70 protein-coding genes and 1 riboswitch (1 of these 71 only partly in view) are annotated in these 91719 nt (G+C 66.5%); of the genes, 23 read left to right on the top strand and 47 right to left on the bottom strand.

The features are described from left to right. Window positions 1-361 precede the first annotated feature (361 nt). From B0E47_RS03105 to B0E47_RS03070, 8 genes are all read right to left on the bottom strand, one after another. Complete coding sequence (locus tag B0E47_RS03105; protein ID WP_077512411.1) at window positions 362-1972, bottom strand: peptidase S10; 1611 nt, start codon at window positions 1970-1972, stop codon at window positions 362-364. A gap of 125 nt (window positions 1973-2097) precedes the next feature. After that, window positions 2098-2955, bottom strand: coding sequence for an EamA family transporter (locus B0E47_RS03100; RefSeq protein WP_077512409.1), 858 nt, complete (start codon window positions 2953-2955; stop codon window positions 2098-2100). Between the two features lie 65 nt (window positions 2956-3020). After that, window positions 3021-3785 carry a sulfite exporter TauE/SafE family protein gene (locus tag B0E47_RS03095; protein WP_217318889.1) on the bottom strand — a complete coding sequence of 255 codons (765 nt, stop codon included), beginning with the start codon at window positions 3783-3785 and terminating at the stop codon, window positions 3021-3023. A gap of 36 nt (window positions 3786-3821) precedes the next feature. After that, window positions 3822-4172 carry a metalloregulator ArsR/SmtB family transcription factor gene (locus B0E47_RS03090; protein WP_077512405.1) on the bottom strand — a complete coding sequence of 117 codons (351 nt, stop codon included), beginning with the start codon at window positions 4170-4172 and terminating at the stop codon, window positions 3822-3824. Continuing rightward, window positions 4172-4591 (bottom strand): TIGR01244 family sulfur transferase, encoded by a 420-nt coding sequence (locus B0E47_RS03085; RefSeq protein ID WP_077512403.1) that lies wholly within the window; start codon window positions 4589-4591, stop codon window positions 4172-4174. The genes B0E47_RS03090 and B0E47_RS03085 overlap by 1 nt, the downstream gene beginning before the upstream one ends. Window positions 4592-4627: 36 nt before the next feature. Next, window positions 4628-5494, bottom strand: a complete 867-nt coding sequence (locus tag B0E47_RS03080; RefSeq protein WP_077512401.1) for an MBL fold metallo-hydrolase — start codon at window positions 5492-5494, stop codon at window positions 4628-4630. Between the two features lie 24 nt (window positions 5495-5518). Further along, window positions 5519-5935, bottom strand: a complete 417-nt coding sequence (locus B0E47_RS03075; protein ID WP_077512399.1) for a DUF6691 family protein — start codon at window positions 5933-5935, stop codon at window positions 5519-5521. A gap of 1 nt (window position 5936) precedes the next feature. After that, window positions 5937-6359 (bottom strand): hypothetical protein, encoded by a 423-nt coding sequence (locus B0E47_RS03070; RefSeq protein WP_077512397.1) that lies wholly within the window; start codon window positions 6357-6359, stop codon window positions 5937-5939. A gap of 451 nt (window positions 6360-6810) precedes the next feature. Here B0E47_RS03070 and B0E47_RS03065 point away from each other — a divergent pair, with 451 nt between their 5' ends. Then, window positions 6811-8616: an amidohydrolase gene (locus tag B0E47_RS03065; protein ID WP_077512395.1), complete on the top strand. Its 1806-nt coding sequence runs from the start codon at window positions 6811-6813 to the stop codon at window positions 8614-8616. A 94-nt stretch (window positions 8617-8710) separates the two neighbouring features. Here B0E47_RS03065 and B0E47_RS03060 read toward each other — a convergent pair whose 3' ends face one another. The 6 genes from B0E47_RS03060 to B0E47_RS03035 all read right to left on the bottom strand — a co-directional run bounded on the left by B0E47_RS03060 (window position 8711) and on the right by B0E47_RS03035 (window position 15625). Beyond that, a complete protein-coding gene (locus B0E47_RS03060) occupies window positions 8711-10834 on the bottom strand; it encodes a prolyl oligopeptidase family serine peptidase (protein ID WP_077512393.1) in 2124 nt (707 codons plus the stop codon). Further along, entirely contained in the window at window positions 10831-12366 is a 1536-nt protein-coding gene (locus tag B0E47_RS03055) for a serine hydrolase (protein ID WP_168170996.1), read from the bottom strand. Before B0E47_RS03055 ends, B0E47_RS03060 begins: the two co-directional genes overlap by 4 nt. Window positions 12367-12486: 120 nt before the next feature. Continuing rightward, the gene (locus B0E47_RS03050; RefSeq protein WP_077512389.1) at window positions 12487-13437 is read right to left on the bottom strand and encodes a c-type cytochrome; all 951 of its coding nucleotides are present in this window, start codon (window positions 13435-13437) and stop codon (window positions 12487-12489) included. Beyond that, window positions 13434-14093 carry a c-type cytochrome gene (locus tag B0E47_RS03045; RefSeq protein ID WP_077512387.1) on the bottom strand — a complete coding sequence of 220 codons (660 nt, stop codon included), beginning with the start codon at window positions 14091-14093 and terminating at the stop codon, window positions 13434-13436. Before B0E47_RS03045 ends, B0E47_RS03050 begins: the two co-directional genes overlap by 4 nt. Window positions 14094-14104: 11 nt before the next feature. After that, entirely contained in the window at window positions 14105-15055 is a 951-nt protein-coding gene (locus B0E47_RS03040; RefSeq protein ID WP_077512385.1) for a substrate-binding domain-containing protein, read from the bottom strand. Between the two features lie 24 nt (window positions 15056-15079). After that, the gene (locus B0E47_RS03035) at window positions 15080-15625 is read right to left on the bottom strand and encodes a DsrE family protein (RefSeq protein WP_077512383.1); all 546 of its coding nucleotides are present in this window, start codon (window positions 15623-15625) and stop codon (window positions 15080-15082) included. Window positions 15626-15913: 288 nt separating this feature from the next. On the opposite strand from B0E47_RS03035, the gene B0E47_RS03030 reads away from it, so the two are divergent. The 5 genes from B0E47_RS03030 (at window position 15914) to B0E47_RS03010 (ending at window position 21054) form a co-directional block, all read left to right on the top strand. Continuing rightward, complete coding sequence (locus B0E47_RS03030) at window positions 15914-16207, top strand: hypothetical protein (RefSeq protein ID WP_077512381.1); 294 nt, start codon at window positions 15914-15916, stop codon at window positions 16205-16207. A gap of 47 nt (window positions 16208-16254) precedes the next feature. After that, window positions 16255-16734 carry a MarR family transcriptional regulator gene (locus B0E47_RS03025; protein WP_077512379.1) on the top strand — a complete coding sequence of 160 codons (480 nt, stop codon included), beginning with the start codon at window positions 16255-16257 and terminating at the stop codon, window positions 16732-16734. 20 nt (window positions 16735-16754) lie between these two features. Beyond that, complete coding sequence (locus B0E47_RS03020; protein ID WP_077512377.1) at window positions 16755-18209, top strand: efflux transporter outer membrane subunit; 1455 nt, start codon at window positions 16755-16757, stop codon at window positions 18207-18209. A gap of 10 nt (window positions 18210-18219) precedes the next feature. Continuing rightward, entirely contained in the window at window positions 18220-19413 is a 1194-nt protein-coding gene (locus B0E47_RS03015; RefSeq protein WP_077512375.1) for an HlyD family efflux transporter periplasmic adaptor subunit, read from the top strand. A gap of 114 nt (window positions 19414-19527) precedes the next feature. Continuing rightward, window positions 19528-21054 (top strand): DHA2 family efflux MFS transporter permease subunit, encoded by a 1527-nt coding sequence (locus tag B0E47_RS03010; protein WP_077512373.1) that lies wholly within the window; start codon window positions 19528-19530, stop codon window positions 21052-21054. A gap of 24 nt (window positions 21055-21078) precedes the next feature. On the opposite strand, the gene B0E47_RS03005 is transcribed toward B0E47_RS03010, so the two are convergent. The 3 genes from B0E47_RS03005 to B0E47_RS02995 all read right to left on the bottom strand — a co-directional run bounded on the left by B0E47_RS03005 (window position 21079) and on the right by B0E47_RS02995 (window position 24685). Further along, window positions 21079-21606 carry an acyloxyacyl hydrolase gene (locus B0E47_RS03005; protein WP_254422778.1) on the bottom strand — a complete coding sequence of 176 codons (528 nt, stop codon included), beginning with the start codon at window positions 21604-21606 and terminating at the stop codon, window positions 21079-21081. 209 nt (window positions 21607-21815) lie between these two features. Then, window positions 21816-23303 carry a pitrilysin family protein gene (locus B0E47_RS03000; protein WP_077512371.1) on the bottom strand — a complete coding sequence of 496 codons (1488 nt, stop codon included), beginning with the start codon at window positions 23301-23303 and terminating at the stop codon, window positions 21816-21818. Continuing rightward, on the bottom strand, window positions 23300-24685 hold the full coding sequence (locus B0E47_RS02995) for a pitrilysin family protein (RefSeq protein ID WP_077512433.1): 1386 nt from the start codon (window positions 24683-24685) through the stop codon (window positions 23300-23302). The genes B0E47_RS03000 and B0E47_RS02995 overlap by 4 nt, the downstream gene beginning before the upstream one ends. A 162-nt stretch (window positions 24686-24847) precedes the next feature. On the opposite strand from B0E47_RS02995, the gene B0E47_RS02990 reads away from it, so the two are divergent. Together B0E47_RS02990 and B0E47_RS02985 are read left to right on the top strand one after the other, a co-directional pair. After that, window positions 24848-25435, top strand: coding sequence for a DUF2239 family protein (locus B0E47_RS02990; protein ID WP_077512369.1), 588 nt, complete (start codon window positions 24848-24850; stop codon window positions 25433-25435). Window positions 25436-25520: 85 nt separating this feature from the next. Further along, window positions 25521-26807: an MFS transporter gene (locus tag B0E47_RS02985; RefSeq protein ID WP_077512367.1), complete on the top strand. Its 1287-nt coding sequence runs from the start codon at window positions 25521-25523 to the stop codon at window positions 26805-26807. A gap of 93 nt (window positions 26808-26900) precedes the next feature. Here B0E47_RS02985 and B0E47_RS02980 read toward each other — a convergent pair whose 3' ends face one another. From B0E47_RS02980 to btuB, 3 genes are all read right to left on the bottom strand, one after another. Next, window positions 26901-30071, bottom strand: a complete 3171-nt coding sequence (locus tag B0E47_RS02980) for an efflux RND transporter permease subunit (RefSeq protein WP_077512365.1) — start codon at window positions 30069-30071, stop codon at window positions 26901-26903. 173 nt (window positions 30072-30244) lie between these two features. Further along, a complete protein-coding gene (locus tag B0E47_RS02975) occupies window positions 30245-33409 on the bottom strand; it encodes an efflux RND transporter permease subunit (RefSeq protein ID WP_077512363.1) in 3165 nt (1054 codons plus the stop codon). A 94-nt stretch (window positions 33410-33503) separates the two neighbouring features. Next, window positions 33504-35405 (bottom strand): TonB-dependent vitamin B12 receptor, encoded by a 1902-nt coding sequence (btuB, locus tag B0E47_RS02970; RefSeq protein WP_077512431.1) that lies wholly within the window; start codon window positions 35403-35405, stop codon window positions 33504-33506. 132 nt (window positions 35406-35537) lie between these two features. After that, a riboswitch (cobalamin riboswitch) is annotated at window positions 35538-35766 on the bottom strand. A 181-nt stretch (window positions 35767-35947) separates the two neighbouring features. Here btuB and B0E47_RS02965 point away from each other — a divergent pair. After that, on the top strand, window positions 35948-36235 hold the full coding sequence (locus tag B0E47_RS02965; RefSeq protein ID WP_077512361.1) for a type II toxin-antitoxin system mRNA interferase toxin, RelE/StbE family: 288 nt from the start codon (window positions 35948-35950) through the stop codon (window positions 36233-36235). Between the two features lies 1 nt (window position 36236). Then, window positions 36237-36491: a helix-turn-helix transcriptional regulator gene (locus B0E47_RS02960; RefSeq protein WP_077512359.1), complete on the top strand. Its 255-nt coding sequence runs from the start codon at window positions 36237-36239 to the stop codon at window positions 36489-36491. 51 nt (window positions 36492-36542) lie between these two features. Here the strand turns inward: B0E47_RS02960 and nagA are convergent, their stop codons facing one another. From nagA to B0E47_RS02945, 3 genes are all read right to left on the bottom strand, one after another. Continuing rightward, a complete protein-coding gene (nagA, locus tag B0E47_RS02955) occupies window positions 36543-37694 on the bottom strand; it encodes an N-acetylglucosamine-6-phosphate deacetylase (RefSeq protein ID WP_077512357.1) in 1152 nt (383 codons plus the stop codon). A gap of 142 nt (window positions 37695-37836) precedes the next feature. After that, window positions 37837-38868, bottom strand: a complete 1032-nt coding sequence (locus B0E47_RS02950) for an SIS domain-containing protein (RefSeq protein WP_077512355.1) — start codon at window positions 38866-38868, stop codon at window positions 37837-37839. 9 nt (window positions 38869-38877) lie between these two features. Continuing rightward, a complete protein-coding gene (locus B0E47_RS02945; RefSeq protein ID WP_077512353.1) occupies window positions 38878-39630 on the bottom strand; it encodes a GntR family transcriptional regulator in 753 nt (250 codons plus the stop codon). 226 nt (window positions 39631-39856) lie between these two features. Here B0E47_RS02945 and zwf (B0E47_RS02940) point away from each other — a divergent pair, with 226 nt between their 5' ends. The 4 genes from zwf (B0E47_RS02940) to eda all read left to right on the top strand — a co-directional run bounded on the left by zwf (B0E47_RS02940) (window position 39857) and on the right by eda (window position 44938). Continuing rightward, window positions 39857-41320: a glucose-6-phosphate dehydrogenase gene (zwf, locus tag B0E47_RS02940; protein ID WP_077512351.1), complete on the top strand. Its 1464-nt coding sequence runs from the start codon at window positions 39857-39859 to the stop codon at window positions 41318-41320. A gap of 87 nt (window positions 41321-41407) precedes the next feature. Then, a complete protein-coding gene (pgl, locus tag B0E47_RS02935; RefSeq protein WP_077512349.1) occupies window positions 41408-42121 on the top strand; it encodes a 6-phosphogluconolactonase in 714 nt (237 codons plus the stop codon). Between the two features lie 207 nt (window positions 42122-42328). Beyond that, on the top strand, window positions 42329-44146 hold the full coding sequence (gene edd, locus B0E47_RS02930; RefSeq protein WP_077512347.1) for a phosphogluconate dehydratase: 1818 nt from the start codon (window positions 42329-42331) through the stop codon (window positions 44144-44146). 150 nt (window positions 44147-44296) lie between these two features. After that, entirely contained in the window at window positions 44297-44938 is a 642-nt protein-coding gene (eda, locus tag B0E47_RS02925; protein WP_077512345.1) for a bifunctional 4-hydroxy-2-oxoglutarate aldolase/2-dehydro-3-deoxy-phosphogluconate aldolase, read from the top strand. 37 nt (window positions 44939-44975) lie between these two features. On the opposite strand, the gene tkt is transcribed toward eda, so the two are convergent. The 18 genes from tkt to B0E47_RS02830 form a co-directional block, all read right to left on the bottom strand. Beyond that, window positions 44976-47027, bottom strand: a complete 2052-nt coding sequence (tkt, locus tag B0E47_RS02920) for a transketolase (RefSeq protein WP_077512343.1) — start codon at window positions 47025-47027, stop codon at window positions 44976-44978. Window positions 47028-47529: 502 nt separating this feature from the next. Then, window positions 47530-48228 carry a VIT family protein gene (locus tag B0E47_RS02915; RefSeq protein ID WP_077512341.1) on the bottom strand — a complete coding sequence of 233 codons (699 nt, stop codon included), beginning with the start codon at window positions 48226-48228 and terminating at the stop codon, window positions 47530-47532. Between the two features lie 52 nt (window positions 48229-48280). After that, window positions 48281-48823 carry a cytochrome b gene (locus tag B0E47_RS02910; RefSeq protein WP_077512339.1) on the bottom strand — a complete coding sequence of 181 codons (543 nt, stop codon included), beginning with the start codon at window positions 48821-48823 and terminating at the stop codon, window positions 48281-48283. Window positions 48824-48897: 74 nt separating this feature from the next. Next, on the bottom strand, window positions 48898-50565 hold the full coding sequence (gene pgm, locus B0E47_RS02905) for a phosphoglucomutase (alpha-D-glucose-1,6-bisphosphate-dependent) (RefSeq protein WP_077512337.1): 1668 nt from the start codon (window positions 50563-50565) through the stop codon (window positions 48898-48900). Continuing rightward, on the bottom strand, window positions 50562-52241 hold the full coding sequence (pgi, locus tag B0E47_RS02900) for a glucose-6-phosphate isomerase (protein WP_077512335.1): 1680 nt from the start codon (window positions 52239-52241) through the stop codon (window positions 50562-50564). The genes pgm and pgi overlap by 4 nt, the downstream gene beginning before the upstream one ends. Next, a complete protein-coding gene (gene tal / locus B0E47_RS02895) occupies window positions 52238-53341 on the bottom strand; it encodes a transaldolase (protein ID WP_077512333.1) in 1104 nt (367 codons plus the stop codon). Before tal ends, pgi begins: the two co-directional genes overlap by 4 nt. Window positions 53342-53382: 41 nt before the next feature. Beyond that, window positions 53383-54084, bottom strand: coding sequence for an HAD family hydrolase (locus tag B0E47_RS02890; RefSeq protein WP_077512331.1), 702 nt, complete (start codon window positions 54082-54084; stop codon window positions 53383-53385). Next, window positions 54081-55487, bottom strand: a complete 1407-nt coding sequence (zwf, locus tag B0E47_RS02885) for a glucose-6-phosphate dehydrogenase (protein ID WP_077512329.1) — start codon at window positions 55485-55487, stop codon at window positions 54081-54083. The genes B0E47_RS02890 and zwf (B0E47_RS02885) overlap by 4 nt, the downstream gene beginning before the upstream one ends. Window positions 55488-55806: 319 nt before the next feature. Continuing rightward, the gene (locus B0E47_RS02880; RefSeq protein WP_217318887.1) at window positions 55807-56196 is read right to left on the bottom strand and encodes a GFA family protein; all 390 of its coding nucleotides are present in this window, start codon (window positions 56194-56196) and stop codon (window positions 55807-55809) included. A 302-nt stretch (window positions 56197-56498) separates the two neighbouring features. Continuing rightward, on the bottom strand, window positions 56499-57473 hold the full coding sequence (locus B0E47_RS02875) for an SgcJ/EcaC family oxidoreductase (RefSeq protein ID WP_077512327.1): 975 nt from the start codon (window positions 57471-57473) through the stop codon (window positions 56499-56501). A 60-nt stretch (window positions 57474-57533) separates the two neighbouring features. Further along, window positions 57534-57779, bottom strand: a complete 246-nt coding sequence (locus B0E47_RS02870) for a hypothetical protein (protein ID WP_077512324.1) — start codon at window positions 57777-57779, stop codon at window positions 57534-57536. 25 nt (window positions 57780-57804) lie between these two features. After that, entirely contained in the window at window positions 57805-58146 is a 342-nt protein-coding gene (locus tag B0E47_RS02865) for an antibiotic biosynthesis monooxygenase (RefSeq protein WP_217318886.1), read from the bottom strand. Window positions 58147-58225: 79 nt separating this feature from the next. Then, on the bottom strand, window positions 58226-58708 hold the full coding sequence (locus B0E47_RS02860) for a GFA family protein (RefSeq protein ID WP_139351314.1): 483 nt from the start codon (window positions 58706-58708) through the stop codon (window positions 58226-58228). A gap of 83 nt (window positions 58709-58791) precedes the next feature. Further along, complete coding sequence (locus B0E47_RS02855) at window positions 58792-59628, bottom strand: IS3 family transposase (RefSeq protein ID WP_254422780.1); 837 nt, start codon at window positions 59626-59628, stop codon at window positions 58792-58794. Then, window positions 59598-59990, bottom strand: a complete 393-nt coding sequence (locus tag B0E47_RS02850) for a transposase (protein ID WP_139351312.1) — start codon at window positions 59988-59990, stop codon at window positions 59598-59600. The genes B0E47_RS02855 and B0E47_RS02850 overlap by 31 nt, the downstream gene beginning before the upstream one ends. Before the next feature lie 783 nt (window positions 59991-60773). Further along, window positions 60774-61364: a hypothetical protein gene (locus tag B0E47_RS16680; protein WP_139351311.1), complete on the bottom strand. Its 591-nt coding sequence runs from the start codon at window positions 61362-61364 to the stop codon at window positions 60774-60776. 371 nt (window positions 61365-61735) lie between these two features. Continuing rightward, window positions 61736-62170 (bottom strand): hypothetical protein, encoded by a 435-nt coding sequence (locus B0E47_RS02835; RefSeq protein WP_077512312.1) that lies wholly within the window; start codon window positions 62168-62170, stop codon window positions 61736-61738. Between the two features lie 485 nt (window positions 62171-62655). After that, window positions 62656-63021 carry an Imm50 family immunity protein gene (locus tag B0E47_RS02830; RefSeq protein ID WP_077512310.1) on the bottom strand — a complete coding sequence of 122 codons (366 nt, stop codon included), beginning with the start codon at window positions 63019-63021 and terminating at the stop codon, window positions 62656-62658. 178 nt (window positions 63022-63199) lie between these two features. Here B0E47_RS02830 and B0E47_RS02825 point away from each other — a divergent pair, with 178 nt between their 5' ends. After that, window positions 63200-64207, top strand: a complete 1008-nt coding sequence (locus tag B0E47_RS02825; RefSeq protein ID WP_077512308.1) for an integron integrase — start codon at window positions 63200-63202, stop codon at window positions 64205-64207. 52 nt (window positions 64208-64259) lie between these two features. Here B0E47_RS02825 and B0E47_RS02820 read toward each other — a convergent pair whose 3' ends face one another. Beyond that, a complete protein-coding gene (locus tag B0E47_RS02820; RefSeq protein WP_174566943.1) occupies window positions 64260-72890 on the bottom strand; it encodes a glucoamylase family protein in 8631 nt (2876 codons plus the stop codon). A gap of 174 nt (window positions 72891-73064) precedes the next feature. Here B0E47_RS02820 and B0E47_RS02815 point away from each other — a divergent pair, with 174 nt between their 5' ends. Further along, a complete protein-coding gene (locus B0E47_RS02815; protein WP_217318885.1) occupies window positions 73065-73532 on the top strand; it encodes a GNAT family N-acetyltransferase in 468 nt (155 codons plus the stop codon). Between the two features lie 3 nt (window positions 73533-73535). On the opposite strand, the gene B0E47_RS02810 is transcribed toward B0E47_RS02815, so the two are convergent. Both B0E47_RS02810 and B0E47_RS02805 read right to left on the bottom strand, forming a co-directional pair. Further along, window positions 73536-75983, bottom strand: coding sequence for a GGDEF and EAL domain-containing protein (locus B0E47_RS02810; protein WP_254422777.1), 2448 nt, complete (start codon window positions 75981-75983; stop codon window positions 73536-73538). 205 nt (window positions 75984-76188) lie between these two features. After that, a complete protein-coding gene (locus tag B0E47_RS02805) occupies window positions 76189-77328 on the bottom strand; it encodes a hypothetical protein (protein WP_077512429.1) in 1140 nt (379 codons plus the stop codon). Window positions 77329-77492: 164 nt separating this feature from the next. Here B0E47_RS02805 and B0E47_RS02800 point away from each other — a divergent pair, with 164 nt between their 5' ends. The 5 genes from B0E47_RS02800 to B0E47_RS02780 all read left to right on the top strand — a co-directional run bounded on the left by B0E47_RS02800 (window position 77493) and on the right by B0E47_RS02780 (window position 85496). Next, window positions 77493-78779: an acetyl-CoA C-acetyltransferase gene (locus B0E47_RS02800; RefSeq protein ID WP_077512300.1), complete on the top strand. Its 1287-nt coding sequence runs from the start codon at window positions 77493-77495 to the stop codon at window positions 78777-78779. Between the two features lie 11 nt (window positions 78780-78790). Next, window positions 78791-79330 carry an energy transducer TonB gene (locus B0E47_RS02795; RefSeq protein ID WP_077512298.1) on the top strand — a complete coding sequence of 180 codons (540 nt, stop codon included), beginning with the start codon at window positions 78791-78793 and terminating at the stop codon, window positions 79328-79330. Window positions 79331-79438: 108 nt separating this feature from the next. Then, window positions 79439-80953 carry an efflux transporter outer membrane subunit gene (locus tag B0E47_RS02790; RefSeq protein ID WP_254422776.1) on the top strand — a complete coding sequence of 505 codons (1515 nt, stop codon included), beginning with the start codon at window positions 79439-79441 and terminating at the stop codon, window positions 80951-80953. 125 nt (window positions 80954-81078) lie between these two features. Further along, entirely contained in the window at window positions 81079-82254 is a 1176-nt protein-coding gene (locus B0E47_RS02785; RefSeq protein WP_077512296.1) for an efflux RND transporter periplasmic adaptor subunit, read from the top strand. 185 nt (window positions 82255-82439) lie between these two features. Continuing rightward, the gene (locus B0E47_RS02780; protein WP_077512294.1) at window positions 82440-85496 is read left to right on the top strand and encodes an efflux RND transporter permease subunit; all 3057 of its coding nucleotides are present in this window, start codon (window positions 82440-82442) and stop codon (window positions 85494-85496) included. Between the two features lie 176 nt (window positions 85497-85672). Here the strand turns inward: B0E47_RS02780 and B0E47_RS02775 are convergent, their stop codons facing one another. Next, window positions 85673-86428, bottom strand: coding sequence for a Bax inhibitor-1/YccA family protein (locus tag B0E47_RS02775; RefSeq protein WP_077512425.1), 756 nt, complete (start codon window positions 86426-86428; stop codon window positions 85673-85675). Between the two features lie 137 nt (window positions 86429-86565). On the opposite strand from B0E47_RS02775, the gene hemC reads away from it, so the two are divergent. After that, window positions 86566-87480 carry a hydroxymethylbilane synthase gene (hemC, locus tag B0E47_RS02770; protein ID WP_077512292.1) on the top strand — a complete coding sequence of 305 codons (915 nt, stop codon included), beginning with the start codon at window positions 86566-86568 and terminating at the stop codon, window positions 87478-87480. A gap of 183 nt (window positions 87481-87663) precedes the next feature. Here the strand turns inward: hemC and B0E47_RS02765 are convergent, their stop codons facing one another. Then, window positions 87664-88485 carry a DUF481 domain-containing protein gene (locus B0E47_RS02765; protein WP_077512290.1) on the bottom strand — a complete coding sequence of 274 codons (822 nt, stop codon included), beginning with the start codon at window positions 88483-88485 and terminating at the stop codon, window positions 87664-87666. Window positions 88486-88645: 160 nt separating this feature from the next. Between B0E47_RS02765 and B0E47_RS02760 the strand changes: the two genes are divergently transcribed. Then, window positions 88646-89617 carry a YafY family protein gene (locus B0E47_RS02760; RefSeq protein WP_077512288.1) on the top strand — a complete coding sequence of 324 codons (972 nt, stop codon included), beginning with the start codon at window positions 88646-88648 and terminating at the stop codon, window positions 89615-89617. 430 nt (window positions 89618-90047) lie between these two features. Here B0E47_RS02760 and B0E47_RS02755 read toward each other — a convergent pair whose 3' ends face one another. Next, on the bottom strand, window positions 90048-91719 hold the 3' portion of the coding sequence (locus B0E47_RS02755; RefSeq protein ID WP_077512286.1) for an SLC13 family permease. Its footprint extends 101 nt past the window's final position; 1672 of the gene's 1773 nt are visible here — the last part of the coding sequence; the start codon falls outside the window, past its right edge; it ends in the stop codon at window positions 90048-90050.

Raw genomic sequence — 91719 nt, 5'->3', positions numbered from 1 at the left:
TCGTCGACCTGCAGCGCGCCGCCAACGGCGAACCGGTGCGCGAGGGCAACGAGGGCTTCAGCCCCGAGCTGGTGGTGCGCGGGTCCACCGCGCCGCGGCAGACCCGCAAACCACCTGCGTAGGAGCCCGCTCGCGGGCGATGCCTCTGCGTCGGGACGACCAGATGTTCGTTATGTTGGAAGCCCGGATTCGCAAGAGCATCGCCCGCGAGCGGGCTCCTACGCGAGGTGATGGATTAACGATAACCGTAGGAGCCTGCTTGCAGGCGATGCTGTTGCGTCGGGATGACCAGACGTACGTCTGTTGAAAGCCCGGATTCGCAAAGGCATCGCCCGCGGGCAGATTTGCGGCGATTCGCGTCTCAGCGACCGCCCAGGTTGTCGGTCTGGCCGATGAAGCGCGCCACGTTGTCGTGCAGCAGTTTCAGCGACGGCGCGTGCGCATACACCATGTGTCCGGACGGATACCACGAATAGCTGATGTTGCCGGCGAGACTGGCCGGAATCGGCAGGTGGTGGTCCTCGTAATCGGCCGCGAAGAACGGCGTGGCCAGGTCGTAGTAGCCGCCATTGACGTAGACCTTGAGGTTCGGATTGGTCTTCATCGCCATCGCCAGGTCCGGCATCACGTTGGTCGACGACTGCAACGCCTCGCCCTGCACACCTGGCGCCTTGTGCGAGAAATCCCAATGGCTGATATCGGCGAACAGCCGGTAGCGACGATGCTCGCCGAATTTCAGGTCACGCCGCACGTAATCGTTGAACGCCGCCACGTAGGCCGAGCTGATCGCCGAGGACTGGGGATCGTATTCCGAACTCTTGCTCAGCGGGTCGAGCGACGGCCCGGAGAAGCGCGTGTCCAGCCGCCCGGTGGTCTCGTCGCCCTGGCCGAGCAGCTCGTGCTCGAACATGCCGCCGCTCACGCGCAGGTTCGCCTTGACCAGGTAGGCCACCGGCAGGCCGGTGTACTCGTGCAGCTTCTCGGCCACGGCCTGCTTCTGCGCATCACCCAGCCGGGTGCCGGCCATCAGCGCCTGCGCGTACGGCCCCATCGCGTACTGTTCGACTTCCTGCAGGAACGGTTCCAGCGCAGCCGGTTGCTGCGGCAGCTTGTGGTGATAGAACGCGGTGGCGGCATAGGTCGGCAGACCCAGCTCGTACGGCAGGTCGATGCCGGGATTGAACTCGGGTCCATCGATGCTGGTGTCGAAATTGAGGATCTGCGAGAGCAGGATCACGCCGTTGAGGTCGACGCTGTCCTCATTCTCGAGAATGTTCGCCACCACCGCCGAACGGGTGGTGCCATAGCTTTCGCCGAACAGGTATTTCGGTGAATTCCAGCGCCCGTACTTCGACATGAACTGGGTGATGAACTGGGCGAACGCATGACCATCGCCGTCCACGCCGTAGATCTTCTTCTCGCGCTCCTTCATCTGCTCGGCGCGCTTGCCCTTGTCGGCATCGTCGGCGATCAGGCGGCTGAAACCGGCGCCGGGAGCATCGATGAACACCACGTCCGAGGCGTCGAGCAGGCTGTAGTCGTTGTTGACCAGCTGGTACGGTGCCGCCGGCGTGTGCGAATCATCGGCCGTCACCACGCGTTTGGGACCGAACGCGCCCATGTGCAGCCATACCGTGGCCGAGCCGGGGCCGCCGTTGTAGATGAAGGTGATCGGTCGCTTGCTCGCATCCACCCCTTTCTTGAGGTAGGCGACGTAGAACATGCTGATCTCGGGCTCGTCCTCCTTGTCGCCACTGCCGTGGATGATCAGCGTGCCGGCCACCGCCTTGTAGTCGACCCGCTTGCCTTCCACCGACACCGAACCCTCGCTGGTCGACGACTGCGGCTGCAGCAGCGCCGCATCCGGCTTCGGTTCCGGCTTGGCCTTGTCGTCCTTCTTGTCCGGGCCGGCCAGGGCGACCGAGCTGAGCAGCAGCGCGGCGAGCGCCGCGGCGAGGGGAAGTTTGCGCATGGGGCATCCTGGGTGGGCAGAGCAGATCCAAGCATAGGCCTCCCGGCCATCGCGTCTCATCCGCCAGAAGTCATTGCCGCGCTCGACTCCGACACCGGTCTGCCGGCCGGAATCACGGTGCCGTTCTACGGCCAGGCAATGACCCCGATCGCCACCGCCGCCAGCAGCACGCCGCCCAGATTGAGCCGGCTCAGCCGTTCGCGAAACAACAGCAGGCCGACCACCGCGCCGAGCGCGACCACGCCGATGTTCATGCCGGCGAAGACCAGCGCCGGATGCCCCGGCAGGGCGCGATGACCGCGCAGGTAGAACAGGATGTTGCCGAAGTTGGCCGCACCCAGCGCCACCCCTGCCAGCGCACTGCGCGCGGTGAAGCGAACGCGATCGCGCCGGCGTCGCCACAGCTGCATGGCGAAAGCGACCACCAGCGCCAGCGCGAACATCGCCAGCAACGAGTCACCCAGCGGGATGCCGGCCAGCGCCACGCGCTTGAACAGGACGTCGATGACGCCGAAGCCGACGAACACCAGCAAGGGATACAGCCAGGCGACGACACCGCTGGCGGCGACGGCGGCGCTGCTGCGCCAGATCATGCACAGCAAGGCCAGCAGGCCGAGCACGATACCGGCCAGCTTCACGGCATCGAGGCGCTCACCGAACAGCACGAAGGCGGCCAGCAGCGAGAGCAGCAGCGACAGGCGCTGCGCCGCATCGCTGCGCACGATGCCGGCATGCCGCACCGCCGCGGCAAGCGCAAGGAAGATCGTCGGCAGCAGGATGCCCAGGGCGACCAGCGCCAGCCAGGGCACGCCGGGGCCGCGCAGGCTGCTCAAGGTGGGCTGCAGCAGACAGGCCGCAAGGACGCTGGTCACCACGTAGTTCCATGCGATCGCCTGCCCCACGTCGATCTGCAGGCGACGCGCCAGCTTGAGCAGCACCGAGACCAGCACGCTGCACAGCACGCTCAGCAACACGAAGAACATTCGTCACTCCCGCGGCAAACAGCCGCCATTGTGACGCAAGCCGCGGCGCGGCCGGCATCGCTGGATCAGCCGCGCAGGCTCTTCACCAGCATCAATATCGCCACCGCGATGATCGCCAGCGCGAAAATCAGGTTCAGCGCGCCACGCGTCTTCGCCAGCCGCTTCGCGCCCAGCGCACCCAGCCAGCCACCGACGATGCCGCCGGCGATGAACTCGCCCGCCACCGGCCAGTCGACCAGGCCGGATACCGCATAGTTGGTGGCGGCGGTCAGGCCGAACGCGCCCACCGCGAACAGCGAGGTACCGATCGCGTGGATGATCTCCATGCCGCTGGCGAACATCAGTCCCGGCACGATCAGGAAGCCACCGCCGATGCCGAAGAAGCCGGCCAGGCTGCCGGTACCCAGGCCCACCGCGCCGAGCCGCGGATACATCCCGGGCAACGGATAGCGACCCGACCCACCGCGCCGGCCGCGCAGCATGAATCCGGCGACCACCAGCATCAGCAGCGCGAACAGCACCAGCAGATGATGTCCGTTGATCGCCTTGCCGATGGTGGAGCCGACGAAGGCGCCCAGCACGCCGGCCGCGGCGAAGGTGAACGCCACCTTCCAGCGCACATGGCCGGCGCGCGCGTGCGGGATCAGGTTGGCGAACGCGTTGAACGACACCACCAGCGCGCTGGTGCCGATCGCCAGATGCGGGTCATGCAGGCCGACCACGTACAGCAGCAGCGGCACCGCAAGGATCGAACCGCCGCCGCCGATCAGCGCCAGCGAAAAACCCACTGCCGAGCCGCACACGACGGCGAGCAGGGCCTGCAGGGTCAGCAGATGCGGCATCGGAATTCCCGGGCGGAGTGGACATCAGTCATCACTGCAGAACTGCTCGAACAGCGTGGTCATCAGCGCACGCACGCGCGGGTCGCTGATGCTGTAGTGGATGGTCTGCGCCTCGCGCCGGCCGCTGACCACGCCGTCGCGACGCAGCAGCGACAAGTGCTGCGATACCGTGGACTGGGCGAGATCGAGCGACTGCGCCAGCTCACCCACCGAACGCTCGCCGGGCACCAGCTCGCACAGCAGCAGCAGGCGATTGTGGCTGGCCATCGCCTTCAACACCGCGATCGCCTCGTCGGCGTTCCGGTGCAACCGCTCCGGCGCGGCCGCCAAGCTGAGCTGGCGCGTGCGCGGCTTGCTCCTGTCGCTGGAGCCCATCAGCCGCGGCCGCTCATTTCCAGCCAGGGTCGCAGGATCGAGAGGTCGTAGCCGGCCGCCTGCGTAGTGGCGAGAATGCTGTCGACCGTGCCTTCGGCCTGCATCGCCCACAGCGCGCTGCAGCGCGTGCCGCTGCGACAGAACGCCAGCACCGGGCCGGGCAACTGCTTGAGCGCCTCGGCGAAGCTCCGCACCTGATCATCGTTGACCCGCCCCGACACTACCGGGATATGCCGCCAGCTCAGCCCGGCCTGCTGCGCCGCCGCTTCCAGCTCGGCATTCGCCGGTTGCCCGGGAGCTTCGTCGTCGGGCCGGTTGTTGACGATGCTGCGAAAGCCGCGGGCGGCGATCGTGGCGATGTCGTCCACTCTGATCTGCGCGGCGACACTGAGTTGCTCGGTGAGTTGATGGGCTTGCATGGAGATTCTCTGTGGGGGATGGAGCGCCGCGGACACTCAGATCGCATCCAGCGGAATTTTCAGATAGCGCAGGCCGTTGTCTTCGGCGGGCGGCAACCGGCCGGCGCGCATGTTCACCTGCACCGCGGGCAGGATCAACTGCGGCATCTTCAGCGTGGCGTCGCGGGCGGTGCGCATGGCCACGAACTCTGCCTCGCCGATGCCGTCACGCACATGGATGTTGCCGGCGCGCTCCGCGGCGACCGTGGTTTCGTGCGCGAATTCCTCGCGCCCGGGCGCCTTGTAATCGTGGCAAAGGAAGATTCGCGTCGCGTCCGGCAGCGCGAAGATCTTCCGGATCGAGCGGTACAAGGTGGCCGCATCGCCACCGGGAAAGTCGCAGCGGGCGGTGCCGTAGTCGGGCATGAACAAGGTGTCGCCGACAAAGGCGGCGTCGCCGATCACGTGGGTCATGCACGCCGGCGTATGACCGGGCGTGTGGATCGCCTTCGCCGCGATGTTGCCCAGGAGGTACGTTTCGCCATCGGTGAACAGGTGATCGAACTGGCTGCCGTCGCGCGCGAAGCCTCTGCCCGCATTGAACAGCGTGCCGAACGTTTCCTGCACCGTGCGGATGTGCTCGCCGATCGCCAGTTTGCCGCCCAGGCGGGCCTGCACATATGGCGCCGCCGACAGATGATCGGCGTGCACGTGGGTGTCGATTACCCACGCCAGCACCAGCCCCTGCGCCCGCACGAACGCGATGATTCCGTCGGCACTGTCGTGACGGGTGCGCCCGGCCGCCGGCTCGTAGTCGAGCACCGCATCGAGCACCGCAGCCTCGAGTGTGGCCGGATCCCATGCCACATAGCTGAAGGTGTTGCTCGGCTCGTGGAAGAATGCCTTCACCTCAGGATGTTGCATGCTCGCTTCCTCGAATGGCTACGTTCAGGACCTGGCGGCGGGCACACGCGAAGCCAGCCACCAGCCGACGATCATGCAGGCGACCAACACCAGCAGCGAGGGATCCGCAGCGCCAAGCGACGCCAGCGCCGGCCCCGGGCAGTAACCGGCGATGCCCCAGCCGATGCCGAACACGGCGGCGCCGCCGACCAGCCTGGCATCGAAGCGACGCGAAGTCGGCAACTGGTAACTCGCTGCCAGCCATGGCTGCCGTCGCCGCAGCACCAGTCGGTAGCCGATCGCCGTGGTCGACACCGCACCAGCCATCACGAACAGCAGGCGCGGATCCCACTGGCCGAAGACGTCGAGAAAGCCCAGCACCACCGCCGGCCGGGTCATGCCGCCAAGGCTGAGCCCGACACCGAACAGCAGGCCGGAAAGCAGCGCGAGCAGGGCCTTCATCTCACAAGCCTCCGAGCAGATGGCGCACCACGTACACTGTGGCGATGCCGGACAGCATGAACACCGCCGTGGCCAGCAGCGAACGCGGCGACAACCGTGCGATGCCGCAAACGCCATGACCGCTGGTGCAGCCGTTGCCGATGCCCGTGCCGAAGCCGACCAGCAGCCCAGCCAGTGCCATCCACGACCAACCCACCTGCGGCGCGCCGATGCCGCTATCGCCATGCAGCAGCCACAGCAACGCGGGGGCGAGCACCAGGCCGAAGACGAACGCCAGCCGCCAGCCCCGGTCGGCGACGCGGCGGCGGATCAGGCCACTGGCGATGCCGCTGATACCGGCGACGCGACCAAGCGCGGCCATCAGCAGCACGGCCGCGGCACCGATCAGCACACCACCGAGAGCGGCAAGCAAGCAGGAATGCATATTTGTCAATTCGTATATTCAGGTTATCTAATATAAAACGTGAAACGGGTCGTCGCAAGTGGTCCGGGCGACCGCAAGACGCGTCCCGTCTCCGCTGTCGATTTGCCCCACCGCTTTTCGGATTGACGATGCCCTCGCGGAGTTGGCCGGGCATGCGCGGATACATGCCATGAGGTTATGGATGATGCAGACGTTTTCATGCGTGGTTGGCGCCTGGCCTGGCCTATAGTCGGCAGGTCGCACCATCGGATAGTGATGTCGAAGCATGACGCCCTGGCGCTGCGCAAGGACAGATCCCGCCATCACACGCCGGCCCCGCGCGTCGACCTCGACTCATCCCGATGAATGCCATGGCGATGCTTGACTGGTGACCGCGAATTCAGGCGTGCCGGGATTGCAATTGCATTCCGCCACGCGGTTCCGTACTCAAATCCCTGCAACGAGGTGCGTGATGCGATTCTTCCGTCCGGTGCTTTCCGCCTTCCTGCTTGCTCCTGCCATGACTGCGCTTGCGGCCAGCGCCCCGATCGACGGTTTTCCACCGAAGCTTCCCGTCGCCAACCTGGTGTTGCGCAATGCGGTGATCGCGACGCTCGATCCGTTGCAACCGCAAGTGCAGGCGCTGGCTGTTCGCGATGGCAGGATCGAGGCCTTGGGCAGCAACGAGGCGATGGCGGCTTACATCGGCAAAGGCACCCGCGTGCTGGATCTGCACGGTGCCTTCGTGACGCCGGGCTTCATCGAAGGGCACGGCCATTTGATGGATACCGGGCAATCGCTGATGCAGCTCAACCTCGGCGCCGCGCCCAACTGGGACGCACTGGTGGCGATGGTGAAGGCGGCCGTCGCCAAGGCCAGGCCGGGACAATGGATCGTGGGACAGGGATGGCAACAGGCGAAGTGGGACAAGCTGCCGCAACCGAATGTCGATGGCCTGCCCTTGCCGGACAGCCTCGACGCGGTATCGCCGGACAACCCGGTGCTGCTCTCGCACGCCAGCGGCCATGCCATCTATGCCAACGCCGCCGCACTGAAACTGGCCGGCATCACGGCCAGCACGCCGGACCCGGTGGGCGGAACCATCCTGCACGATGCCCACGGCAATCCCATGGGCATGCTGCGCGACACCGCCGGCGACATGGTCTCCGCTGCCTATGATCACTACCTGTCCAGCCTGCCGGCCGTGGACAACGCGGCAAGACGCGAAAAGGAACTGAAGCTTTCGATGCAGAACGCGATCAGCAAGGGCGTCACCACGTTTGTCGACATGGGCGAGTCCTTCAAGACCGTGGACTGGCTGAAGCAACAGGCGGCCAGCGGGCTGCCCCTGCGGCTGTACGTCAACATCGCGGGCGAGTCGGTTGCCGCCATGGACAAACACCTGGCCGAGTACCGCACGATCGATTTCGCGAACGGGCATTTCACCGTACGCGGCATCGGCGAGATCATCTCCGACGGTGCGCTCGGCACGCACAGCGCCTGGTTCCTGCAGCCCTACGCCGACGCACCCGCGATCAGCGGCAAGAACGTCGTGCCGATGCGCGAGATCGAGCAGAAGGCGAAGATCGCGGCGCGCGACGGATTCCAGGTCTCGGTGCATGCGATCGGCGACCGTGCCAACCGCGAGACGCTGGATGTGTTCCAGAAGATCTTCAGCGCCGATCCCGGCGCGCACGCGCTGCGCTGGCGCATCGAACACGCGCAGCACCTGGACCCGGCCGACATTCCGCGCTTCGCGCAGCTGGGCGTGATCGCCTCGATGCAATCCATCCACGCCTGCTCGGACGCACCGATGGTGGTCGCGCGCCTCGGCGAGCAGCGCGCCCGAGAAGGCGCCTACATGTGGCAAAGCCTGATCAAGAGCGACGCGATCGTACTGGATGGCACTGACACGCCAGTCGAGGACATCAACCCGATCCCCAACTTCTACTGCGGCGTGACCCGCGCCTACGGCAACGGCAGGACATTCTTCCCGGAGCAGGCCAAGACCCGCATGCAGGAGCTGCGTTCCTACACCTGGAACAACGCCTACGCGCTGTTCGAAGAGCATCAGCTGGGCTCGTTGTCGCCCGGCAAGCTCGCCGACATGGCGGTGTTTTCCGGCAACCTGCTGACCATCCCCGCCGAGCAGATCCTGCGCACGCGCGTGCTGTACACCATCGTCGGCGGCAAGGTCGTGTACCAGCGGCCGGACGCCGACAGCTGGCGCGACGGCCAGCAGTTCAAGCCGATGCCGGAGTTCGATCACGTGAACTGAGGGAACAGCCGGGCGTCGCCGGGAATTTTCAGGCGGCCGGCGAATTCCCGTCGAGGATTGGTCGCCACCGGCGATCGCCGGGCTCTTGGCCGCCTCACGGCGTCGGATGCAACTGCTCGGTGAAGAATTGCGCCGTTGCCTCATCCACCCGCAGCCAGCTCGCGTGGCGCAGGAAGCCGTGGATCTCGTTCGGAAGGACCAGTTGCTGGTACGGCACCTGCTGTTTGTCCAGTCGCTGCACCAGGTCCACCATCTGCTCGAACGGGACGTTGCGGTCGTCGTCGCCCTGCACCACCAGTACCGGCGAGGTCCACTTCGCGATATCGGCGTCGGGAGAGGATTCCCAGGCCACCTTCATCGCCTGCTTGCGGTCGCCCTGCTCGTAGCGCGTTTTCGGCTTGCCTTCGAAATCGTCAAACAGGGCCGACCAGTCGTGCACGCCATGCAGGTCCACGCCAGCCTTGAAGATGTCCGAATTGCGGGCCAGTGCCAGCGCGGTGAGATAGCCGCCGTAGGAGCCGCCCCAGATGCCGATGCGTTTCGGGTCGACACTCGCCAGGCCTTGCAGGTACTTCGCGCCGGCGACCACGTCCTGGTATTCGGACGCGCCGCTCGGCCCCGCGTGCTCCGGGAAATGGAAGGCGTGGCCGTAACCGATACCGAGCCGGTAGTTGACCGACAGCACCACGAAGCCGTGGTTGGCCAGGTACTGGTTCACCGCGTAGGCATTGCCGTAGTAGCTCCAGTTGTGCCAGCCGAGGAACATCTGCCGCGGCGGGCCACCGTGCACGAAGATGATCGCCGGTTTGCCCGCGCCGCCGTGGTCGCCACCGAACAACTGGCCGTGGATCGTCCAGCCATCCGCGGCCTTGAATGTCACCGGCTGCGGCACGACGAGTCGGTCGGTCGGGAAGGCGCTCTGGATCTGGTCGGCGTTGATGGCGCGCGCGTCAGTGCCGTCGGTCGACGCCACCACGACCAGCGGCGGACGGCGGGCGCCGGACTGCAGGAAGGCAAGGTGCCTGCCGTCGCCGGTGACCACCGGCAGCCATTCGATCGTCGCGCCCGAGGTCAGCACCCGCGGCTGCGCCGCATCCACCGGCACGCGGTACAGGTGACGGCGATCGCCATCGCCCGGGGTCGAACCGGTGTTGGCGTTGTAGACCAGATAGCGGCGATCCGGACTCAGGCTGACGAACTCGGCCATGAACTTGCCCGGGGTCAGCAGCAGGGCATCGCCGCCGCTGGCCGGCACCGAGTACAGATGCGGCCAGCCGTCCATGTCACCGAGAAACACCAGCCGGTCGCCGGCGGCCCAGTGCAGGTTGTCCGCGCCTTCGGTGTCGGGATAGGAGCCGTTGAGCGAGTCCGGACTGCGCCACACGAGATGACCCGCACCACTGGATGCATCCGCGACCCAGATCGACCACGGTTGCGGTGTCAGCTGCAGGAAGGGTTTGGGCGCGCCACCCTGGCCAGGCTGACGCGCGAACGCGATCCGTGTTCCGTCCGGCGACCAGTGCGGCGAGCCGTCCAGGCTGGTGGTCGGCGCGAGGTAGACGAGCGGCTGATCCTTGCCGCGGAACACGCCGATGAAGGCGTGATCGTCGCGCGTGGACACAAAGGCAAGTCGACTGCCATCGGGCGACCAGCGCAGCGAATCATCCTCGCCGCGATCGAACACCAGCTGCTCCGGTTTGCCCTTGCCGTCGAGTGCGGCGGTCCAGACCTGGTGCTTGCTGATGTAAGCGAGTCGGTGCGTGCTGGAGACCGCCGGCCCGTCGCCATCGGCGATCTTGACCAGCTTGCCGCTGTCGAGCGCGATCGACCAGATCGTCACCTGGGGCTCGACCGGGGTGGACGTCGGATCGGGCGCGAGATTTCCCTTGGCCGGCCAGTTGGCATCGTGGTCGCCGCCGCGCACGTAGACCAGATAGGCACCGTCCGGCGAGAAGGTGAGTTGAGTCAGCTCCTGGCCGTCGTCGGCGGTGTATTTCGTCACCTGGCGCGGCGTGAATGCCGGCGCTTCGGCGATCCAGATGTTGCGCACGCCCTGCTTGTCGAGCACCCAGGCGATGCGGTTGCCGTGTTTCGCGGCGACCAGGTCCGATGGGTAAGGCGCGCTGGTGACCTGCGCCATGCTGAAGCTGTCATGCGCCGTTGCGGCAAAGGCGCTGGCGGTAAAGAACAGGGCGAACGAACACAGCAGCTTTTTCATCTGGCAACCTCCTGCGACGCCTTCGCGCGCTCGAAATTCTGATCCATTTGCGGCAACGACAGCTTGTCCACCACACCCGCAAGATCCTGTCCAAAAGTGACATAGCTGTCGCCGTAATAGCGATAGCGCCAGCTCACGCGGAAGGTGTCGTCATGCCAGTGCTGCAGATCGCCAACGAAGTCGGGATTGCCCAGGCGCAGCACCAGATGGCCGTTTTCCAAGGTCACGCTGGCGGTGCCGTTGTAACTGTCGGCGTACTTGCCGGCGTAGTCGACGAGCGGCAGCGGTGACCGCGAATCCGGCTTGCGCGTGGCAGCGAGTTTCTTTTCGGCCAGCTTGGCGGCGGCCTCGGCCTTCTGCGCCTGCGCGAACAGCGCCGCCCCGACATCGCTGGCAGGTTGCTGCAGGTATTGCTGCAATATATGCATCACCACGCCGAAACGCGAACCGCTTTCGGTCATGTTGGTCAGCACCACGATGCCCAGATGTTGATCGGGAACCATGATCATCGCCGAGGCCATGCCGTCGATGTCGCCGGCGTGCCAGACCAGCTTGTGCCCGGCGTAGTCGTTCATCAGCAGGCCCAGGCCATAGCTGTAGAAATCGCCGCCGGGCATCCATGCCTTGATTTCCCGGCCAACGCCGGCATCGGTCGGCACCGGGATTTGCGGGGTTTCCATCGCGGCGACGGTCGTCTTGTCGAGCACGGCCTTGCCGTCGTAGCTGCCATCGGCCAGCAACATCAGCAACCAGCGGCTCATGTCGTCGGCGCTGGAATTGATGCCGCCGACCGCCGACATGAGGTCCATGTTGTGCGCCCAGTAGCGGTGGATCACCGCGGGTTTGCCGTCGACCATGCCATGCGGCGCGGCGACGTCCGACGACGCAGCCACTTCGGCATCGGTGGTGACGGTGCGGGTCATCCCCAGCGGCTTGAACAGATGCGCGGCCACGTACTGATCCCAGCTTTCGCCGGTCACTGCCGGGATGAACCGCGCGGCGGTGAGGTACATGATGTTGTTGTAGCAAAAGCGCGCGCGAAAAGCGTAGTCCGGTTTCTGGTAGCGCATGCGCCGGATCACGTCGCTGGCGTCGGAGCTGTACCACATCCCCGGATCGCAATAGCCGCTGCGATGACTCAGCAGGTCGCGCAGGGTGAGTTCCTGGGTGACATAGGGGCTGCGCAGGCGGAAGCCCCTGATGTGATCGGCGACATGTGCGTCCCAGTCGAGCTTGCCCGCCGCGACCAGCGTGCCCAGTGCCGCCGCGGTGAACGATTTGGTGTTGGAGCCGATGTCGAACAGCGTGTCGGCATCCACTTTGTCCGGTTTGCCCAGCTCGCGCACGCCGTAGCCGCGGGCCAGCACCACCTTGCCGTCCTTGACCACGGCCACGGCCATGCCGGGCACCTGCCACTGCTGCATGGTCTGGTGGACGTAGGCATCGAGGTCCTGCAGTGGCGGAGCTGCGAGCACCGGCACATTCGACAACAAGGCCACGCACGCGATCAGCACGATTGCCCGAATCTTCATTGGATGCCCCTGTCGACTGGTTTTGTTTCCCGGCCGCGGTCTACCCGCCGGAGACTGATGCATGGTGGCGAACACCTCGCAGTATCCGCCAATCCGGTCTCCGCCATCTGCACGCATCCCTCAGCGATCGCTGGTGGATGTTCCAAGCAGATGGCCGTTGACCTCGATGCCGTAGAGCGACATCGGCGTGTCGTGGTACTTCTTGCGCGTCTCGCTGACGCTGCCATTGAAGCGCGGATCCTGCGGACGCTCGTGCGCGTCCATGAACATCGCCACGTCCCAGGCATCCTGGTCGCTCAGCGTGTCGCCGCGACTGAACGGCATGTTCGCCTTGATGAAGGCGGCGGCATTGTCCAGCTGGTGCATGCCGGCGCCCCAGTTGAACGACTGCGCTCCCCACAGCGGCGGAAACACGTTGCGCCCGGCGACCTGCTGGCCCTGGCCGTCGCTGCCGTGGCATAACGCGCAGTTTTTTTCATAGACCTTCTCGCCGCGCGTGTAATCCGGCGGTTGCGACGGCTTGAAGCCCTGCTTGGGATAGCCGGCGCCTTTCAGCTCGATGCCGACCGGTGCGCTTTTGGCCATCCACCATGCATAGGTTTCCAGTGCCACCATCTCGGCGCTGTCCAGCGGCGGCGCCTTGCCGTTCATGCTGAACTTGAAACAGCCCTGCAGCCGTTCGCCGAAGGTGTTCACGTGGCCGTTCTTCTTGCGGTACTGCGGATACATGCCATAAGCGCCCCACAGCGGCGCGGAATTCGCCAGTCGGCCAGCGTCGAGATGGCAGTTGCTGCAGCTGAGGTCATTGCCCACGTAAGCCTTCGCGTTGGCAGGCGTGTCGATGAAGATCGCGCGGCCCTGGCGGATCACGTCGCCGAGAGGACCGGCGGGAATCGACGATTCTGGCGGCGGTGCGAACGTCCGCGTGGACGGCGTGGCGGCAGCGGCCTGATGCGTCGTCGCCGCGACGGCAGGTGCTGCCTTGGCGGGCGCGGTGGGCGGTTTCTGCGTGCAGCCGGCAAGCGCAACCAGCGCCAGCAGGCCCGTGAGCTTGATCGCATGATGGTTCATGGCGTGGCTCCCGCGGCAGGCAGCGACTGCGCGGCGAACCACGCGGCAACGGCGTCGATGTCCTGTGCGCTGAGCGCTGTCGACAGATGCTGCATCAGCTGCAGCGGATCATTGTGCCGACTGCCGTTCTGCCACGCCTTCAGCTGCGCCTCGATATAGACGGCCGGCTGGCCGGCCAGTGGCGGGAAGTGCGCACCGACGCCGACACCACCGGGCCCGTGGCATTGCACGCAGCCGGGTACCCCCTTGCTCCAGTCGCCGCGGATGGCCAGCGCGGCGCCCGCGCTGTCGGCCGCTGGCATCGCTGCCGCCGGCCTGGCGAGGGCCGGCGGCAGCGGCAGTTTGCTGTAGTAGAGCGCCAGCGCGTGACGCTCATCTTCGCTGAGCGCACTGGCGGTCGCCTTCATCACCGCGCTGTCGCGCGTGGCGTTGGCGAAATCGTCCAGCTGTTTCTGCAAGTAGGCGGCATCGAGGCCAGCGAGGCGCGGATTGCCGGCGGCGGCCTGGCCTGCGCCATCGACGCCATGGCAAGCCATGCACGGCGCCGCACCCTTGCCGTTGCCCTGGCGGGTGATCGCCGCCGCGTCGGTGGCGTGTGCCAGCAGCGGCGCACCAGAGAGGAGGATCACGATCAGCGCAAACAGGCGATGGCTCATGGCGCGCTCCTTCAGTGTGCGCTCTGGAATCCGTACTTCCGATACACCGCCTGCGCGGCGGGACTTTGCATGAAGGCCATGAAATCCTTCGCCGCCTGTCCGTGCGGCGCATTTTTCATGCGTGCCGCGGTATAGGTCGCCACGGCATTCTGTGCCGCCGGGATCGCCACGGTGTCGACCGGGTGATGCAGGATCTGCTGCTGGAAATACGCCTCGGTCGACCACACCGGCGCCGCGTCCGACTCGCCCTGCAGCACGCGCAGCGGCGATTGCCGGTGATGGATGTGGGTGAGGAAGGTCGTGCCGTCGGCGACCTTGGTCTGCATGATCGTGTGGTCGAGCGCGTCACCGCCGGCCTTGCGATAGCCGGCCTCGATCTGCCTGGCGATGCCTTCCCACGCCGGGTTCGGCATACTCACCCGCACGTCGGCGCGACCAAGATCCTTCAAGCCCTCGATGTGCTTCGGATTGCCCCTGGCGACCAGGATAGCCAGCGGGTTGCGCGCGTAGTCGTAGGTGTCGGCGAACCAGTCGTGCTGTTTCTGCTTCTCGGCGATGGCGCCCTTGCCGGCCGTATAGACGTCCGGCTTCAGCGCGATGCGCAGGTTGCCCATCACCAGCACGCCGCTCTCGATCTGCTTGGCCAGAATCCCCGGCGGCAGGGTTTCGACGAAGATGCGCTGGTACTGCGGGTGCGCCTGCTTGAACGCGGCGACCAGATCATGCACCACCATGAACTGGTTGCCGGCGAAGAACACCACCAGTTGCGGATCGACGATATCGCCGTGCAGATCCGCGATCGCGTCGAACGGCGGCACGCTGAACTGCAGCCCTTCCGGCGGCGGGTTCCAAGGCGGCAGGAAATCCGGGCTGGGCGCCGCCTGCGGGGCCGCCGCACTTGCACCGAAAGCCAGCGCGCACGAGATGATGGCCAGCCACAGCCGCGGGAACAAAGGACGCATGGTGGTTTCCTCCTGCCGGTGGACTTACTGCGGCATCAGCGCGTAGCCCTGCTGCTGCAGGTCGATGACCGTGGTCAGGCCGGACAGCGCCACGGTCACGTGCGAATCGATCCAGTCGTACTGGAAATCGTGCTCGGCCACTGCCTGCGCGCACACCGCCACGTCGACGCCGGCCTTGCGCAACTGCGCGATCACCGCCAGGTTCGGATTGGCCACGCCGTACTTCTTGCGGTACTGCGCATCGTTCAACGCGATCGGCGTGGCCGGGCCGGCGGCGATCGCCACGAACTTCAGGTGCGACAACGGAACGCCGGCGTTGACATACAGATTCACCGCGCGCGCCACATGCTCCAGCGACGAACTCACCTCGGTCGGCTTGTCGCCGAAGTGGCTCAGGCTGAACACCACCTTGTAGGTGGCCGCGGGATCCGGCTGGTAGGCCGCCTGCGGCATCGGATGGATCTTGCCGGCGCCGACAATCGTCGGGGTCTGCCAGAAACTGTCGCCGGCAAGCACGGTGGTGGAGAACAGGCCCAGTGCAAGCAACACGGGCGCGAGCGAACGGATCATGGCGACCTCGCTGAATTGTCGGCAACGCGGAATGGCGCCCGGCCATGCTATGCCCGCTGCGGTTGATCGGCCAAGGACGTATTTGTGATCAGCGCGATAAGCGGGACTTATGGATGCTCCGATCAATTCTTGCCCTGTTCGCGGGCCAAAGGGCCGTCGGCGCACGCGACGCCAGGAAGACCGGGCCTGATCAGTTCAGCGCAACCCTCGAGCGTTCTGTCGATTTCGCGGTCACAGGAACGTCTTCAGGAACGTCTTATCTTCCGATCCCAGAGGAAACCGGTGTCCATGAATATTCATTCCATCGCTCGATCCCTGCCGGCGCCCACGGCCAGCGAGGCCTGTGCCATTTTCATCGCTTCGGCGCAGTTGATGCTCGATCCGGCCACGCCCGAGGCAGTTCGACGCGAGGCCGAGCCCCGGCTCTTGGCCCAGTTGCCGGCACTGCGCGCACTCGGTGTATTCGAATTGTTCGAGGTGCGCCATCCGGCGCTGCGCGCCTGGTTGACTGATGAGCTGGACGCCATGGAAACGGCGCGCAAGGCGACTGGCTCAAACTTTGCTGAAACAAACATGAACTAACACATATTTGCCTTGACAAATATACTTTGGGCAATAGAATGCCCGCCATGATCCCCGCGCCCCCTCCCTCCGCTTCGCCCGCATCCGACGAGACGCACGCGCCCAGCCTGGGCATGTTGCTGACCATGGTGCGCTCGGAAATGGTGCGCGCGATCGAGGCCGAACTGGCCGGCCAGGGCCTGGATCTCAGCTTCACCCAGTACCTGATCCTCAAGAAGGCGCACCAGCTGAGCGCGGCCTCCGCCAGCGAGCTGGCTCGCGCGGTCGAGCTCGATGGTGGTGCGATGACGCGTCAGCTGGATCAGCTGGAACGCAAGGGCTACCTGCGCCGTACGCCGCACGCGCAGGATCGCCGCGCGCTGCGCATCGAGCTCACCGATGCGGGGGAGGCCGTCTGGCAGAACACGGCCTCCGTCTGCAGCGAGCGAGTGATGGCCGCGGCGCAGCGCTCCCTCGACAGCACCGAACAAGCACAACTGTATGACTACCTGGGGCGCGTACTGCTCGCCCTGCGCGACAAACCATGAACCTCCCTGGATCCACTCCCATGCGTCTGCACCTGCTCGCGGCCACGGCCGCCCTGACCCTCGCGCTGGCCGCTTGCGCCAACAGCGGTGGCCTGCACCCGAACGACGCGCCGATCGATCCCTCGTCACTGCAGACCGCACACAGCCTCGGCGGTGTCGACATGTCGACCACGGCATGGCCGGCCACCGACTGGTGGACCGGGTTGGGCGATCCGCAGCTGGACGCCTTGATCGGCGAGGCGCTGAAGGACAACCCGCAACTCGCTGTGGCCGATGCGCGCGCGCGCGCCGCGCAGGCCGAGGTCGGCATCGCCAATGCCGCGCGCGGCCCCAGCGTGAATGCCGGCGCCAGCGTCGCGGGCGCGCGCTTCCCCGCCGGCACGCCGGTCGGCAACGGTCGTTTCGGGCTGGCCGAATACGCGTATGGCAGCTTCAAGTGGGGGCTGGATCTGTGGGGCGGCAAGCGGGCCGCCTGGCAGGCTGCGCTGGGCGCCTCGCGCGCGGCCGAAGTCGACGCGCGGGCGGCGCGCATCGAGCTGTCCGGCAATGTCGCGCGTGCCTATGCGCAGCTCGGTTACGCCTTTGCGCAGCAGGATCTCGCCGCGGGCGAGCTGCGGCGCGCGCAACAATCGCGCACGCTGACCGCGCAGCGCGTGGCGGCCGGCATCGACAACCAGATCGCGCTGAAGCAGTCCGACGGTGAAGTGGCCACGGCCGAGCAGGACGCTGCGCTGGCCCAGCGCGCGGTCGACGCCGCGCGCTCCTCGTTGTCCGTGCTGCTGGGCAAGGGCCCGGATCGCGGCGGCGAGATCGCCCGGCCGAAGCTGCTGACCCCGGCCGAGCTGGCAGTGCCGGACAATCTGCCGGTGGAACTGCTCGGCCACCGCGCCGACCTGGTCGCGGCGCGCTGGCGCGTCGAGGCGGCGAGCAAGGACATCAAGGCGGCGAAGACCGAGTTCCTGCCCAACATCAGCATCGGCGCACTGGCCGGCGTGCTGCAGCTGGGCGGCGGCAATCCGTTTACCCTGCCCTCGCGCTTCTACGAAGCCGGCCCCTCGCTCAGCCTGCCGATCTTCGACGGCGGCCGCCTGCGCGCCAACCTGTCCGGCAAGGATGCGCAGTACGACCTTGCCGTGGCCCAGTACAACCAAACCCTCGTCGGCGCCGTGAATGAAGTGGCCGACGACGTCTCGGCGCTGCAATCGCTGCAACAGCAGATCGCCGCCCAGCAGCGCGCGCAGACCGCCGCGACGCAAGCTTGGGATCTTGCCCTGCAACGCTACAAGGCGGGCATCGGCAGCTACCTGGAGGCGCTCAGCGTCCGCCAGCAACTACTGCTCGCCAATCGCGCGATGGCCGCGCTGCAGGCGCAGCAGGTCGATCGCTCCGTGCAACTGATCGAGGCGCTCGGCGGCGGCTATCGGCCGCAGGCCGACGCGCCCGCGCCTTCATCCTCAACTTCCGCGCATTCCTGAGGCAGTCCCCATGTCCGCTCAACCCACCCTTGATTCGAACGAGACCAAGGCGGCATTGCCGCCGCCGAAGAAATCGCGCGGCTTCATGCTGCGCCTGCTAGGCATCGTCGTGCTGCTGGCCGCGATCGGCTGGGGCCTGTGGTACTTCTTCGATGGTCGCTGGTACGAAAGCACCGACGACGCCTATGTCAACGGCAACGTGGTGCAGATCACGCCGCAGGTACCCGGGACCGTGGTCAGCATCGGCGCCGACGACGGCGACCTGGTGCATGCCGGCGACGTGCTGGTGAAGCTCGATCCCAGCGACGCCGACGTGGCGCTGGCCGAGGCCAAGGCCAACCTGGCACTGACCGTGCGCAAGGTGCGTGGGCTGTACTCCAGCGTCAACGGCGCGCAGGCCGATGTCGCCGCGCGCAAGACCGCGGTGGACAAGGCCCGTGCCGACTACAACCGCCGCGTGGCACTGGCCAGGTCGGGAGCGATCTCGGCCGAGGAACTGGCGCACGCCAGCGATGCGCTGACCACCGCCGAAAGCGGCTTGATCACTGCCCAGCAGCAATACCAGACCAGCAAGGTGCTGGTCGACGACACCGTGGTCGCCTCGCATCCCGACGTGCAGGTGGCCGCGGCCAGGTTGCGCGCGGCCTATCTCGCCGATGCGCGCGCCACCCTGCTCGCGCCGGTGGACGGCTATGTGGCCAAACGCACGGTGCAGGTCGGCCAGCGCGTGCAGCCCGGCACGCCGCTGATGGCGGTGGTGCCGTTGCATGGCGTGTGGATCGACGCGAACTTCAAGGAAACCCAACTGACCGACATGCGCATCGGCCAGCCGGTGGAGATCGAGTCGGACGTCTATGGCGGCTCGGTGAAGTACAAGGGCAAGGTGGAAAGCCTGGGCATCGGCACCGGCAGCGCGTTCTCGCTGCTGCCGGCGCAGAACGCCACCGGCAACTGGATCAAGATCGTGCAGCGCATCCCGGTGCGGGTGGTGTTCACCGATCCCGCGCAACTGGACAAGCATCCGTTGCGACTGGGCATGTCGCTCAACGTGGACGTCAGCCTGCACGACCAGAACGGCCCCACCTTGGCGCAACAGGCGCCGACCCAGCCGGCGTTCAGCACCGACATCTACCAGCAGCAGCTGGCCCACGCCGACACGGCGATCAAGGAAATCATCCACGCCAATATGGCGGGCAACAAATAGAGCCACGTAGGAGCCCGCTCGCGGGCGATGCTCCTGGCTTGATCTCTCCCAGAGCATCAGAGCAACCGCATCGCCCGCGAGCGGGCTCCTACGCTCCCCTTTTGACAGAAGCCGATGACCACCCAATTCCGCCCGCCCAATCTGGCACTGAGCACGATCGGCCTGTCGCTGGCCACCTTCATGCAGGTGCTGGACACCACGATTGCGAACGTCTCGTTGCCGACGATCGCCGGCAACCTCGGCGTCAGCAACGACCAGAGCACCTGGGTGATCACCTCGTTCGCGGTGAGCATGGCGATCTCGCTGCCGCTGACCGGTTTCCTCACCCGGCGCTTCGGCGAGGTGCGCCTGTTTACCGCCTGCACGCTGCTGTTCGTGGCGTCCTCGTTCCTGTGCGGCATCTCGCAGAACATGGGTATGCTGCTGCTGTTCCGGGCCATCCAGGGTGCGGTGGCCGGGCCGATGTACCCGGTCACGCAGAGCCTGCTGATCGGTATCTACCCGCCGGCCAAGCGCGGCATGGCGCTGGCGCTGCTGGCGATGGTGACGGTGGTGGCGCCGATCGCCGGACCGATCCTCGGCGGCTGGATCACCGACAATTATTCATGGCCATGGATCTTCTTCATCAACGTGCCGATCGGGATCTTCGCCAGCGTGGTGATCGCCAACCAGTTGCGCGGCAAGGTCGAGAAGCTGGAGCGGCCGCGGATCGACTACGTCGGTCTGATCACCCTGATCGTCGGCGTCGGCGCGCTGCAGATCGTGCTGGACAAGGGCAATGACGCGGACTGGTTCAACTCCAACTTCATCATCGTCACCAGCATCGTTTCGGCGATCGCGATCGCGATCTTCCTGATCTGGGAACTGACCGATCCGGATCCGATCGTCGATCTCAAACTGTTCCGCCACCGCAACTTCACCACCGGCACGCTGGCGATGGTGCTCGGCTATGCGGCGTTCTTCTCGATCGCCTTGCTGGTGCCGCTGTGGCTGCAGCAGAACCTGGGCTATACCGCCACCTGGGCCGGCTTTGCCACCGCGCCGCTGGGCGTGATCCCGGTGCTGCTCACGTTCTTCGTGGGCAAGTACGCCACCCGCATGGACCTGCGCCTGCTCGCGGCGGCCTCGTTCCTGGTGATGGGCGCGACCTGTTTCATGCGTTCGGACTTCTATCTGCAGATCGACTTCTACCATGTCGCCATGGTGCAGTTGCTGCAGGGCCTGGGCGTGGCGCTGTTCTTCATGCCGACGCTGACGATCCTGCTGTCGGATCTGCAGCAGAACGAGATCGCTGCCGGCTCGGGCCTGTCGACGTTCCTGCGCACGCTCGGCGGCAGCTTCTCCGCCTCGATCACCACCCTGATGTGGACCCGCGGCGCGGTCAGCCACCACGAACAACTGGCCGAGCACATCACGCCGTACAACCCGATCAGCCAGGCCGCGATGGAGCAGTTGGGCCATGGCGATCCGCAGGTGGGCGGCAGCATCATCAACGGCATGATTACGCAGCAGGGTTTCCAGATCTCGTTCAACGAGGTATTTCACGCGCTGGGCTGGATCTTCATCGGCCTGGTGCTGGTGATCTGGCTGGCCAGGCCGCCGTTCACGCCCAAGGTCGGGCCGGCCGCCGGCGGCCATTGAGCCGGCCGGCGTCGACGTTACCCGTTACAGATCGAACCCGAAGCCGACCAGGGCCATGGTTTCGCCGCGATTGGGCTTGTGCAGGTCGCCGTTCGACACGTGGCGAATCTGCACGCTGAAACGGCGCCCCTGCCAGCCCAGCGTGCTGACGAATTCGTAGGGGCTGCTCAGCGCCTGCGTGCGTGCGCTGTTCAGCGCGGGCTGGAAGCTCAGGAACAGGTGTCGATACCAGTCATTGGCATCGCCGTACTGGAAGCGGGCGCCCGCCGCCGCCAGCCAGGCGTCGTCCCTGGTGCCGTAGCGGCTGTCGTGGAAGCGGGCGATGTCGCGGCCGTTGATCCAGCCGAGCGAGACATCCGGCGACCAGCTCCAGCGGCTGTCGCCGATCCGATGGGCATCGAACACGCCCTCGACGAAGATCGCGTCGGTGGCGTAGCGGTCCATGTAGCTGGGTCCAGCCTCGATCTGTACATGGACGGCGTGGGCAGGAAAGGCCGCCGGCAGGAGCGCGAGCGCCACGGCAACAAGGTGGGCTTTGGCAGGGAAGCGCATGGGTACCTCGGTTCAGTGGGGTATTAATGAACGGAATGGTCCACTAAATAGCGTCACACCGAAGTGAATCCAAGGGACTTCTTCGCGCCGGATCGTCCGGCCTCGCCAAGGACCCAAAGGTAGAGCCTGCACCGCGCGCGATGCTTTCCCGCCCCCGCCCGAAAACCCGGGCCGAAGCCGGGGTTTTCGGGGAGATTTCGTGCAACGGCTTATCGGCTGGCCGGCGGCCCCTGCAGGCTGGGGCTGTCCAGATCCAGCGCGGTGGATTCCAGCAGCACTGCCTTGGGGTGTTGCTGGCGGATCGCCGCACCGAATTGCGCCGCATCGCCCACCACCACCACGTGGCTGTCGTCGCCATCCAGGTGCTTGCGTGCGTACTTCTCGATCTGCTTCGGCGTGACCGCCTGCACCCGCGCGATGTACTTGCCGATCTCGTCCAGCCTGACGCCGTAGATCGCCAGCCCGGCGACCTGGTTGGCCAGCCCCGCCGTGGTTTCCAGGCTGCGGCCGTAGCCGCCGATCAGGGTCGCCTTGCGCGCGGCCAGTTCGTCGGCGGACACCCGCGTGCTGCCGAGCAGCTTGAACTGGCCGAGCATCAGCTCGACCAACTGCGGCGCCGACGGATTCTTGGTCTGCGCCGAAGCCAGCCAGATGCCGGCATCGCCGAACGACTGCAGCCGGCTGCTGGCGCCATAGGACAGGCCGCGCTTGATCCGGATCTCCTCGTTCAATCGCGCCGAGTACGAACCGCCGAGCACTGCATTGGCCACGGTGCCAACGTAGTAGTCCGCATCGTTGCGCGGTGGTGCAGCGTGGGCCGCAACCACGCCGGCCTGGCCGGCACCGTGCTGGTCGATCAGCAGGATCGACGGCAACGCGCTGGCGGTGCGGCCAGCCGGTCGCGGCGGCAGCGGCGTGGCCGGTTTCTGCCAGTCACCGAAGCTGGCCTGCGCCAGCTGTTGCGCCTGCGCCGCGCTGATGTCGCCGGTGAGGATCAGGATGGCGTTGTCCGGCCGGTACAACTCGCCGTGCAGGTGCTGCACGTCGGCGCGCGTGATGCGTGCGATCGAGTCCGGCGTGCCGTTGCGCGAGTGGCCATAGGCGCCCTCGCCGAACACGCCGCGGCTGGCCGCCAGCGCGGCCAGCGCGGTGGGCCGGCTAAGTTGCAGGCGCAGGTCGTCGACCGCCTGCGCCTTGGCGCGCTGCAATTCGGCGGCGCTGAAATCCGGCTGGCGCACCACCGCGGCCAGCAGGCCCAGGGCCTGCGGCAGTTTCGGCGTGGTCACGGTGATGCCGACCGCGCTCTCGTCCCAACCGGCGGACGCATCCAGCGAGCCGCCCAGCGCCTCGGCCGAGGCCGCGATCTGCGGCGCGGTCTTGCCCGCCGCGCCCTTGCTCAGCAGGTTGGCGGTGAGATCGGCCAGCCCGGCCAAGCCGGGCGGATCCATCTCGCCACCACGGCGCACCACCAGCTGCGCGGTCACCAGCGGCAGGCCGGCGCGGCGCACGCTGATCACCTCGAGGCCGTTGGCCAGGCGCTGGGTGGCCGGCGTCGGCACGCTCAACTGCGGGGCCGGGCCCGGAGCCGGTGGCGTGGCGGGGAAGTTGCTGGCCGCGGGCACGCCCGCCAGCACGCTGCCGGAGACAGACAGGATGGCCGTAAAGACGGCCAGGCGAAGTGGATGGACGCGGCTCATTTCGCTGCTCCCGTGGCGGTGGCCGGCGCGGCCTTGGCCTGCGGCAGGTAATCGATGGTGACCTTTTTCGCGCCGGTGACGTACTTCTGCAGCACCCGGTGCACGTCCTTCGCACTGACCTGCTGCAACGCGAGCAAGTCGCCATTGACATGCTCGACGTTGCCGTCGATCAGGCTCGCCTGGCCCAGCGCGAAGGCAATGCCCTGTGCGGTCTGGCGCTGCTTCAGTTCGCTGGTGAGCAACTGGGTCTTGACCTTGTCCAGCTCGGCGTCGGGGATCGGCTGCGTCGCCAGCCAGATGATCTCCTCGCTCAGCAGCTTCTCCGCTTCGGCCGGCTGGTGCCCACTGGCGAGGATCGCGTAGACCGTGAACAGGCCCGGCCCGACCCGCGCGTCGGCATCGGCACCGATGTCCTGGGCTACCTGGTGGCGATATACCAGCGACTGGTACAGCCGCGAGGAATCGCCCTTCGACAGCAAGGCCGCCGCGACCTGCAGCGGGATGCGGTCGGCACTGTCCGAGGCTGGCGGGATCAGCCAGGTCATCGCCACCGCCGGCAGTGGCGCGGTCTCGCCGGTGACGGTGTAGCGCATGTCTTTCCTGCGTACCGGTTCCTTCGCGGTAACCTGCGGGATCGGCGTGGCCGGCTTCGGGATCCAGCCGAAATACGCGTCGACCCAGGCGTCGAGCTGCTGCGGGTCGAAGTCGCCGGCGACGATCAGGGTGGCGTTGTCGGGGCGGTAGAAGGTGTCGTGGAACGCGATCACGTTCTGCAGCGAGGCCGCTTCCAGATCGGGAATGCTGCCGATCGTGGGGCGCTGGTACGGATGCACCGCGTACGAATGCGGGTCGATCGCGTTGAACAGCTTGCCGTAGGGCTGGGCCAGCACGCTCTGGCGGTATTCCTCCTCCACCACCGCGCGCTCGGACTTGAAGTTCTTCTCGTCCACGTTGAGGCTGGACAGCCGCTCGGCCTCGGCCCACAGCAGGGTTCGCAGGTGATTGCTGGGCACGATCTCGAAATAGTTGGTGACGTCGTCGCCGGTGGAAGCATTGTTGGCGCCGCCAACATCCTCGGTCAGCCGGTCGAACTGCTCGGCGTGCATGTGCCTGGTGCTCTTGAACATCAGGTGTTCAAACAGGTGCGCGAAGCCGGAGCGCCCCTGCGGGTCGTTCTTGGAGCCGACGTGGTACCACATCTGCACCGCCACGTTGGGGCTGGCATGGTCCTCCACGCTGAGCACCTGCAGCCCGTTCGGCAGCGTGCGCTGGTGATACTGGATCGGCGGGATGCTCAACTCGGTGGCGGCGACCACCGGCGGGGAGAGCGTCGCGGCAAACAGGACCAGGGAGGCCAACAGCGTGACGCGATGCAGTCGCATGATCATTACCTGCAGTTCCTTCCGGGGGTGGTCGCCAACCATACCAAGCTGGCCGGCCGCTGCCGAATTCTGGCTGGCTCCGGCCATGAATTACCCGGGTGCTATTGACAGTATGTTTAACCCGGGTAATATCCACAACCTCACCGTGCCCGGCCCGTTTCCATGACCAACCCCGAGACCACGTGCAGCGCCTTCGACGGGCACCGACTGCTCGCCACCGGCGAGCTTGCCGGCGTGGCGGCGGCGACTCGGCAAGCCATCGACGCCGGCGCCCAGGGCCCGATCCTGATTTTCGACGATCGAAGCAGCCGCCAGCTCGAGCTGGATCTGCGCGGCACGCCGGCCGAGGTACAGGCGCGCCTGACCCCGCTGCCTGCCGACCCGGCGCCTGCCCGTCGTGGCCCGGGGCGTCCGAAGCTTGGCGTGATCGCGCGCGAGGTCACCCTGCTGCCACGTCACTGGGACTGGCTGGCCGGGCAATCCGGCGGCGCCTCGGCGGAGTTGCGCCGGCTGGTGGAGCAGGCTTCGCGGCATGCAACACCGAAGCAGCGCGCGCGGCTGGCGATCGAGGCGGTGGACCGCTTCATGCTGGCGATGACCGGCAACTTCGTCGGTTATGAAGAAGCCTCGCGGGCCTTTTACCGCGGCGAGCGCGAACGCTTCGCCGCACTCACCGCGGCGTGGCCGGTCGATGTGCGCGATCACCTTCGACGACTGGCCGCAACCGCGTGGAACGCGCAGGCCGACTGAGTTCGGCACTACCATGCCATCCCGCCCCTGACGACATTCACGCCGGAACGCCACGACTTCGGCCTGCCACCCCGAGACCACACCGATGCCGAATGCCCGCCGCGACTCCGTCTTCGCCAACCACAACTTCCGCCTGCTGTTCGGCGGCAGCACGATCTCGATGCTGGGCGATCAGTTCACCCTGGTGGCGTTGCCGTGGCTGGTGCTGAAGCTCACCGGCAACCCCGCGGCGCTGGGCCTGGTGCTGGCCACGATGGCGCTGCCGCGGGCGTTGTTCATGCTGATCGGCGGCGCGGTGGTGGACCGGTTGTCGCCGCGCCGCGTGCTGCTCGCCGCGCGCGGGGCCAACGCGCTGCTGGTGGCCCTGCTCGCCGCGCTGGTGCTGCTGGGCGATATCCACATGTGGCTGGTGTACGTCATCGCGCTGGGTATCGGCCTGTCGACTGCCTTCGCGTACCCGGCAGGTTCGGCGATCCTGCCGCAACTGGTGCCGAAGGATCAGTTGCAGCCGGCCAATGCGCTGGTGATGGGCATGCGCCAGCTCAGCATGTTCATCGGCCCGGCGCTGGCCGGCGTGGTGATCAGCGTCGGCGCGCATGGCGCGCAGCCGCAAGCGGTGCAGGATGCCGGCGGGCTCGGGCTGGCGTTCAGCATCGACGCGATCAGCTTCGCGTTTTCACTGGGCTCGCTGCTGCTGATCCGCATCCACAGCGACTTCCATCCCAAGGCTGTCGTCGGCGGCGTGCTGTCCAACGTGGCCAGCGGCGTGCGCATGATCTGGGCCGACCTGCCGCTGCGCGCCTTCATCCTCTACGCCGCGGTGGTCTCGGTCTTCGTCGGCGGCCCGCTGCAGGTCGGCCTGCCGGTGCTGGCAGATACGCGGATGGATCTGGGCGCCGCCTCGCTGGGCATCCTGATGACCGCCAACGGTGGCGGCATGCTGCTCGGCAGTTTCCTGTCGGGTATCGCCAGCCGCACCGTGCGTGGACGGCTCGGCCTGATGGTGCTCACCATCGACAGCCTCGCCGGGTTGGCCCTGGCCACGCTGGCGCTGGTGCACTCGACGATCACCGGCGCGGTGCTGCTGGCCGGCACCGGCGTGCTCGCGGGCATCGCGCAGATCGCCATCATCAGCTGGATCCAGCGCCGGGTGGCGCCGGAGATGATGGGCCGCACCATGAGCGTGCTGATGTTCACCTTCATGGGCCTGGGCCCGATCTCGGCGGCGATCGCCGGCAGCCTGCTGAAAGTGATTTCGCTGACCTCGTTGTTCGCCGGCGCCGGCCTGCTGCTGACCGCGATCGCGCTGAGCTGCATGGGCAACCCGGCGTTGCGCAGCATCGGCGCGGCGCGGGCGGAGGCGGCAGCCTGAGGTTTTGCCGGTGCGCAGGGAGATCGCACCACGGTCGCGGCCAATGTCACCGGAAGCGTGCTGAAAAAGCGGTGACGACAGACGGAACCGTGATCAGGATGCCGTCTGCGGGCGACCGATCGCCTTCAGCCGCTTCTTCTCCGCCCGCCGCAGCTTGCGTGCCGCCTTGCGAATCTTCCGGTCGTAGTTCCACAGGTAGATCGCCGGGGTGCTGAGCAAGGTCAGGAGTTGTGACACCAGCAGGCCGCCGACGATGGCGATGCCGAGCGGCTGGCGCATTTCCGAACCGATGCCGAAGCCGATCGCCAGCGGCAGCGCCGCACCCATCGCCACCAGGGTGGTCATGGTGATCGGGCGGAAGCGCACCAGCGCCGCCTCGCGGATCGCGTCCGGGGCGGACATGCCGTGTTCGCGTTCCCGCACCAGGGCGAAATCGACCATCAGGATCGCGTTCTTCTTGACGATGCCGATCAGCATCAGGATCGCGATGATCGCCATCAGCGAAAGCTGGGTCTGGGTGACCAGCATGGCCAGGAAGGCGCCGGCACCGGCGGCGGGCAGGGTGGAGAGGATGGTCAACGGATGGCCGAGGCTCTCGTAGAGGATGCCGAGCACGATGTACATCGCCAGGATCGAACCCAACAGCAACACCATGCCGTTGGACTGTGCCTGCTGCAGGCGCTGGTTGGCACCGGTGTATTCCACCTTGACGCCGGGCGGCAGGTTCACCGCGTAGGCCGCCTGGTCGACCAGCGCAATGCCGCGATCCTGCGGCACGTCCTTGGCCAGGTTGTAGCTGATCGTGACGGCCTGCAGCTGGTTGTGATGGCGCACGCGCAACGGGCTGGTGGCCGGCTCCATCGTCGCCAGCGCGGACAGCGGGATCATCTGGCCCAGGTCGCTGCGCACGCGGATGCCGAGCAGCGATTGCGGGCTGAGATTCTCGTCCGGGCTGCTGTTGAGCACCACCGCGTACTGGTTGATGTCGGAATAGATCTGCGACACCTGGCGCTGGCCGAACGCACTGAACAGCGCGGTGTCGATCGCGCCCATGTTGACGTGCAGGCGCGCGGCGGCCTCGCGATCGACATGCAGTTGCTGCTCCTTGCCGACCTGGTCGAACGGGCTGCTGACGTCGCGGATTTCCTTGATCGTGCGCAGCTGGCGCACCATCTTCAGCGCCCACGGCTGCAGGTCGCCGCCGCTGGTGCTGGTGAGCTGGAATTCGTACTGGCCGCCGTTGTCGCCGCTGCCACCGCCGCCGAGGAACTGCGAGGCGCTTACCGAGACCTTGACGTCGGGCAAGCGGTCGTATTGCTTCGACAGGCGCTCGATCACCGCCTTGATGTTCTGCGGCCGCTCGCCGGGCCCGTGGCCGCGCGGCTTCAGGTCGACGAACATCCGTGCATTGTTGCCCACGGCGCCACCGTCACCGCCATTGCCGCCCAACAGAGTCAACTGGTCGACCACGGCCGGATCGGCCTGCATGATCTTCTCGACCTGCTGCGCACGCGCCGCCATCACGGTCGGCGAGATATTCGCATCGGCTTCGATGTCGACCTGCAACTGGCCGGTGTCCTCGTCCGGCATGAAGGTGCCGCCGGCCGTCTTCACCACCGCCGCGCCCAGCGCGAAGGTCAGCAGGAGCAGCAGCAGCGGTTGCCAGCGCATGATGCGGCGATGGCGCATGGCCCAGTCCAGCGCCTGCTCGTAGCGGTGCAGCAGGCCGCGGTCGAAACGCTCCACCGCCCGTTCGATGCGCCCCGGCGGACGCGGCGGTTGCGGCTCGTGCTTGAGCAGGTGGCCGCACAGCGCCGGGGTGAGGGTGAGCGAGACGATCGCCGAGATCACCACCGCGGCGGTCAGCGTCACCGAGAACTCGCGCAGCAACATGATCAACATGTTGTTGCCGAACAGCAGCGGCGCGAACACCGCCACCAGCGACAAGGTGATCGAGACCACGGTGAAGCCGATCTCGCGCACGCCGGTCAAGGCCGCCTGCAGCGGCGCCATGCCCTGTTCCATGTGCCGCACGATGTTCTCGATCACCACGATCGCGTCGTCGACCACGAAGCCGATGCACAGCACCAGCGCCACCAGCGACAAGGTATTCAGCGTGTAGCCGAGCATCCACATCACCACGAAGGCGCCGGCCAGCGACAGCGGCACGCTGAGCATGGCGATCAGGGTCGGCCGCAGCCGGCGCAGGAACACCAGCATCACCAGCGCCACCATGACGATCGAGATCAGCAGCGCGACCTTGACCTCGTGCAGCGCCGACTGGGTGGTCTGGGTGAGGTCGAACACCGGCATCATCGCCACGTTGGACGGCAGCGAGGCGGCCAGTTGCGGCAGGCGCGCGCGGATCGCCGCCACCGTGGCCACCGCGTTCGCCTCCGGCCGCTTGGTGATCTGCAGGCCGACCGTGCGCGAGCCGTTGAACCAGGCCGCCTGGTACTGATCCTGCTGGCCCGAGTACACGGTGGCCACGTCGGACAGGCGCACCGGCGCGCCGTTGCGTTCGGCGATCAGCAGCTGCGCGAACTCGGCCGGCTCGCGCAGGCCGTCGTTGGCGCTCACCGTCATCTGGGTGTGGCCGTTGCTGAGGATGCCCTGCGGCGAGTTGACGTTGGCCGCGCGCAAGGCATTCGCCACATCGTTCGCGGTGAGTCCCTTGGCCGCCAGCGCGTGGTTGTCCAGATCGATGCGCACCGCGTGCGGGGTGCCGCCGAACACCTGCACCTGGGCCACGCCGTCGATCTGCGCCACCGCGGGCTTGAGTAGGGTGTCGGCGAGGTCGAACAGCTTGTCCTGCGGCATCCCCTTCGAGGTCAGCGTGATGAACAGGATCGGGATCTGCGAGGTATCGAACTTGAAGTACTGCGGTGGCGCGGGCATGCCCGAAGGCAGGTCGATCGCCGCCGCATTGATCGCCGCCTGCACGTCGCGCGCGGCGCTGTCGGCGGTGCGGCTGAAGTTGAAACGCACGCCCACCGAGGCCTGGCCCTCGCTGGCGTTGCCGTACATGTCGTCGATGCCGGGGATCCGGCCCAGGTGCCGTTCCAGCGGGGCCAGCACGGTATTGGCCATGGTCTGCGCGCTGGCGCCAGGCATGCTCGCCACCACGTAGACGCCGGGGAAATCCAGCGACGGCAATGCGGCCACACCGAGCAACAGGTACGCCCACAGCCCGGCCAGGATCAGGCCGATAGCCAGCAGCGACGTACCGGCGGGCCGCCGGATCAGCGGCGCGAAGATGTTCATGCGGACACCCATGGCGGAATGCCGGAGCGACGCAACGCGCATGCTCCCGGCACGCACGCAAGACCAGCGATGGGCAGTGAAGTTCCTTTCATGCCGACCTTATGCCAGTCGCCGCGCGCCGGCGTATGTGCCTGAAGTACACACCGTGTCGAAAGGCAGGGGTGAGGATCGCGCTATTCCGGCAACGCGGGCATCGGCGGCGGCAGCGCGCGCTGGCGCCTGATCTCGGCACGCAGCTGCTGCCGCGCGGCCTTGCGCACGCGATGGTCGTGCTGCCACAGGTAGATCGCCGGCGTGCTCAGCAGGGTCAGCAGCTGCGACACCAGCAGGCCGCCGAGGATCGCGATGCCGAGCGGCTGGCGCAGTTCCGAGCCGTAGCCGAAGCCGATCGCCAGCGGCAGCGCCGCGCCCATCGCCACCAGGGTGGTCATGGTGATCGGACGGAAGCGCACCAGCGCCGCCTCGCGGATCGCCGCCGGCGGCGACAGCCCGCGCTCGCGCTCGGCGACGAGGGCGAAGTCGACCATCAGGATCGCGTTCTTCTTGACGATGCCGATCAGCATCAGCACGGCGATGATCGACATCAGGGTCAGCTGGGTATGCGTGACCAGCATGGCCAGGAAGGCGCCCATGCCGGCGGCCGGCAGGGTGGAGAGAATGGTCAGCGGATGGATCAGGCTCTCGTACAGCACGCCCAGCACCACGTACATCACCAGGATCACGGTCAGCAGCATCAGCAGCGCATTGTTCAGCGCGTCGAGCAGGTTCTGGTTCTCGCCGGTGTACTTCTTCTGCACGCCGGTCGGCAACTGCGCGGCGAAGATCGCCTGGTCGACCAGCTTCAGCCCGTCCGCCGGGGTGATGCCCTTGGCCAGGTTGTAGTTGAGCGAGGCCGATTCCAGCTGGTTGAAATGGCTTACCTTGGCCGGCGCCAGATGCGGCTGGATCTTCGCCAGTGCGGAGAGCGGGATCATGCTGCCCTGGCTGTTGCGCACGTAGGTGCCAAGCAGGCCCTGCGGATTCAGCGCATCGGCGTGGTCGGTGGTCAGCACCACCCGGTACTGGTTGATGTCCGAGTAGATGGTGGAGACCTGGCTCTGTCCGAACGCGTTGTACAACGCCGAATCGATCTGGCCCATGCCCACGTGCAGGCGCGCGGCGACCGCGCGATCCACCTCGATCATCTGCTGCGTGCCGATATCGTCGAAGCTGCTGGTGACGTCGGTGAACTGCTTCATCCCGCGCATCACATGCTCCAGCCGCAGGGTGGGCTGCTGCAGCGGACTGCCGTCGACGCTATTGAGCTGGAACGAAAACCGGCCGACGCCACCGGCACTGCCGCCGCTGCCGCCGCCACCGCCGAAGAACTGCACCGCGGAAACCGCGACATCGATGTCGCTGACATTCTTGAAGTGGGCGGCCAGGCGATCGACCACCTGCTGCACCTCGACGTGGCGGTCGCCCGGCTTGTCTCCCGGTTGCTTGAGGTCGACGAACAGGTGCGCGCCGTTGCTGCCGTCGACGATGGTGGACACGTCGAGCACCGCCGGGTCGGCCTGGAAAACCGCCGCCACCTCGCGTGCGCGCGCGGTCAGCAAGGTGGGCGAGATGTTCGGGCCCGCGGTGATCTGCACCCGCATCAGCCCGGTGTCCTCCTTCGGCATCAGGCCGCCGCCCGCGGTGATGCCGACCACCACCGCCAGCACGACGGTCAGCACCAGCAGGATCGCGGGTTGCCAGCGCATCACCCGGCGATGGTGCATGGCCCAGTCGAGCGAGCGTTCGTACAGGCCGAGCAGCCAGCGATCGAAGCGCTCGGCCAGCTGCTCCACGCGCCCCGGCGTGCGTGTTCCCGCCGGCTCGTGCATCAGGCTGCGCCCGCACAGCGCCGGGGTCAGGGTCAGCGAAACCACCGCGGAGATCACGATGGTGGCGACCAGGGTCACCGCGAACTCGCGCATCAGCATGGTGAACATGTTGTCGCCGAACACCATCGGCCCGAACACGGCGATCAGCGACAGCGTGATCGACACCACGGTGAAGCCGATCTCGCGCACCCCGGTCAGCGCCGCCTGCAACGGCGCCATGCCCTGCTCGATGTGGCGCACGATGTTCTCGATCACCACGATCGCATCGTCGACGACGAAGCCCACGCACAACACCAGCGCCACCAACGAGAAGATGTTCAGGGTGAACCCGAGCATCCACATCACGATCAGCGCGCCGGCCAGCGACAGCGGCACGCTGAGCATCGCGATCAGGGTCGGCCGCAACCGGCGCAGGAACAGCAGCATCACCAGCGCCACCATCACGATGCTCATCAGCAGCGCCACCTCGACCTCGTGCAGCGCCGATTCGGTGGTCGGGGTGAGGTCGAAGATCGGGGTGATCTGCACGTCGGCCGGCAACACCTTGCTCAGCGCCGGCAGCGCCGCGCGGATCGCCTGCACGGTGGCCACCGCGTTGGCGTCGGGGCGCTTGCTGATCTGCATGGTCACCGCACGCTTGCCGTTGAACCAGGCCGCCGCGTACTTGTCTTGCTGCCCGCTGCTGACCGTGGCCACGTCGGCCAGCCGCACCGGCACGCCCTGGCGGCTGGCGATCACCAGCGTGGCGAAATCCGCCGGCGTGTGCAGCGAATCGTTGGCGGTCACCGTCATCTGGGTGAGGCCGTCGCTGAGGATGCCCTGCGGCGAGGTGACGTTGGCGGCGCGCAAGGCGTTGGCCACGTCGTTGGTGGTGATGCCCTTGATCGCCAGCGCGTTGGCGTTCAGCGCGATGCGCACCGCGTGCGGCGTGCCGCCGCCGACCTGGACCTGGGCCACGCCGTCGACCTGCGCCACGGCGGGCTTCAACAAGGTGTCGGTGAGGTCGTACAGCTGATCCGGTGGCAGGCTGCTGGAGGTCAGCGTCACCAGCAGCACCGGCACCTTCGAGGTGTCGAACTTGAAGTACTGCGGCGGCGACGGCAGCCCCGGCGGCAGGTCGGCAGCGGCGGCGTTGATCGCCGCCTGCACGTCGCGCGCGGCGTCATCGGTCGAGCGCCCGTAGTCGAACAGCACCTGGATCTGCGCAGTGCCCTCGCTGGCATTGGAGAAGATGAACTGGACGCCCGGAATGCGTCCGATATGGCGCTCCAGCGGCGCCATCACCGTGGTCGCCATGGTCTGCGCGCTGGCGCCGGGCATCTGCGCCATCACCGCCACGCCGGGGAATTCGAGCGACGGAAACGCCGCCACGCCGATCAGCAGATACGCCCATACGCCCGCCATCATCAGCCCGATGGCGAGCAGCGAGGTGCCGACCGGGCGGCGGATCATCGGTGCGAATATATTCACGGGCTCTCCCTGGCCCCGGGAGCATAGCGGGAGAGCGCCACTGGCCGGAAGCCTGCCGATAACCCTGCGCGTGGTGGACGTCCCTGTCCGTGGATCAGTGCAGCGCCGGGCTGTAACGCAAGGTCAGCGACCAGGTGCGGCCGGGCTGGTTGTAGTAGTACACCGTCTCGTAATCGTGATCGAACGCGTTCGCCACGCGCCCTTCAACCTGCCAGCCCGGCGCGAAATGCCAGCTCGCGCGCAGCGCCAATGTGCCGTAGCCGCCGAGACGGTGCAGGTTGGCCGCGTCGTCGTAGCTCTTGCCGGCGGCATACCAGGTGGTGCCGACGCCGAACGCACCGAAACGGCGGTCGATGTCGATGCGCGCAGTGCGCTCCGGCCGACGCGGCAACAGCTTGCCGTTGTTGGCGCCGCCGTCGTCGTTCTTCGGCTGCTGCAGGGTCAGATAACCCTGCACTTGCCAGCCACCCAGGTTCGCGCCGAGCTGGCCTTCCAGGCCGCGGATGCGCGCCTGGCTGACGTTGAACGGCACATAGTTCTGGCTGGGATCGAGCAGGATCAGCTGGTCGATGTCGGTCTGGTAGGCATTCAAGGCCCAGTTCCAGCTGCCTAGTTTCTGGTTCAGGCCCAACTCGCCGCTGCGCGACTTCTCCGGCTTCAGATCCGGATTGGCCGACGGCATGCCGTAGTACGGCGGGTAATACAGATCGTTGAACGTCGGCGCGTGGAACGCGGTGCCGTAGCTGGCCAGCAGCCGCAGGTCGTGATCGAAGCGGTAACCCCAGGCCAGCGCACCGGTGTCGTGGCCACCATATTGCGAATCGTCGTCATGCCGCGCGGACAGCTGCAGTTCGTTGCGGCCGAACGTACCCAGATACTGCGCATAGGTGCCGGTGTCGTTGCGCTTGCTGGCGAGATAGCCGGTGCTGCTGTCGACGTGCTCCTGCTGGTAATCCACCCCGACCGTGAGCAGCTGGTTGGCGGCCAGTGCGATGTCGTTCTGCCACGACGCCTGATTTCGCCGCGAATTGGAATGGCCGGTCTGCGCAAACGGGTAGTACTGGCCGTAATACGTGCCCTGGTAATACGTGGTGGCGAGATCCCTGCTCTGCCCGGCGTTCAAGGTGACCTTCCAGCTGTCCAGCGGCGAGAAGCTCAGCCGTGCACCGGCGACACGCTGCTCGTTGACGGCGTCGTTGCCGCCGTACGGGCTGCCCGCGTATTCCACGTCGTTCTTGCTGCGCAACCAGGTGAAGGTCAGCTCGGTGCCGCTGTCCCAGCGATAGCCGGCGTTCGCCGCGCCATTCCAGTTGCGGTACGCGTCGTCGCGCGGATCGTCGACGAAACAGCCGGCGAATGCTTCGGCCGCGCCCATCCTGCAGCCGGGAAAGCCGCTGGTGTATTCGCCGCCGAGGCTGAGGTTGTACCAGGCGTGTTCATCGCCGCCGGACAGGCCGGCTTGGCCGCCGAACAAACCGTGGCTGCCAGTTGTCATGCTCATCGAAGGGGCGATGCCACCATCAGCGTGGCCGTGGCGGGTGAAGATCTGGACCACGCCACCGATCGCGTCGGCTCCGTACAGACTCGAACGCGGGCCGCGCACGATCTCGATGCGCTCGATCTGTTCGACCGGAATCTGCTCCAGCGAAGCCAGCCCCGCCGTCACCGAACCGATCCGCACACCGTCGATCAGCACCAGGGTATGGGTGGAATTGGTGCCGCGCAAAAACAGCGAACTCTGCTGGCCCATGCCACCACTCTGGGTGAAGGTCACGCCCGGCAGGCCGGTCAGCAGGTCGATCACCGACGCCGGCTGCAAGCGCTCGATGTCGGCGCGGGTGATCACGCTGACCGACGACAGCGCATCGTCGACGGTGATCGCGGTACGTGTGGCGGTGACGACGACCGGGTCCAGCGACGTCGCATTATTTTGGTCGGCGGCTTGTGCGGCCATCGTGCAGCCGAGCAGCGCCACGGTCAGCAAGGACTTCTTCATGTTCGTTTCCTCATGCCGCGCACCCGCGCACGGCACCATCGGCCAATGGGCTGGCAACAGGCGAGAGGGAGGAAGACGGAACGACGGGCAGGCAGGCGCGCCACACACGTGGTTCGGCCTCGCCCACCGCGAGCCACCAGAAATCATCCAGGCCGGTCTCCGGGCTCACGAGTGGCGGGCGGTGCTCCGCTCGCCTCGAACCGCGCCTTCCCGTGCATCGCACAGTGGCATTCGCGGTTCGGTCTCTCGCTTACCGTTGCGGGGGCAGCGCCGGCCTTGCAGTGATGTGCACTGCGCACCGGCTTCCCGTTTCATCCCTTGGGCGCGAGGCCGTCGGGACACCTGAACCTGCGCACTGTAGCGGCGACGGGTGCGGCTGGCAATCCGAGGGGCAGCGCTCCGTTGCGCCGATCTGCAGGCGCGGTGACTTGCCGCTACCCGGGGGAAGGTGAACAGGGCCCCGACTTCGGGGCCCTGATTTTGATCCCGAATTCTTTTTCCGGCTGCTTGACAGTACATATTTGTACTATCCATAACATGCCATGTGGACAATCCTGGAGTCTCGTCAAGCGGACAAGGAGCTTTCATCGGGCCGCGTCCCGATGGACATTCTCAAGCGCTACGAGAAGTGGAAAGACATTGCCATGATTTCCGGACCGCAAGGGCTCCGCTCAATCAAGGGCTTCCGGGACGAATCCCTCTCAGGCGGCTGGAAAGGCTTCAGATCATCCCGTTTGAACGAGCAGTGGCTTGTCATCTATTCCATCGAGGCGGATGTCATGAGCGTGCAAGTGGTTCGCGTTACACCACACGACGATCGGAAACGCTGATATGCGTAAATACACTCCCGCCAAGAAGCGCATCGATGTCTCGCCTGGAGAATCGGTGCGGATCATCCGTGAGCTTCAGGGCCTCAGCCAGACCCGGCTTTCTGCACTGTGCGGCATTCCCCAGACCACCATCTCCAGTATCGAGAACGGACGCGTCAACCTGGGCGTGGAGCGGGCCAAGACACTGGCAACCGCCCTTCACTGCCATCCTGCCGTGTTGGTGTTTCCCGGCTGGCAGCTCGATAACGCCGCCTGACCATTTCGTATCTGACGCCGATTTCCAAACCCCTGTCCACTGAAGTCGCTCCTACCGGCGCTCCGGCACGTCCATGCCGCCAATCCAGCTCCGCAGCACGCAATAGTCGTCGTCCATCAGCACCAGATCGGCGTTGCAGCCCGGATCGATACGGCCGCATATGGCATGCAGTCCGAGAAACTCTGCCGGATAAGTGCTGGCCATGCGCACGGCCTCTTCCAGCGGCAACCCAAGCATCTGCACGGTGTTGCGCACCGCGGTGGCCATGTCCAGCGCCGAACCGGCGAGCACGCCCTGCGCGGTCTGGCATATGCCGTCCCTGACGATGATGGTTTCGCCGTTGAGCACGTATTCGGGTGAGTCGGCGCCGACCGGCGGCATCGCGTCGGTGACCAGCAGCATCTTGCCGGGCGCCTTCGCGGCGATCGCCACGCGCAGGCTGGCCGGATGCACGTGGTGGCCGTCGACGATGATGCCGCACCAGCTGTGCGGATCTTCCAGCGCGGCGCCGACCACGCCGGGCTCGCGGCTGCCGAACGGCGTCATCGCGTTGAACAGATGGGTGAAGCCGCGCACGCCGGCGTCGAGCGCAACGCGCGTGGTGGCGTAGTCGGCGGCGGTATGGCCGGCGCAGACGATCACGCCGGCATCGTCCAGCGCACGAATGCTCTCGGGTGGCACCTGATCCGGCGCCAGCGTGATCAGACGGATGCCACGATGCGGCGCGCACAGCAAGGCCAGCTCCTCGCGGCCCGGCACGTGGAAATACTTCGCGTCGTGCACGCCCTTGCGCGCGGGCGCGAGGTACGGACCTTCCAGATGGATGCCGAGCAGCCCGGGCACGCCCTCTTCCAGCGCCTGCTCGACCGCGACCAGCGCGGCGCGCATCACGGCGGGCTCGTCGCTGATCAGCGTCGGCAGGAAGCCGGTGGTGCCGTAGCGTCGATGCACGGTGCCGATCCGGCGGATCGTCTCCACCGTCGGCGCCTCGTTGAACAGCACGCCGCCGCCGCCGTTGACCTGCACGTCGATGAAACCGGGCAGCAGCATCGCGCCGCCGAGGTCTTGTCGCGGCATGTTTTGCAGGCCAGGAGCGGACGCTGGCAGCAAGCCGGCAATGCGCCCGCCATCCAGCACGACGGCGAGATCATCGCGCCAACCTTCGGGGGTGAGTACGCGGGCGTGGGTGAGGGCGGTCGTCATGATGGATTCCAGGATTTTCCCAACCCGTTCGCACTGAGCGTAGCTCGCGCCAACGAGCGAAGTCGAAGTGTCTCCGCGCACCCTTCGACTTCGGCCTTGCGGCCTACGCTCAGGGCGAACGACTGTTCCGGTCAGCTCTCGACTAGACCGTTTCCGTAACCTTGTTCAGATGCGGCGGCACATCGGGATTGAAGCCACGGCGCAGCGCCAGTTCGCTGGCCGCACGATAGAAGCTCTGGATGATCAGCAGCGGCGTGCACAACGCCGGCAGGCCGGCGGGCACCGGCAGCGCGCCGGCGCCGAGCTGGCCCGGCGCCGCCACGAATACCTGCGCGCCGCGGGCGCGGAACTCGTTCGCCACCGCCAGCGTGCTCGCCAGCGTGTCGTCGTCCTGGGCGAAGCAGAGCACCGGGAAGTCCGGCCCGACCAGGGCCATCGGCCCGTGCTTGACCTCGGCCGCGCTGAACGCCTCGGCGTGCAGCCCGCAGGTTTCCTTGAATTTCAGCGCCGCCTCCAGCGCGATGCCGAGGCCGAAGCCGCGGCCGACCACGAACAGGTTGTGCGCGTCGACCAGGCCTTCGCTGAGCGCAGACCAATCCGCATCCCAACCGGCACGCAAGGCATCGGGCAGGGCGCGCAGCGCCGCGGCCAGTTCGTCGTCGCCGCGCCAGCGCGCGCACAAATGCAGCACCGCGGCCAGCGCGGCGATGTAGCTCTTGGTCGCCGCCACGCTGCGCTCCGGTCCCGCATGCAGCGGGATCACCGTGTCGGCCAGCGCGGCCAGCGGCGAATCCTCCACGTTGACCAGCGCCACCACCCGTGCACCAGCCACCTTGGCCGCCTGCGCATTGCGCAGCAGGTCCGGGCTCTTGCCCGATTGCGAGATCGCGATGAACAACGCGCCCTGCCAGCACTGCTCGGCGGCGTAAACCGAGGTGACCGACGGCGAGGCGGAGGCGGTGACGATGCCGAGCTGGGTCTCGAAGACGTACTTGGCGTAGGCCGCGGCGTGGTCGGAACTGCCGCGCGCGCAGGTGACGATGAAGCGCGGCGGCGCGGCGCGCAGCGTGGCGGCCAGTGCGCTGACCACCGCTTCGTTGGCGGCGAACTGACGCGCCACGACCTCGGCGGACTCGTGTGCTTCGCGATACATCAGGGTGTGGCTGGCGGTCATGCGCGTCCTTCAGTCGGTGTGCAGTTCGGCGACGAAATCGTAGATGTCGCCGCGATACCAGGAAGTGGTGAACTCGACCACGCGGCCGTCGTCGAGGAAACTGCGCCGTTCGATGTTCAGCCCGGCGCTGCCCACCGCGACATGCAGCAGGCGCGCCTGCTGCAGGTTGAGCGACACCGCGCGCAATCGCTGCAGGGCGCGGCGCGGGCGACAGCCGAGTTTTTCCAGCGCCTCGTACAGCGAGTCGTGCACCAGCAGCGGATCGGGCAGCACGCTGGCCGGCACCACGCTGCGTTCGATCGCCAGCGGTTCGTCCTGGCCGTAGCGCACGCGATGCAGTCGTGCCACCAGGGTGCCCGGCGACAGGTTCATCGCCATCGCCTCCTCGGGGGTGACTTCGCCGACCACCCGCTCGAAGAACTCCGAACGCGGGCGCAGGCCGCGCTCGCGCAGGTCCTCGGTGAAACTGGTCAGCCGCGACATCGGCTTGACGATGCGTTCGGCGATGAAGGTGCCGGCGCCGTGGCGCTGGGTCAGCAGGCCTTCCTCGACCAGGCCGGCGATCGCCTTGCGCACGGTCACCCGCGACAGCATCAGCGCATGCGACAGGTCACGCTCGCTGGGCAGCGCATGGCCGGGCTCGATGTCGCGCTGCTGCACCACGTTGCGGATCGCCTGGCGCAGGCGTAGATAAGCCAGCGGCTGGTGATTGGCCGGGTCATGGCAGATCCGGCGGTATTCCGTGGTCAAGGCGGTTTGCATGACGCGAACAATACCAATACATATCCACATGCCGCAAGTCGGCTGAACACAAGGGCTTTCAAAACCCGCCTGCAGCATGCCATTTCTTCGGCCATGGTCGCCGGAATGAATTCGTATGCAGGCTGGTAGTTTTGGTGGTATTTCACTGGTATGATCATCGCCCACCCGGCGCAGGCGCCGCGATGCAGGCCCCTGCCCACCACCGGCAACGTGTCGAGGTACTCGCGTGACAGCTTCCCAGCAATCGGTAGAACCGTTCGACCTGGTCATCTTCGGCGGCACCGGCGACCTCGCCGTGCGCAAGCTGCTGCCGGCCCTGTTCCACCGCTTTCTCGACGGCCAGATTCCGGCCAGCAGCCGCATCGTCGGGATCGCCCGCGAGGCGCTTGACGACGCCGGCTACCGCGCGCAACTGCGCGAGGCGCTGCTGAAGATCTGCGATGCCGCCAAGCTCGACGAATTCCTGAAGCAGGTGTTCTACCGTCCGCTCGATGCGCGCAAGGACGACGGCTGGGACGACTTCGCCGCGCTGATCAAGGCCGAGCCCGAACACGTGCGGGTGTTCTACCTGTCCACCTCGCCCGAGCTTTTCGTCGACCTGTGCCGGCGCCTTGGCGAGCACGGGCTGAACCTGGGGCAATCGCGCGTGGTGATGGAAAAACCCATCGGCCGCGACCTGGACAGCGCGAACCGCATCAACGACGCGGTGGGCAAGGTCTTCAGCGAATCGCAGACCTTCCGCATCGACCACTACCTCGGCAAGGAAACCGTGCAGAACCTGCTGGTGCTGCGCTTCGGCAACGCCTTGTTCGAGCCGCTGTGGAACTCGGCGCACATCGACCACGTGCAGATCACCGTCGCCGAAACCGTCGGCGTGGGCCACCGCGCCGGTTACTACGACCATGCCGGCGCGCTGCGCGACATGGTGCAGAACCACATGCTGCAGCTGTTGTGCATGGTGGCGATGGAACCGCCGTCGTCGCTGGCGCCGGACGCGGTGCGCGACGAGAAGCTGAAGGTGCTCAACGCGCTCAGGCCGATCGGCGACGCCAACGTGGGCTCGCTCACCGTGCGCGGCCAGTACCGCGCCGGCGTCGCCGAAGGCGACCACGTGCCGGGTTACCAGGAGGAACTGGGCAACACCAGGTCCAACACCGAGACCTTCGTGGCGCTGAAGGCGGAGATCGCCAACTGGCGCTGGGCCGGCGTGCCGTTCTACCTGCGCACCGGCAAACGCATGCCGGAACGGGTCTCGGAAATCGTGGTGACATTCAAGCCAGTGCCGCATTCGATCTTCGCCGCCGGCTCCGGCACGCTGGCACAGAACCGGCTGGTGCTGCGGCTGCAGCCGGACGAAGGCGTGAAGCTGTGGCTGACGATCAAGCACCCCGGCCCCGGCGGCCTGCGCCTGCGTCACGTGCCGCTGGACATGAGCTTCGCCGAGGCGTTCGGCGTGCAGCAGCCCGATGCGTACGAACGCCTGCTGCTCGACGTCGTGCGCGGCAACCCAACCCTGTTCATGCGTCGCGACGAGGTCGAGGCCGCATGGCGCTGGGCCGGTCCGATCCTGGCCGCGTGGTCGGCCAGCGGCGAGACGCCGCGTCCCTACGCGGCCGGCAGCTGGGGGCCGAGCGCCTCGGTGGCGCTGATCGAGCGCGACGGTCGCACCTGGCACGACGACAATGAATAGACGTCCGTCTTTACCCGCGCTTCACCCGCTGCCTGCACCTGTTGCGGCAGGCTGCCCCGTCCCGCCCACCCCGTAGCCCGATCCGCCATGAGCACGCCACTGAACGTCACCACCCACAGCTTCACCGACAGCCAGGCCCAGGCCCGGGCACTGGCCGAGCGCGTGGCCGAACGCCTGCGCACCGCCCTGAGCGAACGCGACCACGCCGTGCTGGCCGTATCCGGTGGCAGCACGCCGAAGGATTTCTTCGAGCGTCTTTCGCGCGAAAAGCTGGACTGGACGAAGGTGCTGGTGACCCTGGTGGACGAACGCTGGGTGCCGGACAGCGACGAACGCTCGAACGCACGACTGGTGAAATCGCACTTGCTGCAAAACGCCGCGAGCCGTGCCCGACTGATTCCTCTATACACCGGCGACGCCACCCCGGAAACCGGCCTGGCCGAAGCCAACGCGCGCATCGACGCACTGCCGCTGCCGTTCGACGTGGTGGTGCTGGGCATGGGCGAGGACGGTCACACCGCCTCGTTCTTTCCCGGTGGCGATCACCTGGCCGAGGCGCTGGATCTGCACGGCAAGACACGCGTGCTGCCGATGCATGCGCCCGACGCCGGCGAGCCGCGCATCACGCTGACCCTGCCCACCCTGCTCGAAACCCGCGCGCTGTACCTGCTGGTGTCCGGCGAGAAGAAGCGCGACCTGCTCGCCGATGCCCGGCTCGGCCTCGGCGCCGCGCGCGATTACCCGGTGCGCGCCGTGCTGACCCAGCAACGCGTGCCGGTGGCGGTGTACTGGTGCCCTTAGCCGGCGGCTGAAAGCCGCCGGCTAAGCGACCCACGGATGGGTCGCTCGCCGAGTAACGACGCAAGTCGTTGCTCGGTCGGAGGCTCGTCAGGCGATAGCCGGACGAGCCGAGTCGACAAGGCGCAGGAAAGCGCCTTGTCGACATCATGGAACGCATGCTGTTGCTTGCGCTTCCGCCTTTTCTCTCAACGATTCCGGATCCAGACCATGACCACGCTGCACCCCGTCGTCGCCGAAGTCACCGATCGCCTGCGCGAACGCAGCCGCGACACGCGCGAGGCTTACCTCAAGCGCATCGACGCGGTGGATCGCAGCGGGCCGCAGCGCGGGCATCTTTCCTGCGGCAACCTCGCCCACGGTTTTGCCGCCTGCGGCAGCGAGGACAAGCAGGCACTGCGCAGCGGCCAGCGCGCGAACCTGGCGATCGTCACCGCCTACAACGACATGCTCTCCGCGCACCAGCCGTACGAGCGCTACCCCGCGCTGATCCGCCGGATCGCGCGCGACAGCGGTTTCACCGCCCAGGTCGCCGGCGGCGTGCCGGCGATGTGCGACGGCGTCACCCAGGGCCGCGCCGGCATGCAGCTGTCGCTGTTCTCGCGCGACCTGATCGCGATGGCCACCGCCGTGGCGCTGTCGCACGACATGTTCGACGGCGCGCTTTACCTGGGCATCTGCGACAAGATCGTGCCCGGCCTGCTGATCGCCGCGCTGAGCTTCGGCCACCTGCCCGGCGCCTTCGTGCCCTCCGGCCCGATGCCCAGCGGCATCCCGAACGAGCAGAAGTCGAAAGTGCGCCAGGCCTTCGCCGACGGCAAGGCGAGCAAGGCCGAGCTGCTCGAAGCCGAAGCCGCCTCGTACCACGCCGCCGGCACCTGCACCTTCTACGGCACCGCCAACTCCAACCAGATGCTGATGGAGATCATGGGCCTGCACCTGCCTGGCGCCAGCTTCACCGCGCCGGACACGCCGCTGCGCGACGCGCTCACCGCCGAGGTGGTGCGCCGGATCGCCGCGCAGAGCGCGCTGGGTGAACACTACCTGCCGCTCGGCCACATCATCGACGAGCGCGCGATCATCAACGGCGTGATCGGCCTGCACGCCACCGGCGGCTCGACCAACCACCTGCTGCACCTGGTGGCGATCGCCCACGCCGCCGGCATCCAGCTGCGCTGGGACGATTTCGACGCGCTCTCCGGCGCGATCCCGCTGCTGGCGCGCGTCTATCCGAACGGCTACGCCGACGTGAACCAGTTCCATGACGCCGGCGGCATGGCCTTCCTGATCGACCAGTTGCTCGGCGCCGGCCTGCTGTACGGCGACGTGCAGACCATCTTCGGCGCCGGCCTGGAAGGCTACGCGCAGATCCCGCAACTCGACGCCGCCGGTGCCTTGCACTGGACGCCGGTATCGAAGCAGAGCGGCAATCGCGGCGTGCTGCGCGGGGTGGACGAACCGTTCCGCGCCGACGGCGGCCTGCGCATGCTGCAGGGCAACCTGGGCCGCGCCGTGATCAAGGTCTCCTCGGTGCCGGACGACCGACTGCTGATCGAGGCGCCGGCCATCGTGTTCCACGACCAGGACGAGGTCGCCGGCGCGTACAAGCGCGGCGAGCTGAACCGCGATTTCGTCGCGGTGGTGCGCTTCCAGGGCCCGCGCGCGAACGGCATGCCCGAACTGCACAAGCTCACCCCCACGCTGGCCCTGCTGCAGGATCGCGGCCACCGCATCGCCCTGCTCACCGACGGGCGCATGTCCGGCGCCTCCGGCCGCGTGCCGGCGGCGATCCACGTCACGCCCGAAGCGGTGGCCGGTGGCAATCTTGCCAAGATCCGCGACGGCGACATGATCCGGCTGGACGCGACGAATGGACGTCTGGACGTCCTGATGGAAGCGCACGAACTGGATGCGCGTCTGCCGGTCACGGCCGATCTTTCCAGTCAGCACAGCGGCATGGGGCGCGAGTTGTTCGGCCTGTTCCGCCAGGCCGCGGCCAGCGCCGACCTCGGCGCCGGCGTACTCTGACCTCAATCTCGTCGTAGGAGCCCGCTCGCGGGCGATGCTCTTGCGAATCCCGGCTTTCAACAGACGAATGTCTGGTCATCCCGAATCCCGTGTGAAGAGCATCGCCCGCGAGCGGGCTCCTACCTACCACCAGATCACAGCGAACCGACCATGAGCCTGATCGAGCAGAAGCAGCAGCAAATCGAAGCCACCATGCGCCTGGCCCGGGTCATCCCGGTGGTGGTGATCCATGACTTGAAGGCCGCGGTGCCGATGGCCCGCGCGCTGGTCGCCGGCGGCACCCCGGCGATCGAGGTGACCCTGCGCACGCCGGTGGCGCTGGAGGCGATCCGTGCGATCGCCGCCGAGGTCGAAGGCGCCGTGGTGGGTGTCGGCACGGTGCTGAGCGCAACCGACCTGCATGCCGCGCAACAGGCCGGCGCACGCTTCGCGGTATCGCCAGGCATCTCGCCGTACCTGCTCGATGCGGCCGAGGACAGCGCGCTGCCGCTGCTGCCCGGCGCGGCCACCGCCAGCGAGGCGATGAGCCTGCTCGAACGCGGCTATCGCCACCTGAAGTTCTTCCCCGCAGTGCCGGCCGGCGGCCACAAGCTGCTCGGCGCCTGGGCCAGTCCGCTGCCGCAGATCCGCTTCTGCCCCACCGGCGGCATCAGCCTGACCAATGCCGCGGATTTCCTGGCGCTGCCCAACGTGCTCTGCGTGGGCGGCTCGTGGCTCACGCCGGCGGACAAACTCGGCGCCGGCGACTGGGCCGGCATCGAGTTGCTGGCGCGCGAGGCGGCCCGCCTCTGACGAGGTCAGGCAGGCCGCGCGCGCCTGACCCCGCGCATCATTTCTGCAGCAGTGCCTTCGCCCGCTGCACCACGTTCTCGACGGTGAAGCCGTACTCGCGCAGCAGCGCGTCGGCCGGGGCCGAGGCGCCGAAGCGGTCGATGCCCAGCATGTCGCCATGCTCGCCGGTGTAGCGACGCCAGCCCTGGGCCACGCCCATTTCCACCGCCAGCCGGGCGCTGACGTCCGGCGGCAATACCTCATCGCGATAGCTTTGCGGCTGCGCCTCGAACAGTTCCCAGCTCGGCATCGACACGCAGCGCACGGCGATGCCGCGAGCTTCGAGCTGCGCGGCGGCTTCCAGGATCAGACTCACTTCGGAGCCGCTGGCGATCAGGATCAGGGCCGGCTTGCCGTCCTTCGCGTCGCTCAGCACGTAGGCGCCCTGGCGCACGCCGTCCGCGCTGGCGTAGCGCGTGCGATCGAGCGTGGGCAGCTTCTGCCGCGACAGCGCGAACAGTACCGGCCGACCGGTCGTGGCGACCGCCACTTTCCACGCCACCGCCGTCTCGTTGGCGTCGGCCGGACGGATCACGGTGAGGTTGGGAATCGCACGCAGGCTGGCCAGCTGCTCGACCGGCTGATGGGTGGGGCCGTCTTCGCCCAGCGCGATGCTGTCATGGGTGAACACGTGGATCGCATGCACGCCCATCAGCGCAGCGAGGCGGATCGCCGGGCGCATGTAGTCGGAGAAGATCAGGAAGGTCGAGCCGTACGGCACGAAGCCGCCATGCACGGCGAGCCCGTTGACGATCGCGCCCATCGCATGTTCGCGCACGCCGAAGTGCAGGTTGCGCCCGGCATCGCTCCAGCCGGCGCTGTCCGAGCCCTGAGTGTCTTCGCCCTTGGTGACCGCAGGGTTGAAGTCGCCGAAGCCCTTGAGGTTGGTGAAGGTGGAGGAGTCCAGATCGGCCGAGCCGCCGAACAGCGCGGCTAGCTTCGGCGCGATCGCATTCATCACCTTGCCGCCGGCCTCGCGCGTGGCGATGCCCTTGGCGTCAGCAGCGAATACCGGGATGTCGCTGTCCCAGCCGTCCGGAAGCTCGCCATGCAGCCGCGCGCGAAGTTCGCCGGCGAGCTCGGGGAAGGCCTTGGCATAGCCGTCCAGACGTCCATTCCAGTCGTCCTGCGCCTGCTGGCCGCGCGCCTGGGCCTCGCGGAAATGCTGCAGCGCCGGCTCGGGGACCAGGAAATCCGGCTCCAGCGGCCAGCCCAGCTTCTGCTTGGTCGCCTTCACCTCCTCGACGCCCAGCGGCGAACCGTGCGCCTTGAAACTGTCCTGCTTCGGCGAGCCATAGCCGATGTGGGTGCGCACCAGGATCAGGGTCGGTCGCGCGGTGTCGGCCACGGCTTCATTCAACGCGGCGTCGATCGCGGCGACGTCGTTGCCGTCGGCGACCTTGATCGTCTGCCAGCCATACGCCTCGAAGCGCTTTGCCCGATCTTCGGTGAAGGTGATATCGGTACCGGCGGCCAGCGTCACGTAGTTGTCGTCGTACAGGCACACCAGCTTGCCGAGTTTCAGATGGCCGGCCAGCGAGGCGGCCTCCGACGCCACGCCTTCCATCAGGTCGCCGTCACCGACGATCACCCAGGTGCGGTGATCGATCACCGTGTGGCCGTCGCGGTTGTAGGTCGCCGCCAGCTGCGCCTCGCCGATCGCCATGCCCACCGCGTTGGCCAGGCCCTGGCCGAGCGGGCCGGTGGTGACTTCCACGCCCGGCGTGTGGCCGTATTCGGGATGCCCCGGCGTCTTGCTGCCCCATTGGCGGAACTGCTTGATGTCGTCCAGCGACACGCCGTAGCCGGTCATGTGCAGCAGGCTGTAGAGCAGGGCCGAACCATGTCCGGCGGACAGCACGAAGCGATCACGATCGGCCCACTGCGGATCGGCCGGGTGATATTTCATGTGCTTCGTCCACAACACATAGGCCATCGGCGCCGCGTCGAGCGGCAGGCCGGGATGGCCACTGTCCGCCTTCTGCACCATGTCCACCGAGAGGAAGCGAAGCGTGTTGATGCACTGCTGGTCCAGCGACGAATCGGTCATGTGGGATCCCGTGGTAGGCAAGGCGGCCGCCTTGAGTGGGTAGTGTGATCGCGTGCGGGTAAAGCCGCCGTCAAACGACGGGCGCCGCGGCACGCAATCGTTGGCGTCGCCGGTTTCATGCTCGCCGGCTTCTCCAGATAGCTGCTGCCTGGCACGTTCCGCCAATGGCGGGCAAGTGCGTGGCCATGTGCGGCAAGCTGCCGGTTATGCAGATGCCCGCCCGCCGGGCAGCCCACCAGGCAGATCGCGACCCGTGCGAACAGCGTCAGCGCGGGGGAGTTACCCTTGATCCGGCGAAAAAAATGTTTGCGCGGCAACCTGCCTTGCGGAGACGGCGGCGATGGCAACGGCACGGACCGGCGCCATGATGGCGGATGCTTGTTGGCCAAGGTCGGGGGTCAGGGTGGTCCCGGTCGCTCGTTCTGCATCATCACCCCGTAGGCCACGCGCCCGCCTGCCGGCACGTCCATCGGCGGCCAACTGATGGGTCGAAAGGTGTCGCCTACCCGATCGCGCCGAACAGTTTGCCTGCAGCGGCGGTAATGATCATGGCCAGCGCACCCCAGAAGGCGATGCGCAACATGCCAGTGCCGATGGCGGCGCCGCCCGCACGGGCCGCTATGCCGCCGAGTACGGCCAGAAACAGCAGTGAGGCCGCGAACACCAGAGGCAACAAGCCGCTGGCGGGGGCCAGCGCGGCCACCAGCAGCGGCAGCAGCGCGCCCGCCGCGAAGCTCAGTGCGGACGCGCCGGCGGCCTGCAGCGGGCGGGCGCGCAATGCTTCGGTGATGCCCAGTTCGTCGCGCGCATGGGCATCAAGTGCGTCGTGCGCCATCAACTGCACGGCCACCCGTCGGGCCAGCGCCGGCTCCAGGCCGCGTGCCATGTAGATGGCAGCCAGTTCCCGGTGTTCTCCGTCGACGTCGGTCTGCAGCTCGTGGCGCTCCCTGTCCAGTTCGGCCTTTTCGCTATCGGCCTGCGAATGCACCGACACGTATTCACCGGCAGCCATCGACATCGCCCCGGCGACCAGGCCGGCCAGGCCGGCGGTCAGAATGTTGCTGCGGTCGGCGTGCGCAGCGGCCACGCCGAGCACCAGGCTGGCGGTGGAGACGATCCCGTCGTTGGCGCCGAGCACGGACGCCCGCAACCAACCCATGCGACCCGTGACGTGACGTTCGTGGTGGCGGCGTCGATGCATGCGGTGGATTCCGTGGCTGCAGTGGCACGGCGCTGTTCACGCGCCGATGGGATCAAACCATCCGCTTCAAGGTGTCGTCGCGGCGGCCGAAGTGGTGCCACAGCGCAGCCAGGATATGCAACGCGATGACATAGTAGAAAACGGTGCCGAGAGTGGAATGGATGTCCTCGAAACGATGCCCCAACGCGCGGTCAGGCTGGCTCACGAACGAGGGCAGCAGGGTCATGCCGAACAGCGCGACCGGCTTGCCCTCGATCTGCAGGGTGATCACCCCCAGGATGGGTTGGACCAACAGGAACGCGTAAAGCGCCACGTGCGTGAGCTTGCCCAGCAGCTCGCTCCAGCGCGGAGGCGCCGGCGTCACCGGCGGCCGACCACCGCGCAGGCGCAACGCCAGCCTCGGCAGAATCAGCAGCAGCACCGCAAGGCCGACGAGGTAGTGAGCGCCAAGCACGTTGGCGCGGGTGGGGCTGCCCTTGGCGAACAGTTCGAACAGGTTGATGAACACGTAAGCCAGCAGCACCAGAGAGAAAATCAGCCAGTGCATCCGGCGAATGGCGGGCGCAAAGCGAGGCTTCGGTTGGTCGATGGGCAAGGCAGGACTCCGCTAAGGTGGAAGCGCATGACCTTGGCGTCTTCATGCGCCGACGCATGATGTCGAGTTTGCGCTTATTCGGCTGCGAGCGCGCTATCGACGATGTGCTGTGCCTCGGCAAGCAGGCTCTTGAGGTGAGCCTCGTCCTTGAAGCTTTCGGCGTAGATCTTGTAGATCGCCTCGGTGCCGGACGGCCGCGCGGCGAACCAGCCGCTGGCGGCGACCGCCTTGATGCCGCCGATCGGCGCGCCATTGCCGGGCGCCTTGTCCAGTACCTGCTCGATCTTCTCGCCCGCCAGCTGGTCGCTCTTCACCTGCGCGGGCGACAACCTGGCCAGTTTCGCTTTCTGCTCGGGCGTGGCGGCTGCGTCGACGCGGTTGGCAAACGGCTTGCCGAGTTCGCCGGCCAGCTGCACATACAGTTCGCCGGGGTCCCTGCCTTCGCGCGCGGTGATCTCGGCCGACAACAGGGCCGGCACCAGGCCGTCCTTGTCAGTGGTCCACACCGAGCCGTCGTGGCGCAGCAGCGACGCACCCGCGCTTTCCTCGCAACCGAAGCCGAGCGAGCCATCGAACAGGCCTTCGGAAAACCACTTGAAACCGACCGGCACTTCGTAGAGTTTGCGGCCCAGCCGCTGCGCCACGCGGTCGATCAGCGCGGTGCTGACCACGGTCTTGCCGACGGCGGCGTTCGCGCTCCACTGCGGCCGGTGCCGGAACAGGTAATCGATCAGCACCGACAGGTAATGGTTCGGCTCCATCAGGCCGTTGCTGCGGGTGACGACGCCGTGGCGGTCATGGTCGGTATCGCAGGCGAACGCGACGTCGTATTTGTCCTTCAGGCCGATCAGCCGCTGCATCGCGTACCTCGACGACGGGTCCATGCGGATCTTGCCGTCCCAGTCCACCGTCATGAACGCGAATTGCGAGTCGACCACCGCGCTCACCACGGTAAGGTCGAGCTTGTAGCGGTCGGCGATCGGCTGCCAGTAATGCACGCCGGCGCCGCCCAGCGGATCGACGCCCATCTGCACGCCGGCGCCGCGGATCGCGTCGAAGTCGATGATGTTGGCGAGGTCGGCCACATAGTTGTTGAGGAAATCGTGGTCGTGCGTGGTGGCGGCCTTGCGCGCCTGCGCCAGCGGCATCCGCTTCACCCCCTTCAGGCCACCTTCGAGCAGCGCGTTGGCGCGCTGTTGCACCCAGTTGGTGATGTCGGTATCGGCCGGTCCGCCGTTGGGCGGGTTGTACTTGAAGCCGCCGTTGTCCGGTGGATTGTGCGAAGGCGTGATCACGATGCCGTCGGCCAGACCGCTGTTGCGTCCCCCGCTGCTATGCAGTTTGTTGTAGACCAGGATCGCGTGCGACACCGCCGGCGTGGGCGTGAACTCGCCACCGCTGGAGAGCATCGTCTGCACACCGTTCGCCGCCAGCACTTCCAGCGCACTCTCCAGCGCCGGCTGCGACAAGGCATGGGTGTCCGCGCCGATGAACAGCGGGCCGTCGATGCCCTTGCCCTTGCGGTATTCGCAGATCGCCTGGCTGATCGCCAGGATGTGCCATTCGTTGAAGCCGCGCTCGAACGAACTGCCGCGATGGCCGGACGTGCCGAACGCCACGCGTTGCGCGGCGACCGACGGATCGGGCTGCAGGTCGACATAGGCGGCCAGCAGCTTCGGCACGTCGACCAGGATCGACTTCGGTGCCGGCTTGCCGGCGAGCGGGCTGATCTTCTGGCTCATGGACGTTCCGTTGTCGGGTGGTCGCGCAGCTGGCGGTAACGACGGATCAGGGTGTTGGTGGAACTGTCGTGGGCGAGCTTCGGCTCGTCCTTCGCGGTCAGTTCCGCAATCGTGGTTTTGGCCAGTTGCTTGCCCAGCTCCACGCCCCACTGGTCGAACGAGTCGATGCCCCAGATCACGCCCTGCACGAAGACGCTGTGCTCGTACAAGGCGATCAGGCTGCCCAGCACATGCGGCGTCAATCGCTGCGCCAGGATCGTCGTGCTGGGCCGGTTGCCGGGAAACGTGCGATGCGGCACCAGCACTTCGGGCGTGCCTTCGGCGCGCACCTCGTCCGCGCTCTTGCCGAACGCCAGCGCCTCGCCCTGGGCGATCAGGTTGGCCATCAGCAGGTCGTGCTGCTGGCCGCCGCCCTGAACAGGCAAGGGGTTCAGGCTCTGCCCGAAGCCGATGAAATCGCACGGCACGATGCGCGTGCCCTGGTGGATCAGCTGGTAGAACGAGTGCTGGCCATTGGTGCCCGGCTCGCCCCAGTAGATCGGCCCGGTGGCGTAGTCGACCGCGGTGCCGTCGAGCGTGACGCGCTTGCCGTTGCTCTCCATGGTGAGCTGTTGCAGATAGGCCGGGAAGCGTTTCAGGTATTGCTCGTAGGGCAATACCGCGACGGTGGCGGCATCCAGGAAGTTGTTGTTCCAGATCGCCAGCAGGCCCATCAGCAGCGGCAGGTTGCGCTCGGTCGGGGCATGCCGGAAATGCTCGTCCATGGCGTGGAAGCCGGCCAGCATCTCGCGGAAATGCCCGGGCCCGATCGCCAGCATGGTCGACAGCCCGATCGCCGAATCCATCGAGTAGCGCCCGCCGACCCAGTCCCAGAAGCCGAACATGTTGGCGGTGTCGATGCCGAACTTCGCCACGCCTTCGGCATTGGTGGAGACCGCCACGAAATGCTTCGCGACCGCGCCGCTCTTTTCAGGATCGGCGTCGCCCAGCGCCGCCACGCTCCACGCACGCGCGGCGTGCGCGTTGGTCAGCGTTTCCAGCGTGGTGAAGGTCTTGGAGCAGACGATGAACAGCGTCTCGGCCGCGTCCAGGTCTCGGGTGGCTTCGACGAAGTCGGTGCCGTCCACGTTGGAGACGAAGCGGAACGTCATCGCCCGCTCGCTGTAGTCGCGCAGCGCCTCGTACGCCATCACCGGGCCGAGATCGGAACCGCCGATGCCGATGCTGATCACGTTGCGGATGCGCTTGCCGGTATGCCCCAGCCACTGGCCGCCACGCACGCGGTCGGCGAATTTCGCCATGCGGTCCAGCACTTCGTGCACGTCGGGAACCACATCGTGGCCGTCGACCAGGATCTGCTCGCCACGCGGCGCCCGCAGCGCCACGTGCAGCACGGCGCGATCCTCGGTGCGGTTGATGCGCTCGCCGCGGAACATCGCCGCGGTGCGCTGCGGCAGCTCGCAGGCGGTGGCCAGCTCGCGCAGCAGGCGCAGGGTGTCGGCGTCGACACGCTGCTTGGAGTAATCCAGATACAGGCCGACGTCCTCGAGGCGGAAGGCCTCGCCGCGAGCCGGGTCATCCGCGAACAGCTGGCGCAGGTGGCGCTCGCTCATCACCGCCGCGTGCTGCTGCAGCGCCTGCCACGCCGGCAGTCTCCTCAAGGCTGACTGGCTCATCGCATCGCCGGTCCCTTGGCCTTGGCGTCGAGCGCACTGGCCTTGTCCGCGATCCGCTGCAACAGCTGCTTCCAGGATTTGACGAACGCATCCGCGCCGTCCTGCTGCAGCTGCAGCGCCAGCGCGTCGACATCCACGCCGGCCTTGCCGATCTGCGCGAGCATGGTGTCGGCGTCGCCGCCGTCGATCGGCATCACGCCGGCCAGCTGGCCGTGGTCGGCAAAGGCATGCAGGGTCTTCTCCGGCATCGTGTTGATGGTGTTCGGTGCAGCCAGCGAGCTGATGTACAGCGTGTCCGGTGCGTTCGGGTCCTTGGTCCCGGTGCTGGCCCACAACAGGCGCTGCGGCTGCGCGCCGGCGGCGGCCAGTTTCTGCCAGCGCGCCGACGCCAGCAGTTCGCGGTAGGCACGATAAGTCTGCCGGCCCACCGCGATGCCCAGCGTGTTGTGCAGCGCATCCGGCAAGGCCTTGTTGCTGGCCACGTCCCAGCGGCTGATGAACAGCGACGCCACCGAGCCCACGCGCGGGTCCATCCCCGCCTCGATGCGCCGCTCGATGCCGCGCAGGTACGCCTCGGCGGCGGCCTGGTACTGGGCGCAGGAGAACAGCAGGGTCACGTTGATCGGAATGCCGAGGAAGATCGCCTCCTCGATCGCCGGCACGCCTTCCGGGGTACCGGGAATCTTCACGAACAGGTTGTCGCGCTTGCCGGCGGCGTGGATCTGCCGGGCCGCGGCGATCGAGCCGGCGGTGTCGGCGGCCAGCAGCGGGGAGACCTCCATCGAGACCCAGCCGTCGACGCCGGCGCTGCGCTGGAATACCGGTGCGAACAGGTCGGCCGCGCGGCGCAGGTCCTCCAGCGCCAGTTCGACGAACAGCTTTTCGCCGCTCAGGCCGGCCAGTGTCTTGGCGTGGATGCCGGCATCGTAGGCGTCGCCGTCGCCGATCGCCGCGTCGAAGATGCTGGGGTTCGAGGTCAGGCCGGTGATCGAGTCCTCACTGATGTAGCGCGCCAGCGTGCCGTCGTCGAGCAGGGTGCGGGTGATGTTGTCCAGCCACAGGCTCTGGCCGAGATCGTGCAGTTGTCGGGTCGCTTTCATGCTTGCTCCGTGGACGTTGCTTCAATGGGTCGCAATCGGTTTCAGTCGGCTGCCAGCGCAATCGCCGGCGCACTCGGCAGGAAGTCTTCAAGCTTACGCCCGCGCAGCTCGCCGATGCACGCGATGACGAGATCCGGCGCCGGCGCGATGGTCTCGCGCGCGCTGTCCGCGGCGTAATGGCCCTGGCGCACGAACACCGTGGTCAGCCGGGCACCGAGCTGCTGCTTCATCGCCGCCAGGATCTGCGGCTTGTCGTCCACCATCACGTAGTGCGCGGCGGGATAGCGCTGCTGCATCGCCACCAGCATGCGCTGCTTGTGCAGGTAGATCAGCACCTCGCCGCGCACCGCCGCCCAGATCCCGGCGTGCTGGATCTTGCGCGGCTGGAACACCACGTCGCCATCGGACAGGATCACCGTGGGCGCCAGCGTGCGCAGGTGGGCGATCGTCTCCAGCGCGTGCGGATACAGGCGCTCGGCGAACGGATATTCCAGCAGGTATTTCGACATCTGCAGCAGCGCGGGCTCGTTGTCCAGCCCGCGGCGAAAGTGCTGCAGCGCGCCCAGGTAGTCGGCGTAGCCGAGCTCGTCGCGCAATTGCGCGTAGATCGACCAGTAACGATCGCGTTCGCCGGCGCCGAATGCCTGGGCCAGGGTATCGCCCAGGTCGTCGGCAAAACGGTCGTTGTCGAGCAGGGTGTTGTCGACATCGAGCAGGAACACCAGGGCCGCCGCCTCGCTCATGCCGTCGGCTCCAGCACCGGGTTGTGCCAGCCGCCGTCGGCCGCGATCAGATCGTCGGCCTGCTTCGGTCCCCAGCCGCCCGGCGTGTACGGAATCGCCTTGTGATGCTTTTCCAGCACCGGATCGACCACCATCCAGGCCGCCTCGACCGCCTCCTCGCGGGTGAACAGCGCGCCGTCGCCGGCCATCGCGTCGCCGAGCAGGCGCTCGTAAGGTGTCTCCTCGCCGGACTGCTCGTCCATCAGGTACAGCTCGCGCTGGTCGCCGACAAATTCCTTGCCCACCCGCTTGACCCGTGCCGCCAGCGCCACCGCCGTGTTGGGCGACAGCCGAAAGCGCAGATAGTTGGCGCGACCGGCGCTGATCGCCGCATCGTCGAACAGCTTCTGCGGCGGCGGCTTCAGCTCCACCACGATCTCGGCCACGGTCTCGGGCAGGCACTTGCCCGAACGCAGGTACCACGGCACGCCGCCCCAGCGCCACGAGTCGATGAACAGGCGCAGCGCGCAATAAGTCTCCACGTCCGAGCCCTTCGCCACGCCGGGCTCCTTGCGGTAGCCGCGGTACTGGCCGCGCACCAGGTCGTCCGGCGCGAGCGGGCGCATCGCCTGGAACACCTTGGTCTTCTCCGCATGCACCGCGCCGAAGCCCTGGTAGGCCGGCGGTTCCATCGCCAGCAGCGCCACGATCTGCAGCAGGTGGTTCTGGATCACGTCGCGCAGGCAGCCGGCGCCGTCATAGAACGCGCCGCGACCCTTCACACCGAACTGCTCGGCCAACGTGATCTCCACGCTGGCCACGTGGTTGCGGTTCCAGATCGGCTCCAGGAACGAGTTGGCGAAACGAAAGTACAGGATGTTCATGATCGCCTCCTTGCCCAGGAAGTGATCGATGCGGAAGATCGCATCGTCGGGGAACACCGAACGCAGCACCCGGTTGAGTTCCTGCGCCGAAGCCAGGTCGTGCCCGAACGGCTTCTCCACCACCACCCGCGCATCCTTCGCGCAACCGGCCTGCTGCAGCCCCTCGACCACCGTGCCGAACAGGCTGGGCGGAATCGCGAGGTAGTGCAACGGGCGCTTCGCCCTGCCCAGTGCCTTCTTCAACTGCGCGAACGTGGCCGGGTCGGCGTAGTCGCCATCGACATACTGCAGTCGTTCGGCGAGCCGCTCGAACACCGCCTTGTCGAGCTTTTCGCCGCTGTCCTTCGCCGCCTGCCTCACGCTGTCGTGGGCGCGCTTGCGTAGCTGCTTCACGCTCCAGCCCGAATGCGCCACGCCGATGATCGGCACGTCGAGGTCGCCATCCCGCGTCATCGCCAGCAGGGCCGGGAAAATCTTCTTGTAGGCGAGATCGCCAGTGGCGCCAAAAAATACCAGGGCATCCGAGCGGGGCAGGGCCATGTGCTGATGTTCTCCATCGTCGAGGTGATGCGGGTGGCGTCGGCCGGGCGGTGATCGGCACGGCGCCGTGGCGCACGCGATCATGCCGGAAACCGAGGCCCGCCCCGCCGAGCGTGCATGCAGACAGGTTAAGTGGATGCATAAGCTGGTGTCACGCGGCTTCGTGCCGGCGTCTTGCGGCTGGACGCGCAGGTGCCATCGACGCTTCGGTCCCAGACCCGCCATGCAAGACGTCATACCGCAAGTCCCTGCGCTCCGTTGGTGCGCGTCCTCGGTGGCGGGCCGCGCACCTTGCCCGCGCTGCCGCCGCGTGCCCTGGCTAGAACCACAGATCCCTGATGCACCTGCCGTCTCGAGGCAGGTCCTCCCACTTGTCGAGCCCGTCGAAATGATCGATCGGGACATGCGCGATCGGCCCGGGCTCCGTCGTGCGGAGGTTCACGGCGATTCGTCGACGACCCTGCTCATCGGACTTCAGCCCACGCCAGTGGGTGACGTTGCCGCACCTGGAGCAGAAGTTGAAACTCAGCGCGTCCCCGCGTACGTACGCCGTGGTCGGCCCGCTGACCTTGATCGTATCGTCTTCGTAACCATAGGCCCAGAGCGCTCCATACCTGCGGCAAGCCGTGCAGTTGCATGCGGTGACCGACTCCGGCAACGCATCCAGTTGCCAACGAACAGTTGCCAACGAACGGAACCGCAGTGACATGAGCCTTCAAGCATGCGCTCCCTCCCGGGCAAGGATTGCAGCGGGCCCGGTGCGCACTTGCGCGGCCTGACGGCCGGACCGGGCGGCGGCGCAGGGCATGAGGACATCGCAACGACCCGCGGCGGTCCGCTCGCGCGAAGGGTCGGGCCGCGACGAGGCGCGCAACCTGCAACACACAACCAGAGGCAGAAACACGATCATGCAGGCCGGCCCGAAGTGCCATCAGGCACTGATGTTGATGCGAAGCCTGGAAGCCGGGAACGCAGGGTAACTGCGACATGCATCCACGTCGCCATGCCGCTTTAACCGCGCAGAACCGGCTCCCCGGTCCGCGGATTTGTGAGAGTCACATTCTCGAGCGCCCGAATGCGCCAGATCCCGTTCCGCCTCGTCAGTACGGCGAGGATAAGCGTATCCACCTCATGCGGCCCGGCCGGGTGAGCGGCGCCGGCCGCCAGGCGACTCCAGAAATGGATGACCGCCACGCCGTCAGCCATGTGAGCGACATCGATCAGCTCGTTTTCCAGCGTGGAGTCGCGATAGATCGTTTCGTGAATGGGAACGTGGAGCGCCACGATCTCATCGACGCCCTGGACATAGTGTCCGAAGCGATTCACGAACGTCGCGTCTTCATCGAACAGGCTACCGAGGGCAGCCATGTCGTGGGCATTCCAGGCAGCCTGGAATGCGCCGGGCGCAGCTTCCGGTCTTTTCATTTCAGTCATGGGGGTTGTGGTCTTGGGTTCTTTGAATGACTGCGGCGCCTGACGCTGGAATTTGGCGGCGGCGCAGCCGTCCGCCTTGTTGGGCTGCAGCTGCTTAGCATACGGAAAGCACTGCAACACGCCAAAATGTAAAACCGGACGACCGGTTGGCTGGTAACCCAGCGCCTCATAGAACGAGCAAGCCAAAGCCGTGCTTTCCAAGTACAGGGACTCCAACCCCCATTGAGCCGCTTTCCTCTCCAATGCCGTATGGACCATGCGACCAATGCCTTGACGCTGCGAGCCAGGGGCCAAGTAGAAAAGAAGGATCTCGCCTCTGCGTTGAAGTACGCCAACGCCATGCAGGTGACCGTTTGATTCTGCAACGACGCAGAAATTGTCAACGTTAGAAAGCCAGCTGAGAAAATTCTGCGGCGTCTTGTTGGCCAGCCATGTGGCGAGCGTCTTCTCATCGTGGTGGTGATCGGGTGCGCAAAGTTCGGTAATCGAGCGGCGCACGACGCCAATCGCAGCGTCGGCGTCCTTTTGCTCTGCAGGGCGTACTGTGATCATCCTTTTGCAGCCTAACGCTGGAGTTAGGCGGCGGCGAAGCCGTCCACCTTGAACGAAATGTTAGGCATGGACGCCGAGTGTGTTGTTGTAGATAGCAACAAGCGACCAAGCCAAGACGAGTACAAGAATACCAACGAGCGAAATTTTGCTGACGTTACGTTGCGCATCAAGGCCTCGCGGATACTGCCCGAGAGTAACAAGAAGCAGCGACACACGACCAAGATTGAATAGAACGAACGACCAAATGATGTAGTACGCGGTGAACTTGACGACGGCAACAACGCTATTTTTGATCTCGTCTTGCATGGCTACTTGATGCCTAACGCCTGAATTAAGCCGAGCCGCGAAGCGGCTTCGGCTTGAATGAATGGTTAGACGGCATCTCGATCGCCGTAACCGTGAAATGCTGGACCTCCGGCTCGAACTCTAAAAGGAAGTCCCGATCTTCCGGGTAGTATTTGGCGGTGAGCAGATCCTCTCCGGCGAAGGCATGAATGCTCTCCTCCGATTCCCAATGCGTGACCGTCATGAAATGCGAGACGTCAGCCTCGTCGCGGCGCAATATCGCAACGCTTAGGTTTCCAGGCACCAAGCGGTAATCCGGAATGGCGCGCTGCTCAAGAAAGGCCGTGTAAGCATCGGCCTTGGAGCGCAGGGTGACCCCATGCCACATACGGCAAATCATTGAACTCTCCAATGCCGACTAACGCTGGAGTTAAGCGGCGGCGCAGCCGTCTACCTTGAACGAGTAGTTAGGCGTTGCTTGTTGCATCAAACATGCCGCCCATGACGAGTTTCGTGACTGTGAGTTCACTTGGCCAGTAGCCGCTGACTTTGGGAAGATTGTCGCTGGCGTCCGTGAGGCGGCGGTGATAGAAGATGTGCGCCTTGGGTTTCGGCAGTGCAGCTTGGTCGGGGAAGTTCGCTGAAGGGACGAAGGCCAACCTCAGGAACGGCGCCAGCCGCAGAAAACCGACGACTGGCATGCCACAGGACCCGCACGTTCCTCGGCGCAGTGCTGGCGGTGCGCGATACTTCTTGAATTGAACGTTGTGACGTTCTGGCAAGGTAATGGCTCCTCCCCACCAGGCCGTGACATCTGCAAACGGCTGCTTGCAGACGGATTGGCAGATCGTGCAATGACACAGCAGGCGAGTGATTGGCATTCCGCTCACCGCGAATCGCGATTCGCCGCAACTGCACGCGCATGATTGGCTCAATAGCTGACGTGACACGGTGATTCCTTCGTGATGCCTAACGCTGGAGTTAAGCGGCGGCGAAGCCGGAGAGTTCCTACGCAAAAGTGGACACTCTTTGGTTAGGCAGCCAAGGCTTCGAACTCGACGGGAGAGCGATAGCCAAGTGCCGAGTGTAGGCGCTTGTGGTTGTAGAAATCGACGTAGCTGCGTACGGCCGCTCTGAGCTTGGGTTCGCTGGTGAAGTTCTGGCGGTGGTACATGTCGGACTTCATGGTTTTGTTCCACGATTCCATGTGTGCGTTGTCGGTCATGCGATGCGGACGGTTCACGCTCTGCACCAGCCCGGCGCTGGCCAGCGCCTGCTTGAAGTCGCTGGCCAGAAACTCCACGCCGCGATCACTGTGCAGCAGCGTGCCGGGCGGTGGTTGGCGTTGGCGCAGGGCCGCCGCCAGTGCCCGGCGCGTGAGGCGGGCGGTTCGATCCGGGCCCAGCGACCATCCCAGCAGGCGTCGCGAGTAGCGGTCCATGACCGTCGCCAGGTATCGCCATGTTCCCGACACTTTCAGATAGGTCACGTCCGTCACCCACACCTGATCAGGCCGATCCACGGTCAACTCATGGACGTGGTTGTCGACGCTGGAGAAGAAGCGATCCACGCCCGGGCAGCGTCGATACAGATCGGCCGAACACCCTCGGACGGCGTTATCCCGCATCAAGCGCGCGACCCGACGGCGTCCGACCGACTCGCCTTCGTCGCGCAGCCCCGCATGCACGCGCGGGCTGCCGTAGGTCTGTCGGCTGTCGTCATGTATCTGGCGAATCTTCCCGAGCAGACGCCCATCCTCCTGGATCCGCGGGCTGGCCGGACGATCACGCCACGCATAGAACCCACTCGCGCTGACGCCATACAGTCGGCACAACAGCCTCACGGGGTGGAACTCTTGCTGCTGTTTGATGAAGGCGAAGATGTCACCTTTCGAGCGGAAGTGAACGCGATCGCTTTTTTTAAAAGGTCATGCTCAATCTTCAATTGCTCATAGGCTTTCTTCACGCGACGCAGCTCCTTGAGCTCCGCCGCTACGGCCTTATCCACCGCCACACCCTTCGTCATGATCACACCCTCGCGCGCCTGTTTGCGCCAACGAGACAGCATGAACGGATGGATGTAAAGCGACGCAGCAACATCCTGTACCGCAACGCCAGACAGCTGGCTCAAACGGACGGCCGTCGCCTTGAATTCGTGGGTGTACCGGTAGGTGGTTCGTGGACCTGGTTCGGCATGGTGCGGACTCCTGAAGTGGTAGTTCAGGGTGTCCACTAAAGCGAAGGAACTATCCCGTCCGCCTTGAACGAGTTGTTAGGCACCCCGAAGCATGTTTGCTACAGGCCCGAAAAAACTAGAAAGCATACGAGCCCGAACAGCCCCGCCTTTAGCGTAAGCGCCAACAGCGAGCTGCGCCAGATGCCAGACGAAGACTGAGGATTGGAAAAGCCACCTCTTGCGTCGTCATCGAGTGTGATGAGGTGACCAAAAAGAGCCAACCCCGCGAATACGACCGGTGCGACGCCAATTTTGAAAGCCAAAGATGGCGAGTAGAGGCGAGCGATAGCGAATGAGGCCATGGAAAGGGCCAACACGATACCCAGCACAATCAATTGAACACGCTTTGACATGAGTGCCTAACGCTAGAGTTAAGCGGCGGCGAAGCCGTCCGCCTTGAACGAGATGTTAGACGGCAGCACGGTTACCCCGCCGTGTGCGAACACGATAGCGCTGCTTTGAAAGCCCGGCAATGCCACGAAGCTTGCGGCCTGCGCGCGAGGAACGAGCCGCTGGCAACGAGCGCCACGTTGCAGCGAACTGCGCGCACGACAAAGTACGAAGATGCGATGTGCGTCAGCGCGCGCAAGACACAACAGACGGCCAAGCGCGCGAAAGACAGCAACGCAGGCCGGCCAGGAACAGCAAGCGTCGCTTTGCCAACACGAAGCCAAGACGTGAAACGCGCGAGGAACTACGCAGGGAAAACGCTCTGCCGCCTAACGCTGGAGTTAAGCGGCGGCGAAGCCGTCCGCCTTGAACGAATTGTTAGGCGCAAACCTAGAGCATGTGAGCAAGTGCACCCAGATATGGGGCTATTGCAGAAATAATACTAACGTGATCAGACACGGATGACATGAAATCCTTGTACTTTCCCGCGAAGGAGGGTTTGCCGGCATGTGTCTTTAGATCTTTCGCTGCAGCAACGGCTACCTCTCTGCCCGGTTGATCCGGTAGCGAGGCTAGGGCTGAGATCACGTCGTCGAGAACCGTCTCATTGACTTGAATAACATTGACGGAATTGTCCGTGGAATTGATATTGATGCGGGCGTTGTGACCAGAAATAGTTATTGCTGCTGGAATGGATGCCGACGGAATGGAGGCCGAGGCGGGAGCCCGGGAAGGGATGCGCGCATAGCCTTCTTTGGTAAGGAAGAAAGATCCAGAAGGACTATTCTCTTTGACGTAAATCGCGCCTGAGTCGGCAAGGGACTGTAGCGCGTCTTGGAGGTCCTGCATTCGAAATCGATTGTGGTTCCAAGAAGCCAAAAGGCTTCTTAGCATTAGCATTTCGTCGGGTCTAACTCCGAACTTATCAAATACCTTCAGAACTTCTTGCTCTGCTTCTTCTGTTGTTGGTAAATCAGCCATGAAAATCTCTCCTTTTGCGCCTAACGCCTAAGTTAAGCGGCGGGCGAAGCCCGTCCGCTTGAATGCCTTGTTAGGCGCGCTCATTGAGTTTTAGAAAGGCTTTACGGTCAGGTTGTATTGCCAAAGTGCGAATTTGGTTGGGTCCGTAGTGACTCCCAGATTCCATAATAATCTCCATATCTTCGACTGAGCCTTCGTGTCCCTGCATGGCTGTTGTTACCAATATCCAGAGCGGGTCCGTTCGTATGTCATAACCGCAAGAGACTTGGCGGAGCGTTCCTGTTTCATCCCAATTAATGCTTTTCATCATGAAGAGTTCTCATTCGGATGCTGTGTATGCGGGACTTGCCAACTAGCGCCTAACGCTGGAGTTAAGCGGCGGCGAAGCCGTCCGCCTTGAACGAACTGTTAGGCCCGCCCGGAGCAACGATATGGACTGACCCATCTGGTGACACGAGCAGCCAATGGATATGCAGAGCTGAAACAACCCATGGGCTGAGTTTAGCAATTTGCGCGCGGAACGCAGGGGTGTCCGGAATTGCGGCACCGTACTTTGAAGTCTCGGAGCGCATACCTTGGACGAGCTGGCCAAGGCCGGTACGAAAATCTAGGCCCACCTGCGTGGTTAGCCCCTTTGCCTCAATGTGCCAAGCCTCACCAGTTACCGGGTGAGTACATAGCAGATCTACTTGGCCGTCGTTGATGAGGTCGAAGCCAGCGGCTCGAAAATGCGCCTCGATTGAGAGCTGCACGAAACCTTCATGTGGGAACTCAAGACCTCTTTTGTACGAGCGAATGGCTGGCATCGTTGCTCTTCTTTTAAGGCCTAACGCTGGAATTAAGCGGCGGCGCAGCCGTCCGCTTGAATGAGATGTTAGACCTAAGGCCCGCCGCAACACCAGGTTGTTACCGTGATTCGAGAAACCACACATTGTCCCCTTAGTATCAAGTAACCCTTAGAAAATGATGTTGCGAACCCGTGAATAGAATCGCCTGCTCGACGATCTTGAAGGAAATATTCCCAGTCTGCATGTGAAAGGCCTTCCGTGGTGCGTGTCGGCGGTTTCGATCTCAGCTGTGAAATCGTGAGCTCGGGGCTCACCCAGTCTATCCACGCCGGGACCGGCTCGCATGACACAAGCGCCCTTGTTGGCATGGGATGGGAACTAGATACGACGTATTTAAGTAGCGCAAACAGACAAGCGCTAGCGCCTAGTACGACGCACCAGAGCGCAATTCGAGAAGGCTTGATGTCGATTGCCATACTTTCTGTTTAGGTCTAACGCTAGAGTTAAGCGGCGGCGAAGCCGTCCGCCTTGAACGAATTGTTAGGCACCGCGCCCGTAACCTCCACAGAGGCACAAGTGAAGGTGCCGCACAGGCCGTAACAGCCCTCGATTGTAACGACCGAAGGAGACACAGAAGAGATGCTTAGAGCGTCTACGACGTTTTCCGAACGAAACTCAGAAAGATCTACTTCGGTGACACCGGTGAATCGCAAGCTGACCGTAGCAGCCCTTTTGATATTGGCGTCGATGTAGAAGATTCTGAGGCAGACGATGCCAGGTTGCTCGAACGAGAATAGTTCGATGCGACCATCTGCGAACTCGGGCCAGTAACCGAAAATGGATTCGACAAGCTCGGCGTGCGAAATCATTTCTTGTGGTGCCTAACGCTTAGTAGACCCCAATTCGGGGCATATGCAATGGATGTTCAGCTTTCGACGGACGGTCGTCAAGCGTACAAATCCTACGAGTGGACAAGGGGTTGCCGGATGGCGGCTGCGACGGGCGGGGGGTGATGCTGCCGTGGCATATCTCACGGATCGAGGCGCTATGTCTTATCCCTCACATTCGCCGGTGATAACAGCTGCCAAGCCGGGGGCGCCGGCGCCCCGCTTGCTCGACGAGGTTCGGCGACGTTTACGGCTCAAACACTACAGTTTGCGTACCGAGACCATCTACGTGGGATGGATACGCCGGTTCATCCTGGCGAACGGAAAGCGTCATCCGCGGGACATGGGCGCAGTGGAAGTGGAGGGCTTCCTGTCCGGGCTTGCGGTGCGCGGAGGCGTGGCGGCCAGTACGCAGAATCAGGCGTTGTCGGCGTTGCTTTTTCTCTACCGCGAGGTGTTGCGGATCGACTTGCCATGGATGGAGACGATGGTACGCGCGAAGCGTTCGCAACGCGTCCCCACGGTGTTGTCGTGTACCGAGATACAAACATTGCTGGCGCAGATGGAGGGGCGGCCATGGCTGCTGGCTAGTCTCTTGTATGGCACCGGTATGCGGTTGATGGAGTGCATGCGATTACGCGTGAAGGATGTGGATTTTGCGCGCAACGAAATCACCGTGCGTGACGGCAAGGGCGGCAAGGATCGGCGCACGGTATTGCCGAAGCGGCTGATCGAGCCTTTGCAGCGCGAGATCGAGCGCGCCCGCGTGCTGCATGACAGTGACTTGCTTGCGGGTTTTGGCGTAGCGCGCCTGCCGCATGCCCTGGCGCGCAAGTATCCCCAGGCCGGGCGGGAATTTGGCTGGCAGTTCGTGTTTCCGTCGGCACAACGCTCGGTCGATCCGCTGGATGGTGCGGAACGCCGCCATCACTTCGATGAGGGGCTGCTGTCGCGATCACTGAAGGGCGCTTGCCGCCGCGCGGGCATAGTCAAGCCGGTGAGTGCGCATACGCTGCGCCATTCGTTCGCCACGCATTTGCTGGAGTCGGGGTATGACATCCGCACCGTGCAGGAGTTGCTGGGACACAAAGATGTTGCGACTACCCAGATCTATACGCACGTGCTCAATCGCGGTGGACATGGGGTGTTGAGCCCGCTGGACCGGTGAGGTGCAATGCCGTCGGTATCGCCTCGCGTGCGGCTCGAGCCCGAAGAATCATCTACATACGCGGCCAATTGAGCTCGACGCTGTGCTCCACCCCGTCGTCTGCCAGCGAGATGCAGCCATCGGCCTGCGCCACGCCATCCAGCCACACGGTGCTGGTGGTGCCGGCGTCGCTCTGGCGCAGGTGGATGCGGTACAGCGTGCCGCGGTGGCGATAGTCCATGGTGAAACCTTCCCAGTCCTCCGGCAGCACCGGCGCGAAGCGCAGCTTGCCGGCTTCCAGGCGCAGGCCGAGCAGGGATTCGATCATCAGCCGGTACATCCAGCCGGCGGAGCCGGTGTACCAGCTCCAGCCGCCGCGGCCGACATGCGGGGCGACCGCGTAGACATCGGCGCTGACCACGTAGGGCTCGACCTTGTAGACGTCCATTTGTTCTGCATCGAGGCCGTGGTTGACCGGGTTGATCATGCGCAGCAGTTCCCACGCGCGCTGGCTGTCGCCGAGTTCGGCGAAGGCCATCGTGGCCCAGATCGCGGCATGCGTGTACTGGCCGCCGTTCTCGCGCACGCCGGGCACGTAGCCCTTGATGTAGCCCGGGTCCATCGGCGATTTGTCGAACGGCGGGTCCAGCAATTGCACCAGGCCCGCGTCGCGGCGCACCAGGTGCTGGTCGAGCGAATCCATCGCCTGCTGCCGGCGTTCGGGCGACGCCATACCGGACAGCACCGACCAGCTTTGCGCGATCGAGTCGATCCGGCACTCCTCGTTGCCGGCCGCACCGAGCGGGGTGCCGTCGTCGAACCAGGCGCGCCGATACCAGGCACCGTCCCAGGCGTGCTGTTCCAGTGCGACCCGCAGTTTTTCGACTTCGGTTTCGCAGCGTTGCGCGAACGGCTCGTCATCATGCAGCCGCGCCACCTCGGCGAAACGCTGCAGCACCTCGCAGGAGAAGAAACCCAGCCACACGCTCTCGCCGCGACCGGCCTCGCCGACCCGGTTCATGCCGTCGTTCCAGTCGCCGCCGCCGATCAGCGGCAGGCCATGCACGCCGCGCGGCAGGCTGTGCTCGATCGCGCGTACGCAGTGCCGGTACAGTGGTTCGACCAGGGCCGAGGGCTGCGGCAGGTCGTAATAGGATTCCTCGCCGGGATGCAGCGGACGGCCTTCGATGTAACCCACGCGCGCATCCAGTACGCCGCGGTCGCCGCTGGCCAGCACGTAGCGGCTGGTGGCCAGCGGCAGCCACAGGTAGTCGTCGGAACAGGTGGTGCGCACGCCGCGGTCCAGCGGCGGATGCCACCAGTGCTGCACGTCGCCTTCGGGGAACTGGTGCGCGGCGCACAGCAGCAGTTGCGCGCGCGCGAGTTCGGGCGCGGCGTGCACGGTGGCCATCGAATCCTGCAGCTGGTCGCGGAAGCCGAACGCGCCGCCGGACTGGTAGTAGCCGCTGCGCGCCCACATGCGGCAGGCGATGGTCTGGTACAGCAGCCAGCCGTTGGCGAGCACGTCGAGTGCCGGTTCGGGCGTCTGCACCTGCACGGCGCCGAGCACCTGCTGCCAGTGCGCGCGCACCCGCGCCAGCGCGGCGGCGGCCGAACCGTTGCCGCGGAAGCGCTGCACCAGCGCGGCCGCGTCGGTGGCATCGCGACCCAGGCCGAGCCGGAAGATCAGCTGGCGCTCGCCGCCGTCGTCCAGGCTCAGCTTCGATTGCAGCACGGCACAGGGATCCAGGCCGGGACCCAGCCGGCCGGACAACTGCCGGCGGCCCAGCCCGGCCGGCGCATGCATGCCGCCGTTGCGGCCGATGAACTCGCTGCGGTCGCCGCCGATGCCGCGCTCGGGATCGTCGACGTCGAGGAAGGCCACCCGGTTGGGAAACTCGACGTTGTAGCTGTTGCGCGCGAACAGCGCGCCGCTGGCCGGGTCGGACTCGGTGACCACGTGCATCGCGGTCTTCTCGCGCAGGTCGCCGAGCAGCCACTCGACATAGGCGGTGGCGCTGAGCTTGCGCGGCCGGCCGGAATCGTTGCGCAGCTTCAGCACCGAGAACTTCACCGAGGCATCCAGCGCCACGTAGATCCACAGCTCCGAATGGATGCCGTCCTCGGCGTGCTCGAACACGCTGTAGCCGAAGCCGTGGCGAGTGGTGTAGCTGCCGCCGCCGCGGCTGGGCAACGGCGTGGGCGACCACAGCGCGCCGGTTTCCTCGTCGCGCAGGTAGATCGCCTCGCCGCTGCCGTCGACCACCGGGTCGTTGTGCCACGGCGTGAGGCGGAACTCGTGCGCGTTCTCGCCCCAGGTATAGGCGCCGCCGCTCTCGGAGATCACCGTGCCGAAGTGCGGATTGGCCAGCACGTTGGCCCACGGCGCCGGCGTGACCGCGCCGGCGGCGGAGACGATCACGTACTCGCGGCCGTCGGCACTGAAGCCGCCGTGCGGATTGCGCAGTTGCAGGCCCGGCGGCGCGAGGGCGATCGGCGCGGGCAGCGCCGGCCGCTCGACGCGCGTGGGCTCGAACGGCGGCGCGTGGGTTTCCAGCTGGCGCCGTCCGATCTGTTCGGCCAGCGTGCCCCGATGGTCGGCCAGCACGATGCGGGCGCTGGCCAGCATCACCATGCGGTCCTCGCCGGAGAGCTGCTGCGCCGGCCGCACGAAGATGCCGCCGGGACGATCGAGCAGGCCGGCCTCGCTGCCGGAGCCGATCAGGCCGAGGATCTGGTCCTGCAGATCCTGCCGGTAGCCGGCGCGATCCTCGTTCCAGATCACCAAGTCTACCGCCAGCCCTTTCTGGCGCCAGTAGGCATGCGCCTGCACCAGCTGGCGCACCAGCTCGATCCGCGCGGGGCTGGCGATCTGCAGCAGCACGATCGGCAGGTCGCCCGAGATCGACTGGCCCCACAGGCCGGACTGGCCGCGCCGGTTGCCGCGCAGCACGCCCGGCTCGGCGCGCAGGTTGGCATTGGGAAACACGATGGCGGTGGCCATGTGCTCGTACAGCTGGGCATCGGCGAGGCCGGCATTGAGCTGGCGCAGCAGCACCTGGCTGTGCGTCCAGGCCAGGTCGAACACGCGATCGGCGAGATGGCGGTCGCGGTACTTGCCGATCAGGTGCAGGCAGCCTTCGCGCTGGTCGGCGATTCCGGTGACGAAGTCGATGATGGCGGTCTGTTCGGGCTGCAGGGTGATGCGGCAGCGGATCGCCACGATCGGGTCGAGCACCGAGCCTGCACTGCCGGACAGCCGCGTTTGCGCGGGATCGAGCGCCAGTGGCGCCGCCGCGCTGCGACCGCGGCCGATGAAGCGGGCGCGGTCGGTTTCGTAGGAGATCTCGTCGATGTCGGCGTCGTGCACCGCGAGCAGGTGGAACATCGCCGGCACCGCCTCGCCGTGGGCGCGCGGCCGGCGCGTGCACACGATGGCCTGCAGTTCGCTCACCAGTTCGGTCTGCACGAACAGCTTGCTGAAGGCCGGATGCAGCGCGTCGGCCAGCGGCGGCGCCAGCACCACTTCGGCATAGCTGGTCAGCTCGATCGTGCGGGCGGTGCGACTGCGGTTGGTGACATGGGTGCGGCGCAGCTCGATGTCGTCTTCGGGCGACACCACGATCTCGGTGTGCGCGTCGAATTCGCGCTCGCGCACGCGGAACTCGGCGCGCGCCTCGGAGAAGATCGCCTCGAACAGTTCGGTCTTGCGGCACACCGGCTGGTAGGCCGCCGACCAGTAGGCGCCGCTGGCGACGTCGCGCAGGTAGCAGAACATGCCCCAATGGTCGCGCGTGATGTCCTCGCGCCAGCGCGTCAGCGCCAGCTCGCCGCGCCGGCTGCTGCCGCTGCCGGCGCTGCTCAGCATCACGTGGTAGTGGCCGTTCGACAGCAGTTGCAGCGCCGGGTGTGCCCGGTTCGGATCGGCGAACACGCGCAGCCGCGTCTCGCTGGCGGACGCGCCGGCATTGCCGTCGGGGAAGCCGGAGGCATGCAGGTATTCGGCGGCGGTCTTCGGGATGCGCTCCTGCAGCAGCAGGCTGGTGGCGCGGAATTGCGGGTCGGAACCGAAGCGGCGCTGCATCGGGCGCTGCAGCAGGGCGTAACCCAGCGCCAGCAGGCTCATGCCCTGGTGATGGGCCATGAACGATTGCACCAGCGCCGAGGACTGCCCCACCGGCAGCCGCGCCGGAGTGTAGTCGATCGCCTCGTACATGCCGTAGCGCCCCTGCGCACCGCCGTCGGCCAGCCGCTGCAGGTTCCTGGTTGCGGCGGCGGGCGCGATCATCAGGGCCAGCGCGCTGGCGTACGGAGCGATCACCACATCGTCGCCGAGGCCGCGCTTGAGGCCGAGGCCGGGCACGCCGAACGCGCGGTATTGATAGGTGAAGTGCGCATCCAGCGTGTTGTAGCCGGATTCGGAAACGCCCCAGGGCACGTCGTGCTGGCTGCCGTATTCGATCTGCCGCGCCACTGCCGCGCGGCAGGTCTGATCGAGCAGGGTGCCTTCGTAGCCCGGCATCACCAGGTTCGGCATCAGGTACTCGAACATCGAGCCGGTCCACGACAACAGCGCCGGCTCGCCGCCGACGGTGGTCAGCAAGCGGCCCAACGCGAACCAGTTGTCCTGCGGCAGCTGGCCCTGGGCGATGCCGACGAAACTGGCCAGCCGCGCTTCGGACGCCAGCAGGTCGTAGTAGCCGGCATCCAGCCGGCGCGCGTCGACGTTGTAGCCGATCGCCAGCAGGTCACGCGCGCTGTCGTACAGGAAGCGGTAATCCATCTGCGCCAGTTCGTCGACCTGCTGCGCCAGCTGCTCGATCAGCGCGATGCGCTCGCGGGCGCGCTCGCGGATCGCATCGGCATCGAAGCTGCCCGGCCAGCACAGCGGCTCGATATGCGCAAGCTGGTCGAGGCTGGGTATGCCGCGAAAACCACCGTCGTCGTCGGCGGGTGGAATGAGGTTGAACCATGCCGTCTCCGCGCACAGCTCGTCCAGCTGCGCGCACAGCGCATCCCGCCAGAACGCGGCGTCGCTGTCCGGCTCGGGCATCAGTACCTCGGCCAGCGCCTGCGCCTGCGCGCGCTGGCGTTGCAGCACGGCGAGCGCGGCGCCGGTGGTGGCGGGCGGGCTGTCCAGCGCATCCTGCAGTTCTCCCTGCAGTCGATCCAGCGCCTTTTCGTCGTGGCCGAGCGCGTCGTGCAGCAGTTGCAGGGTATCCAGCAGGCCCTGCCATGTGCATGGCCGGAACACCGGCGCCTCGATCAGTTCGAGCAGGCCCGGGCGCAAGGTCAGCAGGTGGCCGGCGAGGTTGCCGCTGTCCACCGCCGAGATGTACAGCGGCGCCAGCGGCTGCAGCGTCTGGGTGTCGTACCAGTTGTAGAAGTGGCCGCGGTAGCGCGGCAATCGCCGCATCGTGGCCAGGGTTTCGCGGGTGCGCTCGAGCAGCCGACCGGCGCCGAGGAAGCCGAAGTCGTAACCGGCCAGGTTGGCCAGCAGGGCCAGGCCGATGTTCGTCGGCGAGGTGCGATGGGCAATGACCGGGCCGGGCTGTTCCTGCAGGTTGTCCGGCGGCAACCAGTGCTCCGCCGCGTTGACGTGGCTGTCGAAGAAGGCCCAGGTCTGCCGCGCCAGCACGCGCAGGAAACGCGTCTGCGCCGCGTTGGGCGCGAACTCGTCGAGCCGGCGCGGTGGCTGGCTGATCCACCAGGCGATGCCGGGCGACAATAGCCACAACAGCAGCAGCGGCCACGCCAGCACCAGCACCAGCGGCCGCTGCCACACCAGCGCCGCGGTCAGCAGCACGGCGAACAGCGGGCCGATCCACATCTGCCGCCATGCGGCGGCGAGCGTGTTGCGGCTGCGCCGCTCGACGTCGCTGGAGGTCTGCCACTGCAGCAGGTGGCGGTGACTGAACGCGATGCGCCACAGCGTGCGCGCGATCGCATCCAGGTGGTACAGCGCCTCGTGCGGCAGCCAGGCCAGGCCCAGCGCCATTCGCGCCACATGCTGCATGCCGGCCATGAAGCCGGCGCGCAGGTGCTGGTCCAGCTGCACGTCCTTCGGCTTCTGCACCAGTTCCAGCAGGGCCGACAGCAGCGGCGGCACCAGCACCATCGACAGCACCGCGACCGTCCACGACAGCACCGGGGACAACGCCAGCCAGCCGATCACCAGCAACGCCAGCACCGCGAGCGAGACCAGGCTGCGGCGCAGGTTGTCGAGGATCTTCCAGCGCGACAGGGCGGTCAGCGCGTTGCGGCGCCAGCCGTCATGCGCGGTCGGCGCCCACGGCAGCAGCCACGGCAGCAGTTGCCAGTCGCCGCGGATCCAGCGATGCCGACGCTTGACGTCGGCGCCGTAACGGGTCGGGTACTCCTCGAACAGCTGCACGTCGCTGAGCAGGCCCGAACGCGCGTGGCAGCCCTCGACCAGGTCATGGCTGAGGATGCGGTTTTCCGGGAAGCGGCCGTCCAGGGTGCGCTCGAACGCGTCGATCGCATAGATGCCCTTGCCGATGAACGAGCCCTCGTGGAACAGGTCCTGGTAGACGTCCGAGACCATCTGCGTATACGGGTCGATGCCGGCGTCGCTGCCGTACAGCTTGGCGTAGCGCGAACGCGCGGTGCTGGGCAGGCTGATGCCCACGCGCGGTTGCAGGATCGCGTAGCCACTGACCACGCGCCGGCGTTCGGGGTCGTACACCGCGCGGTTGAGCGGGTGGTCGATGCTGCCCACGAAGGCCTGCGCCGCGTCGCGCGGCAGCTCGGTGTCGGTATCCAGGGTGATCACGTACTGCACCGGCGGCAGGGTGGCGATGTCGCCGACGATGCGCATGAAACGATCGTGGGCGTTGCCGCGCAGCAGGGCGTTGAGGTCGGCCAGCTTGCCGCGCTTGCGCTCGTGGCCCATCCAGCAGCGCTCGGACGGGTTCCAGCGACGCGGCCGGTGGAACAGGAAAAAGCGGTCGGACTCGCGGCTGGCGTAGCGTTCGTTGAGCGTCTCGATGCGCCGTTGCGCCAGCTGCAGCAGAGCCTCGTCGCCGGGCAGGCTCTCGCTGTCCGCGTCGGTGAAGTCGGTGAGCAGGGCGAAGTGCAGGTGTTCGTCGCGATTGCCGAGGAAGCGCACCTCCAGCGCCTCCACCAGATCCTCCACGTCCTGCGCGCTGGCGAGCATGCTGGGGATCGCCACCAGCGTGCGCGCCGTGGCCGGAATGCCATGCGCATAATTCATGCGGGGCAGCAGCTGCGGCGCAATCGCCAGCGTGGCCATCCAGTTGAACAGGCTCGACGCCAGCTGGCTGGCCACGATCAGTGCCAGCAGCGCGATCGCGACCAGCGCCCACGTCGCCACGTCGTCGTAGGAGGCGGCCAGCGCCAGCGGTTCGGCGAAGGCGACGGTCAGCAGCAGCAGCAAGCCGAGGTAGATCGGCACCGGCGCACGGTCGAACGTGCGGCGCAGGCGCTCGGTCAGCCGCGGCCGGATCCCCAGCTGCCGTTCCAGCAGCGGGCGGCCGCGGTCGATCAGGTAGAAGCCGACATGCCGCGGCAGTGCGGGCGCGGGCGTCGTCGGGATCGCGGCGCGGCACAGCTCGATGGTGGCTTCGGCGACCTGGGCCTCGCTCAACCGATGCTGTCGCGCCAGCCGCTCGATCACGTGGCGGTAGCGGTCGCGGGTGGCGAAATCCATCGCCGCGTAGACACCGGCCGGATCCTCGCGCAGACACCGTTCGACCAGGCTGGCGTGCTCGACGAAATCACGCCAGTCGATCGCCGACAGCGCGCGCAGGCTGCCGATGCTATTGCCCACCGAGACCTGCGCCGCTGCCTGCTGCTGCGCTTCGAGCTGGACCAGGTGCTCGATGCTCTGGCCCGACTCGGACAGGCGCTGCTCGAGCCAGCTCAGCGGCAGCGCCAGCGCCGGGCTCTGGCCCTGCAGCCGGCGCGCCATTTCCGCCACGAACGGGCCGTTCATCGGCGGATTCGAGCGCGCCATGTCGGCCACCACCAGCACCACCGAATTGGAATCGCGTTCGGCCGTGGCAGTCATGCTGTCGGCCCAGCGCACGGCACGGCCGCGAAAACGCCAGTCCGCCATCACCCGCGCCGCGACCCGGCGCAGGTTCTCGATCAGGGCCAGTCGCAGCATGATCGGGATCGCCCACAGCTCGCCCAGCTTCAGCGGAGTCACTTCCTGGTAGGCGTGGATGAAACGATGCAGACCCGCGGTGTCGATGCGGCCGTCGCCGTGCGCGATGATTTCCAGCGCGATGTCGTAGACCCGCGGCAGGCCCGCCGAGGCGCCGTTGTCCAGCCGCGGCAACTCGCGGCTGTAACCCCTGGGCAGGTGCCGGCGGGCGGTGCGGATCTGCTCCTCGATCAGGTAGAAATTGTCGAGCAGCCATTCGCCGGCCGGAGTGATCCGGCGCTTGCGCCGGGTCGCGTCGGTCAGCCGCTCGCAGCTGTGGGTGATCACCGCCTCGTTGTCGGCTAGCCGGCCCAGCAGGAGGTCGGCTTGCGAACGCTCGCGCAAGCGGTGCTGCGCCGCCAGCACCCGGCCGTGCCGCTCCATCTGTTCGGCGCTGAACAGCTCCGCGCGCAGCGCCGGCTCCTGCTCCGGTCGCGTGCGCGACGCGACGCGGCGGCGGCGAAACGCCTGCAGGCGGCGCCACTTGAGCCGATCGAGAAGGCTGCCGATGTTCAAGCGCGATGTTCCTTGGGGTGGATGGCGACCAGGCCACGCGAAGGGCCGGCCACGGCGATCTCCGGGTGGCGCACGCTGCCGCGCGCAGCCACCGGCTTGTGCCGCCACCTTACCCGCCGGCATGTGAAGAGCGCGCACGCTACGATGGCCGCCTCATCCTGCCGGAGTCTCGCCGTGTCCCTGCTGATTCGGGCCGCCATGCCCGCCGACGTTGCCGACCTGGTCGCGTGGAACACCGCGATGGCGTGGGAAACCGAGCGCAAGCGGCTGGATCCGGCCATCCTGCGGCGTGGCGTCGCCGGTGTGCTGGAGCAGCCGCGCCGCGGCTTCTACCTGATCGCCGAGCACGCCGGCGTGGCCGTCGGCTGCCTGCTGGTGACGTTCGAGTGGAGCGACTGGCGTGGCGGCGATTTCTGGTGGATCCAGAGTGTCTACGTGGATCCCGCGGCGCGCCGTGGCGGCGTGTTCCGCGCGCTGTACGCGGCGGTCGAGCAACGCGCGGCGGCGGCCGGCGCGGTCGGCCTGCGCCTGTACGTGGAGACGGAGAACCGGCACGCCCAGCAGACCTACGAAGGGCTGGGCATGCAGCGCTGCCACTACTGGATGTACGAGGCGATGCTGGCGGACGCCGCCGAGCGCTGATGCTCAGCCCGGTTCGGCGAATCGCTGCTCCAGCTCGGCGGCGGGTACCGGGGCGCCGAACAGGAATCCCTGCAGCTGGGTGCAGCCGGCCTGGCGCAGGAACGCGGCCTGTTCCTCCGTCTCCACGCCTTCGGCGATCACCAGCTTGTCCAGCGTGCGCGCCATCGCGATGATCGCGCCGGTGATCGTGGCGGTGTCCGGGTCGCCGATCACGTCGCGCACGAACACGCGATCGATCTTCAGTGCGTCGATCGGGAAGTGCTTCAGGTAGGACAGGCTGCAATAACCGGTGCCGAAATCGTCCAGCGACAGGCGCACGCCGCGCTGCCGGATCCGCTGCAGCAGCGCATTGGTGGCATCGCCGCCGGACATCACCATGCGCTCGGTCAGTTCGAGTTCGAGCAGGCCGGCATCGAGCCCGCTTTCTTCCAGCACCTCGTCCAGCCAGTCGAGGAAATCGGCATGCTGGAACTGCAGCGGGGAGACGTTCACCGAGACCGGAATGCGGTGGCCCTGCTGCTGCCACAGTCGCGCCTGGTGGCAAGCCTGGCGCAGCACCCAGGTGCCGATCGACAGGATAAGGCCGGTATCCTCGGCCACCGGAATGAACTGGTCCGGCGTGTACAGTTCCTGTCCCTTGGCGTACCAGCGCAGCAAGGCCTCGGCACCCACGATGCGCCCGCTGCGCGCGTCGATCTTGGGCTGGTAATGCAGGCTCAACTGGCGCCGCGGCAGCGCCTGGCGCAAGGCGGCCTCGATGCCGCGGCGGGCGCGCGTGCGCTCGTTCATCGACGGCGTGAAGAAACGGTAGCCGTGCAGGCCCTGGCCGCGGATCGCCGCCAGCGCGGTTTCCGCGTGCTGCAGCAGGCTTTCCGGATCCGGTGCATCGTCGGGGTACACGCTGATGCCGATGCCGACGTGCAGGCCAAGCTCGGTCAATCCGTCCACCTGCGTCTGCTCACCCTGGTTGAGCAGGACCTGCGCGAGGCTGGCCGCTTCGCCGACGCTGTCCATGTGCGGCAGCACCACCACGAACTCGTCGCCGGCATGGCGGCTGAGCAGGGCGTCGCCGGGCAGGCTGCGTTGCAGCTGGGCCACGAATGCGCGCAATACGCGGTCGCCTGCGGCATGGCCGTGCTGGTCGTTGATGCGCTTGAACTGGTGGATGTCGATGTAGAGCAGGGCCGCGCGCTGCTGGCGGCGATGGGCGATCGCCAGCGCCTGCGCGAGATGCTCGTGCAACTGGCTGCGATTGGGCAGGCCGGTCAGCGTGTCGTGCTGGGTCAGGTGGATCATCTTCAACGCCAGCGCGCGGGTCTCGCTGACGTCGTGGAACACCAGCACGCCGCCGATCACATTGCCGGCATGGTCGTGGATCGGCGCGGAGGAGTCCTCCACCGGCGTGTCGAAACCGTGCCGATGGCGCAGCAGGGTGCGGCCGGCGAGATCGACGATGGTGTTCTGCCCGATCGCCACGTGCAGCGGGTTGGCGACGGGCTCGCCGTGCACGGCATCGAACAGCCGGAACACTTCCTCGACCGGGCGCCCTTGCGCCTCTTCGCTGCTCCAGCCGGTCATTGCCTCGGCGATCGGATTGAGCGAGTTGATGCGCAGTTGCGGGTCGGTGGTGATCACCGCGTCGCCGATCGAGCGCAGGGTGACCTCGGCCAGTTCTCGCTCGCGGTGCAGGGCGTCCTCGAACGCCTTGCGCTGGCTGATATCCTGCGCCTGCGACACGAAGTACAGCGGCGCACCGTCGTCGTCGCGCACCAGCGACACGCTGAGCTGGATGTACACGACATGGCCGTCCTGGTGCAGGTTGCGCTTCTCCAGCTGGTAGTTTTCACGCTGGCCGGTGAGCAGTTGCATCATCAGTTCCGCGTCGGCGGCCATGTCGTCCGGATGCGTCACCTCGGCGATGCCCAGCCGCAACAATGCTTCCTCGTCATAACCCAGCATCTGGCATAGCGCGGCGTTGACGCGCAGGAAGCGGCCGTCCGGGCCGGTCAGCGCCATCCCGATGGCGGCGTGCTGGAACGCACTGAAGAAGCGCCGCTCGCTCTCGTGCAACTGCAGTTCGAGCTGGTGCCGCTCGGTGATGTCGATCAGGGCGGTGAACACGCCGCAGACCCGGCCGGCGGCATCGAAATCGGGCTGGAAATTGCCGTGCGCGTAGCGCCGCTCGCCGTTGGCGTGGAGCTCGCCTTCGTAACTGGCCAGCCGACCCGCATAGGCCTGCTCCAATGCCACCCGGGCACGCTCGTAGTTGTCCGCGCCGACCACATCGATCAGGCGCCGGCCGATCATCTCCGCCGGGTCGATGCCGAGCCAGCTGCGATGGGTGTCGTTGACGTAGCGAAAGCGCTGCTCGGCGTCGAGATAGGTGAGCAGGGCCGGCGCGCCATGCAGGAGCTTGGCGGGCCAGTGCGGCCCGTCTGGAAGTGTCGGCAACCCCCCGGCTTGCTTTTGCGGCCGCATGGTCATCCCGTCAGCTTGAGTGCGCCCCCTGTCGACGCGCGCTCATCATGCGCCGACAGTTCGTCACGGCACAACTGCCGCCGGAAGACGCGTCGAGGAGTCGAAAAACGCGCTGCCGATGCGGATCTCGAATGATCCGTCGAAAACGGCGGGAAAACCGGCTTCGACGCCGGCCGGTTCAGTGGGCGGTAGCGACCGGCGCGGACAGTGCACCGTCTGCGTCCAGCACGATCCGGCCCAGCGCCTGCAGCCCGTCGGCAACGCCATGGCGCTCGGCCAGTCGCTGCAGCAGCGGACCCAGTGCCTGCGGCCGCAACGGGTAGCCGTGCGCCAGCACGCGGACGCGACCGGGCCCGGCTGCCTGCGCCGCGGTCACCGCGACCACGCCGAGGCCGGGCGCCTCGTGCGCGAACAGCCGTGGCAAGCCGAATTCCGCAGCGGCCGCCGCATGGGTTTCCAGCAGATAGCCGTCCATTGCCTCGGTCGTCGTGCCGGATGGTTGCATGCGCAGCGGAATCCGGTGGGCGTCCAGCAACGCGGCGTACTGGCGCAGCTCGAACACGATGCCGGCGAAATCATGGGCGCGTTGCGCCGGGTCGCCGCCCTGCCCTGCCTGCCAGTGCGCCGGCGACTGCGCCAGCACGACACCATCGGCGTAGCGCAGCGCCAGGCCGCGTGCGCTCAGCGTCGATTCTTCCCGCTCCGGTGTCAGCAGCGCGGTTTCCAGCAGTGCCCACAGCGGCGCCAGGTTGACGTGTTCGTATTGCACGCAGGTCAGCGCGAGCAGGTCGTTGCGGCTGAAGTAACGCACGTGTTCGAGCCGTACGCCGAGCGTGCGCATCAGCCAGTCGGCGGTCTGCATGCCGGCCTCGCCGCGGCCGACCAGCTGGATCTCCAGCTGGGTGGAGAGCTCGTCGGCCAGCGCCGTGGGGGCCAGCAGGCTGATCGGCAGCAGCCGCATCGGACCCTCGGCATAAACCGCCGACGGTTCCAGCGGCAGCGCCGGCATGTGCCCCTCGTGACTGCCGAAGGCGACCACGTTTTCCAGCGTCCCGCGCGGCACGCGCAGGGCCAGTTCGTCCAGCGTGGACCACACCGGAAAGCCCGGCCGCAGCAATTCCACCGGATCGAACAGCGCGCCGGCCAGCACCAGTCGCGCCGCTGCCACCTGCGGCACCAGGCCGAGCAGGTCCGTCGCGACCAGCTGCGCCAGCTCGGCGGCCTCGTCGCGGCCGAGCGTCATCCGCGCCGGTGGCTCGCCGGCCACCGGCTCAAGCGCCAGCAGCACGGGCAGGGCGAGCAGCGTTTGCGCTTCCACGATTGGCCACCCAGGGGACTTGAAGAACGCGCATTCTATCAGTGCGATCTTCACGCTCCGCACGACAGGGCTGAACGGAACAGCATCCTGCAGGCCGCTTGGGCTTTCGCACGGCGGCATGGCGGGTTAGCCTTGAAGCAATCGAGTGATGGACTTTTCAGGGCATGGACAACACGCACCGGCGCGTCGGAGTCATTGGCGGCATACGCATCCCGTTCTGTCGCAACAACACGGCCTACGCCGACGTGGGCAATTTCGGCATGTCGGTGAAAGTGCTCGGCGCGCTGGTCGAGCGCTTCGGCCTGCACGGCGTGGAACTGGGCGAGGTGGCGCTGGGCGCGGTGATCAAGCACTCATCGGACTGGAACCTCGCGCGCGAGGCCCTGCTCAGTTCCGGGCTGGCGCCGACCACACCGGGGATCACCACCGCGCGTGCCTGCGGCACCTCGCTCGACAACGCCATCATCATCGCCAACAAGATCGCCGCCGGCCAGATCGAGGCCGGCATCGCCGCCGGCTCGGATACCACCAGCGACGTACCGATCGTCTACGGCACCCGCCTGCGCAAGCGGCTGCTGGCGATGAACCGCGCGAAGACCCCGCTGGACAAGCTGAAGACCGCGCTGCGCGGGTTTTCCTTCAGCGAGCTGAAGCCCTCCTTCCCCGGCGTGGCCGAGCCGCGCACCGGCAAGTCGATGGGCGACCATTGCGAACAGATGGCGCGGCAATGGCAGATCGGCCGCGAGGCACAGGATCGGTTGGCGCTGGACAGCCACCACAAGCTGGCGGCCGCCTACGACGCCGGCTTCTTCGACGATCTGCTGGTGCCGTTCCGCGGGCTCAGGCGCGATGGCTTCCTGCGTCCGGACAGCACGCTGGAAAAGCTGGCCGCGCTGAAACCGGCGTTCGACAAGCGCTCCGGCCACGGCACGCTCACCGCCGGCAATTCCACCGGGCTGTCCGATGGCGCCGCGGCCGTGCTGCTGGGTACCGATGCCTGGGCCGCGCAACACGGCCTGAAGGTGCAGGCCTACCTGCGCGACGCGGAAGTCGCCGCGGTGGATTTCGTGCACGGCGAGGGCCTGCTGATGGCACCCACCATCGCGGTGCCGCGGATGCTCGCGCGGAATGGACTGAGCCTGCAGGACTTCGACTTCTACGAGATCCACGAGGCGTTCGCCGCGCAGGTGTTGTGCACCCTGCGCGCGTGGGAATCGGCCGATTACTGCAAGAACCGGCTCGGCCTGGACGCACCACTGGGCACGATCGATCCGGCGAAACTCAACGTGCACGGTTCCAGTCTCGCCGTGGGCCATCCGTTCGCCGCCACCGGCGCGCGCATCATCGCCACCCTGGCCAAAATGCTGGAGCAGAAAGGTTCCGGTCGCGGCCTGATCTCGATCTGCACGGCCGGTGGCATGGGCGTCACCGCCATCCTCGAGCGGCCGTAGCAGCGGGATCGATGCCGCACCTGCGCACCACCACGGGACTGAGCGCACTGGCGTTGCTGGTCGGCATCGCCGGTACCAGCTGGCTCAGCGGCCTGACCGGCCAGTGGCAGCAACCGTCCGATCGTGTGGCGATGGTTCGGCCCACGCATGCCACGCCACGAAGGCCATCGACGGTGCCGCGCGGAGGTGGCCCGGTCAGGGTGGTGCATCGACGAATTCACCTCAGCGGCGCCGGAACGGTGCAGGCCGCGGTATCGGCGCCACCCGCCATCCTGCAACCGCTGGCGACGCCGGGCGACACCAGCCAGAGCTGGGCCCAATTGCGCGGCCATCTCGACGGCCGCGTGATCGTGCAGGTGCAGGTCGATGCGACCGGTCGGGTCGGCCGCGCCCGCGTGGTCGCCTCCAGCGGCGACCCGATCCTGGACGAACATGCGCTGCGCAGCGTGCGTGGCTGGCGCTTCGCGGTGCCGCCGGGCCATCCCGACGGTCTCAGCGGCGAGCTGCCGATGCGGTTCTCTTCGCAGGGTCAGGCGCTGGGCATGCTCTGAACCGACCCGTCGGCATGGCGTCGCGCCGGCGATGACGATCGCCCTATATATCTGAACTTATCAGTCTGCTATTGTCCCGGCCCGGCTCTCCCCTTCAGGCCACTCCCCTTGCCCAGCGACCTGTCCCTCCCCGCACCGATCCTGCGCCAGAGCGCCGTGCGCGTGCTGGTGCTGCTGGCCGGCCTTGCCCTGGCCGGTTGTGTCGTCGGCCCCGATTACCATCGTCCCGACGCGCCGGCGGTGCAGCGTTACACGGCGCAACCGTTGCCATCCGCCACCGCTGCCGCGAACGCCGGGGACGGTGACGCGCAGCGCTTCATGCAGGGCCACGATGTGCCCGCGCGCTGGTGGACCACGTTCGACAATGCGGAACTGACCCGCCGGGTGGACACGGCGCTGCGCCACAGCCCCTCGATCGCCTCGGCGCAGGCGGCGCTGCGCCAGGCGCAGGAAGATGCCCGTGCCGCCGGCGCGGTCAATTTCCCGTCGGTGGATGCAAGCGCCGGCGTCACCCGCCAGAAGCAGTCCGGCGCGGCCTTCGGCGGCGCGTTCACCTTTGCGCCGTTGACCGTCTACAACGCCTCGGTCAGCGTCAGCTACGGCATCGACCTGTTCGGTGGCACCCGGCGCGGGATCGAGGCGCAGGCGGCGCTGGCGGATGTGCAGCGCGCGCAGACCGACGCGACCTACCTGACCCTGGCCGCCAACGTGGTCACCGCGTCGCTGCAGGAAGCCTCGCTGCGTGAACAGCTGCGCGCCACCGGGGAGATCCTGGACAGCCAGCGCAAGAGCCTGCACATCGCCGAACAGCAGCAGCAGATCGGCGCGAAATCGCTGTCCGACACGCTCGCCGTGCGCACCCAGCTGGCCAGCACCGAGGCCAGCCTGCCGCCGCTGCGCGCGCGACTCGCCGCCACCCGCAACCAGCTGGCCACCTATCTCGGCAGCACGCCGGCGCAGCTGGAGTTGTCGCCATTGCGGCTCGACGCGATCACCCTACCGCGGGACATTCCGGTGAGCCTGCCGTCGAGCCTGGTCGAGCAGCGCCCGGACATCCGCGCCGCTTCGGCCCAGTTGCACGCCGCCACCGCCCAGGTCGGCGTGGCCACGGCGGCGATGCTGCCGCAGATCTCGCTGTCCGGGAGTGCCGGTTCGCAGGCGCTGCATGCCAGCGATCTGTTTTCCGCCGGCAGCGGCGCCTGGTCGCTGGGCCTGGGCCTGACCCAGCCGCTGTTCCACGGCGGCGAGCTGCTGCACAAGAAGCGCGCCGCCCGCGCCGGCCTGGACAAGGCGCTGGCGGACTGGCAGCAGACCGTGCTGGTCGCCTTCCAGAACGTCGCCGATGCCTTGCAGGCGCTCGAGTACGACGCGCAGGGGCTGGCCGCACAGGCCGGCGCGGAAAGCGCGGCATCGCAGCAGCTTGGGCTGACCCGCCAGCAATACCAGGTCGGCGCCACCGGCTATCTCAACCTGCTCGACGCCGAGCGCAGCTACCAGCAGGCGCGCATCGCGCTGATCCAGGCGCGCGCCGCCCGGCTGGCCGATACCGCAGCGCTGTACGCCGCGCTTGGCGGCGGCTGGCAGGACGACAGCCGCCAACAGGTCGCCAAACAGAATCCGTAGCTTTTATCGGGTGTGCGGACAGGATGCACGCTCTTTGAATTTCACGATCACGGATCGATTGCACAAACAACGCTTTTGATCTTCGCGATCACGAACGATCGCAAACACTGACGAGGAGCCCGCGCATGCCCACGCGCGTCGACAACAAGCCCGGTACCACCAGGCCCAGCACCACCAAACGCATGTTCTGGATGATCGGCGGCGTCTTGCTGCTGATCGCCGTGATCGTCGGCATCAAGGTGCTGCTGGTCGTGCGCATGATCCACGGCATGCCCAAGCCGGCACCGTTCACGGTGAGCACCACCAGTGCCCGCGAACAGCCGTGGCAGCCTTCGCTGCGCGCGGTCGGCACGCTGCGCGCGGCGAATGGCGCGGACCTGGCGATGGACGCCGCCGGCCTGGTCACCGCGATCAACCTGAAATCCGGCCAGGACGTGAAGCAGGGCCAGCTGCTGCTGCAGTTGCGCGATGACGATGCGGTGGCCCAGTTGCAGCAACTCCAGGCGGCGGCGCAGCTGTCGCAACTGACCTTCGAGCGGGCGCGCAAGCAGCTCGCGGCGCAGGCGATCAGCCAGGCCGATTACGACGGCGCCGCCGCCGACCTCAAGGCGAAGAAGGCCGCCGTGGCACAGCAGCAGGTGGTGGTGTCGAAGAAGCAGCTGCGCGCGCCGTTCGCCGGCCGCGCCGGCATCATCACCATCAGCCCCGGCGACTATGTCAGTGCCGGTACCACGGTGGTGACGTTGCAGCAGCTGGATCCGCTGCTGGTCGATTTCTACGTGCCGCAAAGCGAACTCGGCCGGCTGCAAGCCGGCCAGTCGGTGAAGCTCGCCCTGGACGCCTACGCCGGGCGCCAGTTCGACGGCAAGCTCAGCGCGATCAGCCCCAAGGTCGACGCCGGCACCCGCAACGTGCAGGTGGAGGCGACCGTGCCGAACCGCGACAAGGCGCTGACCCCGGGCATGTTCGCCAAGCTCGAGGTCGACGTCGGCAGCCAGCAGCAACAGCTGACCCTGCCGCAGGCGGCGATCGTCTACAACCCTTACGGCGACACGGTGTACGTGGTGCAACCGTCCAAGGGCAAGGACGACCAGGGCCATGCGCAGCCGCCTACCGTGCAGCAGACCTTTGTCACGGTCGGTGAAACGCGGGGCGACCAGGTGGCGATCCTCAAGGGCATCGAGGCCGGCACCCAGGTGGTGACCAGCGGCCAGATCAAGCTGAAGAACGGTGCGCCGATCGCGATCGACAACAGCGTGCAGCCGGCCGACAGCGCGCACCCCACGCCGCAGGAACATTGAGAGCAAATGAAAAATTGCCCACCTACTGCGAACGTCGTCCGACGCCCGTGCCGGCGGCGCGCCGCGTGCAAATCCGAGTCACACGTTCACCAACTCGCCGTAGTGCCCACAACGCACCTTGCCACGAACGCCGGGCGACGCTCTCGCTACGGCGGTCAAAGTTTCACTTGCTCTGAGCGAACGTCATGAAGTTCACCGACCTGTTCATCAACAAGCCGGTGCTGGCGATCGTCGTCAGCCTGCTGATCCTGGTGCTCGGCCTGAAAGCCGTCACCAGCCTCACGGTGCGCCAGTACCCGAAGACCGAGAACGCCACCGTCACCGTCACCACCGCCTATTACGGCGCCGACGCGCAGACCATGGCCGGTTTCATCACGCAACCGCTGGAGCAGGCAATCTCGCAGGCGCAGGGCATCGATTACCTGTCTTCCAGCAGCGTCTCGGGCGTATCGACCATCACCGCGACGCTGCGCCTCAACTACGACGCGAACCGTGCGCTGACCGAGATCACCACCCAGGTGAATTCGGTGAAGAACCAGCTGCCGCCGCAGGCGCAGCAGCCGGTGCTGAACGTACAGACCGGCGAAACCATCGATGCGATGTACCTCGGCTTCTACAGCGACGTGCTGCCGACCAACAACATCACCGACTACCTGGCGCGGGTGGTCAAGCCCAAGCTCGATGCGATCGAGGGCGTGCAGACCGCCGAGCTGCTCGGCGCACGCAACTTCGCGCTGCGCGCCTGGCTGGACCCGGCGAAGATGGCCGCGCACGGCGTCACCGCCAGCGACGTGAACACGGCACTGGCGGCCAACAATTACCTGGCCGCGGTCGGTTCCAGCAAGGGCCAGGCGGTGACGGTGGACCTGACCACCGACAGCAGCCTGCACACGGTCGACGAGTTCAAGCAGTTGGCGGTCAAGCAGGCCAATGGCGCGATCGTGCGCCTGCAGGACGTGGCCAACGTCACGCTGGGCTCGGACAGCTACGACTTCAACGTGGCCTTCAGCGGCAAGCGTTCGGTGTTCATCGGCATCAAGGTGGCGCCGGATGCGAATGTGCTCGACGTGGCAAAACGCGTGCGCGATGCCTTCCCGGAGATCCAGCAGCAGTTGCCGAATGGCCTGACCGGCAAGATCGTCTACGACGGCACCGAGTTCGTGAACAGCTCGATCAGCGAAGTGGTCAAGACCCTGGTCGAGGCGCTGCTGATCGTCACCTTGGTGATCTTCCTGTTCCTGGGCACCCTGCGCGCGGTGATCATCCCGGTCCTCGCGATGCCGCTGGCGCTGATCGGCGCGTTTTTCGTGATGCTGGTGCTCGGCTACTCGATCAACCTGCTGACCCTGCTGGCGCTGGTGCTGGCGATCGGCCTGGTGGTGGACGACGCGATCATCGTGGTCGAGAACGTCGACCGCCACATGAAGGAGGAAGGCAAGACGCCGCTGCAGGCCGCGCTGATGGCCGCGCGCGAACTGGGCGGCCCGATCCTGGCGATGACCACGGTGCTGATCGCGGTGTACGTGCCGATCGGTTTCCAGAAGGGCCTGACCGGCGCGCTGTTCACCGAGTTCGCGTTCACCCTCGCCGGCGCGGTGACCGTGTCGGCGATCGTCGCGCTGACCTTGTCGCCGATGCTGGCCTCGCGGTTTTTCCGCAACGAGCAGGAGAGCGGGCGCTTCGTGCAGTTCATCGATCGCCAGTTCGATCGCGTGCACCACGGCTACCAGCGCGTGCTGCACAACGTGCTGTCGACCTGGGTGGTGGTGATCGTGATGGCCGGGCTGTTGCTGCTGGCCACGGTGGCGCTCGGGATCACCTCGAAGTCGGAACTGGCGCCGGAGGAGGACCAGGGCGTGGTGGTGGGCCAGATCGTCGGCGCGCCGAACGCCACCGCGCAGCAGATGAATGTGTATGCGACGCAGATGTTCGACCTGGCCCGGCAGTTGCCGGAGTACGAACAGATGTTCCAGCTCACCGGCGTGCCCACGGTCAACCAGGGCATCGGTGGCGTGCTGTTCAAGCCGTGGGGCCAGCGCAGCCACAACGCGCACGAGCTGCAGCAGGAGTTGCAGCAGAAATGGAACGGCATCGCCGGCGCCAGGGTGGCGGCGTTCCAGTTCCCGCCGCTGCCCGGCGCGCAGGGCCTGCCGATCCAGGTGGTGATCACCACCACCGAGCCGTTCGCGAACCTCAACGAAGTCGCCACGCAGGTGCTGCAGAAGGCGCAGGCCAGCGGCAAGTTCTACTTCATCGACTCCGATCTCAAGGTCGACAAACCGCAGGCCACGGTGAACCTGGATCGCGACATGATCACCAGCCTCGGGCTGACCCAGCAGGACGTGGGCGCCGCGCTGGGCTCGGCGCTGGGCGGCGGCTACGTCAATTACTTCTCGATCTCCGGCCGCTCGTACCGGGTGATTCCGCAGGTGCTGCAGGTGGACCGGCTCAACCCCGACCAGGTGCTGGACTACTACCTGCGCGTACCCGACGGCTCGGTGATCCAGGCCTCCACCGTGGCGAAGATCACCCACCAGGTGGTGCCGCAGTCGCTGAACCGCTTCCAGCAGCTGAACTCGGCGACGATCTCCGGCGTGTCCGGCATGTCGCAGGGCGATGCACTGGCCTATCTGCGCGACCTGGTGCATCAGGTCGCGCCGAGCGGCTACAACGTGGACTACTCCGGCCAGTCGCGCCAGTTCGTGAAGGAATCCGGCGGCTTCGGCACCACCCTGCTGTTCGCGGTGATCATCGTGTTCCTGGCGCTGGCGGCGCAGTTCAACAGCCTGCGCGACCCGATCGTGATCCTGGTCTCGGTGCCGCTGGCATTGTTCGGCGCGCTGATCTTCGTCAACCTGTTCACCAGCCTCAACATCTATACCGAGGTGGGCCTGGTCACCCTGATGGGCCTGATCAGCAAGCACGGCATCCTGATTGTCGAGTTCGCCAACCACTCGCAGATGCAGGGCATGACCAAGCGCGAGGCGATCGAACACGCCGCGGCGGTGCGCCTGCGCCCGATCCTGATGACGACGTCGGCGATGGTGCTCGGCGTGATGCCGCTGGTGATCGCGGCCGGCGCCGGTGCCGCAGGCCGCTTCAACATGGGCCTGGTGATCTCCACCGGCCTGGCCATCGGCACCGTGTTCACCCTGTTCGTGGTGCCGGCGTTCTACATGCTGCTGGCCGCCGACCACCATGGTGGCCGGCCGGGCGAGGAGGCCTCCCTGACGGTGGCGTGACCGGACACCGTCCTGATGTTTCTGCAGGGCCAAGTGCGATTCCTGCCTTCGCAGGAATGACGGCTCCTCTTCTCGTCATTCCTGCGAAGGCAGGAATCGCACTTCGCTCTTCTCCACCCTTCCACCAAAGAAAAAGGCGCGGTCACCCGCGCCTTTTTGCTGCCTGTCGGCCTGCCTCAGTTGCGCGATTGCAGCTTCGACAGCAGGCGCAGCAGTTCCAGGTACAGCCAGACCAGGGTGACCACCAGCGCGAAGGCGCCGTACCATTCCATGTACTTCGGTGCGCGCGCGTTGACGCCCTGCTCGATCATGTCGAAGTCGAGGATCAGGTTGAGCGCGGCGATCACCACTACCACCGCGCTGAAGGCGATGCCGATGCCGCTGGCGCCGTTGATGAAGCCCATCGAATGGCCGAAGAAGCCCATCACGAAATTGGCCAGGTACAGCAGCATCACGCCGCCGGTGGCGGCGACCACGCCGAGCTTGAATTTCTCGGTGGCGCGGATCAGCCCGCTGCGATAGGCCAGCAGCAGGGCCGCCATCACACCGAAGGTGAGGCCCACCCCCTGCATCACGATACCCGGGTAGCGCATCTCGAAGATCGCCGACAGCGCGCCGATGAAGACACCCTCGACCAGCGCATACAACGGCGCGGTGACCGGTGCCCAGGTCTTCTTGAAGATCGTGACCATCGCCAGCACCAGGCCACCGATGGCGCCGCCGATCATCAACGGGCCCATCGCGGGGAGGCTGGCCGGACCGTGGAACTGGCCCCAGCTGAATGCCGCGCCGACCACCACCAGCAGCAGCAGCAGGCCGGTCTTGTTGACCGTGCCGTTGAGCGTCATCACCTGGTCGCCATGCGACACCACCGCACCGCTGGCGGCGTCGAGGAACGTGTTCTTGTTGAGAGCCGGGTTGCCGCTTTGCATGATGAACTCCGTGAGGTTTGCCGACACATCGTAGCCTGAGCGCGCCAGTGGCGACAGCCACCGTGTCCATACGCCACGCTGCACCGGCACGGTCAACTACGCGACAATACGACCTTGCCGAATGCCGCGGAGTTCCGATGAGCCCTTCCATCCTGCGTATCGCCACCCGCAAGAGCGCGCTTGCGCTGTGGCAGGCCGAGCACGTCGCCGCGCTGTTGCGCGCCGCACACCCCGGGTTGAACGTGGCCCTGGTGCCGTTGAGCACCCGTGGCGACGAGATCCTCGACCAGCCGCTGGCCACGATCGGCGGCAAGGGGCTGTTCCTGAAGGAATTGGAAGTGGCGATGCTGGAGGGCCGCGCGGAACTGGCGGTGCATTCGCTGAAGGACGTGCCCGCCGAGCTGGAACCCGGCTTCACGCTGCCGGCGATCCTGCCGCGTGCCGATGCCGCCGACGCCTTCGTCAGCAACCACCACGCGAACCTCGCCGCGCTGCCGCAGGGCGCGCGGGTGGGTACATCATCGTTGCGCCGTCAGGCGCAGCTGCGCGCGCTGCGGCCGGATCTACAGTTGCGCGACCTGCGCGGCAACGTCGGTACCCGGCTGGGCAAGCTCGACGCCGGCGATTACGACGCCATCGTGCTGGCCTGCGCCGGTCTGGAACGGCTGGGACTGGCCGGGCGCATCGCGTCGCGGCTGGCCGCGCCGGACTGGCTGCCGGCACCCGGACAGGCGGCGATCGTGATCGAGGCACGCGACAGCCAGCCCACGACACTGGCCCTGCTCGCCGCCCTGGACGACACCGATACCCGGCTCGCGGTAAGCGCCGAGCGCGCGATGAACCGGGCCCTGGGCGGCAGCTGCACGGTGCCGGTCGGCGCCTGGTGCGTGCTGGGTGAACACGGCCTGCACCTGCGCGGCCTGGTCGGCGACGCCGCCAGCGGCCGTCTGCTGCGCGCCGAAGCCAGCGCCCCCGCCGACCAGGCGATCGCACTGGGCCAGCAGGTCGCCAAGGCGTTGCTGGATCAGGGCGCGGCGCAGTGGTTGCAGTAGGTTGGCGACGCAACACCTGACGGACAGTGCTGCGACCGGTGAGGTACTAACGCGAACTTCGCGGCAAGCGCGCTGCTCCGCGCTCCGCCCGAACCCTCACCCCAACCCCTCTCCCAAAGGGAGAGGGGCCAGGAGCGTGGCGCTTCGACGCCAATCCCGAATCCCGAATCCCGAATCCCGACCTTAGAAGCTGTAAACCAGATTCGTCGTCGTCAGCGTGTCCGTCTTCTTGATGCCCGGCTGCACGCTGCTGTTGTGGCGCACCTGGAAGCCGACCTTCAATGCCAGCTTCCTGGTCATGCTGACGGCCAGGCCTGCGTCGTTCTGCATGTAGGTGTTCTTCGAGCCCGCTTCCGTCAGGAAGGTGTCCTCGAACGAGGTGTTGTCGGTGATCTTGAACTTGTAGTTGATCAGGCCGCGGGCCACCACTTCGCCCTGGGTCGGCTGCTGCTGCGGTACCAGCACGCCGTTCACCAGCAGCTGGGCGTCGGCCGGACGGTAGCGCTTGTAGCCGGGACCGATTTCGAACGACAGCTCGTTGCGCTCATCCTTCAAGGCGATATAGCCGTAGCCCAGCGACACCGTGCCCTGCCACAGGTTGGCGCCGAACTGGTCGTGCTCATAGCGGGCCGCGCCGACGATATAGCTGCGCGTGTCCAGCTTCAGGCCGACCGAGGCACCGCCGTCGTAGCGGTTGGCCGTGGTGTTGAACTGCTCGATCGTGTTGCCATTGGTATCGACCAGCTTCTGTTCGGCCTTGGTGCGCAGCACGTCGAGGAAGAACGCGTTCTTCCACTGGTCGTTTTCCTGCTTCAGGCCGAGCTTGGCGTCGATATTCTGCGAACGGGTGTTGCCGGTGGCCGAAGCGAAGCCGAATTCGCCCGAGCCGCTCCAGCCGCCACTGTTGCCGGTGGTCGCCGAAGCGTCGGTCGAAGCATCCTGGGCATGAGCGGCGAAACTGGCGAGGCCGGCCAGCAGCAGGCCGGCAATCAGGGTCTTGTTCATTTCGGGTTGTCCAGTTGTTAAAGATTGGTGAGCGGCTACCTTAGCGACATCGCTTGAACTTGCAATGAATGGCCCCGGTTGCAGGCGGGTGTCGCCTTGCGGCCACCACGGCCCGCCGCCATGCTAGTCGGCGACCTCCCGCCACCGCCCGAGACGCCTGATGGATCGCTACGAACGGATACTGAGCCTGCATCGCCTGCTGAAGTCGGCGCACTATCCGGTGCCGCTGTCGCGCCTGCTGGGCGAACTGGAATGCTCGCGCGCCACGCTTTATCGCGACGTGGCCTTCCTGCGCGACGCGTTGGGCGCGCCGATCGAGAGCGCCGGCATCGACCAGGCAGCGTTCCGCTATGAACTGGGTGAAGGCGAGAAGTTCGAGCTGCCCGGCCTGTGGCTGACCTCGGACGAGCTGGCCTCGCTGCTGGCCCTCAACGAACTGATCAGCCGCTCCGGCCCGGGCGTGCTGGCCGGTGCCCTGGCGCCGTTCAAGGCGCGCATCGAAGGCCTGCTGTCGCATCACGACAGCGGCAAGGCGCTGCCGCTGGAGCGGATCCGGGTGATCCCGTGGGGCGAGCGCAAGCTCGACCAGCAGGTGTTCCGCATCGTCGCCGGTGCGGTGCTGGAGCGCCGCCAGCTGCGCTTTCGCTACCGCGCGCGCACCACCAACGCCGACAGCCGGCGCACCGTCTCGCCGCAGCGGCTGACCCACTATCGCGACAACTGGTATCTCGACGTGTGGGATCACGACCGCGAGGCCCTGCGCAGTTTCGCGGTCGACCGCATCGCCGAGGCGCAGTCGCTGGATGCCGTCGCGCGGGATGTCGCCGACGCCGATCTCAACGAGCTGCTCGCCTCCAGCTACGGCATCTTCGCGGGCAAGCCCAAGGCCTGGGCCACGATCCGTTTTTCCGCCCACGCCGCGCGCTGGGTCTCCGACGAACACTGGCATTCGCAGCAGAAGGGCGAGTGGCTGAGCGATGGGCGCTACGAGTTGAAAGTGCCGTATTCCAATTCGAAAGAGTTGCTGATGGACGTGCTCAAGTACGGCCCCGACGCCGAGGTGATCGCGCCGCTGCCGTTGCGCGAGGAGATGAAGATTTTGCTGCAGCTGGCGCTGTCTGGCTATGCCTGACAGCAGAAGATGGATCTCCATCGGCTCCGCAGTGTTTCCTACGCCCTGGAGCACGAAGCAACGACTCCCGCACGGCACGTTCGCATCCTCTCCCCCAGGGGAGAGGATTGTGACCGAAGGAAATCCCCTTGCGGAAAGGTGAGGGGGCGGGTGCTCGCCATGAAGGTGATCGAAGCCGCGCTTTGACCTCGCCCCTGAGTTTGGTATCCCGTAACCGCGGTCGGACTCTGGCTGTCCGGGGCGACTCGCGGGGAGGTTTATCTGGGCTTGGTTCTCAGGGTAAGCAGCGTTGGATCCGTGAACCCTCTCCCCAACCCTCTCCCGCAGGGAGAGGGAGCAAACGCGAGGAGCGCGTTGCCTTATTGGTGCGGAACCCTCTCCCCAACCCTCTCCCGCAGGGAGAGGGAGCAAACGCGAAGAGCGCGTTGCCTTATTGGGGCGGGTGAAACGGCCAGAACAGGGGGATCAGCCACATCGACAAGCCGCAGAACATCAGGATCAACGGAATGCCGACCTTCATGAAGTCGGTGAAGCGGTAGCCGCCGGCGTAATAGACCATGGTGTTGGTGGGGTAACCGACCGGGGTGGCGAACGAGGTCGCCGCGGCAAACGCCACCGCGATCACGAACGGACGTGGATCGGCATGCACCGCATGCGCCACCGACACCGCGATGCCGACCATCAGCACCACCGACGGGTTGTGTCCCATCAGCTCGGTGAGCAGGGCGGTCAGCAGGTAGATCATCAGCAGCGCCGCCAGCGGGCCATGGTCGCCGACCAGGCCCATGCCGAGCTGCACCACCTCGTTCGACAGGCCGGTTTTCTCGATCGCGATGCCCAGCGGCAGGATCGCACCGAGCAGGATGATGATCTTCCAGTCGATGCCTTCGTAGACATCCTTGCGGCCGAAGCATCCGGTCAGCGCCATCGCAGTGGCACCGCAGATCGCCGCGATCGGGATCGGTAACCAGTGCAGGCCGGAAAGCAGCACCACCGCGGCCATGATCGCCACCGCGACGAAGGCCTTGCGCGGCATGCGCCGCGCATCCTGGCGCTCGGACAGCACGATGAAGGATTCCTCGGCGCGCAGCTGCTGCATGCGGTCTTCGTCGACCAGCATCATCAGCACGTCGCCGACCGCCAGGCTGACGTCGCTGAGCTTGTCGCGCAGCACCACGCCGCGACGATGGATCGCCAGCAAGGTGGCGTTGTAGCGCCATCCGATGCCCGATTCGGTGAAGCGCCGCCCCTCGATCGGGCTGGCCGGCGCCACGATCAGTTCGGCCAGCACGCGCGGCTTCCCGTCACCCTGCACATAGTGCCGTTCCGGCGCGCTGCGCAGCCTGGTGTCGCGGCGAAACTCCTCGATCTTGTCCCAGTCGCCACGCACCAGCAGCACGTCGCCGACGGCAAGCTGCTGCGAGCGCGGCGACCACATGCGCCGTTCGCCGCGCAGCAGTTCCAGCGGGTACACGCCGAATTTCTCGCCCAGTTTCGCGTCGGCGATCATCTTGCCGATCAGCGGCGACTCCGCGGTGAGCTCCAGCTCGGTCACGTATTTGCCGATGTCGAGTTCTTCCGGCTGCTGCGCATCGATATGTTTCGGCAGCAGCCAGCGCCCCACCAGCATCAGGTAGACGATGCCGGCCACGCCGAGCAGCGCGCCCAGCTTTGTCATCTCGAACACGCCGATCGGCAGCAGCCCCTGCTTCTGCGCCAGACTGTCGGCGAGCAGGTTGGAGGAGGTGCCGATCAGGGTGCACACGCCGCCCATCTGCGCGGCGTAGGCCATCGGCATCAGCACTCGTGCCGGCGAGGTATGACTGCGCTGGCACACACGCAGCGCCAGCGGCAGGAAGGTCGCCACCAGCGCAATGTTCTTGATGAAGGCACCCAGCGGCGCGATCACCAGCATCACCGCCAGGGTCAGCAGCCACGGCTGGCGGATCTTCATAAGCAGCCGGCTCAGCGGCTCCAGCACACCGGAGCGCTCGATGCCCAGGCTCAACGCGAACATCGCCGCCACCGTGACGGTGGCCTCGTTGCTGAATCCGGACAGGGCTTCGACCGGGCTGACGATGCCCAGGATCACCAGCACCGCC

The sequence above is a fragment of the Rhodanobacter sp. B05 genome, from assembly GCF_002001085.1.
GTDB lineage: Bacteria > Pseudomonadota > Gammaproteobacteria > Xanthomonadales > Rhodanobacteraceae > Rhodanobacter.
This window is presented reverse-complemented; position numbering and strand designations above follow the sequence as displayed.

What these genes read in the sequence shown, in the direction of transcription:
- B0E47_RS03105 (WP_077512411.1), bottom strand. Translation starts at nt 1,972, where the DNA reads ATGCGCAAACTTCCCCTCGCCGCGGCGCTCGCCGCGCTGCTGCTCAGC.
- B0E47_RS03100 (WP_077512409.1), bottom strand. Translation starts at nt 2,955, where the DNA reads ATGTTCTTCGTGTTGCTGAGCGTGCTGTGCAGCGTGCTGGTCTCGGTG.
- B0E47_RS03090 (WP_077512405.1), bottom strand. Translation starts at nt 4,172, where the DNA reads ATGGGCTCCAGCGACAGGAGCAAGCCGCGCACGCGCCAGCTCAGCTTG.
- B0E47_RS03085 (WP_077512403.1), bottom strand. Translation starts at nt 4,591, where the DNA reads ATGCAAGCCCATCAACTCACCGAGCAACTCAGTGTCGCCGCGCAGATC.
- B0E47_RS03080 (WP_077512401.1), bottom strand. Translation starts at nt 5,494, where the DNA reads ATGCAACATCCTGAGGTGAAGGCATTCTTCCACGAGCCGAGCAACACC.
- B0E47_RS03075 (WP_077512399.1), bottom strand. Translation starts at nt 5,935, where the DNA reads ATGAAGGCCCTGCTCGCGCTGCTTTCCGGCCTGCTGTTCGGTGTCGGG.
- B0E47_RS03070 (WP_077512397.1), bottom strand. Translation starts at nt 6,359, where the DNA reads ATGCATTCCTGCTTGCTTGCCGCTCTCGGTGGTGTGCTGATCGGTGCC.
- B0E47_RS03065 (WP_077512395.1), top strand. Translation starts at nt 6,811, where the DNA reads ATGCGATTCTTCCGTCCGGTGCTTTCCGCCTTCCTGCTTGCTCCTGCC.
- B0E47_RS03060 (WP_077512393.1), bottom strand. Translation starts at nt 10,834, where the DNA reads ATGAAAAAGCTGCTGTGTTCGTTCGCCCTGTTCTTTACCGCCAGCGCC.
- B0E47_RS03055 (WP_168170996.1), bottom strand. Translation starts at nt 12,366, where the DNA reads ATGAAGATTCGGGCAATCGTGCTGATCGCGTGCGTGGCCTTGTTGTCG.
- B0E47_RS03050 (WP_077512389.1), bottom strand. Translation starts at nt 13,437, where the DNA reads ATGAACCATCATGCGATCAAGCTCACGGGCCTGCTGGCGCTGGTTGCG.
- B0E47_RS03045 (WP_077512387.1), bottom strand. Translation starts at nt 14,093, where the DNA reads ATGAGCCATCGCCTGTTTGCGCTGATCGTGATCCTCCTCTCTGGTGCG.
- B0E47_RS03040 (WP_077512385.1), bottom strand. Translation starts at nt 15,055, where the DNA reads ATGCGTCCTTTGTTCCCGCGGCTGTGGCTGGCCATCATCTCGTGCGCG.
- B0E47_RS03035 (WP_077512383.1), bottom strand. Translation starts at nt 15,625, where the DNA reads ATGATCCGTTCGCTCGCGCCCGTGTTGCTTGCACTGGGCCTGTTCTCC.
- B0E47_RS03030 (WP_077512381.1), top strand. Translation starts at nt 15,914, where the DNA reads ATGAATATTCATTCCATCGCTCGATCCCTGCCGGCGCCCACGGCCAGC.
- B0E47_RS03025 (WP_077512379.1), top strand. Translation starts at nt 16,255, where the DNA reads ATGATCCCCGCGCCCCCTCCCTCCGCTTCGCCCGCATCCGACGAGACG.
- B0E47_RS03020 (WP_077512377.1), top strand. Translation starts at nt 16,755, where the DNA reads ATGCGTCTGCACCTGCTCGCGGCCACGGCCGCCCTGACCCTCGCGCTG.
- B0E47_RS03015 (WP_077512375.1), top strand. Translation starts at nt 18,220, where the DNA reads ATGTCCGCTCAACCCACCCTTGATTCGAACGAGACCAAGGCGGCATTG.
- B0E47_RS03010 (WP_077512373.1), top strand. Translation starts at nt 19,528, where the DNA reads ATGACCACCCAATTCCGCCCGCCCAATCTGGCACTGAGCACGATCGGC.
- B0E47_RS03005 (WP_254422778.1), bottom strand. Translation starts at nt 21,606, where the DNA reads ATGCGCTTCCCTGCCAAAGCCCACCTTGTTGCCGTGGCGCTCGCGCTC.
- B0E47_RS03000 (WP_077512371.1), bottom strand. Translation starts at nt 23,303, where the DNA reads ATGAGCCGCGTCCATCCACTTCGCCTGGCCGTCTTTACGGCCATCCTG.
- B0E47_RS02995 (WP_077512433.1), bottom strand. Translation starts at nt 24,685, where the DNA reads ATGCGACTGCATCGCGTCACGCTGTTGGCCTCCCTGGTCCTGTTTGCC.
- B0E47_RS02990 (WP_077512369.1), top strand. Translation starts at nt 24,848, where the DNA reads ATGACCAACCCCGAGACCACGTGCAGCGCCTTCGACGGGCACCGACTG.
- B0E47_RS02985 (WP_077512367.1), top strand. Translation starts at nt 25,521, where the DNA reads ATGCCGAATGCCCGCCGCGACTCCGTCTTCGCCAACCACAACTTCCGC.
- B0E47_RS02980 (WP_077512365.1), bottom strand. Translation starts at nt 30,071, where the DNA reads ATGAACATCTTCGCGCCGCTGATCCGGCGGCCCGCCGGTACGTCGCTG.
- btuB (WP_077512431.1), bottom strand. Translation starts at nt 35,405, where the DNA reads ATGAAGAAGTCCTTGCTGACCGTGGCGCTGCTCGGCTGCACGATGGCC.
- B0E47_RS02965 (WP_077512361.1), top strand. Translation starts at nt 35,948, where the DNA reads ATGTGGACAATCCTGGAGTCTCGTCAAGCGGACAAGGAGCTTTCATCG.
- B0E47_RS02960 (WP_077512359.1), top strand. Translation starts at nt 36,237, where the DNA reads ATGCGTAAATACACTCCCGCCAAGAAGCGCATCGATGTCTCGCCTGGA.
- nagA (WP_077512357.1), bottom strand. Translation starts at nt 37,694, where the DNA reads ATGACGACCGCCCTCACCCACGCCCGCGTACTCACCCCCGAAGGTTGG.
- B0E47_RS02950 (WP_077512355.1), bottom strand. Translation starts at nt 38,868, where the DNA reads ATGACCGCCAGCCACACCCTGATGTATCGCGAAGCACACGAGTCCGCC.
- B0E47_RS02945 (WP_077512353.1), bottom strand. Translation starts at nt 39,630, where the DNA reads ATGCAAACCGCCTTGACCACGGAATACCGCCGGATCTGCCATGACCCG.
- pgl (WP_077512349.1), top strand. Translation starts at nt 41,408, where the DNA reads ATGAGCACGCCACTGAACGTCACCACCCACAGCTTCACCGACAGCCAG.
- edd (WP_077512347.1), top strand. Translation starts at nt 42,329, where the DNA reads ATGACCACGCTGCACCCCGTCGTCGCCGAAGTCACCGATCGCCTGCGC.
- eda (WP_077512345.1), top strand. Translation starts at nt 44,297, where the DNA reads ATGAGCCTGATCGAGCAGAAGCAGCAGCAAATCGAAGCCACCATGCGC.
- tkt (WP_077512343.1), bottom strand. Translation starts at nt 47,027, where the DNA reads ATGACCGATTCGTCGCTGGACCAGCAGTGCATCAACACGCTTCGCTTC.
- B0E47_RS02915 (WP_077512341.1), bottom strand. Translation starts at nt 48,228, where the DNA reads ATGCATCGACGCCGCCACCACGAACGTCACGTCACGGGTCGCATGGGT.
- pgm (WP_077512337.1), bottom strand. Translation starts at nt 50,565, where the DNA reads ATGAGCCAGAAGATCAGCCCGCTCGCCGGCAAGCCGGCACCGAAGTCG.
- pgi (WP_077512335.1), bottom strand. Translation starts at nt 52,241, where the DNA reads ATGAGCCAGTCAGCCTTGAGGAGACTGCCGGCGTGGCAGGCGCTGCAG.
- tal (WP_077512333.1), bottom strand. Translation starts at nt 53,341, where the DNA reads ATGAAAGCGACCCGACAACTGCACGATCTCGGCCAGAGCCTGTGGCTG.
- B0E47_RS02890 (WP_077512331.1), bottom strand. Translation starts at nt 54,084, where the DNA reads ATGAGCGAGGCGGCGGCCCTGGTGTTCCTGCTCGATGTCGACAACACC.
- zwf (WP_077512329.1), bottom strand. Translation starts at nt 55,487, where the DNA reads ATGGCCCTGCCCCGCTCGGATGCCCTGGTATTTTTTGGCGCCACTGGC.
- B0E47_RS02880 (WP_217318887.1), bottom strand. Translation starts at nt 56,196, where the DNA reads ATGTCACTGCGGTTCCGTTCGTTGGCAACTGTTCGTTGGCAACTGGAT.
- B0E47_RS02875 (WP_077512327.1), bottom strand. Translation starts at nt 57,473, where the DNA reads ATGATCACAGTACGCCCTGCAGAGCAAAAGGACGCCGACGCTGCGATT.
- B0E47_RS02870 (WP_077512324.1), bottom strand. Translation starts at nt 57,779, where the DNA reads ATGCAAGACGAGATCAAAAATAGCGTTGTTGCCGTCGTCAAGTTCACC.
- B0E47_RS02865 (WP_217318886.1), bottom strand. Translation starts at nt 58,146, where the DNA reads ATGTGGCATGGGGTCACCCTGCGCTCCAAGGCCGATGCTTACACGGCC.
- B0E47_RS16680 (WP_139351311.1), bottom strand. Translation starts at nt 61,364, where the DNA reads ATGGCTGATTTACCAACAACAGAAGAAGCAGAGCAAGAAGTTCTGAAG.
- B0E47_RS02835 (WP_077512312.1), bottom strand. Translation starts at nt 62,170, where the DNA reads ATGCCAGCCATTCGCTCGTACAAAAGAGGTCTTGAGTTCCCACATGAA.
- B0E47_RS02830 (WP_077512310.1), bottom strand. Translation starts at nt 63,021, where the DNA reads ATGATTTCGCACGCCGAGCTTGTCGAATCCATTTTCGGTTACTGGCCC.
- B0E47_RS02825 (WP_077512308.1), top strand. Translation starts at nt 63,200, where the DNA reads ATGTCTTATCCCTCACATTCGCCGGTGATAACAGCTGCCAAGCCGGGG.
- B0E47_RS02800 (WP_077512300.1), top strand. Translation starts at nt 77,493, where the DNA reads ATGGACAACACGCACCGGCGCGTCGGAGTCATTGGCGGCATACGCATC.
- B0E47_RS02795 (WP_077512298.1), top strand. Translation starts at nt 78,791, where the DNA reads ATGCCGCACCTGCGCACCACCACGGGACTGAGCGCACTGGCGTTGCTG.
- B0E47_RS02785 (WP_077512296.1), top strand. Translation starts at nt 81,079, where the DNA reads ATGCCCACGCGCGTCGACAACAAGCCCGGTACCACCAGGCCCAGCACC.
- B0E47_RS02780 (WP_077512294.1), top strand. Translation starts at nt 82,440, where the DNA reads ATGAAGTTCACCGACCTGTTCATCAACAAGCCGGTGCTGGCGATCGTC.
- B0E47_RS02775 (WP_077512425.1), bottom strand. Translation starts at nt 86,428, where the DNA reads ATGCAAAGCGGCAACCCGGCTCTCAACAAGAACACGTTCCTCGACGCC.
- hemC (WP_077512292.1), top strand. Translation starts at nt 86,566, where the DNA reads ATGAGCCCTTCCATCCTGCGTATCGCCACCCGCAAGAGCGCGCTTGCG.
- B0E47_RS02765 (WP_077512290.1), bottom strand. Translation starts at nt 88,485, where the DNA reads ATGAACAAGACCCTGATTGCCGGCCTGCTGCTGGCCGGCCTCGCCAGT.
- B0E47_RS02760 (WP_077512288.1), top strand. Translation starts at nt 88,646, where the DNA reads ATGGATCGCTACGAACGGATACTGAGCCTGCATCGCCTGCTGAAGTCG.